The sequence below is a fragment of the Streptomyces sp. LMG1-1-1.1 genome (genome assembly GCF_040815545.1).
In the GTDB taxonomy this organism is placed as follows: domain Bacteria; phylum Actinomycetota; class Actinomycetes; order Streptomycetales; family Streptomycetaceae; genus Streptomyces.
Genome location: NZ_JBFPNH010000025.1, coordinates 1 through 115343, shown reverse-complemented (window position 1 = coordinate 115343; position 115343 = coordinate 1). Strand labels below are relative to the sequence as shown.

97 protein-coding genes, 1 pseudogene and 1 riboswitch (1 of these 99 running past the window's edge) are annotated in these 115343 nt (G+C 72.6%); of the genes and pseudogenes, 61 read left to right on the top strand and 37 right to left on the bottom strand.

The window, feature by feature from the left end:
- From MRBLMG1_RS15075 to MRBLMG1_RS15055, 5 genes are all read left to right on the top strand, one after another.
- Positions 1–839: the 3' portion of a diaminobutyrate--2-oxoglutarate transaminase gene (locus tag MRBLMG1_RS15075; RefSeq protein ID WP_367824503.1), read on the top strand. It extends 604 nt beyond the left edge of the window; the window shows 839 of its 1443 coding nt (coding positions 605–1443); the start codon falls outside the window, past its left edge; the stop codon is at positions 837–839.
- A 38-nt stretch (positions 840–877) separates the two neighbouring features.
- Positions 878–2773: an IucA/IucC family protein gene (locus tag MRBLMG1_RS15070; protein ID WP_367824502.1), complete on the top strand. Its 1896-nt coding sequence runs from the start codon at positions 878–880 to the stop codon at positions 2771–2773.
- A 219-nt stretch (positions 2774–2992) separates the two neighbouring features.
- Positions 2993–3649, top strand: a complete 657-nt coding sequence (locus tag MRBLMG1_RS15065) for a GNAT family N-acetyltransferase (protein WP_367824501.1) — start codon at positions 2993–2995, stop codon at positions 3647–3649.
- A 67-nt stretch (positions 3650–3716) separates the two neighbouring features.
- On the top strand, positions 3717–5555 hold the full coding sequence (locus MRBLMG1_RS15060; RefSeq protein ID WP_367824500.1) for an IucA/IucC family protein: 1839 nt from the start codon (positions 3717–3719) through the stop codon (positions 5553–5555).
- 59 nt (positions 5556–5614) lie between these two features.
- Positions 5615–7588 carry an ATP-dependent DNA helicase gene (locus tag MRBLMG1_RS15055; protein WP_367824499.1) on the top strand — a complete coding sequence of 658 codons (1974 nt, stop codon included), beginning with the start codon at positions 5615–5617 and terminating at the stop codon, positions 7586–7588.
- A 133-nt stretch (positions 7589–7721) separates the two neighbouring features.
- On the opposite strand, the gene lexA is transcribed toward MRBLMG1_RS15055, so the two are convergent.
- Positions 7722–8510 (bottom strand): transcriptional repressor LexA, encoded by a 789-nt coding sequence (gene lexA, locus MRBLMG1_RS15050; protein WP_367824498.1) that lies wholly within the window; start codon positions 8508–8510, stop codon positions 7722–7724.
- 445 nt (positions 8511–8955) lie between these two features.
- Between lexA and nrdR the strand changes: the two genes are divergently transcribed.
- From nrdR to MRBLMG1_RS15035, 3 genes are all read left to right on the top strand, one after another.
- Entirely contained in the window at positions 8956–9465 is a 510-nt protein-coding gene (gene nrdR / locus MRBLMG1_RS15045) for a transcriptional regulator NrdR (RefSeq protein ID WP_367824497.1), read from the top strand.
- 172 nt (positions 9466–9637) lie between these two features.
- Positions 9638–12529: a vitamin B12-dependent ribonucleotide reductase gene (locus MRBLMG1_RS15040; protein ID WP_367824496.1), complete on the top strand. Its 2892-nt coding sequence runs from the start codon at positions 9638–9640 to the stop codon at positions 12527–12529.
- Positions 12530–12831: 302 nt separating this feature from the next.
- A complete protein-coding gene (locus tag MRBLMG1_RS15035; protein WP_367824495.1) occupies positions 12832–13572 on the top strand; it encodes a class I SAM-dependent methyltransferase in 741 nt (246 codons plus the stop codon).
- Between the two features lie 164 nt (positions 13573–13736).
- On the opposite strand, the gene MRBLMG1_RS15030 is transcribed toward MRBLMG1_RS15035, so the two are convergent.
- Positions 13737–14264, bottom strand: coding sequence for a TerD family protein (locus tag MRBLMG1_RS15030; RefSeq protein WP_367824494.1), 528 nt, complete (start codon positions 14262–14264; stop codon positions 13737–13739).
- Between the two features lie 144 nt (positions 14265–14408).
- Between MRBLMG1_RS15030 and MRBLMG1_RS15025 the strand changes: the two genes are divergently transcribed.
- The 4 genes from MRBLMG1_RS15025 to MRBLMG1_RS15010 all read left to right on the top strand — a co-directional run bounded on the left by MRBLMG1_RS15025 (position 14409) and on the right by MRBLMG1_RS15010 (position 17632).
- On the top strand, positions 14409–15239 hold the full coding sequence (locus tag MRBLMG1_RS15025; protein WP_367824492.1) for an arylamine N-acetyltransferase family protein: 831 nt from the start codon (positions 14409–14411) through the stop codon (positions 15237–15239).
- Positions 15240–15281: 42 nt separating this feature from the next.
- Positions 15282–15887: a YdbC family protein gene (locus MRBLMG1_RS15020; protein WP_367824490.1), complete on the top strand. Its 606-nt coding sequence runs from the start codon at positions 15282–15284 to the stop codon at positions 15885–15887.
- Positions 15888–16048: 161 nt separating this feature from the next.
- A complete protein-coding gene (locus MRBLMG1_RS15015) occupies positions 16049–16708 on the top strand; it encodes a histidine phosphatase family protein (protein ID WP_367824488.1) in 660 nt (219 codons plus the stop codon).
- A 12-nt stretch (positions 16709–16720) separates the two neighbouring features.
- A complete protein-coding gene (locus MRBLMG1_RS15010; RefSeq protein ID WP_367824486.1) occupies positions 16721–17632 on the top strand; it encodes an ADP-ribosylglycohydrolase family protein in 912 nt (303 codons plus the stop codon).
- Positions 17633–17733: 101 nt separating this feature from the next.
- Here MRBLMG1_RS15010 and MRBLMG1_RS15005 read toward each other — a convergent pair whose 3' ends face one another.
- Positions 17734–19287, bottom strand: a complete 1554-nt coding sequence (locus MRBLMG1_RS15005; protein WP_367824485.1) for an MFS transporter — start codon at positions 19285–19287, stop codon at positions 17734–17736.
- A gap of 132 nt (positions 19288–19419) precedes the next feature.
- Here MRBLMG1_RS15005 and MRBLMG1_RS15000 point away from each other — a divergent pair, with 132 nt between their 5' ends.
- The 3 genes from MRBLMG1_RS15000 (at position 19420) to MRBLMG1_RS14990 (ending at position 21693) form a co-directional block, all read left to right on the top strand.
- Positions 19420–20046: a TetR/AcrR family transcriptional regulator gene (locus MRBLMG1_RS15000; RefSeq protein WP_367824484.1), complete on the top strand. Its 627-nt coding sequence runs from the start codon at positions 19420–19422 to the stop codon at positions 20044–20046.
- A 233-nt stretch (positions 20047–20279) separates the two neighbouring features.
- Positions 20280–20984: a ribonuclease HII gene (locus MRBLMG1_RS14995; protein ID WP_367824482.1), complete on the top strand. Its 705-nt coding sequence runs from the start codon at positions 20280–20282 to the stop codon at positions 20982–20984.
- Between the two features lie 55 nt (positions 20985–21039).
- Positions 21040–21693 carry a hypothetical protein gene (locus MRBLMG1_RS14990; protein WP_367824481.1) on the top strand — a complete coding sequence of 218 codons (654 nt, stop codon included), beginning with the start codon at positions 21040–21042 and terminating at the stop codon, positions 21691–21693.
- Between the two features lie 229 nt (positions 21694–21922).
- On the opposite strand, the gene MRBLMG1_RS14985 is transcribed toward MRBLMG1_RS14990, so the two are convergent.
- Positions 21923–22552 (bottom strand): hypothetical protein, encoded by a 630-nt coding sequence (locus MRBLMG1_RS14985; RefSeq protein WP_367824479.1) that lies wholly within the window; start codon positions 22550–22552, stop codon positions 21923–21925.
- Positions 22553–22780: 228 nt separating this feature from the next.
- Positions 22781–24964: a RecQ family ATP-dependent DNA helicase gene (locus MRBLMG1_RS14980; RefSeq protein ID WP_367824477.1), complete on the bottom strand. Its 2184-nt coding sequence runs from the start codon at positions 24962–24964 to the stop codon at positions 22781–22783.
- Positions 24965–25106: 142 nt separating this feature from the next.
- Here MRBLMG1_RS14980 and MRBLMG1_RS14975 point away from each other — a divergent pair, with 142 nt between their 5' ends.
- The 7 genes from MRBLMG1_RS14975 to MRBLMG1_RS14945 all read left to right on the top strand — a co-directional run bounded on the left by MRBLMG1_RS14975 (position 25107) and on the right by MRBLMG1_RS14945 (position 35487).
- Positions 25107–26525, top strand: a complete 1419-nt coding sequence (locus MRBLMG1_RS14975; protein ID WP_367824475.1) for a DUF4192 domain-containing protein — start codon at positions 25107–25109, stop codon at positions 26523–26525.
- 115 nt (positions 26526–26640) lie between these two features.
- Positions 26641–28746, top strand: coding sequence for a glycogen debranching N-terminal domain-containing protein (locus MRBLMG1_RS14970; protein WP_367824474.1), 2106 nt, complete (start codon positions 26641–26643; stop codon positions 28744–28746).
- A gap of 109 nt (positions 28747–28855) precedes the next feature.
- Positions 28856–29623, top strand: a complete 768-nt coding sequence (locus tag MRBLMG1_RS14965; RefSeq protein ID WP_367824472.1) for an NUDIX hydrolase — start codon at positions 28856–28858, stop codon at positions 29621–29623.
- Between the two features lie 122 nt (positions 29624–29745).
- A complete protein-coding gene (locus MRBLMG1_RS14960; RefSeq protein WP_367824470.1) occupies positions 29746–31563 on the top strand; it encodes an ATP-binding cassette domain-containing protein in 1818 nt (605 codons plus the stop codon).
- 160 nt (positions 31564–31723) lie between these two features.
- Complete coding sequence (locus MRBLMG1_RS14955; protein WP_367824468.1) at positions 31724–32611, top strand: FadR/GntR family transcriptional regulator; 888 nt, start codon at positions 31724–31726, stop codon at positions 32609–32611.
- A gap of 378 nt (positions 32612–32989) precedes the next feature.
- A complete protein-coding gene (locus MRBLMG1_RS14950; RefSeq protein WP_367824466.1) occupies positions 32990–34525 on the top strand; it encodes an RNA polymerase sigma factor in 1536 nt (511 codons plus the stop codon).
- A 143-nt stretch (positions 34526–34668) separates the two neighbouring features.
- Complete coding sequence (locus MRBLMG1_RS14945; RefSeq protein ID WP_367824464.1) at positions 34669–35487, top strand: S1 family serine peptidase; 819 nt, start codon at positions 34669–34671, stop codon at positions 35485–35487.
- Between the two features lie 147 nt (positions 35488–35634).
- Here the strand turns inward: MRBLMG1_RS14945 and MRBLMG1_RS14940 are convergent, their stop codons facing one another.
- On the bottom strand, positions 35635–35868 hold the full coding sequence (locus tag MRBLMG1_RS14940; RefSeq protein WP_017237643.1) for a DUF7455 domain-containing protein: 234 nt from the start codon (positions 35866–35868) through the stop codon (positions 35635–35637).
- 434 nt (positions 35869–36302) lie between these two features.
- Between MRBLMG1_RS14940 and MRBLMG1_RS14935 the strand changes: the two genes are divergently transcribed.
- The 5 genes from MRBLMG1_RS14935 (at position 36303) to MRBLMG1_RS14915 (ending at position 42765) form a co-directional block, all read left to right on the top strand.
- Complete coding sequence (locus tag MRBLMG1_RS14935) at positions 36303–38420, top strand: DNA gyrase/topoisomerase IV subunit B (protein ID WP_367824462.1); 2118 nt, start codon at positions 36303–36305, stop codon at positions 38418–38420.
- A gap of 97 nt (positions 38421–38517) precedes the next feature.
- Entirely contained in the window at positions 38518–39732 is a 1215-nt protein-coding gene (locus tag MRBLMG1_RS14930) for a sensor histidine kinase (RefSeq protein ID WP_367824460.1), read from the top strand.
- Positions 39729–40592, top strand: coding sequence for a response regulator (locus tag MRBLMG1_RS14925; protein ID WP_367824458.1), 864 nt, complete (start codon positions 39729–39731; stop codon positions 40590–40592). The genes MRBLMG1_RS14930 and MRBLMG1_RS14925 overlap by 4 nt, the downstream gene beginning before the upstream one ends.
- 98 nt (positions 40593–40690) lie before the next feature.
- Positions 40691–41176 (top strand): DUF485 domain-containing protein, encoded by a 486-nt coding sequence (locus MRBLMG1_RS14920; RefSeq protein WP_367824457.1) that lies wholly within the window; start codon positions 40691–40693, stop codon positions 41174–41176.
- Positions 41173–42765 carry a solute symporter family protein gene (locus MRBLMG1_RS14915; RefSeq protein ID WP_367824455.1) on the top strand — a complete coding sequence of 531 codons (1593 nt, stop codon included), beginning with the start codon at positions 41173–41175 and terminating at the stop codon, positions 42763–42765. The genes MRBLMG1_RS14920 and MRBLMG1_RS14915 overlap by 4 nt, the downstream gene beginning before the upstream one ends.
- 18 nt (positions 42766–42783) lie before the next feature.
- Here MRBLMG1_RS14915 and MRBLMG1_RS14910 read toward each other — a convergent pair whose 3' ends face one another.
- Positions 42784–43473: a DUF7342 family protein gene (locus tag MRBLMG1_RS14910; RefSeq protein ID WP_367824453.1), complete on the bottom strand. Its 690-nt coding sequence runs from the start codon at positions 43471–43473 to the stop codon at positions 42784–42786.
- Positions 43470–45242 (bottom strand): sensor histidine kinase, encoded by a 1773-nt coding sequence (locus tag MRBLMG1_RS14905; protein WP_367824451.1) that lies wholly within the window; start codon positions 45240–45242, stop codon positions 43470–43472. Before MRBLMG1_RS14905 ends, MRBLMG1_RS14910 begins: the two co-directional genes overlap by 4 nt.
- A 176-nt stretch (positions 45243–45418) precedes the next feature.
- On the opposite strand from MRBLMG1_RS14905, the gene MRBLMG1_RS14900 reads away from it, so the two are divergent.
- Positions 45419–46468, top strand: a complete 1050-nt coding sequence (locus MRBLMG1_RS14900) for a CobW family GTP-binding protein (RefSeq protein WP_367824449.1) — start codon at positions 45419–45421, stop codon at positions 46466–46468.
- A 23-nt stretch (positions 46469–46491) separates the two neighbouring features.
- On the opposite strand, the gene MRBLMG1_RS14895 is transcribed toward MRBLMG1_RS14900, so the two are convergent.
- Positions 46492–48951 (bottom strand): DNA gyrase/topoisomerase IV subunit A, encoded by a 2460-nt coding sequence (locus MRBLMG1_RS14895; RefSeq protein WP_367824447.1) that lies wholly within the window; start codon positions 48949–48951, stop codon positions 46492–46494.
- A 182-nt stretch (positions 48952–49133) separates the two neighbouring features.
- Between MRBLMG1_RS14895 and MRBLMG1_RS14890 the strand changes: the two genes are divergently transcribed.
- The 4 genes from MRBLMG1_RS14890 to MRBLMG1_RS14875 all read left to right on the top strand — a co-directional run bounded on the left by MRBLMG1_RS14890 (position 49134) and on the right by MRBLMG1_RS14875 (position 53919).
- Positions 49134–50489, top strand: coding sequence for a M16 family metallopeptidase (locus MRBLMG1_RS14890; RefSeq protein WP_367824445.1), 1356 nt, complete (start codon positions 49134–49136; stop codon positions 50487–50489).
- A 26-nt stretch (positions 50490–50515) separates the two neighbouring features.
- Positions 50516–51883 (top strand): M16 family metallopeptidase, encoded by a 1368-nt coding sequence (locus MRBLMG1_RS14885; RefSeq protein WP_414721583.1) that lies wholly within the window; start codon positions 50516–50518, stop codon positions 51881–51883.
- A gap of 199 nt (positions 51884–52082) precedes the next feature.
- A riboswitch (cyclic di-AMP (ydaO/yuaA leader) is annotated at positions 52083–52247 on the top strand.
- A gap of 12 nt (positions 52248–52259) precedes the next feature.
- Complete coding sequence (locus tag MRBLMG1_RS14880; RefSeq protein WP_367824441.1) at positions 52260–53030, top strand: M23 family metallopeptidase; 771 nt, start codon at positions 52260–52262, stop codon at positions 53028–53030.
- A 205-nt stretch (positions 53031–53235) separates the two neighbouring features.
- Positions 53236–53919, top strand: coding sequence for a GntR family transcriptional regulator (locus tag MRBLMG1_RS14875; protein ID WP_367824439.1), 684 nt, complete (start codon positions 53236–53238; stop codon positions 53917–53919).
- Between the two features lie 185 nt (positions 53920–54104).
- Here the strand turns inward: MRBLMG1_RS14875 and MRBLMG1_RS14870 are convergent, their stop codons facing one another.
- Entirely contained in the window at positions 54105–54386 is a 282-nt protein-coding gene (locus MRBLMG1_RS14870) for an HPr family phosphocarrier protein (protein ID WP_015036698.1), read from the bottom strand.
- 175 nt (positions 54387–54561) lie between these two features.
- Between MRBLMG1_RS14870 and MRBLMG1_RS14865 the strand changes: the two genes are divergently transcribed.
- The 5 genes from MRBLMG1_RS14865 (at position 54562) to MRBLMG1_RS14845 (ending at position 60715) form a co-directional block, all read left to right on the top strand.
- Positions 54562–57597 carry a GNAT family N-acetyltransferase gene (locus MRBLMG1_RS14865; RefSeq protein WP_367824437.1) on the top strand — a complete coding sequence of 1012 codons (3036 nt, stop codon included), beginning with the start codon at positions 54562–54564 and terminating at the stop codon, positions 57595–57597.
- Between the two features lie 40 nt (positions 57598–57637).
- Positions 57638–58234, top strand: a complete 597-nt coding sequence (locus tag MRBLMG1_RS14860) for a DUF5998 family protein (RefSeq protein WP_366305555.1) — start codon at positions 57638–57640, stop codon at positions 58232–58234.
- Positions 58234–59439 carry an alkaline phosphatase family protein gene (locus tag MRBLMG1_RS14855; RefSeq protein ID WP_367824435.1) on the top strand — a complete coding sequence of 402 codons (1206 nt, stop codon included), beginning with the start codon at positions 58234–58236 and terminating at the stop codon, positions 59437–59439. Before MRBLMG1_RS14860 ends, MRBLMG1_RS14855 begins: the two co-directional genes overlap by 1 nt.
- Before the next feature lie 52 nt (positions 59440–59491).
- Entirely contained in the window at positions 59492–60142 is a 651-nt protein-coding gene (locus MRBLMG1_RS14850) for a thymidine kinase (RefSeq protein WP_367824433.1), read from the top strand.
- Positions 60143–60322: 180 nt separating this feature from the next.
- The gene (locus MRBLMG1_RS14845; protein ID WP_367824431.1) at positions 60323–60715 is read left to right on the top strand and encodes a peptidoglycan-binding domain-containing protein; all 393 of its coding nucleotides are present in this window, start codon (positions 60323–60325) and stop codon (positions 60713–60715) included.
- Positions 60716–60885: 170 nt separating this feature from the next.
- Here MRBLMG1_RS14845 and MRBLMG1_RS14840 read toward each other — a convergent pair whose 3' ends face one another.
- Positions 60886–61077: a peptidoglycan-binding domain-containing protein gene (locus MRBLMG1_RS14840; RefSeq protein ID WP_367824429.1), complete on the bottom strand. Its 192-nt coding sequence runs from the start codon at positions 61075–61077 to the stop codon at positions 60886–60888.
- Positions 61078–61449: 372 nt separating this feature from the next.
- Positions 61450–61953 (bottom strand): TetR-like C-terminal domain-containing protein, encoded by a 504-nt coding sequence (locus MRBLMG1_RS14835; RefSeq protein ID WP_367824427.1) that lies wholly within the window; start codon positions 61951–61953, stop codon positions 61450–61452.
- On the opposite strand from MRBLMG1_RS14835, the pseudogene MRBLMG1_RS14830 reads away from it, so the two are divergent.
- The 4 genes and pseudogenes from MRBLMG1_RS14830 to MRBLMG1_RS14815 form a co-directional block, all read left to right on the top strand.
- Positions 61906–62244 (top strand): annotated as a pseudogene (locus MRBLMG1_RS14830) (isochorismatase family protein); the annotation flags it as partial. The gene MRBLMG1_RS14835 and the pseudogene MRBLMG1_RS14830 sit on opposite strands and share 48 nt — an antisense overlap.
- A gap of 196 nt (positions 62245–62440) precedes the next feature.
- Positions 62441–65020 (top strand): YfhO family protein, encoded by a 2580-nt coding sequence (locus tag MRBLMG1_RS14825; RefSeq protein WP_367824425.1) that lies wholly within the window; start codon positions 62441–62443, stop codon positions 65018–65020.
- A gap of 51 nt (positions 65021–65071) precedes the next feature.
- Entirely contained in the window at positions 65072–66037 is a 966-nt protein-coding gene (locus MRBLMG1_RS14820) for a glycosyltransferase family 2 protein (RefSeq protein ID WP_367824423.1), read from the top strand.
- A 3-nt stretch (positions 66038–66040) separates the two neighbouring features.
- Positions 66041–67432: a polysialyltransferase family glycosyltransferase gene (locus tag MRBLMG1_RS14815; RefSeq protein ID WP_367824421.1), complete on the top strand. Its 1392-nt coding sequence runs from the start codon at positions 66041–66043 to the stop codon at positions 67430–67432.
- A 33-nt stretch (positions 67433–67465) separates the two neighbouring features.
- On the opposite strand, the gene MRBLMG1_RS14810 is transcribed toward MRBLMG1_RS14815, so the two are convergent.
- Positions 67466–68239, bottom strand: a complete 774-nt coding sequence (locus MRBLMG1_RS14810; protein WP_367824419.1) for a VOC family protein — start codon at positions 68237–68239, stop codon at positions 67466–67468.
- A gap of 162 nt (positions 68240–68401) precedes the next feature.
- On the opposite strand from MRBLMG1_RS14810, the gene MRBLMG1_RS14805 reads away from it, so the two are divergent.
- On the top strand, positions 68402–69229 hold the full coding sequence (locus tag MRBLMG1_RS14805; RefSeq protein ID WP_367824417.1) for a sulfurtransferase: 828 nt from the start codon (positions 68402–68404) through the stop codon (positions 69227–69229).
- Between the two features lie 177 nt (positions 69230–69406).
- On the opposite strand, the gene sepH is transcribed toward MRBLMG1_RS14805, so the two are convergent.
- A complete protein-coding gene (gene sepH / locus MRBLMG1_RS14800; protein WP_367824415.1) occupies positions 69407–70447 on the bottom strand; it encodes a septation protein SepH in 1041 nt (346 codons plus the stop codon).
- Between the two features lie 484 nt (positions 70448–70931).
- Here sepH and MRBLMG1_RS14795 point away from each other — a divergent pair, with 484 nt between their 5' ends.
- Complete coding sequence (locus tag MRBLMG1_RS14795) at positions 70932–71804, top strand: hypothetical protein (RefSeq protein ID WP_367824413.1); 873 nt, start codon at positions 70932–70934, stop codon at positions 71802–71804.
- Positions 71805–71807: 3 nt separating this feature from the next.
- Here MRBLMG1_RS14795 and MRBLMG1_RS14790 read toward each other — a convergent pair whose 3' ends face one another.
- A complete protein-coding gene (locus MRBLMG1_RS14790; RefSeq protein WP_367824411.1) occupies positions 71808–73148 on the bottom strand; it encodes a D-arabinono-1,4-lactone oxidase in 1341 nt (446 codons plus the stop codon).
- Positions 73087–74352, bottom strand: coding sequence for an MFS transporter (locus tag MRBLMG1_RS14785; RefSeq protein ID WP_367824409.1), 1266 nt, complete (start codon positions 74350–74352; stop codon positions 73087–73089). Before MRBLMG1_RS14785 ends, MRBLMG1_RS14790 begins: the two co-directional genes overlap by 62 nt.
- Before the next feature lie 140 nt (positions 74353–74492).
- Between MRBLMG1_RS14785 and MRBLMG1_RS14780 the strand changes: the two genes are divergently transcribed.
- Positions 74493–75620, top strand: a complete 1128-nt coding sequence (locus MRBLMG1_RS14780) for a ferrochelatase (RefSeq protein WP_367824407.1) — start codon at positions 74493–74495, stop codon at positions 75618–75620.
- A gap of 9 nt (positions 75621–75629) precedes the next feature.
- The gene (locus MRBLMG1_RS14775; RefSeq protein ID WP_367824406.1) at positions 75630–76430 is read left to right on the top strand and encodes an inositol monophosphatase family protein; all 801 of its coding nucleotides are present in this window, start codon (positions 75630–75632) and stop codon (positions 76428–76430) included.
- Between the two features lie 101 nt (positions 76431–76531).
- Here MRBLMG1_RS14775 and MRBLMG1_RS14770 read toward each other — a convergent pair whose 3' ends face one another.
- Complete coding sequence (locus tag MRBLMG1_RS14770; RefSeq protein ID WP_017237673.1) at positions 76532–76705, bottom strand: hypothetical protein; 174 nt, start codon at positions 76703–76705, stop codon at positions 76532–76534.
- 362 nt (positions 76706–77067) lie between these two features.
- Between MRBLMG1_RS14770 and MRBLMG1_RS14765 the strand changes: the two genes are divergently transcribed.
- The 4 genes from MRBLMG1_RS14765 (at position 77068) to MRBLMG1_RS14750 (ending at position 80698) form a co-directional block, all read left to right on the top strand.
- Complete coding sequence (locus tag MRBLMG1_RS14765) at positions 77068–77721, top strand: response regulator transcription factor (protein ID WP_017237674.1); 654 nt, start codon at positions 77068–77070, stop codon at positions 77719–77721.
- A gap of 4 nt (positions 77722–77725) precedes the next feature.
- Positions 77726–78964 (top strand): sensor histidine kinase, encoded by a 1239-nt coding sequence (locus MRBLMG1_RS14760; RefSeq protein WP_367824404.1) that lies wholly within the window; start codon positions 77726–77728, stop codon positions 78962–78964.
- A gap of 396 nt (positions 78965–79360) precedes the next feature.
- Positions 79361–79657 carry a DUF4193 domain-containing protein gene (locus MRBLMG1_RS14755; protein ID WP_003955561.1) on the top strand — a complete coding sequence of 99 codons (297 nt, stop codon included), beginning with the start codon at positions 79361–79363 and terminating at the stop codon, positions 79655–79657.
- Between the two features lie 12 nt (positions 79658–79669).
- Complete coding sequence (locus MRBLMG1_RS14750; RefSeq protein ID WP_367824402.1) at positions 79670–80698, top strand: hypothetical protein; 1029 nt, start codon at positions 79670–79672, stop codon at positions 80696–80698.
- Positions 80699–80820: 122 nt separating this feature from the next.
- Here MRBLMG1_RS14750 and MRBLMG1_RS14745 read toward each other — a convergent pair whose 3' ends face one another.
- A complete protein-coding gene (locus MRBLMG1_RS14745) occupies positions 80821–81324 on the bottom strand; it encodes a DUF3093 domain-containing protein (protein WP_367824400.1) in 504 nt (167 codons plus the stop codon).
- 58 nt (positions 81325–81382) lie between these two features.
- Here MRBLMG1_RS14745 and MRBLMG1_RS14740 point away from each other — a divergent pair, with 58 nt between their 5' ends.
- The 4 genes from MRBLMG1_RS14740 to MRBLMG1_RS14725 all read left to right on the top strand — a co-directional run bounded on the left by MRBLMG1_RS14740 (position 81383) and on the right by MRBLMG1_RS14725 (position 84220).
- Complete coding sequence (locus tag MRBLMG1_RS14740; protein WP_367824398.1) at positions 81383–81967, top strand: PaaI family thioesterase; 585 nt, start codon at positions 81383–81385, stop codon at positions 81965–81967.
- Positions 81967–82479: a dUTP diphosphatase gene (gene dut, locus MRBLMG1_RS14735; RefSeq protein ID WP_366305517.1), complete on the top strand. Its 513-nt coding sequence runs from the start codon at positions 81967–81969 to the stop codon at positions 82477–82479. Before MRBLMG1_RS14740 ends, dut begins: the two co-directional genes overlap by 1 nt.
- 1 nt (position 82480) lies before the next feature.
- A complete protein-coding gene (locus MRBLMG1_RS14730; RefSeq protein WP_367824396.1) occupies positions 82481–83245 on the top strand; it encodes a DUF3710 domain-containing protein in 765 nt (254 codons plus the stop codon).
- A 306-nt stretch (positions 83246–83551) separates the two neighbouring features.
- Positions 83552–84220 carry an ABC transporter ATP-binding protein gene (locus MRBLMG1_RS14725; RefSeq protein ID WP_414721582.1) on the top strand — a complete coding sequence of 223 codons (669 nt, stop codon included), beginning with the start codon at positions 83552–83554 and terminating at the stop codon, positions 84218–84220.
- 102 nt (positions 84221–84322) lie between these two features.
- On the opposite strand, the gene MRBLMG1_RS14720 is transcribed toward MRBLMG1_RS14725, so the two are convergent.
- Positions 84323–84727 carry a YciI family protein gene (locus tag MRBLMG1_RS14720; RefSeq protein ID WP_367824515.1) on the bottom strand — a complete coding sequence of 135 codons (405 nt, stop codon included), beginning with the start codon at positions 84725–84727 and terminating at the stop codon, positions 84323–84325.
- Positions 84728–84923: 196 nt separating this feature from the next.
- On the opposite strand from MRBLMG1_RS14720, the gene MRBLMG1_RS14715 reads away from it, so the two are divergent.
- From MRBLMG1_RS14715 to MRBLMG1_RS14700, 4 genes are all read left to right on the top strand, one after another.
- Positions 84924–87470: a DUF4118 domain-containing protein gene (locus MRBLMG1_RS14715; RefSeq protein WP_367824393.1), complete on the top strand. Its 2547-nt coding sequence runs from the start codon at positions 84924–84926 to the stop codon at positions 87468–87470.
- A 219-nt stretch (positions 87471–87689) separates the two neighbouring features.
- Positions 87690–88376 (top strand): response regulator, encoded by a 687-nt coding sequence (locus MRBLMG1_RS14710; RefSeq protein ID WP_367824391.1) that lies wholly within the window; start codon positions 87690–87692, stop codon positions 88374–88376.
- 57 nt (positions 88377–88433) lie between these two features.
- The gene (locus MRBLMG1_RS14705) at positions 88434–88832 is read left to right on the top strand and encodes an OB-fold nucleic acid binding domain-containing protein (protein ID WP_367824389.1); all 399 of its coding nucleotides are present in this window, start codon (positions 88434–88436) and stop codon (positions 88830–88832) included.
- 3 nt (positions 88833–88835) lie between these two features.
- A complete protein-coding gene (locus MRBLMG1_RS14700) occupies positions 88836–89585 on the top strand; it encodes a DUF3159 domain-containing protein (RefSeq protein ID WP_367824388.1) in 750 nt (249 codons plus the stop codon).
- 75 nt (positions 89586–89660) lie between these two features.
- Here the strand turns inward: MRBLMG1_RS14700 and MRBLMG1_RS14695 are convergent, their stop codons facing one another.
- Both MRBLMG1_RS14695 and MRBLMG1_RS14690 read right to left on the bottom strand, forming a co-directional pair.
- Positions 89661–90338, bottom strand: a complete 678-nt coding sequence (locus MRBLMG1_RS14695) for a potassium channel family protein (protein WP_367824386.1) — start codon at positions 90336–90338, stop codon at positions 89661–89663.
- Positions 90338–91006 (bottom strand): potassium channel family protein, encoded by a 669-nt coding sequence (locus tag MRBLMG1_RS14690; protein ID WP_017237685.1) that lies wholly within the window; start codon positions 91004–91006, stop codon positions 90338–90340. Before MRBLMG1_RS14690 ends, MRBLMG1_RS14695 begins: the two co-directional genes overlap by 1 nt.
- A gap of 234 nt (positions 91007–91240) precedes the next feature.
- On the opposite strand from MRBLMG1_RS14690, the gene MRBLMG1_RS14685 reads away from it, so the two are divergent.
- Together MRBLMG1_RS14685 and MRBLMG1_RS14680 are read left to right on the top strand one after the other, a co-directional pair.
- A complete protein-coding gene (locus MRBLMG1_RS14685; RefSeq protein WP_367824384.1) occupies positions 91241–93292 on the top strand; it encodes an APC family permease in 2052 nt (683 codons plus the stop codon).
- A gap of 68 nt (positions 93293–93360) precedes the next feature.
- Positions 93361–94680 (top strand): class I SAM-dependent RNA methyltransferase, encoded by a 1320-nt coding sequence (locus MRBLMG1_RS14680; RefSeq protein WP_367824383.1) that lies wholly within the window; start codon positions 93361–93363, stop codon positions 94678–94680.
- Positions 94681–94914: 234 nt separating this feature from the next.
- On the opposite strand, the gene MRBLMG1_RS14675 is transcribed toward MRBLMG1_RS14680, so the two are convergent.
- The 3 genes from MRBLMG1_RS14675 to MRBLMG1_RS14665 form a co-directional block, all read right to left on the bottom strand.
- Positions 94915–95739 (bottom strand): MBL fold metallo-hydrolase, encoded by an 825-nt coding sequence (locus MRBLMG1_RS14675; protein WP_367824381.1) that lies wholly within the window; start codon positions 95737–95739, stop codon positions 94915–94917.
- Positions 95732–96604 (bottom strand): NAD-dependent epimerase/dehydratase family protein, encoded by an 873-nt coding sequence (locus tag MRBLMG1_RS14670; RefSeq protein WP_367824379.1) that lies wholly within the window; start codon positions 96602–96604, stop codon positions 95732–95734. The genes MRBLMG1_RS14675 and MRBLMG1_RS14670 overlap by 8 nt, the downstream gene beginning before the upstream one ends.
- 179 nt (positions 96605–96783) lie before the next feature.
- Positions 96784–99609: an ATP-binding protein gene (locus tag MRBLMG1_RS14665; protein ID WP_367824377.1), complete on the bottom strand. Its 2826-nt coding sequence runs from the start codon at positions 99607–99609 to the stop codon at positions 96784–96786.
- 100 nt (positions 99610–99709) lie between these two features.
- Here MRBLMG1_RS14665 and MRBLMG1_RS14660 point away from each other — a divergent pair, with 100 nt between their 5' ends.
- Together MRBLMG1_RS14660 and MRBLMG1_RS14655 are read left to right on the top strand one after the other, a co-directional pair.
- Entirely contained in the window at positions 99710–100330 is a 621-nt protein-coding gene (locus MRBLMG1_RS14660; protein ID WP_367824375.1) for a TetR/AcrR family transcriptional regulator, read from the top strand.
- Positions 100327–100986: a phosphatase PAP2 family protein gene (locus MRBLMG1_RS14655; protein ID WP_367824374.1), complete on the top strand. Its 660-nt coding sequence runs from the start codon at positions 100327–100329 to the stop codon at positions 100984–100986. Before MRBLMG1_RS14660 ends, MRBLMG1_RS14655 begins: the two co-directional genes overlap by 4 nt.
- A 12-nt stretch (positions 100987–100998) precedes the next feature.
- Here the strand turns inward: MRBLMG1_RS14655 and MRBLMG1_RS14650 are convergent, their stop codons facing one another.
- From MRBLMG1_RS14650 to MRBLMG1_RS14590, 13 genes are all read right to left on the bottom strand, one after another.
- Entirely contained in the window at positions 100999–102324 is a 1326-nt protein-coding gene (locus tag MRBLMG1_RS14650; RefSeq protein ID WP_367824514.1) for a glutamate-1-semialdehyde 2,1-aminomutase, read from the bottom strand.
- Positions 102325–102388: 64 nt separating this feature from the next.
- Positions 102389–102940: a dTDP-4-dehydrorhamnose 3,5-epimerase gene (gene rfbC / locus MRBLMG1_RS14645; protein ID WP_367824372.1), complete on the bottom strand. Its 552-nt coding sequence runs from the start codon at positions 102938–102940 to the stop codon at positions 102389–102391.
- Positions 102937–104238, bottom strand: a complete 1302-nt coding sequence (locus MRBLMG1_RS14640; protein ID WP_367824370.1) for a polysaccharide pyruvyl transferase family protein — start codon at positions 104236–104238, stop codon at positions 102937–102939. The genes rfbC and MRBLMG1_RS14640 overlap by 4 nt, the downstream gene beginning before the upstream one ends.
- Complete coding sequence (locus tag MRBLMG1_RS14635; protein WP_367824368.1) at positions 104235–105182, bottom strand: glycosyltransferase family 2 protein; 948 nt, start codon at positions 105180–105182, stop codon at positions 104235–104237. Before MRBLMG1_RS14635 ends, MRBLMG1_RS14640 begins: the two co-directional genes overlap by 4 nt.
- Positions 105179–106489 carry a hypothetical protein gene (locus MRBLMG1_RS14630; RefSeq protein WP_367824367.1) on the bottom strand — a complete coding sequence of 437 codons (1311 nt, stop codon included), beginning with the start codon at positions 106487–106489 and terminating at the stop codon, positions 105179–105181. Before MRBLMG1_RS14630 ends, MRBLMG1_RS14635 begins: the two co-directional genes overlap by 4 nt.
- 5 nt (positions 106490–106494) lie before the next feature.
- Entirely contained in the window at positions 106495–107748 is a 1254-nt protein-coding gene (locus tag MRBLMG1_RS14625; RefSeq protein ID WP_367824513.1) for a DUF4910 domain-containing protein, read from the bottom strand.
- 17 nt (positions 107749–107765) lie between these two features.
- The gene (locus MRBLMG1_RS14620) at positions 107766–108791 is read right to left on the bottom strand and encodes an NAD-dependent epimerase/dehydratase family protein (protein ID WP_367824365.1); all 1026 of its coding nucleotides are present in this window, start codon (positions 108789–108791) and stop codon (positions 107766–107768) included.
- 3 nt (positions 108792–108794) lie between these two features.
- Positions 108795–109442 carry a PIG-L deacetylase family protein gene (locus MRBLMG1_RS14615; RefSeq protein WP_367824363.1) on the bottom strand — a complete coding sequence of 216 codons (648 nt, stop codon included), beginning with the start codon at positions 109440–109442 and terminating at the stop codon, positions 108795–108797.
- Positions 109439–110245, bottom strand: coding sequence for a glucose-1-phosphate cytidylyltransferase (locus MRBLMG1_RS14610; RefSeq protein WP_367824362.1), 807 nt, complete (start codon positions 110243–110245; stop codon positions 109439–109441). Before MRBLMG1_RS14610 ends, MRBLMG1_RS14615 begins: the two co-directional genes overlap by 4 nt.
- Positions 110242–111477, bottom strand: coding sequence for a class I SAM-dependent methyltransferase (locus tag MRBLMG1_RS14605; RefSeq protein WP_367824360.1), 1236 nt, complete (start codon positions 111475–111477; stop codon positions 110242–110244). Before MRBLMG1_RS14605 ends, MRBLMG1_RS14610 begins: the two co-directional genes overlap by 4 nt.
- Positions 111474–112685 carry a glycosyltransferase gene (locus MRBLMG1_RS14600; protein WP_367824358.1) on the bottom strand — a complete coding sequence of 404 codons (1212 nt, stop codon included), beginning with the start codon at positions 112683–112685 and terminating at the stop codon, positions 111474–111476. Before MRBLMG1_RS14600 ends, MRBLMG1_RS14605 begins: the two co-directional genes overlap by 4 nt.
- A gap of 7 nt (positions 112686–112692) precedes the next feature.
- Complete coding sequence (locus tag MRBLMG1_RS14595; RefSeq protein ID WP_367824356.1) at positions 112693–113922, bottom strand: O-antigen ligase domain-containing protein; 1230 nt, start codon at positions 113920–113922, stop codon at positions 112693–112695.
- A 1-nt stretch (position 113923) separates the two neighbouring features.
- Positions 113924–115343 (bottom strand): right-handed parallel beta-helix repeat-containing protein (locus tag MRBLMG1_RS14590; RefSeq protein WP_367824355.1); only part of this gene is annotated, 1420 nt, incomplete at its 5' end.

Here is a 115343-nt window from a genome sequence, read left to right as displayed (position 1 = left end):
AACGCGGCGCCGAACTCTCCGCCCACTGGACCGAGAGCCTCCTCGACGACCCCAAGAGCGGCGTCACCACCCCCGCCGGAATGATCGTCGAGGCCGTCCAGGGCGAGGGCGGCGTCATCCCCGCCCCCGACGACTGGCTGCGCCGGATGCGCCGGATCACCTCCGACCGCTCCATCCCCCTCGTCGTCGACGAGGTCCAGACCGGCGTCGGCCGCACCGGCGCCTTCTGGGCCGTCGAGCACAGCGGCGTGGTGCCCGACGTCATGGTCCTCTCCAAGGCCATCGGCGGCTCCCTCCCCCTCGCCGTCATCGTCTACAGGTCCGAGCTCGACGCCTGGGAACCCGGCGCCCACGCGGGCACCTTCCGCGGCAACCAGCTCGCCATGGCCGCGGGCACGGCCACCCTCGCCTACGTCCGCGAGAACGGACTCGCCGAGCGGGCCGGCACCCTCGGCGCCCGCATCCTCGGCCGACTCCAGGGCCTCGCCGCCGCCCACCCCTGCGTCGGCGACGTCCGCGGCCGGGGCCTGATGATCGGCGTCGAACTCGTCGACCCCGACGCGGCGGGACCGGACGACGCCGTCCCGCCCGCAGCCCCCGCCCTGGCCCGCGCCGTCCAGCAGGAGTGCCTCGCCCGCGGCCTCATCGTCGAACTCGGCGGCCGGCACTCCGCCGTGGTCCGGCTCCTCCCCCCGCTCACCCTCACCGACGAGCAGGCCACCGCCGTCCTCGACCGCTTCGCCGACGCCCTGGCCGCGGCCGAACGGGCCCACACCCCCCACCCACCCGCCTCCCGCCAGGCCACGGCCCCCCGGACCGCCCCCGGGCCGTCCCACTGACCCGGACCGCCCCCGGCCCCACCCCAAGGAAGCCCCCCGTGAACGCCACGCCCACCTCCCCGGCTCCCGCGACCGAGGCGCCCCTCGACATCGAGGCACTCACCTCCGCGGCCCCGACCCCCACGGACCCCGAGCCCGCCGAGGAGCCCACCGTCCCCCGCCAGCACTCCGGACCGTACGACGACGCCGGGACGCAGCGCCCGGCCGTCACCGCCGACCCCCTGGACGACCCCGACGCGCACCGCGCCGCCGACATGGCCGGCGTCGAGAACCTCCTCCGCTGCTGGGTCCGGGAGAAGAACCTCCCCGCGCCCGCCGCCATGACCCTGCGCATCCCCCTCGACGCCAGCGGCACCGCCCTCCTCGTCCCCGTCCGCTACTGGTCGCCCACCGGCTGGCACCGCTTCGGCGCCCCCACCCTCGAAGGCCTCCCGGCCTCGGCGCCGACCGCCGACGCCGTCACCGTCGCCGCCCTTCTGAGCAGGGAGTCCGGCCGCCCCGAAGGCACCGAGCTGGTCGGCCGGGTCGCCGACTCCGCCCGCCGCACCGCCGACTTCCTCACCGAGCGCCGCCGCCGGCCCCAGCCGCACCCGGACGCCGACCTCTTCCTCGCGGCCGAGCAGTCCCTGCTGCTCGGCCACCCGCTCCACCCCACCCCCAAGAGCCGCGAAGGCCTCTCCGAGGCCGAGGCCCGGCTCTACTCACCGGAACTGCAGGGCGCCTTCCCGCTCCACTGGATGGCCGTCGACTCCTCCGTCCTCGCCTCCGACTCCGCCTGGACCGAACAGGGCCGGCCCGTCACCGCCGAGCAGCTCGCCGCCGCCCTCGCCGAGGGGATCACCCACCCGGCCGGCACCGCACCCCTGCCCCTGCACCCCTGGCAGGCCCGTGAACTCCTGCACCGCCCCGACGTCCGCGCCCTCGTCGACGCCGGCCTCCTGCACGACCTCGGCCTCCACGGCACCCCGTGGCACCCCACCTCCTCCGTCCGTACCGTGCACCGCCCCGGCGCCCGGGCCATGCTCAAGCTCTCCCTCGGCCTGCGCATCACCAACTCCCGCCGCGAGAACCTCCGCAAGGAGCTCCACCGCGGCGTCGAGGTCCACCGGCTGCTCCGCACCGGCCTCGTCGACGAGTGGCAGGCGGTCCACCCGGGCTTCGACATCGTCCGCGACCCCGCCTGGCTCGCCGTCGACGCTCCGGACGGAACCCCCGTGCCCGGACTCGACGTCATGATCCGCCACAACCCCTTCGGCCCCGGCGACGACGCCGTCTGCATCGCCTCGCTCACCACCCCCCGTCCCTGGCCCGGGAGCACCGCCATGCGCTCCCGGCTCGCCGATATCGTCGGCCGACTCGCCGCCCGCACCGGCCGACCCCTCACGGCCGTCGCCGCCGAGTGGTTCCTCCGCTACCTCGACCAGGTCGTCCGCCCCATCCTCTGGCTCGACGGTCACGCCGGCATCGCCCTCGAAGCCCACCAGCAGAACACCCTGGTCCTCCTCGACCCGGACGGCTGGCCGGTCGGCGGCCGCTACCGGGACAACCAGGGCTACTACTTCCGCGAGTCCCACCGCGCCGAACTGGAGAGCCGCCTCCCCGGCATCGGCGCCCGCAGCGACACCTTCGTCTCCGACCCGGTCACCGACGAACGCTTCGCCTACTACCTCGGCATCAACAACGTCCTCGGCCTCATCGGCGCCTTCGGCTCCCAGAACCTCGCCGACGAGCGCGTCCTGCTCGCCGCCTTCCGCAGCTTCCTCGCCTCCGCCACCGGCCTGGGCTCACCCCTGCCGCACCGGCTCCTGGAAGCCGCCACCCTGCGCAGCAAGGCCAACCTGCTCACCCGCCTGCACGGCCTGGACGAACTCGTCGGCCCGGTCGACACCCAGTCCGTCTACGTCACCGTCACCAACCCCCTCCGTACCGACTGAACACACCCCCCGCAGCCAGGCCCCGAACGCGGGACTCGCCCGCCCCCGCACGCGGGACCACCTGCCCGCACCCCTCCCGCACACAGGACGCCCACACAGGACGCCCACACAGGACGCCCACGCAGGGCGTCCACGCAGGACGTCGACGCCCACGCAGGACCCGTACGCACCATCGGAGCGCCCACGCCCCGATCACACCGCCGAGAGGAGAGCGACAACGTGTCACCCATCCACCCACCGGTCGGCCCGCCCGGGGACGACACCCTCGACCTCAGGGTCGACGACCTCGTCGCCCTCCTCGACGGCGACCTGCTGGACTCCGTCGCCGACTGGGGCCCGACCACGACCCCGGTGGGCTCCTTCAAGCTCGTCCCCGTGCGACTCGAACGGGACCTGGCGCTTCTGGCGCGATGGATGAACGACCCCGCCGTCGCCGCCTTCTGGGAACTCGCCGGCCCCGAGTCCGTGACCGCCGAACACCTCCGCGCCCAGCTCGAGGGCGACGGCCGGAGCGTCCCCTGCCTCGGCGTGCTCGACGGCACCCCCATGAGCTACTTCGAGCTCTACCGCGCCGATCTCGACCCGCTCGCCCGGTACTACCCGGCGCGGCCCCACGACACCGGTATCCATCTCCTGATCGGAGGCGTCACCGACCGAGGCCGGGGCGTCGGCACGACGCTCCTGCGCGCCGTCGCCGACCTCGTCCTCGACCACCGTCCCCGCTGCACCCGAGTCGTCGCCGAACCGGACATCCGCAACACCCCCTCCGTCTCCGCCTTCCTCGGCGGCGGCTTCCGCTACGCGGCGGAAGTCGACCTCCCCGACAAACAAGCGGCGCTCGTGATCCGTGACCGCGCGCTCCGTCACGTTCTGTGAACAACCCTCTGTCTTTCATACACCGCTCGGCCCACAGCGGTTCCCACTCCTAGGAGTCCTCGTGTCGATGTCCCCTGCACCCCACGACTCCGCTCAGTCCACGTCTCCCGCCCCGACCGCCACGGACGCACCGGACCCGACCCCCGCACTGCTCGCGCCCCCCGAGCTGACCGCGGCCGCCTGGACCAGGGCCTCCTCCCGCCTGCTCGCCAAGGCCCTGGCGGAATTCGCCTACGAGGAGATCCTGGAACCCGTGCCCGAGGAGAACAGCGCCCCCGACGGCCACGCGCTCCGCCTCGACGACGGCACCACGCTCACCTTCCGTGCCCGCCGCGGCGCCTACGGCAGCTGGCGGATCGCCGCCGACTCGATCACCCACGACGGCCGGCCCATGACCGACCCCCTCGACTTCCTGGCCCGCGCCCGCCGCCTCCTCCAGCTCGACGGCGCCACCCTCGGACACCTCATCCGCGAGCTCTCCGCCACCCTGGCCGCCGACACCCGCCTCGACCACACGGCCCTCACCGCCGCCCGGCTCGCCGACCTCCCGTACGCCGAGCTCGAGGGCCACCAGACCGGCCACCCCTGGCTCGTCCTCAACAAGGGCCGCATCGGCTTCTCCGCCACCGACGCCGCCCGCTGGGCCCCCGAGGCCCGGCGCGCCACCCGGCTGCCGTGGATCGCCGTCAGCAACCGCCTCGCCGCCTACCGGGGCGTGCCCGGCCTCGACACCCCCGACCGCCTCTACGCCCAGGAGCTCGACCCCGCGGTCCACGCCGCCTTCCGCGCCGCACTGACCGCCCGCGGCCACGAGCCCGACGGCTACCTCCTGCTGCCCGTCCACCCCTGGCAGTGGGACGAGGTCCTGCTCCCGCTCTACGCCCCGGCCATCGCCGCCGGGACCGTCGTCCCGCTCCCCGCCGACAGCGACCTCCGGCTGCCGCAGCAGTCCGTCCGTACCTTCCTCAACACCAGTCGCCCCGACCGGCACACCGTCAAGCTGCCGCTGTCGGTCCTCAACACCCTCGTCTGGCGGGGCCTGCCCACCGAGCGGACCCTCGCCGCGCCCGCCGTGACGGCCTGGGTCCAGGGTCTGCGCGCGGCCGACCCCTTCCTGCGGGACGAGTGCGGGGTGATCCTCCTCGGCGAGGTCGCCTCCGTCACCGTCGAGCACCCGCTCTACGACCGGCTCCCCGAAGTCCCGTACCAGTACAAGGAGCTCCTCGGCGCGATCTGGCGCGAGCCGCTGAGGCTGCCCCCGGGGGAGCGCGCCCGCACCCTCGCCTCGCTGCTCCACACGGACCCGGACGGGCGGGCGTTCGTCGCCGAACTCGTCGAGCGCTCCGGCCTCGACCCCGAGGTCTGGCTCCGGCACCTCTTCGGCGCGCTGCTCCCGCCGCTGCTGCACTTCCTCTACCGCTACGGCACGGTCTTCTCCCCGCACGGCGAGAACGCGATCGTCGTCTACGACGGCGACGACGTCCCCGTACGCCTGGCGATCAAGGACTTCGTCGACGACGTGAACATCAGCGCCCAGCCCCTCCCCGAGCACGGTTCGATGCCGGACGACGTCCGCGCCGTCCTCCTCACCGAGGAGCCCGACTTCCTCGTCCAGTTCATCCATTCGGGGCTCTTCGTCGGCGTCTTCCGCTACCTCGCGCCGCTGTGCGAGGAACAACTCGGAGTGCCCGAAGCGGACTTCTGGTCCCTCGTCCGGGCGGAGATCCTCCGCCACCAGGCACGCTTCCCCGAGCTGAAGGAACGGTTCGAGCTCTTCGATCTCCTCACCCCGCGCATCGAGCGGCTCTGCCTCAACCGCAACCGTCTGCACCTGGACGGCTACCGGGACCGGCCCGAACGCCCCCACGCGGCCGTCCACGGCACCGTCCCCAACCCGCTCGCATGACGCGCGCGCGTGATCGACGTGATCGAGCTGTCAGTGGTGCCCCGTAGGCTGGAAGCGCTATGACGAAGCCATCCCTCCCCGACCTCCTCCACGCCGCCGTCTCCGCCGTCGGCGGCACGGAGCGGCCCGGCCAGGTGACCATGGCCACGGCCGTGGCCGAGGCCATCGACGACAACTCCCACCTCCTCGTCCAGGCCGGCACCGGCACCGGCAAGTCGCTGGGCTACCTCGTGCCGGCGCTGGCCCAGGGGGAGCGCGTGGTGGTGGCCACCGCCACCCTGGCGCTGCAGCGCCAGCTCGTCGAGCGCGACCTTCCCCGCACGGTCGACGCGCTGCACCCGCAGCTGCGCCGCCGCCCGCAGTTCGCCATGCTCAAGGGCCGGTCGAACTACCTCTGCCTGCACCGGCTCCACGAAGGGGTCCCGCAGGACGAGGAGGACGGCCTCTTCGACCCCTTCGAGGCGGCGGCGCCCAGCAGCAAGCTGGGCCAGGACCTGCTGCGGCTGCGGGACTGGTCGGACGAGACGGAGACCGGCGACCGGGACGACCTGACGCCCGGCGTCTCCGACAAGGCGTGGGCGCAGGTCTCGGTCTCCTCCCGGGAATGCCTGGGCGCGAGCAAGTGCGCGTACGGCGCGGAGTGCTTCGCCGAGGCCGCCCGTGAGCGCGCCAAGCTCGCCGATGTCGTCGTCACCAACCACGCCCTGCTCGCCATCGACGCCATCGAGGGCGCCCCGGTACTTCCGCAGCACGAGGTGCTCATCGTCGACGAGGCCCACGAGCTGGTCTCCCGGGTCACCGGGGTGGCCACGGGTGAGCTCACTCCGGGCCAGGTCAACCGGGCCGTGCGCCGGTCGGCGAAGCTCGTCGACGAGAAGGTCGCGGACCAGATGCAGACCGCGGCCGAGGGCTTCGAGCGGGTCATGGAGCTGGCTCTTCCGGGCCGTCTGGAGGAGATCCCGGAGGACCTGGCGTACGCGCTGATGGCGCTCCGCGACGCGGCGCGCGCCGTGATCACGGCGCTGGGCTCGACCCGGGACCGGTCCGTCCAGGACGAGGACGCCGTGCGGAAGCAGGCCATGGCCTCGGTGGAGACCGTCCACGGCGTGGCGGAGCGGATCACCCAGGGTTCGGAGTGGGACGTCGTCTGGTACGAGCGTCACGACCGCTTCGGCGCGTCGCTGCGGGTCGCGCCGCTCACCGTCTCGGGCCTGCTGCGGGAGAAGCTCTTCACGGAGCGGTCCGTGGTCCTGGCCTCGGCCACGCTCAAGCTCGGCGGCGACTTCAACGGCGTCGGGGCCTCGCTCGGCCTGGCCCCCGAGGGCACCACGGGTGACGACCTGCCCGTATGGAAGGGCATCGACGTCGGCTCTCCGTTCGACTACCCGAAGCAGGGCATCCTGTACGTCGCCAAGCACCTCTCCCGCCCCGCGCGGGACGGGGAGCGGGGCGACATGCTCGACGAGCTCACCGAACTGATCCAGGCGGCCGGCGGCCGGACCCTCGGCCTCTTCTCCTCCATGCGTGCGGCGCAGCAGGCCGCGGAGGAGCTGCGGACCCGGATCCCGGAACTGCCGATCCTGCTCCAGGGCGAGGACACCCTGGGCGAGCTGATCAAGAACTTCGCCGCCGACCCGAAGACCTGTCTCTTCGGCACCCTGTCGCTCTGGCAGGGCGTGGACGTCCCGGGGCCCAGCTGTCAGCTGGTCGTCATGGACAAGATCCCGTTCCCGCGCCCGGACGACCCGCTGATGAGCGCGCGCCAGAAGGCCGTCGAGGAGGCCGGCGGGAACGGCTTCATGGCGGTCGCGGCGACCCATGCGGCGCTGCTGATGGCGCAGGGTGCGGGCCGACTGGTGCGGGCCACGGGCGACCGGGGTGTCGTGGCGGTCCTCGACCCGCGGCTGGCCACGGCCCGGTACGGCAGTTATCTGAAGGCCTCGCTGCCCGACTTCTGGTACACCACGGACCGCAATCAGGTGCGGAAGTCCCTGGCGGCGATCGACGCGGCCTCGAAGGCGGCGAGCGACTGAGTCCGGGCGGGCCGCGGTGCCTTTCGCCGCGCTGCCCGACAGCCACTGGCGGGTGTCGGGGCCCTGCGGACACGGCAGGGCCCCGGGACCGGCGCAGTTGGTCCCGGGGCCCGGTCAGAGCCGGCGGGGTGTGTCACACCCGCCGCAGCACCGCCACGACCTTGCCGAGGATGGTGGCCTCGTCGCCGGGGATGGGCTGGTACGCCGAGTTGTGCGGGAGGAGCCAGACGTGGCCGTCCTCGCGCTTGAAGCGCTTGACGGTGGCCTCGCCGTCGAGCATGGCGGCGACGATGTCGCCGTTCTCCGCGACGGGCTGGCGGCGGACGGTGACCCAGTCGCCGTCACAGATCGCGGCTTCGATCATGGAGTCGCCGACGACCTTGAGGACGAACAGCTCGCCGTCGCCGACCAGCTGCCGGGGGAGCGGGAAGACGTCCTCGACGGACTCCTCGGCCAGGATCGGGCCACCGGCGGCGATCCGGCCGACCAGCGGGACGTACGACGCGGCGGGCTTGCCGGTGGTGTCCGTCGGCTGGGTGTTCGGCTGGTCCGATCCGCGGACCTCGTAGGCGCGAGGGCGGTGGGGGTCGCGGCGGAGGAAGCCCTTGCGCTCCAGTGCCATGAGCTGGTGGGCCACGGACGACGTGCTGGAGAGCCCGACCGCCTGCCCGATCTCGCGCATCGACGGCGGGTAGCCGCGCCGCTGGACCGAGTCGCGGATGACTTCGATGACCCGGCGCTGCCGGTCGGTGAGTCCGGAGCTGTCCGCCCGGATGCCTGGAGGTCGCCCGGGGAGGGCGCGGGCGGGTCGCCCGGGCTCCTCGCCGTTCATGCTTGCGTCATTCATGGCGTGCACCGGCTCGAGTCGGCCCTGGGAGCGGTCCTGGGCGGTGATGGTGGCACTGTCTGCGGTGGTGGTCACGTCGTCGGCCCCTCTCGAATGGTCTCCCTCGCTGGCACAACGGTAGTAGCTTTCGAAAGGTTGCGCCAAACACACGTTCGAGTGAAAAATCGCAGATTGCCTTACGCCTCTATACATGGGGGTGTATGAGCACTGTCACGCCGCGGCCTCCGCGGCCGCGACGAGACGCGTGACGGTAACCTCGCCGCTGCGTCGCGGGCGTCCGTCGCGCCTCCCAGTGTCGCATCCGCGGGCCCGGAATCCCGGTACCGGGGGCCTCGCGACACGCGCAGGGCGCGGAATCGCCCGCAACCCAAGATCTAGTGGTTGTATGGCACCGGCCACCCAGGGGTTGTGGTCCTCGGTCTGCCGAGGGTGCGCGCATCGCCTATGCTGGTGGTCGCTTCGCAGGGCCTTGACCGGCCGGTGAGGCTCGTCAGTCGTGCCGTGAGGAAGGGTCGGAACCTTGCATTGCCCCTTCTGCCGGCACCCCGACAGCCGTGTCGTCGACAGTCGCACCACCGACGACGGGACGTCGATCCGACGCCGTCGCCAGTGCCCCGACTGCTCCCGTCGTTTCACGACGGTGGAGACCTGCTCGCTCATGGTGGTGAAGCGCTCCGGCGTCACCGAACCCTTCAGCCGTACCAAGGTCATCTCCGGCGTCCGCAAGGCGTGCCAGGGACGACCGGTCACCGAGGACGCCCTCGCCAAGCTCGGCCAGCGGGTCGAGGAGGCGGTGCGCGCCACCGGGAGCGCCGAGCTGACCACCCACGACGTGGGTCTGGCCATCCTCGGCCCCTTGCAGGAGCTCGACCTCGTCGCCTACCTGCGCTTCGCGTCCGTGTACAAGGCCTTCAACAGCCTCGAAGACTTCGAGGCCGCCATCGCGGAACTCCGCGTGCGGCCTCCCGCTGAGAACAGCGGGGCCGGTGTGACCCCCGAGGTCCCCGTTCCCGCCACCGCCGCCGACTAGATCGGCGGTCCGGGCCGACCGAGGCCCGGCGACCGGCCGCCGTGCGGCCCGGCAGACGTGCCCCGAGCGACCCGTGCGGTCCTCGTGGCAGCAGTACAGAACGAGTACAGAAGACGGTGCCCTGGGACTATCTGGGTGCCAAAGTGTGTTTTGCCCGTATATGGGAGGCGGCATGACAGAGACGGCGAGCGGCCCGGCACGTGGTTCCCGCACCAAGGGAGCCAAGTCGGCGAGCAAGGGCCTGCGCATCGAGCGCATCCACACCACCCCCGGCGTGCATCCGTACGACGAGGTGGCCTGGGAGCGCCGTGACGTCGTCATGACCAACTGGCGCGACGGCTCGATCAACTTCGAGCAGCGTGGCGTCGAGTTCCCCGACTTCTGGTCGGTGAACGCGGTCAACATCGTCACCAGCAAGTACTTCCGCGGGGCTGTCGGCAGCCCGCAGCGCGAGACCGGTCTCAAGCAGCTCATCGACCGGATCGTGAAGACGTACACGAAGGCCGGTGAGGAGTACGGCTACTTCGCCTCGCCCGCCGACGCCGAGATCTTCGAGCACGAGCTGGCCTACGCCCTCCTGCACCAGATCTTCAGCTTCAACTCGCCGGTCTGGTTCAACGTCGGCACGCCCCAGCCCCAGCAGGTCTCCGCCTGCTTCATCCTGTCCGTCGACGACTCCATGGAGTCGATCCTCGACTGGTACAAGGAAGAGGGCATGATCTTCAAGGGCGGCTCCGGCGCCGGCCTGAACCTCTCCCGCATCCGCTCCTCCAAGGAGCTGCTCTCCTCCGGCGGCAACGCCTCCGGCCCGGTCTCGTTCATGCGCGGCGCCGACGCGTCCGCGGGAACGATCAAGTCGGGCGGCGCGACCCGCCGCGCGGCCAAGATGGTCATCCTCGACGTCGACCACCCCGACATCGAGGACTTCATCGAGACCAAGGTCAAGGAGGAGGAGAAGATCCGCGCCCTCCGCGACGCGGGCTTCGACATGGACCTGGGCGGCGACGACATCACGTCCGTCCAGTACCAGAACGCCAACAACTCCGTCCGCGTGAACGACACGTTCATGAAGGCCGTCGAGTCCGGTGGCAAGTTCGGCCTCACCTCGCGCATGACCGGCGAGGTCATCGAGGAGGTCGACGCCAAGTCGCTCTTCCGCAAGATGGCCGAGGCCGCGTGGGCCTGCGCCGACCCGGGCATCCAGTACGACGACACGATCAACCACTGGCACACCTGCCCCGAGTCCGGCCGCATCAACGGCTCGAACCCGTGCAGCGAGTACATGCACCTGGACAACACGTCCTGCAACCTCGCCTCGCTGAACCTGATGAAGTTCCTCAAGGACGACGGCAAGGGCGCCCAGTCCTTCGACGTCGAGCGCTTCGCCAAGGTCGTCGAGCTCGTCATCACCGCGATGGACATCTCCATCTGCTTCGCCGACTTCCCCACCCAGAAGATCGGCGAGAACACCCGCGCCTACCGCCAGCTCGGCATCGGCTACGCCAACCTCGGCGCCCTGCTGATGGCGACCGGCCACGCGTACGACTCCGACGGCGGCCGCGCCCTCGCCGGTGCCATCACCTCCCTGATGACCGGCACCTCGTACAAGCGCTCCGCCGAGCTCGCCGCGGTCGTCGGCGCGTACGACGGCTACGCCCGCAACGCCGAGCCGCACCAGCGCGTCATGCAGCAGCACGCCGACGAGAACACCAAGGCCGTCCGCTTCGACGACCTCGACTCGCCGATCTGGGCCGCCGCCACGGAGGCCTGGCAGGACGTCGTCCGCCTCGGCGCGAAGAACGGCTTCCGCAACGCGCAGGCCTCGGTCATCGCCCCGACCGGCACCATCGGTCTCGCGATGTCCTGCGACACCACTGGCCTTGAGCCCGACCTCGCCCTGGTCAAGTTCAAGAAGCTGGTCGGCGGCGGCTCGATGCAGATCGTCAACGGCACCGTCCCGCAGGCCCTGCGCCGCCTGGGTTACCAGGAGGAGCAGATCGAGGCGATCGTCGCCCACATCGCCGAGCACGGCAACGTGATCGACGCCCCCGGTCTCAAGGCCGAGCACTACGAGGTCTTCGACTGCGCCATGGGCGAGCGCTCCATCTCCGCGATGGGCCACGTCCGCATGATGGCGGCCATCCAGCCGTGGATCTCGGGCGCCCTCTCCAAGACCGTGAACCTGCCGGAGACGGCCACGGTCGAGGACGTCGAGGAGGTCTATTTCGAGGCGTGGAAGATGGGCGTCAAGGCGCTCGCGATCTACCGCGACAACTGCAAGGTCGGCCAGCCGCTCTCCGCCAAGAAGAAGGAGGAGGAGAAGGCCGAGGTCACCGCGAAGTCCGAGGCGACGATCCGCGAGGCCGTCGAGAAGGTCGTCGAGTACCGTCCGGTCCGCAAGCGCCTGCCCAAGGGCCGCCCGGGGATCACCACCTCCTTCACCGTCGGTGGCGCCGAGGGCTACATGACCGCCAACTCCTACCCGGACGACGGTCTCGGCGAGGTCTTCCTCAAGATGTCCAAGCAGGGCTCGACCCTCGCCGGCATGATGGATGCCTTCTCCATCGCCGTCTCCGTCGGCCTGCAGTACGGCGTCCCCCTGGAGACGTACGTCTCGAAGTTCACCAACATGCGCTTCGAGCCGGCCGGCATGACGGACGACCCGGACGTGCGGATGGCGCAGTCGATCGTCGACTACATCTTCCGCCGCCTGGCGCTCGACTTCCTGCCCTTCGAGACCCGCTCCGCCCTCGGCATCCACTCGGCCGAGGAGCGTCAGCGTCACCTCGACACCGGCTCGTACGAGCAGGCCGAGGACGAGGTCGACGTCGAGGCGCTGGCCCAGTCCGCGCCCCGCACCCAGGAGCTGAAGGCCGTCGCGGCCCCGGCCCCGCAGACCGAGGTCCCGGCGCCGAAGCAGGCGCACACCTCGGCGGAGCTCGTCGAGATGCAGCTCGGCATCAGCGCCGACGCCCCGCTCTGCTTCTCCTGCGGTACGAAGATGCAGCGCGCCGGCTCCTGCTACATCTGCGAGGGCTGCGGCTCGACCAGCGGTTGCAGCTGACACCTGACGGCGGTGCGTCGGACCCGAACGTCCGGCGCGGCCCGTAGGCGTCGCTGAGCAGCGGTTCACGAAGGGGATCGGCCGAGTGCCGGTCCCCTTCGTCGTGCCCGCGGGGTGCCCTCCCCGGGTGACCGGCGACCTGGCACCCGTACACAAGGCCGGGGCCGTGTCCGGATCTTCGTGGCTTCTGCCAGTACGACGGTCCGTCAGGGGGCGGGAAGACTACCGCCGGAGGCCGGGGCGCGTCCCAGGGGTGGGAGCCGCGGCCGGGAACCCGACGGCGTACAGGGGAGGGCGGCAGGATGAGCGTGCAGCAGTATGACGAGATCGGTGAGGCGTTCGAGGGCTTCAAGGCCCTACCGGCGGTGCGGTACGGCGAGGTGCCGAGCTTCCTCGCCATGGTCGGGGACGTACGCGGCAAGTCGGTCCTGGACCTGGCTTGCGGGACCGGCTTCTACAGCCGGGAGTTCAAGCGGCGGGGCGCCGCCGACGTGTTCGGATTCGACATCTCCGGCGAGATGGTGGCCGTCGCGCAGCAGCTGGAGGAGCGCGACCCGCTGGGCGTGCGCTACGAGGTCGCCGACGCGGCCGAACTGCGGCCGCTCGGGCAGCGCTTCGACGTCGCCGTGGCGGTGCAGCTGCTCAACTACGCCGAGGACATCGCGGCCATGGAGCGGATGTGCCGCAACGTGCACGCGAACCTGGCGCCCGGGGCCGAGCTCTTCCTGTTCAACCAGTCACCCGACTACGACTTCGCCGGGCCTTCCCTGGCCAAGTACGGCTTCGTCACCGAGCTGACCGGCGAGCAGGCCGAGGCCGGGCCGCGCGTCCGGACCACCGCGCTGCTCGACCGGCCGATCAGCATCGTCAGCACCTTCCCGCGCCGCGAGGTGTACGAGAAGTGCCTGCTGGCGGCCGGATTCAGCGAGCTGACCTGGGTCCCGATCGAGGTGTCCGACGCGGGCGTCGACGCCTTCGGTGAGGACTTCTGGGCGGACTTCCTCGTCAACCCGCCCCTGGAGATGCTGCGCTGCCGCGCCTGACCTGACGCCGGTCGCCCGTCAGCGGGCTCCGCGTCAGACCCGCGGCCGGTCGCCCGGTGGCGGGCTCCGGGAGGACACCGGTCAGGGGGCCGGGGAGGCGGTCAGGGGGCCGGGGAGGCGTCGACCACCGGTCGGCGCCTCCTTCGCGCGTGCGCCCCGAAGGATCAGACCCGTGCGGTGCCCAGCAGCGTGGCGAAGGTCTGCGGGTCGGCGTCGAAGCCGTGGCTGATCGGCCGGTACGACCAGCCGGCCCCGGCGCGGGTGAACTCGACGACCGTCGCCGACAGCGCGTCCGGCACGTCGGCGAAGTCGTGCGTCAGGAGGTCGTCGTACCCCTCGCGGACCCGTATGCCCGAGCTCGCTATCGAGCCGAACGCCAGCCGGCCGCCGTTCTGCTGTATCGCCACGCCCACCACCACGCGCGCGTACTCCGGGGACAATCGGTCCAGCTCCAGCGTCATCGCCTCGTCGTAGCCGAAGCCCTGGCCCGTACGGCTGTCGCGGTGGAGCGTGATCGTGCCGTCGGGGGAGCGGCTGCCGAAATGCACCAGGTACACGGGCGCCCCGTGCGGGTCCGCGCCGGAGAAGACGCCCGCGACGAGATCCAGGTCGTGGGCCGGCGAGCCGGCCGGCGCGGGGTCCCACCTGAGCGTGACCTCGACCCGTCCCACGCCTTTGTTGAGTCCGCTCATCGTGCTTCCCCTCTTCCTGTGCGCCCCCGCGCACGCTTCGCCCGCATCCCCGTCCACCCGCTCAAAAGCCCGTGGTCGTGGGCTGATTACTCATGGTGTCATGGGGCTACGACAAAGGGTCCGGCGCATGAGGGGGAGAGCGGTTTGTGGAGCGGTGACGAGCTGGATCTCGACGCATATCTGGCTCGAATCGAATACGAGGTCGGGCGTGACGGGGAACTCGCCGTCGATCTGCGGACACTGACGGCCCTTCACCGTGGCCACGTCCGGGCCATTCCGTTCGAGAACCTCGACGTCGCCCTCGGGAGGCGGGTCCCGCTGGACCTGAAGAGCCTCCAGGGCAAGCTCGTCGAGCGGCGTCGGGGAGGCTACTGCTACGAGCAGAACTCCCTGTTCGCGGCGGTCCTCGAACGGATCGGGTTCCCGGTGGCCGGTCGCGGGGCCCGCAACCGGTCGCGCGGCGGGGCGCTGACGCCCGTCACCCACGCCCTGCTCGTCGTCACGGTGGACGGCGAGCAGTGGCTCGCCGACGTGGGGTTCGGCTGGCAGGGGCCGCTGGAACCGGTGCCTCTGCGGGACGGGGCCCGCGTCGAGCAGGGCGGCTGGACGTTCGGGATCGGCGTGGAGGACGAGGGCATCCACGTCCTGCGCTCCCTGCGGCCGCAGGGCTGGACCGACCTGTACGCGTTCGCCCCGCAGACCCTCTACCCCGGCGACTTCACCGTCATGAACCACTACAGCTCCAGCCATCCGCTGTCGCGTTTCCTCGGCCAGGTCGTGGCCCAGCGACCCGGCCCCGGCCTACGCAGGGCCCTCGTGCGCGACGCGCTGTCGACGGTCAGGACGGACGGCTCCACCGAGGAACGGGTGGTGACCGTGGACGAACTGACCGCCGTACTGGAGGCCGATTTCGGGATCGAACTGGACGACGAGGAGCGTGCGGGCCTTGAGCGCGTGCACCCGGTGGGGGCCTGAGAGGGTCTGCCGGGGCGCTCTCCCGCCCCGTACGATGGCGCGGTGCTGGTCAAGTGGATTCGCTGCACCGTGACGGACCGTCGAGGGTTCGAACGGGGACAGCGGAAATGGGCGGGGCTGCTCGGTGAGCCGGGATTCCGGGGACAGGGCGGCGGGTGGAGCCGGGCTCGACCGGACGTCGCCCACATCTTCGCGTTCTGGGAGAGCCGGGCCTTCTACGACTCCTTCATGGCGCGGTCGCACGATCGTCTCGCGGCCTCGCAGGTGGGCTCGTTCAAGGACGCCCAGATCAAGCTGTTCGACCACCGCTTCGACGTGAAGACGGGGTTCGAGCCGCGGTTCTCCGACGCCGACGTGGCACGGGTGGCGCACTGCCGTGTCCACGAGGAGCGCGCCGAACACTTCGCCCTCATGCAGGAGAAGGTCTGGAACCCGGCGATGGCCGGTTCCCCCGGCATGCTGCGGGGCCTCTTCGGAGAGGCGCCCGGCAGCGAGTTCCTCGTGCTCTCCCTGTGGCACTCCGCCGCCGAGCACGGCAAGTACCGGGTGGAGCGCATCGAGCGCCTCGGGCTCCGCGCCCGCACGGCGGCCGATGTCGCGGCGCTCTCCGGCGACGTGGTGCAGCTCGAACCGGCGTGGACGGTGTGAACCGGACCGGATGATCCGGTGACCGGCGGGGTAGGGCCGGACGACCGGTGACCGGGGGGGCAGGTCGAGGGGCGCCCGGGACCGCCGGCTCGTACACCGTATGGAGGCCGGGTGAGGGCCCGGCCGAGCCGGTCGGGTGGCAGGGATCTAGGGTCGTGGGTATGGCACGACCGCGGCGCATCGTTCTCGTACGGCACGGAGAGTCCGAGGGCAATGTCGATGACACGGTGTACGAACGCGAACCCGACCACGCGCTGCGCCTCACCGAGACCGGCCGACGGCAGGCGGAGGCGACGGGCGTGCGGCTCCGTGAGGTCTTCGGCGACGAACCCGTGAGCGTCTACGTCTCGCCGTACCGCCGCACCCACGAGACCCTCCGGGCCTTCAGGCTGCCCCCGGAGCAGGTCAGGGTGAGGGAGGAGCCCCGCCTGCGGGAGCAGGACTGGGGCAACTGGCAGGAGCACGAGGACGTGCGCCTGCAGAAGGCGTACCGGGACGCGTACGGGCACTTCTTCTACCGCTTCGCCCAGGGCGAGTCGGGCGCCGACGTCTACGACCGGGTCGGAGCGTTCCTGGAGAGCCTCTACCGCAGTTTCGAGGCCCCCGACCACCCGCCGAACGTCCTGCTCGTCACCCACGGACTCACCATGCGGCTGTTCTGCATGCGCTGGTTCCACTGGACGGTCGCCGACTTCGAGTCGCTGTCGAACCCCGGCAACGCCGAGACCCGCACCCTGCTGCTCGGCGAGGACGGCCGCTACCGCCTGGACAGGCCGTTCGAACGCTGGCGTACCCCGGAACCGTACGGCCACACCGGATAGAGTGGCAGAGCGATGACCGCTGACTCCTCACTCGACCGGCGCTTCGACCGCGCCCTGGCCAGCCTGCGCGGGCTGTCCGTGGGAGACGCCCTGGGCTCCCAGTTCTTCGTACCCGCCCACTACCCCCTGCTGAAGCGGCGTGAGCTCCCCGCCGGCCCCTGGCAGTGGACCGACGACACCGAGATGGCCTGCTCCGTCCTGGCCGTGCTCGTGCACCACGACCGCATCGACCAGGACGCCCTGGCGCTGTCCTTCGCCCACCACCACGACTTCGACCGCGGTTACGGCCCGGCGGTCAACCGGATGCTCCGGCTCATCAGGGAGGGCGGCGACTGGCGGGAGCTGGCCGCCGCGCTCTTCAAGGGCCAGGGGTCCTGGGGCAACGGCGCCGCGATGCGGATCGCCCCGCTCGGAGCCTGGTACGCGGACGACCCGGAGCAGGCCACGCACCAGGCCGAGATCTCCGCCTACACGACACACCAGCACCGCGAGGCAGTCGTCGGCGCCATGGCCGTCGCCGCGGCGGCCGCGCTCGCCGCCGACCCCGCCGGGCCGCCCACGCCCGAGGCGCTCCTCGACGGGGTCATCGCCCTGGTGCCGCGCAGTGCCGTGGGGGCGGGCCTGCGCAGGGCCCGCGACATGCTCGACTACGGCGACGCGACCACGGTCGCCGCCGTCCTGGGCAGCGGCCGGCGGACCAGCGCCCACGACACCGTGCCCTTCGCCCTCTGGTCCGCGGCCCGCGGCCTCGGCGACTTCGAGCGGGTGTTCTGGACGACCGCGCAGGTCGGCGGCGACGTCGACACGACCTGCGCCATCGCCGGTGGCGTCGTGGCCGGCGCCGCGGCCGGTGCGCCGCCCGCCGACTGGCTGCGGCAGACCGAGGCACTTCCCGAATGGGTCCCGGACGGGGCGCCGGCCTGACGCCGTAGGTCGGGGGTTGAACGGCGTACGAGGTCCCTCGCGCCCCCGGTTGGGGTGCGAGGGACCTCGGTGTTCCACGGCGGGCCGGGGTCTTCCGGTGATCAGGCCGTCGGACCCGACGCCTCCGCGCGGCCGCTCAGCGCCTCCAGGTCGGTCTTGCGGACCCGGATCATCAGGACGGCCGTGACGAGTGCGATCAACGCCATCACCGCGGCCGCCATGAAGGCGGAGGCGATGCCCGAGGTCAGCACCTCGTGGCCCCAGGGGGCGGGCAGCTGCTTGGTCTTCGCGAACTCGGCCTTCTGCTCGGGCGTCGAGCCCGAGAGGAACGCGGGAACCTGCCGCAGGCCCTCCTCGCGGCTGGCCGTGCCGAACACCGTCACCAGGATGGACAGGCCGAGCGAACCGCCGACCTGCTGGGTGGCGTTGAGCAGCCCCGACGCAGCCCCGGCCTCGTGCTGTGCCACTCCGGAGACGGCCGTGAGCGTGAGCGTCACGAAGTTGAGGCCCATGCCGAAGCCGAAGAGGAGCATCGGTCCGAGGACGCCGTCGGCGTAGCCGCTGTCCGCCGTGATGAACATCTGCCAGAACAGGCCCGCGGCGGTGATCGCCGCACCCGCCACCATGAACGGCTTGGGGCCGAAGGTCGGGAGGAACCGCTGCGCGAGTCCCGCCCCGAGGCCGATCGCGACGGTCACGGGGAGGAAGGCGAGTCCGGACTGGATCGGGCTGTAGCCGAGGACGTTCTGGACCCACAGCACGATGAAGAAGAACATGCCGAACATGGCGGCCGACAGGCTGAGCATGATCACGTACGTGCCCGAGCGGTTGCGGTCCGCGAACATCCGGAGCGGCGTGATCGGCTCCTTGGCGCGCGACTCCACGAGCGCGAACGCCACGAGGAGGACCACCGCCGTGACGAAGGAGCCGATGGTCAGGGCGTCCCTCCAGCCCTCCTCGGAGGCCCGGATGAAGCCGTACACCAGCGCCGCCATGCCGAGCGTCGAGGTCGCGGCGCCCGCGATGTCGAAACGGCCAGGGTGGCGCTCGGACTCGGCGATGTAGCGCGGGGTGAGGAAGGCGATCAGTAGGCCGATCGGCACGTTGACGAAGAGGACCCAGCGCCAGTCGAGCCATTCGGTGAGCATGCCGCCGGCGAGCAGGCCGATGGCGCCGCCGCCCGCGGAGACCGCGGCGAACACGCCGAACGCCCGGTTGCGTTCGGGCCCTTCGGGGAAGGTCGTGGTGATCAGCGCGAGCGAGGTGGGCGAGGCGATGGCGCCGCCCACGCCCTGCACGGCCCGCGCGGCGAGCAGCTGCCAGGGCTCCTGGGCGAAGCCGCCGAGCAGGGAGGCGAAGGTGAAGAGCAGGATGCCGGTCAGGAACACCCTGCGGCGCCCCAGGATGTCCCCCGCGCGTCCGCCGAGCAGCAGGAGGCCGCCGAAGGTGAGCGTGTAGGCGCTGAGCACCCATGACAGGTCGGTCGTCGAGAAGGAAAGTGCGTCCTGGATGTGCGGCAGGGCGATGTTCACGATGGTCGCGTCGAGGACGACCATCAGCTGGCACGCGGCGATGACGGTCAGGGCGATGCCCGGCCGACCCGCGGAGCGGGCGGGGCCGTCCTTGGTCTGGGTGTCCAGCGGAGAAGTTGTCACTATGGATCCCCCACGGAAGAATTAGTGAACGCACCCGTTCACTGTCCACCACGGTAGTGAGTCCCCCTCAGTGAACGCAACCGTTCACTGAGCGCTGCCGACGATCCGAATCGCCCCAACGGAGAGATCCTGATGGTTACTTCGCGCTCCGCGGCCGCCGCTCGGCCGGAGAGGGCGTCGCTGCGACGCCGCGGTCCCGTCCTCGAACGGGCCATCCTGGAGGCCACGCTCGAACAGCTCGGGAGCGTCGGCTGGAACGGTCTGACGATGGAGGGCGTCGCGGTCGGCGCGCAGACCGGCAAGGCCGCGGTGTACCGCCGCTGGCCGTCGAAGGAGGACCTCGTCGCGGACGCCCTCCAGGCCGGACTGCCGACGCTCGACGAGGCCCCGGACCACGGCGCCGTGCGCGAGGACCTGTACGAGCTCTGCCTCCGCGTCCGGGACGTCATGTACTCCAAGCCCGGCTTCGCCCTGCGCGCGGTGCTTCACGAGTGCGACGCCGACTCCGCCGGGCGGTTCCACGAACTCATCGTCACCGGGGTGGTCGAGCCGTCCACCCGGCTCTTCCGGGAGGTTCTGCGGCGCGGAATCGCACGGGGCGAGGTGCGCTCCGACGCGGTGGACGACCTGGTTCTCGACGTGATCCCCGCGATGATGATGTACCGCTCCAAGGTGTGCGGGAGCGAATGGCCGGACGGCGAGATCGCCGCCGTGATCGACCGGATCATGATGCCGCTGGTACGCGCGGAACGCGGCTGAGACGGGGGTGCGGGCGTGGTGATGAGGGGCGCGCGGGCACGGTGATGACGGGCAGGTGGGTGCGGCAACGACGGGCGCGCGGGCGTGGCGATGACGGGTGCGCGGGCACGGTGATTCCGGGCGCGCGGGCGTGGTGATGACGGTCCGGGAGGCCGGGCGTGGAGGCCTCTCCGGGGTCCTAGGGGAATCCGGGTATCGCGCGCGGCACCGGGCGGCGTAACCTGGCTTGCGCCATGCCGTACGAACCTCCCACTCACACTGTCGAGCGATCGCTCCGCGCCACCAGCGGCGCCAAGGTCGTCGCCGGAGTCGACGAAGTCGGGCGCGGGGCGTGGGCCGGCCCCGTCACGGTGTGCGCGGCCGTCACCGGTCTGCGCCGGGCCCCCGAAGGCCTCACCGACTCCAAACTGCTCACCCCCAAACGCCGGACCGCGCTCGCCGCCGAGCTGGAGCGGTGGGTCACGGCGTACGCGCTCGGAGACGCCTCCCCGGAGGAGATCGACGAGCTCGGAATGACCGCGGCCCTACGCCTCGCGGCCGTCCGGGCGCTCGAAGGTCTTCCCGTGTGCCCCGACGCGGTGATACTCGACGGCAAGCACGACTACCTCGGCAGCCCCTGGCAGGTCCGTACGGTGATCAAGGGCGACCAGTCCTGCATCGCCGTCGCCGCCGCGTCGGTCATCGCGAAGGTCCGCCGCGACACCCTCATGGCGGAGCTGGAGGCCGAGCGCTACGCGGCGTACGGCTTCGGTGCCAACGCGGGCTACCCTTCCCCGGTCCACAAAGCGGCGCTCGAGGAGCTGGGGCCCACCCCGTACCACCGCCTCTCCTGGTCGTACCTGGACGCGTTGCCCCAGTGGCGCCACCTCAAAAAGGTCCGCCTCTCCGCCGAGGCGGCCGCGCTGGAAAGCGGGGGCCAACTCGGCTTCGACTTCTGATCTTCCGGTCGCGGGGACCCGCCGCAGGGCGACCCCTCACGCGCCCGGGGTGCACATGCGTGCCCACCCGCCGGTGCTCCGCGCAGCGGTGTTCGACCTCCATCCACCCCTCCCTCCCGAGGAGCCTCAGATTCACGAGAGTGCCCAGGGTCCCCGCGCCACCGCGTCGACCCCCCGTCCCGTACCCGGCCCGCGTTCCGCGGCCACCCCGCGTCCCGGACGCCCTGGTCCCCGTCCGGCCGGGCCCGCGGCGCCGGCACCGCGTCCCGGCCCTCCGGCCGACCGGTCGGAGAATCGTTCCGACCAGCGGTCCGCGCCGCAGCTCCAGCTGATCCCGGCCCCCCTCGACGGTGCGCTCGACGCCGCCGAGGAGGCCCTCGACCTTCTGCTCGAGAGCGGCCGGGCGCCCGGCGACGTCCTGGTGCTGACCACCGGCGACCAGCACCCGTGGGCGGCGCACGAGCTGTCCTTCGGCGAAGTCGCCTACTGGGCCCAGCAGGACTCCGGCGACGACGTGTTCTTCGCGGACGCCTCCGCCGCGGAGCGGGCGAACGCCCGACCCGTGGTGATCGTCGCCCTCAACGGCGGCGACGACGAGACGGTCGCCCGGGCCCTGCCGTCGGCGATGTCCCGCGCGGGCGTGCTGCTCGTCGTCTGCGGCGACCCGCAGCGCGTCACCTCGCTCCTCGGAGCGGGCGCCGGCGTCTGAACGACCACCCTTCGTCGGAGCGGTCCGGTCCGTAGTCGACCGGCCCGGACCGGCCTGGACTGGCCCGGACCGGAGTCAACCGGCTCGCCTGGACTGGACCGGACCGGAGTCGATCGGTCCAGCCTGGACCGGCCTGGCTGGACCGAGTCGACCGGCCGGCCTGGGCTGGACCGAGTCGACCGGTTCGGTCCGGGCCGGCGAAGGCTGCCGTGGTGTGCCGTACGCGTGATCAGCGTGCGGCGACCCGGCGCAGTGGTTCCGTCGCGCCGCTCGCCGTACGCGGTGCGAGCCGGCCGAGTTCGACCGGCGCTTCGCCGAGTGGCAGGGGAGGCGAGTCGGAGCTCGGCCGACGGCCTCCCCGGCCCTCCCCGAGCACTTGCCAGCCGCCCCGGGTCAGCGTGATGTACGCCCCGCAGCGGAGCCCGTGCAGGGTGCAGGCGTCCCGGAGCCCCCACATCCAGGCTCCGTCCTCCTCCGTCCAACGCTCGTCACCCTCGCGGCAGTACAGCAGGACCGCGGTCCTGACGGGGGATCGCCTCCGGAGGTCGTGCGGAATGACACGACGCAGATGTGCGAGGAGCACGTTGCGGAACTCCCAGCCGTCCGCGGGGGACGGGCGACGGACGAAGGAGGCGCTGGCGGCGAGGCGCTCCTCGTGGTCGAGGATCGCCAGGACCGCCGTGGCGGGCGTGGGCGTGTGACGTGAGTGGAGGCCGCTGACGACCTCACGCGGATTGCGCAGCAGGGGAACTCCGGCCGCGGCCCACTCGGCGGGTTCGACCATCCGAGCGAGGCGGCTGGCGGACTCGGACGACGATCTGAGCGAGGTGGCTGTGGGCGGAGCGAATCCGAGGGTCACGGGCCTCCCTTCGGATACGCGCCCGCTACGCGGGCAAGGTCGGGTGAGGGCGCACCACGGCACAGTCCTTCCGGACCGCTGATGGGCCGAGTGGGGCGGTTTCCCAATTCTTGCGGGCCCGTGCGCGACCGGCAATGAGCAATTGAGGCCGCTGACGGGAATGCGTCGGTATGCCTTTCATATCCCTGCCCAGTTGCCCATTATTCACTCCCCGTTTCCCCTCCTGTTTCACCCCTGGACGGCGAGCACCAACGGAAACACTCCTTCCGCTCCGGCCCGGCGCAGCAGCCGCGCCGCCACCGCCATCGTCCAGCCGCTGTCCGACAGGTCGTCAACAAGCAGGATCGGGCCCCCGGCGTCGGCCAGCCGGCCCGCGAGTTCGGCAGGGACGGTCAGTGTCCGCTGCAGACCGACCACCCGCTGGGCGCTGTTGGTGCGGGAGAGCCGCAACCCCTCTGTCTCCGGGGCGTACTCCACGGTCCCGAGGAGCGGCATCCTGCCGATCTCGGCGATCCGCGCCCCGAGCGAGCCCACCAGCCTCGGCTTGCGGTGGGAGGCGACGGTGACCACTCCGGCGGGCCGGGCCGGTGCGTCCGGCGCCCCGGAAGCCCAACCGCCGGGCCCCTTCGCCCAGTCGGCGAGAACCTGCACCACGGCCTGCACGACGTCGTCGGGAACGGGCCCGTCGTGCGTGCCGTCGGCCAGCAGCGGCCGCAGCCGGTTTCCCCAGCCGATGTCCGAGAGCCGCCCGAGGGCCCGGCCCCCGAACGCCTGCTCTCCGGCCGGGATACGGCCCTTCAGATCGACCCCGACCGCGGCGAGCCCCGTCGGCCACATCTTCCGGGGCTCGACCTCCACTCCGGGCCGCCCCAGCTCGCCCTTGGCCGCGTCCAGCGCCGCATCGGACACCTTGGGGTCGAAGCGGTTCCCCGCGCAGTTGTCGCAACGGCCGCACGGAGCGGCCTCCTCGTCGTCCAGCTGTCGGCGCAGGAACTCCATCCGGCACCCCGTCGACGACGCGTAGTCGCGCATCGCCTGCTGCTCGGCCTCCCGCTGCCGCGCCACCCAGGCGTACCGCTCCGTGTCATACGCCCAGGGGCGGCCCGTGCTCTCCCAGCCGCCCTTCACCCGGCGCACCGCGCCGTCCACGTCGAGGACCTTGAGCATCGTCTCCAGACGGGTCCTGCGCAGCTCGACCAGCGGCTCCAGGGCAGGCAGGGAGAGGGGGCGGCCGGCGTGCGCGAGTACGTCGATGGTGCGCCGCACCTGCTCCTCGGGCGGGAACGCCACCGAGGCGAAGTAGCGCCAGATCGCCTCGTCCTCCTGGCCGGGCAGCAGCAGCACCTCCGCGTGCTCCACCCCTCGCCCGGCCCGGCCGACCTGCTGGTAGTAGGCGATCGGCGAGGAGGGCGACCCCAGATGCACCACGAAACCCAGGTCCGGCTTGTCGAACCCCATGCCGAGGGCCGAGGTCGCCACCAGGGCCTTGACCCGGTTGGCCTGCAGATCGTCCTCCGCCTGCTGCCGGTCGGCGTTCTCCGTGCGGCCCGTGTACGAGGAGACGGTGTGCCCGCACTGCCGCAGGTACGCCGTGACCTCATCGGCGGCGGCGACCGTCAGCGTGTAGATGATCCCCGAACCGGGGAGCTCGCCGAGGTGGTCGGCGAGCCAGGCCAGCCGGTGGGCGGCGTCGGGCAGTCTGACGACCCCCAGGCTCAGGCTCTCCCGGTCCAGCGGCCCGCGCAGCACCAGGGCGTCCGTCCCCGCACCCGTGCCGAGCTGCTCGGCCACGTCCGCCGTCACCCGTGCGTTCGCCGTCGCCGTCGTGGCGAGCACCGGAACCCCGGCCGGCAGATCGGCCAGCATGGTGCGCAGCCTGCGGTAGTCGGGCCGGAAGTCGTGGCCCCAGTCCGAGATGCAGTGCGCCTCGTCGACCACGAGCAGCCCGGTGGCGGCCGCGAGGCGGGGGAGCACCTGGTCACGGAAGTCGGGATTGTTGAGCCGCTCGGGGCTCACCAGGAGCACGTCCACCTCGCCGGCGGCCACCTCCTCCTGGACCGTGTCCCACTCCTCCGTGTTCGACGAGTTGATCGTCCGGGCGCGGATGCCCGCCCGGGCGGCCGCCTCCACCTGGTTGCGCATCAGTGCCAGCAGCGGAGAGACGATCACGGTCGGGCCGCTGCCGCGCTCACGCAGCAGCGAGGTCGCCACGAAGTACACGGCGGACTTGCCCCAGCCGGTCCGCTGCACCACCAGGGCCCGGCGCCGGTCGGCGACCAGGGCCTCGATGGCCCGCCACTGGTCCTCGCGCAGTCTGGCCTTGCCCGTCGGGTCCGAGACGAGACGGGCGAGCACGGTGTCGGCGGCGGTCCTGAGTGCGGCGCGGTCTTCCAGGGGGTCTGCGTGGGTCATGCCTCCATGCAACCCGATGCCTCGGACATCGCGCGAATGAGAGGCCGAACCTGTGGACAACTCGGCGGGCCGACGGATGCCCCGTTTCGGGAGTTATCCACAGGGGTTTCGGAATTCGGGAGATCACGAGACCGTCCTGACCATGAACGCGAATCACCACGAAACCAGCGGACCCTCCCGTACCCAGCAGATCACCCTGCGCGGCCCGGCGGAACTGGCCGACGCCCTCCCGTTCATGCTGGGCTTCCACCCCACCGACTCCGTCGTCCTGGCCGCCCTCCACGGCGAGCACGGCCGCTTCGGCGGCCGGGTCAGGCTCGGCATCCCGCGCTCGCCCCGCGAATGGGCGACGACCGCCGACCACCTCGCCGAATGCCTCGTCGAGGGAGGCAGCCGGCACGGCACCCGTCCGGACGGCATCGTGGTCTTCCTCTGCCAGGACCCCGCGCCGGGCGAGACGGCCCGGGTGGTCATGGAGCGGCTGCGCCCGTTCGCGCAGCGGCTCCGCACCGCCTGCGGCGCCCTCGACATCCCCGTCTACGAGGCCCTGTGCATCTCCGACGGCCTCTACTTCTCCTACTGCTGCCCGGACGCCCGGTGCTGCCCGCCGGACGGCACCCCGCTCGCCCTCACCGGCACGTCGGTGATGGCCGCGACGGCCGCGTACGCGGGAGTCCAGCTGCGCGGGTCACTGCGGGACATGGAGGCCCGGCTGAAGCCGTCCGGGAGGCCCGGGGACGAGGAGCAGCAGCGTGCAGCCCTCGACGCCGCCGCGGCCGCGATCGTGCCGCGGATCCTCGAAGGCGCCGAAGGGAAGGGGCGCGAAGAGGTGCGCGAGACGACCCTGCGGCTCGCCCGCGAGTCGATGCGCCGGTTCGCCCATCGGAAGAGCCCGACGGCTCCCACCGGCCCGGCCGGGTCCGCGCGCCCGGCGCAGCCGGCGAAGCCGGTCGGCACGACCGCGGAGCGAGACGCGGCGGACGACGCCCTGATCGGGCCCGACGAGGCGGCGGCCCTGATCCTCGGCCTCCAGGACCGCGTCACCCGGGACCGGGCCGCCGAATGGATGGAGGGCTGGGAGGGCACCGCCGCCCTGCGCCTCTGGCGCGTGCTGGCCCGGCGCTGCGTCAACCCGTACCAGGAGCACGCCGCCGCGCCCCTCAGCCTCGCGGGGTGGACGGCCTGGTCCACCGGAGACGAGCCGACCGCCCGCGTCGCCCTCGGGCTCGCGCTCGACGCCGACCCGGAGTACGTCTTCGCCCGGCTGCTGCACCAGGCGTGCAACGAAGGACTCGACCCCGAATCCCTGCGCTCGTGCCTCAGGAGCGAGCGGGACACCCGGGCCGCGGCGGAGCAGGCCGCCTCGGCGTCCTCCCGGCGGGTCAGGACCCGTGCCGCGCGCCCTCAGGGCACCCGGCAGACCCTCGGGAAGCCCGGACGGGCCGGCGCGCGGGAGCGCGGGCCGGCGGCCGGGGTCCGACCCGGCGGACGCGCCACGGGGAAGCCCGTGAACAGGGCACCTCGGCACGACGGGCAGCGCGGCACCAGGAGTGGCCGATGACGACCGTGACCCGGCCGCCCGCGAGCGCGTTCAGCTCTCTGGCGGAGTCGTACGAACCGTGCCGCCGACACCCCGCCGGCCGCCCGGTTCGCACAGAGAGCACTTCGCACCCGCCATGGCTTCCAGCCCCGTCCCGGCCCCCGGCCGTCCCAGCGGCCCCCCGAGCGGCCACCCGTCCCCGTCCGCGCACGCGCCCGGCTACTCCTCCGGACACACGTCCGGTACGGGCATCGCGTCCCCGCGCGCGGCCCGCCCCATGGAGCTCCCCCCGGTGCACGGCGCACTCCTCTGCGTCGCCCTGCCCGCCTTCGCCGTCTGCGCCGAGCACGGCCAGCTCACCGGCGACGGGCCCGAGGGCGTCTACGCGGCGGGGAGACGGCTCCTCTCCCGATGCGTCCTACGAGTGGCGGGGCGTGAGCCCGTCGCCCTCCAGGGCCGCATGGCGGCCGCCGACCGGGCGGTCTTCCTCGGCGTCCTGCGAGTGCCGGGGGACCTGGGGCCCGACCCCGGGCTCAGCGTCGAACGCACGCGGAGCGCCGACGGAACCGAGCGGATCACCCTGCGCAGCTCCGCCACCCGCGCCCTCCGGCTCCCCGTCGAGATCGCTCTGGGCACGGATCTCGCGGACCTGGGCGCGGTGGCGTCGGGCAGGTCGGGACCCGAGCTCACCGCCAGCGTCCACGGCACCGGACTCCGCTGGACCGGGAGCGACGGCCGATCCGTCGCCGTCACGGCCGACCCGCCGCCGATGGATTCCCTGGCGGCGGCCGGCGTGCTGCGCTGGGAGGCCGAGCTGGCGCCCGGAGCCGCCTTCACGGTCCAGCTGCGAGTCCGCCGCGAAGCCGCCACCCGACCCGGCACCCCCTCGGGTGCGGGCGCCGGACGGCCCGGTGGCCACCTGGTCTCCGAGGCCCGTGCCGAAGGAGACGACCCGCGCCCCGGCGAGCTGCTGCGCTGCTCCGTCGACGACCTCCGGGCGCTCCTCCAGCGCGCCCCGGCGCACCCCGCGGATGTCCACCTCGCGGCCGGTGTCCCCTGGCGATGCGGACCGGTCACCGCCGAGGCGCTCTGGGCGGCCCGCATGGCTCTGCCCCTCGGCACCAGGCTCGCCGCCACCACCCTGCGCGCCGTCGGCCGTACCCAGCTCTCGGGGGGAGGGCCCGAGTCCGGCCGCATCCCAGGGCCCCTCAGGGACGCGGGCCCGTATCTCCCACCCCGCTGCACCGGCGTCGAGGCCACCCTCGCCTTCCCCGTCGTGCTCGCGGAGGCCCGCCGCTGGGGGCTGCCGTCGGCCGACGTCGACGAGCTGCTTCCCGTGGCGGAGCGGTGCCTCGGCTGGCTGCGCCGGGTCTTCGCCGTTACCGGTTTCGTCCCGGACCCGGGGCCCGCCGGGCCGTGGCGGGCCGAGACCCAGGCGCACGCGCACCGCGCGGCGCTGCTCGGCGCCGACCTGCTCGACGGCTGCGGGAGGCCCGGGGGAGACGCGCTACGCGACGGGGCGGGGATCCTGCGCGAGCGGTTCCGGCGGGAGTTCTGGATCGAGGACCGCGCAGGGGGCCGTCCCGCGGTCGCCCGGACGCCGGACGGCCGCAACCGGCCCGAGATGGGCGGCTGGGCCGCCCATCTGCTCGACAGCGGACTACTGGGCGGCGGCCGGTACGCACCGGGGCTGCTCGACAAGACGGAGACCGAACAGCTGGCGAGGCTGCTCGGCGCGCCGGTCCTCGACTCCGGGTGGGGCCTGCGCAGCCTCGGCGCCAAGGAGCCCGGGCACAATCCCTTCGGTCACCGCGCCGGCGCGGTCCGGGTCCACGAGACGGCCGTCGCCGTGGCCGGTCTCGCCGCCGCGGGCCACGAGAGTCAGGCGGCCTCCCTGCTGCGCGGGCTGCTCGACGCGGCGGAGCACTTCGCCCATCGCCTCCCCGAGATGTACGCGGGAGAGCAGCGGACGGCGGGCGGGCGCCCGGTGCCCCACCCGGCCGCGTGCAGACCGGCGGCTGTCGCGGCCGCCGGAGCGGTCCACTCGCTCCTCGCCCTGGCCGGGATCCGGCCCGACGTGCCGGGCGGGTCCGTGTCGGTGCACCCGCTGCCCTCGGCCCCGCTCGGAGCGATCCGGTTCTCCGGGCTCGTGGTCGCGGGCGAGCCCTTCGCCGTGCGGGTCGGCAGGCTCGGTCTCGGTATGGTCGAGGAGGCCGCAGAGGGCCTTCAACTGGGGGTGTGACGAGATGACGGGCGCAGACACGCGGGAAGCTTCGCGGCAGGGGGAGGAAGCCGTCCTCGATGCTTCCGCGAGGAGTGTTTATCGTCAGGAAGACGACTATGATCGCGGCATGCCTCCCTACGACCCGTCGGCCTTCCCGCCTTTCGCCGTCACCGTCGATCTGGTCGTGCTGACCGTGCGGCGCCACGCGCTGTGCACCCTGGTCGTCCGGCGAGGGGAGTCGCCGTACCGGGGCCGCTGGGCGCTCCCCGGCGGCTTCGTCCGCGCCGAGGAGGACCTCGGGGCCGCGGCCGCGCGCGAGCTCGTCGAGGAGACCGGCCTCTGCGCGCACGACCCGGCCGCGCCGACGCCCGTACCGAGCAACGGGGCGCACCTGGAGCAGCTGGCGACCTACGGGGCACCCGACCGCGACCCGCGCATGCGGGTGGTCAGCGTCGCGCACCTCGCCCTGGCCCCGGACCTTCCGGCGCCCCGGGCGGGCGGGGACGCGAACAGCGCCCGGTGGGCGCCGGTCGAGGAGCTGCTCGGCGAGGACGCGGCGGCCGGAGGCGGCGATGAGGGCGGGACGCTCGCCTTCGACCACGCCCGGATCCTCTCCGACGGGGTGGAGCGCGCCCGTTCGAAGATCGAGTACTCCTCCCTGGCCACGGCCTTCTGCCCGCCGGAGTTCACCGTCGGGGAGCTGCGCCGCGTATACGAGGCCGTCTGGGGCGTGGCCCTCGACCCGCGCAACTTCCACCGCAAGGTGACCGGCACGCCCGGCTTCCTGGTCCCGGCCGGTGGTACCACGACCCGTCAGGGCGGCCGTCCCGCCCAGCTCTTCAGGGCAGGTGGGGCGACCCTTCTCAACCCGCCGATGCTGCGCCCCGAGGTCTGACGGGCGCGGACATCCGGTACCTCGGAGCGCCACCCCTGCACGGAAAGTCCGAAATGTAGCGTTATCTTGCTGCGGTAGCGCCGCCCTGCCGCGGAGCGGTGTCACCTACCGCGAGAGAAGCGATGCTCCAGGCAATCGGACTGACCAGTACGCCCCGCCGCGATCGTCCGCCCGCCGTGGACGATCTGACCTTCGAGGCCCGGCCGGGAGCCGTGACCGCCCTCCTCGGCCCGCCGGGCTCCGGCAAGACCACCGCGCTCCGGCTCATGCTCGAACTCGAGCCGGGTCGCGGGATCACCTACTTCCGAGGTCGGCCGCTGCACCGCATCGCCCACCCTCCCCGCGAGGTCGGCGTACTCCTCGGCGACATCCCCGGACACCCCTCACGCACGCTCCGGGGCCAGCTCCGGATGCTCTGCGCCGCCACGGGGGTGCCCGCGTCACGGTCCGACGAACTGATGCGGACCGTGGGCCTCGCGGGTCTCGAACGCAAGCGGATCGGCACCCTGCCGGTCGGCGCGGACCGCCGACTCGGCCTCGCCTCCGCCATGTTGGGCGCCCCGCACACGCTGCTGCTCGACGAGCCCGGCGCCGGCCTCTCCGTACCCGAGGGCGCCTGGCTGTACGAACTCCTGCGCGCTCACGCGGCCGACGGGGGCACCGTGCTCTACACCACGGACGATCCCAAGGACGCCGCCCGCAACGCCGACCGGGTCGTCACGCTCGACCGCGGACGCCTCGTCGCCGACCAGGAAGCGACCGAGTTCGCCCGCACCCGGCTGCGCCCCCGGGTCGCCGTCCGCACCCCGCACCCCGCGCGACTCGCCGCCGCCGTGACCCAGGAGGCCAGGGCCGCCCGTCGCGCCGTCGAGGTGGTCGCCGAGGACGGCAATCGCCTGTCCGTCTACGGCAGCGACTGCGCCTCCGTGGGAGACACGGCCTTCCGCCACGGCGTACCGATCCACCGTCTCGTCGACGAGACGGGCGACGCGGCCCCCGCCGCTCCGCGAGCCCCCCGGCGTGACGATCCCGGGCCCGCACCGGCCGCCGAGCGCGCCGACTCCCGGAGCACCGTCCCCGGAAGCCGGTCCGGCGAGTCACCGGAGGGCGGGCCCGGGCCCACCGCGGCACGCGACGAGCCGGCCGGAAGGCGCGCCCGGCGTCCGGCCCGCTCGCCCCTGCGGCCGCTGCGGTACGAGCTCCACCGACTCCTCGGGGTGCCGAGCACTCCGCTCGTGGTGGCGGCCGTCCTGCTGGTGTCCGTGACGCTCGCGCTGCTCCTCGGCCGAGGCGGACGCGCCGCGCTGCCCGCCGTCCTGGCCGGGTGGCCGGCGATCTCGCCGCTGCCGCCCGCGGCCCTCGGCGCGGGGCTGCTCGGAGCCTTCTCCTTCGGTGAGGAGTACCGCTACCCGGCGCTCACCTCGGGGCGCGGGGCGGTGCCGCGCAGGCCCGGCCTCCTGCTGGCGAAGCTCGGCGTGGCGGCCGCCGTCGCCCTCGTCCTGGGGGTGCTCGTCGTGCTCGCCGACCTCGGGGCCCTGCGGTTGCTCTACGGCGGCGAGTTGATCCCCGTACCGAGGAACTGGCCTACCCTCTGCGCGAGTTGGCTGGGGCTGCTGGTCGGCTGCGCCTGGGCCGGGCTGCTGGGTGCCGGGGTCTTCCGGGCCGCGGCGGCCGGCGTGGCCGCGGTCCTCGCCGTGCCGGTGGCCTTCGTGCCGCTGCTGCAGAAGGTGCTGACCGGGCCGTCGGTGCGGTCCGCCGCCGGACTTCCCGGTCGGTTGCGGGAGTTCGCCGGCCCGCGCTGGGCGCCGGTCGCGGAGCACTGGCTGGCGGGGGCTCTGCGGGTGGTCGGGCAGCCCGCGGGGGTGGCGCTCTCGCTGACGTTGACAGGGTTGCTCTGCGCCTACGTGTTCACGGGTCTTCGCCGGAAGGCCCGTTGGTGATCACTTGCGGACCGAAAGGTTCCGCTTCGCCGTCAACTTCCTTGGAATATGCCCTATATGTCTGATTGATCGTCAATTGTGTAGGGGGTGCCGATCACCCTTTCGTGTGCTTTTCACCAAAGACCTCAAGGGTCACGGAGGCAACGCCGACAAAGGATGCGTGAGTACCCTTGCGCACACCATGATGACCGCCGCCCGCCCCGTCGACTCCCCGCTCGGCGCCCCGGGCGACCTCGACCGCTACCCCTACGCGGAGGCGCCCGCCGCCGGCCGCGTGGGCAAGCCCTCCTGGGAGGGGGTGGACACCGACCTCGGCCGCGTGGGGCGCCGGACCGCGGGCAACCGGGGCCGCGGGCTGCACGGGCAGCTCGTCCAGCAGCTCGGCCAGATGATCGTCTCCGGTGACCTCGGAGCCGACCGTCCGCTCGTCCCCGAGGAGATCGGCCAGCGGTTCGAGGTCTCGCGCACCGTCGTGCGCGAGTCGCTGCGTGTGCTGGAGGCCAAGGGCCTCGTCAGCGCCCGTCCGAACGTCGGCACCCGGGTCCGGCCGGTCAGCGACTGGAACCTGCTCGACCCCGACATCATCGAGTGGCGCGCCTTCGGTCCGCAGCGCGACGACCAGCGCCGCGAGCTGAACGAGCTGCGCTGGACGATCGAGCCCCTCGCGGCCCGTCTCGCCGCCGGACATGGCCGCGAGGACGTGCAGCAGCGTCTGGCCGACATGGTCGAGATCATGGGCCACGCGTTCGCCCAGGGAGACGGCATCACCTTCTCCCGTGCCGACACCGAGTTCCACTCCCTCCTCATCCAGCTCGCCGGGAACCGCATGCTGGAGCACCTCTCCGGCATCGTGTCCGCCGCGCTCCAGGTGTCCGGCGGCCCCGTCACCGGCTGCGACCGGCCGAGCGACGCCTGTCTCGCCCACCACGCCCGTATCGCGGAGGCACTCGCCGCGGGGGACGCCCACGGCGCCGAGACGGCCATGCGGCAGCTGCTGACGGTCCACCCCGAGGTGGAGCGCGTCGTCCCCGCCCCTCGCGAACACTGACGCGCGGGCCGTGGCCGGGAGTGCGGAGTCGTACGCGGAGCGTGCCGCCGGATCCGAGCGCCACCCGGGGGAACCGGACGGGTTCCCCCGGGTGGCGCCAGGGTCCCGGCGGTACGAATGTGCACTGATCGACCACTATGGGTGTTTCGTCGCGAATGAAGTGTGACTCGGGCCACGAAGATTGGGCGTAACACTCCTCCCACCCGTGCGATGACCTAAGAGGTGACAGCCGAGGAAGGAATACAGCAGCCCGTGGAGGCGCTGTGCAGTTCCCCGGCCCAACCCGCGCCGTCGGCACATTCCCCGTCGACGGTCGTCGGCTCCAGCTCGATCAAGAGCGGGGCCGGAAGCCGTTTCCATCGTTCCGAGAGGTTGTTCGTGTCGGCCAGCACATCCCGTACGCTCCCGCCGGAGATCGCCGAGTCCGAGTCTGTGATGGCGCTCATCGAGCGGGGAAAGGCTGATGGGCAGATCGCCGGCGATGACGTGCGTCGTGCCTTCGAGGCTGACCAGATTCCGCCAACCCAGTGGAAGAATGTTCTGCGCAGCCTCAATCAGATCCTCGAGGAAGAGGGTGTGACGCTGATGGTCAGTGCAGCGGAGTCGCCGAAGCGCGCCCGCAAGAGCGTCGCGGCGAAGAGCCCGGCCAAGCGCACCGCCACCAAGACCGTCACCGCCAGGACGACCGTGACGAAGTCCACCGTCTCGGCCGCCGCGGCCGAGGGTGCCGACCCGGCCGACGAGGCCGGATCCGCCCCGAAGGCGGCGGCGAAGAAGACCGTCGCCAAGAAGACGGTGGCCAAGAAGACCGTCGCCAAGAAGGCGACGGCCAAGAAGACCGCGTCCAAGAAGGACTCCGACGAGGTCGTCGAGGGCGAGGAGCTCCTCGAGGACGTCGCGCCCGGCAAGGGTGAGGAAGAGGAGACCGAGGGCGAGAGCAAGGGCTTCGTCCTGTCCGACGAGGACGAGGACGACGCTCCGGCGCAGCAGGTCGCCGTCGCCGGTGCCACCGCCGACCCGGTCAAGGACTACCTCAAGCAGATCGGCAAGGTCCCGCTGCTCAACGCCGAGCAGGAGGTCGAGCTCGCCAAGCGCATCGAGGCCGGCCTGTTCGCCGAGGACAAGCTCGCGAACTCGGACAAGCTCGCTCCGAAGCTCAAGCGTGAGCTGGAGATCATCGCCGAGGACGGCCGTCGGGCCAAGAACCACCTCCTGGAGGCCAACCTCCGTCTGGTGGTCTCCCTGGCCAAGCGCTACACCGGCCGCGGCATGCTCTTCCTGGACCTGATCCAGGAGGGCAACCTCGGTCTGATCCGCGCGGTCGAGAAGTTCGACTACACCAAGGGCTACAAGTTCTCCACGTACGCCACCTGGTGGATCCGTCAGGCGATCACCCGCGCCATGGCCGACCAGGCCCGCACCATCCGTATCCCGGTGCACATGGTCGAGGTCATCAACAAGCTCGCGCGCGTGCAGCGCCAGATGCTCCAGGACCTGGGCCGTGAGCCCACTCCGGAGGAGCTGGCCAAGGAGCTCGACATGACCCCTGAGAAGGTCATCGAGGTCCAGAAGTACGGCCGTGAGCCGATCTCCCTCCACACCCCGCTGGGTGAGGACGGCGACAGCGAGTTCGGCGACCTGATCGAGGACTCCGAGGCGGTCGTCCCGGCCGACGCGGTGAGCTTCACGCTGCTCCAGGAGCAGCTGCACTCCGTCCTCGACACGCTCTCCGAGCGTGAGGCCGGCGTCGTCTCGATGCGCTTCGGTCTGACCGACGGCCAGCCGAAGACGCTGGACGAGATCGGCAAGGTCTACGGCGTGACGCGAGAGCGGATCCGCCAGATCGAGTCGAAGACGATGTCGAAGCTCCGCCACCCGTCGCGCTCGCAGGTGCTGCGCGACTACCTCGACTGATCCGCACGAGGCACAGAGCGGTACGCGGAAGGGCCCGGTTCCCCGAGAGGGGGAGCCGGGCCCTCCGGCTGTGCGGGGGTGCAAGGGGCGGAGCTGTGCTGGACGCTGGGTGAAGCGACATCACCGGAGAGTCAGGAGGCTCCATGCGTGGTTCCTTGGCCCGAGCGTTGACGGGTGCCGTGGGCTTGTTCGCCGTGGCGGCGGGGCAGGTCGCCACCGCCGCCCCCGTGGCGGCCGACAGCGTCGTGGTGGGTGGCAGCACGGCTCAGATCACGGACGCGCCGTGGGTGGTGGCCCTGTCCAGTCGTGACCGGTTCGGGGGTACGCGCGCGGGGCAGTTCTGCGGGGGCGTGGTCGTCGCACCGACCAAGGTGCTCACGGCGGCCCACTGCCTGGGCCGGGAGGTGCTCGGCGGCGAGCCGTGGGAGGTGCGCGACTTCGCCGTCATCGCGGGGCGCGCCGCGTTGCGAGGGCAGGGCGGGCAGGAGGTCCGGATCTCGGACACGTGGGTGAACCCCGGCTACGACCCGACGAGCAACTCGGGAGACCTCGCGGTGCTGACGCTGGTGAGCGCGCTGCCGGAGTCGTACGTCATCGGTGTCGCCCGCTCGGGAGACGCGGCGTACGCGCCCGGAACGGCGGCGGACGTCTACGGCTGGGGTGACACGACCGGCAACGGGACCTACGCCTCCACGCTGCGGACGGCACGCGTGCAGGTGCTCCCCGACGCGTCGTGCGAGCGGTCCTATCCGGGCGGCTTCGGCGTCCGGTACCAGCGCGAGACGATGCTGTGCGCGGGCGACCCGCAGGGCGGCAAGGACGCGTGCCAGGGGGACAGCGGAGGTCCGCTCGTGGCCAAGGGGCTTCTCGTCGGGCTGGTGTCCTGGGGCAGCGGCTGCGGGCAGGCGGAGAATCCGGGCGTCTACACGCGGGTCTCCGCGGTGCTGCCCGCAGGCTTCTGATCCGGAACCCGCGTGACGGGGCTCGGGCCCGCTTCCGGGGTCCTGGCCCCTTCCGGGTACGAGAACGGGCGGCCACCCCCTCGCGGGGGTGGCCGCCCGTCGTCCGGTCGGGGTCAGTGACCGGCCCTGGGCTCGTCGTGGATGGCGTCAGGCGTGGTCTTCGCCCTGCGTGCGAGCCGGCACATCCGTGAGCCGGTCCGTCTCATCCTGTATCTCAACGGCGATCTTCTTGAGTTCCGGCTCGAACTTGCGTCCGTGGTGGGCGCAGAAGAGCAAGTCACCTCCGCTGGTCAGAACGACGCGCAGGTAAGCCTGGGCGCCGCAGCGGTCGCAACGGTCAGCGGCCGTCAGGGGGCTCGCGGGGGTCAGAACAGTAGTCACGTCGCCTCTTCTCTAGCTCGACGAGCTGTCGTACCAGGGTCAACATCCAACCAGGCCGAAAACGTTCCCGCTCGTGCCTTTTCCTTGAAACTTCTTCCCAAGGTGGCTGTCTGCTGCCGGTTGGCGGCGAATGGGCCGTATTGCGTTGCTCTACGGATTTCGCGTTGCTTGGGTCGGTTCGCCCTCCCGGCGTGGGTGCCGGTTGTTGATGAGGACGTGCCCGGAGCCTAAATGGTTCATGCCTGGAAGGGAACGTGATGTTCGCTTCACCCCATCGAGGGATCGAACATCCATACGACGCTGGACTAGCATGAGGAATCGGGGTGGGTGGCGTGACAACGGCTCTACCAGGCATCGGTACCCTCTGAACCGGTGACCGACGCCGGGCCTTACCCCACTGGGCCACATTTCAAATTCAGCGAGGAGCGAACCGCGTGACCGCCGAGACGTCCGTGCCGTCCAGTGCGCTGCTGACCGCAGACCGTGACGGTTCCAACTACACCGCGCGGCACCTGCTCGTACTCGAAGGGCTCGAAGCGGTCCGCAAGCGCCCCGGTATGTACATCGGGTCCACCGACAGCCGCGGTCTCATGCACTGCATCTGGGAGATCATCGACAACTCGGTCGACGAGGCCCTCGGAGGCTACTGCGACCACATCGAGGTCATCCTCCACGACGACGGCTCCGTCGAGGTCCGCGACAACGGCCGCGGCATCCCGGTCGACGTCGAACCGAAGACGGGGCTCTCCGGCGTCGAGGTCGTCATGACCAAGCTGCACGCCGGCGGCAAGTTCGGCGGCGGTTCGTACGCGGCGTCCGGTGGTCTGCACGGCGTCGGCGCCTCCGTCGTCAACGCGCTGTCGGCCCGCCTCGACGTCGAGGTCGACCGCAACAGCGCCACCCACATGATCAGCTTCCGCCGCGGTGTCCCGGGCATCTTCACCGAGCAGGGCCCCGACAGCCCGTTCGACCCGGCGAACGGCCTCCTCAAGGGCAAGCGCGTCCCCAAGACCCGCACCGGCACGCGCATCCGCTACTGGGCGGACCGGCAGATCTTCCTCAAGGACGCCAAGCTCTCCCTGGAGACGCTCCACCAGCGCGCCCGGCAGACCGCCTTCCTCGTGCCCGGCCTCACCATCGTCGTCCGCGACGAGCGGGACCTGGCGGGGATCGGCAAGAGCGAGGAGACCTTCCGCTTCGACGGCGGCATCAGCGAGTTCTGCGAGTACCTCGCGCAGGACAAGGCCGTCTGCGACATCCAGCGGCTCACCGGGCAGGGCACGTTCAAGGAGACGGTCCCCGTCCTCGACGAGCGCGGCCACATGACCCCGACGGAGGTCACCCGCGAGCTCGCCGTCGACGTGGCCCTGCGCTGGGGCACGGGCTACGACAGCACGGTCAAGTCCTTCGTCAACATCATCGCCACCCCCAAGGGCGGCACCCACGTCTCCGGCTTCGAGACGGCCATCACCAAGACGGTGAACGAGGTGCTGCGCTCGGCGAAGATGCTGCGCGTCGCCGAGGACGACATCGTCAAGGACGACGCCCTGGAGGGCCTCACGGCCGTCGTCACGGTCCGCCTCGCCGAGCCGCAGTTCGAGGGGCAGACGAAGGAGGTCCTCGGTACGTCCGCCGCTCGCCGCATCGTGGCGAACGTGGTCGCCAAGGAGCTCAAGGCCTTCCTCACCTCCACCCGGCGGGATGCCAAGGCGCAGGCCCGGGCCGTCCTGGAGAAGGCCGTCGCCGCGGCTCGCACCCGGATCGCGGCCAGGCAGCACAAGGAGGCGCAGCGCAGGAAGACCGCGCTCGAGACCTCCTCGCTGCCGGCCAAGCTGGCCGACTGCCGCAGCGACGACGTGGAGCGCAGCGAGCTCTTCATCGTCGAGGGGGACTCGGCCCTCGGTACGGCCAAGCTGGCGCGCAACAGCGAGTTCCAGGCGCTCCTGCCGATCCGCGGCAAGATCCTCAACGTCCAGAAGTCGTCCGTCTCGGACATGCTCAAGAACGCCGAGTGCGGGGCGATCATCCAGGTCATAGGAGCGGGCTCGGGCCGCACCTTCGACATCGACGCGGCCCGGTACGGGAAGATCGTCCTCCTCGTCGACGCCGACGTCGACGGCGCCCACATCCGCTGCCTGCTGCTCACGCTCTTCCAGCGCTACATGCGGCCCATGGTCGAGGCGGGCCGGGTCTTCGCCGCCGTGCCGCCGCTGCACCGGATCGAGCTCGTCCAGCCCAAGAAGGGCCAGGACAAGTACGTCTACACGTACTCGGACAACGAGCTGCGGCAGACGCTCCTGGAGTTCCAGCGCAAGGGGGTCCGCTACAAGGACTCCATCCAGCGCTACAAGGGTCTGGGCGAGATGGACGCCGACCAGCTGGCGGAGACCACGATGGACCCGCGGCACCGCACCCTGCGCCGGATCAACATCGGCGACCTGGACGCGGCGGAGCAGGTCTTCGACCTCCTCATGGGCAACGACGTGGCGCCCCGCAAGGAGTTCATCACCGGCTCGGCGGCGACGCTCGACCGGTCGCGCATCGACGCCTGATCCACTCCACCCGTGGGTGGAGCAACACGCTCCACCCACGGGCCGATCACACGGCCGCCGACTCTCCGTAGCATCGAGATGACGGAGGGGGACGGTCATGGAAGACAAGCGCGACCGAGGTCGTACGGACAGCGGTGGGGGCGGCGCACGGACCTGGAACGGCTGGCCTTCGCGGGAGGCACTGACCCGCGTCGGAGTGCCCCGGGGGCGGATGGTCCTCGACTACAGCATGATGGCGGGCCTGAGCGTCTGGGTGCTGAGCGGCTGTTACACGTCGGGCGCCTTCGACGGCGCATACGCGCTGGTGCCACCGCTCGGGTTCGGATTGTGCGTGGCGGCCGCGCTGGGCTTCCACCACACGACCCTCGACCACCGGGCGGCCGCATCGCTGGGGCTCCTCGGGGTGATGGCGCTCTGCGGTCTCGGGGCCTATGCCGCCGGCGCCCCGACGGCCGCGACCGTGATGTGGATCGTCGTCTCGGTGATGGCGATGCAGCGGTTGCCGCTGCCCGCCGGGCTGGCGACGGTGGCCGTGCTCGTCGCCGGATTCGTGGAGGCCGACGAGACCGGGATAATCGGAGCCGCCGTGACCACGGCCGCCGTGCTCCTCGCCGGCTACTCGCTCCGGCTGGACGCCGAGGCCCGGGGCGCGGGCTTCCAGCTGCTCGCCCAGGAACGGCTCGCCAGGGAGGCGGAGGCCGCGTCGGCGGCGCTCGCCGAGCGGGCCAGGATCGCCCGCGAGATACACGACGTACTCGCCCACAGCCTGTCCGCCCAGATGGTCCACCTGGAGGTCGCGCGCCTCCAGATCGAGGCGGGGGCCGAGCCGGCCGAGATCCTCAAGCTCGTGACCTCGGCCCGCTCCATGGCGAGGGAGGGGCTCGCCGAGACCCGCCACGCGCTCTCCGCGCTGCGCGGGGACATGGCGCCCGTCGAGGACTATCTGCGGGAACTGGCCAGAGAGGACCGAGCCGAGGTCGACGTCACCGGCGAGCGTCGAGACCTGCCCGCCGAGGCCTCGCAGGCGGTGCGGCGGGTCGCCCAGGAGGCACTGACCAATGTCCGCAAGCATGCCCCGGGTGCTCGGACCCGGATCCGGTTCGCCTACGGGACGCACGAGATCTCCCTGGAGATACGTGATTCCGGGCCGCCCAGAGCGTCCGGCGGCACCGGGACGGGGCAAAGCCTGGGCTCCTCCGGCTCCGGGTACGGGCTGCTCGGCATGAGGGAGCGGGCCGAGCTGCTCGGCGGCAGCCTGGACGCGGGGCCCGAGGGAGCCGGGTTCACGGTGCGGCTGCGGGTGCCGGCGTGAGCGGGGAGGAAGGATCGCGCGCGGCCGAGGGCCACCGGGTGGTGCGGGTGGTCGTCGCCGACGACCAGGCGGTCGTCCGCGAGGGGATCGTGATGCTGCTCGGACTGCTTCCGGGGGTCGAGGTCGTCGGATCGGCCCGGGACGGGGAGGAGGCGGTCGCGCTGACCGCCGCACACGAGCCAGACGTGGTGCTGATGGACCTGCGGATGCCCCGCTGCGACGGGGTCGAGGCCACCCGCAGGATCCGTGAGCTGTTCCCCGCGACGGAGGTCGTCGTGCTCACCACCTACGCCGACGACGACTCGCTGTTCCCGGCGCTGCGGGCCGGAGCGCGGGGGTACCTGACCAAGGACGCCGACGGTGAGGAGATCGTCCGGGCGCTGCGGGACGTGGTCGACGGGCGTGCGGGGCTGTCGCCCTCCGTGCAGAGACGCCTGCTGGAGCAGCTGATGGAGCGGTCGGAGCCCACGGGGTCTTCGGGGCGGTCGGGGCGGTCGGAGTCGTCCGGGTGGCCCGGGACCGACGGGCAAGCGGGGACGGCTGGGGAGGTCTCGGGTGGGGCGGCTTCCGGGGGTGGGGCCGGGCAGGTCTCGGAGGGGCGGGGGGTGGCGGGTGGCTCGGGCGGCGCCGCGGCGCCCGAGGCGGATGGTCTGACGGAGCGGGAGACGGAGGTGCTCGTGCTCGTCGCGGACGGGCTGTCCAACCAGGAGATCGCCGGGCGGCTGCGGATCTCCACGGCGACGGTGAAGACCCACATCAACAACCTCTTCGCCAAGACCGGGGTGCGCGACCGGGCCCAGGCCGTGCGATACGCATATCAGCACGGTGTGGTCAGGGCACCTGGGAGGAGAGTCACCTGATGGGGTGAAGTGAGAGGCCAGAAGAGTCCGGGATCTTCCCGCTCTGTCCATCCTTGTGCACGCGGCCGAAACGGTTCGCTGACAAGGAGAGTTGCCCGGTGGAGCAGGTGGACGAGCAGGAGGGGCGCAGCGCTCCGGCAATGCCGGTCGATGACCCCTGGTACGACGCGGCGGGATTCGAGTGGGGTGAGGGGCCGGGTGCCGAGGGGGCCGGCGGGAGCCGTCCCGACGCGGTGCCGGGGCAGCGGGTCCACAGTGCGGCGGAGGTCTATCTGGAGGTCCAGAGGAGCCCCGCGTTCCAGGAAGTGCGCAGCCGCTACCGCCGGTTCGTCTTCCCCGCGGCCCTCGCCTTCCTCCTCTGGTACCTCGCCTATGTCGTGGCGGCGACGGCCGCGCCCGGGCTCATGGCCCGGCCGGTCGCCGGAGCGGTGAACGTGGCGATGATCGCCGGGCTCGGACAGTTCCTCACCACCTTCCTGCTGACCTGGGCCTACACGCGGCACGCGCGGCTGCGCAGGGATCGGGCGGCGCTGGAACTGCGCTGGGACACCCAGGAGATGACCAGAGGGGCGGTGCAGCGGTGACCGGACACCACCAGACCCTGGCGCTCGTGCTGTTCAGCGTCTTCATCGCGGTCACCCTCGGGATCACCACCTGGGTGAGCCGCAACCGGCACGGTTCGGCGGAGGAGTTCTACGCCGGAGGACGGCTGTTCTCTCCCCTGGAGAACGGCTTCGCCATCGCCGGCGACTACATGTCCGCGGCCTCGTTCCTCGGCATCTCCGGGCTGATCGCGCTCTATGGCTACGACGGCATGCTGTACTCCGTCGGCTTCCTCGTGGCCTGGCTGGTCGTGCTCCTGCTGGTCGCCGAACTGGTCCGCAACTGCGGCCGGTTCACGCTCGCCGACGTCGTCGCCGCGCGGATGGCCGAGCGGCCGGTGCGCATCGCCGCCGGAACGTCCTCGGTGGCGGTCTCCGTGCTGTACCTCGTGGCGCAGATGGTGGGGGCGGGGAGCCTGGTCGCCCTGCTGCTCGGCGGCACCGGCGAGGCGGCCCGGTCGTGGACGGTCGTCGGCGTGGGCGCGCTGATGGTGATCTACGTGTCGCTCGGCGGCATGCGGGCCACCACCTGGATCCAGATCGTCAAAGCCGTGCTGCTCATGGCGGGCACGGTCGCGCTCACGGTCCTCGTGCTGTTCCGCTTCCACGGCGACGTGAACAGCCTGCTGTCCACCGCGGCCCGACGCAGCGGCCACGGCCTGGACTTCCTCGCCCCCGGACTCCGCTACGGCGGGGACTGGACGTCCCGGCTGGACTTCATCAGCCTCGGCATCGCGCTGGTCCTGGGCACCGCGGGACTGCCGCACATCCTGTCGCGCTTCTACACCGTGCCGACCGCCCGGGCCGCCCGCCGCTCCGTCGTCTGGGCCATCGGGCTCATCGGCAGCTTCTACCTGATGACCATCGTGCTGGGCTTCGGGGCGGCCGCGCTGATCGGCCCGGACGAGGTGCGCGCCTCGAACGCGTCGGGGAACACCGCCGTGCCGCTGCTCGCCCTCGATCTCGGCGGGGGAGCGGGCTCCACCGGCGGCACGGTGCTCTTCGCGATCGTCGCCGCCGTCGCCTTCGCGACCATCCTCGCCGTCGTCGCGGGGATCACGCTCGCCTCCTCGGCCTCCGTCGCCCACGACCTGTACAGCTCGCTGCGCCGACGGCACGGGAAGCAGTACAGCGAGGTGACCGTGGCCCGGGTGGCCGCCGCGGTGATCGGGGCGGCCGCCATCGGACTCGGGCTGCTCGCCCGCGATCTCAACGTGGCGTTCCTCGTCGGTCTGGCCTTCGCGGTCGCGGCCTCCGCGAATCTGCCGGTGCTGCTGTACTCGCTGTTCTGGCGGAAGTTCACCACGCGGGGCGCGGTCTGGTCCGTGTACGGCGGCCTGGTTCCCGCCGTGCTGCTCGTGCTGGTGTCGCCGGTCGTCTCCGGCAGCCCCGAGGCGCTGTTCCCCGGGGTCGACTTCCACCTGTTCCCGCTGCAGAACCCGGGTGTGGTCTCCATTCCGCTCGGCTTCCTCGCGGGCTGGATCGGCACGGTCACGTCGTCCGAGCCGCCCGACGAGGCACGCCACGCCGAGACCGAGGTCCGGGCGCTGACCGGCGCGGGCGCCGTCTGACCGACCCGGGGCCGCCCCTCAGGCGGGGGGCGGTGATGCCGCCCAGGCGTAGCGGTGCTCGGGGCGGCCGGTCTCGCCGTACCGGAGCGAGAGGCGCACCCGGCCGGTGCGTTCGAGGAGCTTGAGGTAGCGCTGGGCGGTCTGCCGGCTGACGCCGGCCCGCTCGGCGATCTCCTGCGTGGAGAGCGGTCCGTCGGCGGCGAGCAGGACCTGCCGGACCAGCTCGGCCGTGGTGGGGGAGTGGCCCTTGGGCAGGTCGGGGGCGACGGAACCGGCCGCGAGGACGCCGAAGATCCGGTCCACCTCGGCCTGTTCGGCCTCGCCCCCGCCCTCCAGGGTGCGCCGGAGGGTCGCGTAGGCCTCCAGCTTGGCGCGCAGCCCGGCGAAGTTGAACGGCTTCACCAGGTACTGGAGGGCGCCGTGCCGCATCGCCGCCTGCACGGTCGCCACGTCCCTGGCCGCCGTCACCATGATCACGTCGCACTGGTGGCCGCGCGCGCGGAGCTCCCGTACGGCCGCGAGACCGTTCTCGTCGGGCAGGTAGTGGTCCAGGAGGATCAGGTCCACCGGCCGGTCGTCCAGGGCGGCGAGCGCCTCGGCGGTCGAGTGCGCGGTGGCGACGACCCGGAAGCCCGGCACCTTGGCGGCGTAGGCGGCGTTGATCCGCGCGACCCGCACGTCGTCGTCCACCACGAGTACGTCGATCATCGCGCCTCCTCGGCGCTCTCCGGCACGGACGGTCCGGGCCCGGTTCGTCCGTGCCCGGACGCGGCGGCCGCCGACCCGGCAGCAAAAGGCCTCGCCTCGGGCGGAGCCGGACCGGACGGGTGCGCCTCGGGCTCGGTGGGTTCCGGTTCGGTCAGGGCGTCCGGGAGGACGACGGTGAAGGCTGCGCCTCCGTCGGGGCCGGGGGCCACCGAAGCGGACCCGCCGCGGCGCTCGGCGAGGCGGCGGACGAGGGGGAGGCCGAGGCCGCGCTTCCCGTGCGACGGGAGCGCCTTCGTCGTCCAGCCCTCGGTGAAGATCAGCTCGCGGCGCTCCTCGGGGACGCCGGGGCCGCTGTCCGAGACCCGCAGCACGACCGTACGTCCCTCGGCGCGGAAGGCGACGACGACGCGGGCGCCCGGGGTTCCGCCTACGGCGTCCAGGGCGTTGTCGACGAGGTTGCCGACCACGGTGACCAGCTCGCGCGGGTCGACGAGCCGGTCCGGGAGGAGCGAGTCGGGGGCCAGGCGCAGCGAGACCCCGCGCTCGGCGGCGACGGTGGCCTTGCCGACCAGGAGGGCCGCGAGGAGGGGGTCGTGGACCTTCTCGGTGACCTGCTCGGCGGTGGCCCGGTGTACCCCGACGACCTCGGTGACGAACTCGACCGCCTCGTCGTGCATCTCCAGTTCCAGGAGCCCCAGGAGGGTGTGGAGCCGGTTGGCGTGTTCGTGGTCCTGGGCGCGGAGGGCGTCGATCAGACCGCGCGTCGAGTCCAGCTCGCGGCCGAGGTGCTCCAGCTCGGTGCGGTCGCGCAGGGTGGCCACGGCGCCGCCGTCGTCCGTGGGCATCCTGTTGGCGATCAGCACCCGGTGGCCCCGGACGGTGACGAGGTCGTCGCCGGTGACCCGGCCCGCCAGGACGTCCGCGGTGCGGCCGGTGCCGAGGACCTCGTCGAGCGGCCGACCCGCCGCTTCGGGGCCGAGGCCGAGGAGCCGCTGGGCCTCGTCGTTCATCAGGCGTACGGAGCCGTTGCGGTCCAGGGCCACGACTCCCTCGCGGATGCCGTGCAGCATGGCCTCGCGCTCGGCGAGCAGCGCCGAGATGTCGGAGAAGGCCAGGTCGTGGGTTTGCCGCTGGAGGCGGCGGGAGATCAGGTACGCGGCCAGGGCGCCGGCCGCGAGCGCCCCGCCGGCGTAGGCGAGGAGGCCGGGGATGGCGGCGAGGAGCCGGTCACGGACGCTTGCGTACTCGATGCCGACCGACACGGCGCCGACGATCCGGCCGTCCGCGTCCCGCAGCGGCACCTTGCCGCGTGCCGAGCGGCCCAGGGTGCCGTCGTCGATCTCCATCACCTCGTGCCCGGCGAGGACGCTGCTCGGGTCGGTGGAGACGAGCCTGCCGATCTGGGCGGGGTCGGTGTGCGACCAGCGCACCCCGCGGGTGTCCATGACCACGACGTACTCGGCGCCCGTCGCCGTCCGGATCCGCTCGGCCTCCGTCTGAACGGGGCCCCGCTCGGACGGCGGGGTTCCGGTGAGGTCCGCGGCGAGCCGGGGCGACGCGGTGCTGTCCGCGATGGCCAGGGCCTGCCGCATGGCCTGGTCGTCGAGCTGTGCGCTGAGCGGAGCGAGGAAGAGCCCCGTGGCGAGGACGGTCACACCGGTCGCGATGGCCAGCTGCATCAGCAGGACCTGCGAGAACACCCGCTGTGGCCACCCGATCCGCCGTCGGCGCGCGCGGGGGCGCGAGGGGCTGGTCTGTGCAGGGCTCATGGCGGAAACGGTACGGCGACACGCCCCGCGACCGGAAATACGGAACCGCTACGGGCGCCCGGAGGGCCGGAAGCCCGGGCGGAGGCCCGACGCGTCCCCCCGGGGTCGCACGCCGGGCTGCCTATCCTGGGGGCTTCCCACGGCCGTGGGGCACGAAGGAACCGGAGGTACGTCCCTTGACCACGCAGCAGATCCCCGTCGTCGTTCTCGCCGGGTTTCTCGGGGCCGGGAAGACCACGCTCCTGAACCATGTGCTGCGCAGCGCCCGGGGCACCCGTATCGGCGTCATGGTCAACGACTTCGGGGACATCGGCATCGACGCGATGAGCGTCGCCGGGCAGGTCGGGTCCACCGTCTCGCTGGGCAACGGGTGCCTGTGCTGCGCCGTGGACGCGAGTGAGCTCGACGAGTACCTGGAGGTCCTGGCCCGGCCCTCATCGCGGCTCGACGTGATCGTCATCGAGGCGAGCGGCCTCGCGGAGCCGCAGGAGCTGGTGCGCATGGTGCTCGCCAGCGAGAACGAGCGGATCGTGTACGGCGGGCTCGTCCAGGTGGTCGACGCCGCCGAGTTCGCCGCCACCCGGCAGCGGCACCCCGAGACCGACCGGCACCTGCCGATCGCCGACCTCGTCGTCGTGAACAAGGCCGACCGGGTCTCCGAGGACGAGCTGCGAGCCGTCCACGAGACGGTGCGCGGCCTCGCGGGCAAGGCCGCGGTGGTCGACGCCCGGCACGGGAGGATCGACCCGGAAATGCTCTTCGACCGGGTGGCCCCCGAGGGGGAGATCGAGGGTCAGATGTCCATCGAGGACATCCTGTACGGCGAGGACGACGCGCACGCCCACCCGCACGCCGCGTACGAGACGGTGTCCCTGGCGGCCGCGAGCCCGCTCCATCCCCGCCGGCTCATGGCCTTCCTGGACGCCCGGCCCGAGGGCCTCTACCGGATCAAGGGATTCGTCGACTTCGGCGCCGCCGACCCGGTCAACCGCTACACCGTGCACGCGGTCGGCCGTTTCCTGCGCTTCCATCCCGAGCCGTGGCCCGAGGGAGAGGAGCGGCTGACCCAGCTCGTCCTGATCGGCTCCGGCGTCGACGCGGCCGGCCTGCGCAAGGACCTCGCCTCCTGCGAGCAGAACGGCCCGCAGGACGCCCCCGACGAACACGCGATGTGGGGCGTCCTGCGGTACGTGCGGCAGACGGACGAGGAGCCGGAAGGCTCCTAGCCCCTCTGGTCCGTCTGGTCCGCCTAGTCCGTCGGGCCCGCCACCACGTCGACCGGCTGGGGGAGCGGGGTCCCCGAGCCGTCGCGGCGGGGGTCGACCTCCGGGAGCGGCACCGGGGCGCCGCTCTTCTGCGCGGCGCGGGCCGGAGTGGCGCCGGCCCAGGCCAGGGTCAGCACGTCCTCGCCCTTCAGGAAGCGCTGGCAGCGGACGCCGCCGGTCGCGCGGCCCTTGCGCGGGTACTGGTCGAACGGGGTCAGCTTCGCGGACGTGCCCGTCGCGGAGTCGAGGGTGCCCGTGGAGCCCGCGACGGTGAAGACGACGGCGTCCGCCGCCGGGTCGACCGCCGTGAACGAGAGCACCTCGGCGCCCGCGGTCAGCTTGATGCCCGCCATGCCGCCTGCCGGCCGGCCCTGGGGCCGTACCTGTGAGGCCTGGTAGCGGAGCAGCTGGGCGTCGGAGGTGATGAAGACCAGGTCCTCCTCGCCCGTGCGCAGCTCGGTCGCGCCGACGATCCGGTCACCGTCCTTGAGGGTGATGACCTCCAGCTCGTCCTTGTTCGCCGGGTAGTCCGGCACCACGCGCTTCACCACGCCCTGGAGCGTGCCGAGGGCCAGGCCCGGCGAGGACTCGTCGAGCGTGGTCAGGCAGACCACCGTCTCCTCCGCCTCCAGGGTCAGGAACTCGGACAGCGGCGCGCCGCCCGCCAGGTTCGGGGTGCTGGCGGTGTCCGGGAGCTGCGGCAGGTCGATCACCGCGATCCGCAGCAGCCGTCCGGTCGAGGTCACCGCGCCGACGTCACCGCGCTGGGTGGCCGCCACCGCGGAAAGGATCACGTCGTGCTTGACCCGCGCGGCCTCCGGGTCGACCGGGGGCAGCTCGGCCGTCGCCGTACGGGCCAGCAGGCCGGTGGAGGAGAGCAGGACCCGGCAGGGGTCGTCCGCGACCTCCAGGGACACGGCGGCGACGGGTGCGCCGGCGGACTCGAGCAGGACCGTCCGGCGGTCGGTGGCGAACTTCTTGGCGACGGCGGCCAGCTCGGCGGAGACGAGCTTGCGCAGCTCCGCGTCGGAGTCGAGGATGCCGGTCAGCTCGTCGATCTCGCCGGTGAGCCGGTCGCGCTCGGTCTCCAGCTCCAGCCGGTCGAACCGGGTGAGGCGGCGCAGCGGGGTGTCCAGGATGTACTGCGTCTGGATCTCGCTCAGCGAGAAGCGCTCCATCAGGCGCTCCTTGGCCTGCGCGGAGTTGTCGCTCTCCCGGATGAGGCGGATGACCTCGTCGATGTCGAGCAGCGCGACGAGCAGGCCGAGGACCAGGTGGAGGCGGTCGCTCTTCTTGGTCCTGCGGAACTCGGAGCGGCGCCGGACGACCTCGAAGCGGTGGTCGAGGTAGACCTCGAGGAGTTCCTTGAGGCCGAGGGTGAGCGGCTGGCCGTCGACCAGCGCCACGTTGTTGATGCCGAAGGACTCCTCCATCGGCGTCAGCTTGTAGAGCTGCTCGAGGACCGCCTCGGGCACGAAGCCGTTCTTGATCTCGATGACGAGCCGCAGGCCGTGGTTGCGGTCGGTGAGGTCCTTGACGTCGGCGATGCCCTGGAGCTTCTTGGAGCCGACCAGGTCCTTGATCTTGGAGATGACCTTCTCGGGGCCGACCGTGAACGGCAGCTCGGTCACGATGATGCCCTTGCGGCGGGCCGTCACCGTCTCCACGGTCGCCGAGGCGCGGATCTTGAAGGAGCCGCGGCCCGACTCGTACGCGTCCTTGATGCCGGAGAGGCCGACGATCCGGCCGCCGGTGGGCAGGTCGGGGCCGGGCACGAACCGCATCAGGGTCTCGAGGTCGGCGCCGGGGTGCCGGATGAGGTGGCGGGCGGCCGCGACGACCTCGCCGAGGTTGTGCGGCGGCATGTTGGTCGCCATGCCGACCGCGATGCCGGACGCGCCGTTGACCAGCAGGTTCGGGTAGGCGGCGGGGAGTGCCACCGGCTCCCGCTCCTGGCCGTCGTAGTTCGGCGCGAAGTCGACCGTGTCCTCGTCGATGGACTCGGTCATGAGCAGCGCGGCCGGGGCCATCCGCGACTCGGTGTACCGCATGGCGGCCGGCGGGTCGTCGTTGCCGAGGGAACCGAAGTTGCCGTGGCCGTCGACGAGGGGCAGCCGCATGGAGAAGGGCTGTGCCATGCGGACCATGGCGTCGTAGATCGAGGCGTCGCCGTGCGGGTGCAGCTTGCCCATCACCTCGCCGACGACGCGGGCGCACTTGACGAACCCGCGGTCGGGGCGGAGCCCCATCTCGCCCATCTGGTAGACGATGCGGCGCTGGACGGGCTTCATGCCGTCGCGGGCGTCGGGGAGCGCGCGCGAGTAGATCACCGAGTACGCGTACTCGAGGAAGGAGCCCTGCATCTCGTCGACGACGTCGATGTCGAGGATTCGCTCCTCGAACGCGTCGTCCGGCGGCGGTGTCTTCGTGCTGCGGCGGGCCATCGCGGCTGCGGCTCCTTCACCAACAAGGGTTGATCTGACGCGGACCATTGTGGACCGTGCCACCGACAACGCCGACCTCGACCCGGAAGAGGGACATCGGGACCCGACGGGAACTTCGCGAGGTGTCGGCGCGCTTGCATACAGTGGCAGGACCTTTTCACATCGCGATCGAAGGGACGTACATGCCCATGGGTCACACGGCCACGGCCGAGGCCGGCTCCGGCGGCCTGACAGCGACCGAGCACCGGTTGGCGAACGGCCTGCGTGTGGTGCTCTCGGAGGACCACCTGACCCCGGTCGCCGCGGTCTGCCTCTGGTACGACGTCGGCTCGCGCCACGAGGTCGAGGGCCGCACGGGCCTCGCCCACCTCTTCGAGCACCTGATGTTCCAGGGCTCGAAGCAGGTCCACGGGAACGGGCACTTCGAGCTGGTGCAGGGCGCGGGCGGCTCGCTCAACGGCACGACGAGCTTCGAGCGCACCAACTACTTCGAGACCATGCCCACGCACCAGCTGGAGCTCGCGCTCTGGCTGGAGGCCGACCGCATGGGCTCGCTGCTGGCCGCCCTGGACGACGAGTCCATGGAGAACCAGCGGGACGTCGTCAAGAACGAGCGCCGCCAGCGCTACGACAACGTGCCGTACGGCACCGCGTTCGAGAAGCTCACCGCCCTCGCCTACCCGGAGGGCCACCCGTACCACCACACGCCGATCGGCTCCATGGCCGACCTGGACGCGGCGACGCTGGAGGACGCGCGGAACTTCTTCCGCACGTACTACGCGCCGAACAACGCGGTGCTGTCCGTCGTCGGCGACATCGACCCGGCGCAGACGCTCACCTGGATCGAGAAGTACTTCGGCTCCATCCCGCAGCACGACGGCAAGCTGCCCCCGCGCGACGGCTCGCTGCCCGAGGTCATCGGCGAGCAGCTGCGCGAGGTCGTCGAGGAGGAGGTCCCGGCCCGCGCGCTGATGGCCGCCTACCGGCTGCCGCACGACGGCACGCGCGAGTGCGACGCCGCCGACCTGGCCCTGACGGTCCTGGGCGGTGGCGAGTCGTCCCGGCTGCACAACCGGCTGGTCCGCCGCGACCGCACGGCCGTCGCCGCCGGCTTCGGCCTGCTGCGGCTCGCCGGCGCGCCCTCGCTGGGCTGGCTGGACGTGAAGACCTCCGGAGGCGTCGAGGTCCCGCAGATCGAGGCGGCCGTCGACGAGGAGCTCGCCCGGTTCGCCGCGGAGGGCCCCACCCCCGAGGAGATGGAGCGCGCGCAGGCCCAGTTGGAGCGCGAGTGGCTCGACCGGCTCGGCACCGTCGCGGGCCGCGCCGACGAACTGTGCCGGTTCGCCGTGCTGTTCGGCGACCCGCAGCTGGCCCTCACGGCCGTCGACCGGGTCCTGGACGTCACCGCCGACGAGGTGCGGGCGGTCGCCCAGGCCAAGCTGCGCCCCGACAACCGCGCGGTGCTGGTCTACGAGCCCCTGGCGACCGAGCAGAGCGACAACGCCGACGGCGACGACGAAGAGGGAGCGGACCAGTGACCGACGCTGCCGCGTCTTTGACGAGCATGGACTTCCACCCGCAGCCGACGCCGGGCGCCGCCAGGCCCTGGGCCTTCCCGGCCCCGGACCGCGGGAAGCTGGACAACGGCCTGACGCTGCTGACCAGCCACCGCCCCGGCCAGCAGGTCGTGGCCGTGGAGCTCTTCCTGCCGGCCCCGCTGGACGCGGAGCCCGCCGGTCTCGACGGCGTCGCCACGATCATGGCCCGCGCGCTGTCCGAGGGGACGGACCAGCGCAGCGCCGAGGAGTTCGCGGCCGAGCTGGAGCGCTGCGGCGCCACGCTCGACGCGCACGCCGACCACCCGGGCGTACGGGTCTCCCTGGAGGTCCCCGTCTCCCGGCTGCCCAAGGCGCTCGGGCTGCTCTCCGAGGCCCTGATCGCCCCGGCGTTCCTGGACACCGAGATCGAGCGCCTGGTGCGCAACCGTCTCGACGAGATCCCGCACGAGACGGCCAACCCGGCCCGCCGCGCCGCCAAGCAGCTCTCCAAGGAGCTGTTCCCGGCCGAGTCCCGGATGTCCCGGCCGCGCCAGGGCACCGAGGAGACCGTCGCCGCGATCGACGCCGCGGCCGTCCGCGCCTTCTTCGGCGCGTACGTCCGGCCCGGCACGGCCACGGCGGTGGTCGTCGGCGACCTGACGGGCGTCGACCTCGACAAGGTCCTCGCGGACACGCTGGGCGCCTGGACCGGTGAGCCGGCCGAGCCGCTCCCGATGCCGCCGATCACCGCCGACGACACCGGACGGGTCGTCATCGTGGACCGCCCGGGCGCCGTCCAGACCCAGCTGCTGATCGGCCGGATCGGCCCCGACCGGCACGACCGCGTCTGGTCGGCCCAGGTCCTCGGCACGTACTGCCTCGGCGGCACCCTGACCTCGCGGCTCGACCGAGTCCTGCGCGAGGAGAAGGGCTACACGTACGGCGTGCGGGCGTTCGGGCAGGTGCTCCGCTCGGACGCCGAGGGGAACGGCGCCTCGATGCTCGCCATCAGCGGCTCCGTCGACACCCCCAACACCGGTCCGGCCCTCCAGGACCTGTGGCAGGTGCTGCGCACCCTCGCCGCCGAGGGGCTGACCGACGCCGAGCGCGAGACCGCCGTGCAGAACCTGGTGGGGGTCGCGCCGCTCAAGTACGAGACGGCCGCCTCCGTCGCCGGGACGCTCGCCGACCAGGTCGAGCAGCACCTCCCGGACGACTTCCAGGCCCAGTTGTACGCGCGTCTGGCCGAGACCGGCACGGTGGAGGCGACCGCGGCCGTGGTCAGCGCCTTCCCCGTGGACCGGCTCGTCACGGTGCTCGTGGGTGACGCGGCGCAGATCGCGGAGCCCGTGCGGGAGCTCGGCATCGGCGAAGTGACCGTCGTGACCGGCTGATTCCGGCTTCGGCGTGACAACGGGAGGGCCTCGGCGGCATGTTCGCCGGGGCCCTTCGGTTTGTCCGTATTGACGGCAAGGGTGACTCTTTGCCCTGTGGCATGTCTTACAAAATGCGTGTGTGGTTGGTGATTGAAAGACGATCCGCATAGCGTCTGTCCGGCTGTTCGTCAGTTGCACGTGCCGCAGCCGCGGCATCGGACAGTCATCGCCGAGTCCCCGTCAGGCGCGAGCCTGGGGAGCCGGGGACCCACATGAGTCCCTGGGGTGAATCGGACGCCTTCGTCCCGTACGGAGGGGCCCGTAGGAGACCTTCCTGCTCCGAACCCGTCAGCTAACCCGGTAGGCGAGAAGGAAGGAAAGGATCAGCCACTACATGGCGTTCACCCGTGCCACCGGGAAGCATCGTGGTCCGAGCCGGATGGCGCGCCGCAGCGTGGGCATCGCAGGCGTCGCGACGCTCGCCACCACCGGCGTCATCGGAACCCTCGCTTCCCCGGCGCTCGCCGCCGACACGGACCACCGCTCCGCCGAGGACACCGGCCTCACCCAGGTCATCACCGAGGACTCCCTCGTGGACCGGATCGACGCCCAGGCCGCCGCCCAGGAGCAGGAGGCCGTCGAGGCCGTCGCCCAGGCGAAGGTCAAGGCCGAGGCGAAGCGCAAGGCCGAGGCCCGCGCCAAGGAGATCCGCCAGGAGCGCGAGCGCGCCGCCCGCGAGGCCGAGCGCCGCCGCCTGGCCTCCTTCCAGCTCCCCGTCGCCGGCTCGTACGTCTCCACCGGCTACAAGACCGGTGGTTCGCTCTGGTCCTCGGGCAGCCACTCCGGCGTCGACTTCCACGCCGCCTACGGCACCCGGGTCGCCTCCGTGGGCTCCGGCACCGTCGTCGAGGCCGGCTGGGGCGGCGCGTACGGCAACAACATCGTGATCCGGATGAACGACGGCACGTACACGCAGTACGGGCACCTCTCCTCCATCGGGGTCCACGTCGGCCAGACCGTCGAGCCGGGCCAGCAGATAGGCGTCTCCGGCTCGACCGGCAACTCGACCGGCCCGCACCTCCACTTCGAGGCGCGCACGAGCGCCGAGTACGGCTCCGACATCAACCCGATCGCGTACCTCCGCGCCCGCGGCGTCCGCGTCTGACATCGCCCGGCCCGGTTCCGCACCGCGTCGCAAAAGCCCCGGCTCGTACTGAGCCGGGGCTTTTCGCTGCTCGTAAGTCGGTGGAACAATGCCATGGATTCCGCCGGGGCATCGGAAATCCCGGCGCGCTGCAATAGAGTCGATGATCAGGCGCAGAACAGGCGCCGCTCGAATTGTCTCGCGCGGACCAAGGCGGAGGTCGGACATGCGCATTCCCGCGCATTCGGTATGCACGGCGATCAGGGACGACATCGTCTCCGGCGTCTACGAGCGCGGCGGCCGGCTGACCGAGGAACAACTCGCCCGCCGGTACGGGGTCTCGCGCGTGCCGGTCCGCGAGGCCCTGCGCACGCTGGAGTCCGAGGGCTTCGTCGTGACCCGCCGGCACGCGGGTGCGCACGTCGCCGAGCCCACCGACCAGGAGGCGGCCGACCTGCTCGACATGCGGTCGCTGCTCGAACCGCTGGGGGCCGCGCGGGCGGCGCAGCGCCGCACGGACGCCCACCTCAAGGTGCTGCGGGGCCTGGTCAGGCTGGGTCAGGAGCGGGCCAGGCGAGGCCAGGGCGAGGATCTGCGCTCGCTCGGGGGCTGGTTCCACGAGACGCTCGCGCAGGCCTCCGGCAGCCCCGCCCTGACGGCGCTGCTCACCCAGCTGCGGCACAAGATCGCCTGGATGTACGCGGTGGACTCGCCCGCCCAGCCGGTGGAGGCCTGGGCCGAGCACGGCGCCATCGTGGACGCGGTGGCGCGCGGTGACGCCGAGCGGGCCAGGGCGCTGACCGCGCTGCACGCGGAACGCTCACTGCCGCTGCATCGGCTCAAAAGGCCGGAGCGGGGCCGTGTGAGGGTTTCGCAACATGCAGTCAACACGGCGAGCGTCCGGAATTAACGTGCGCACCGTATACAAAGAAGAGGTATTCGCGCGGCGCTATTAGTGCTGCCCGGAACATCGACGGGGACACTGATCGGGGCATTGATCGAAACATTGACCGGGACAATGACCGGGAGAATGCGAATGGCCGTGGCCGCCGGAATTTCGGCGGCCACGGCCATTCGTCGTGCGGGGGGACCGGATCAGACGGTCTCGGGGAGCTCGTCCAGACCCTCGGCGACCAGCTTCGCGAGACGGTCGAGGGCGGCCTCGGCGCCGTCGGCCTCGGACGCGAGGACGATCTCCTCGCCGCCCTGCGCGCCCAGCCCGAGCACCGCGAGCATGGAAGCGGCGTTCACCGGGGTGCCGTCGGACTTGGCGATCGTCACCGGCACGCCGGAAGCCGTGGCGGCACGGACGAAGATGGACGCGGGGCGGGCGTGCAGGCCCTCGGCCCAGCCGACGTTGACGCGGCGCTCAGCCATGGTGTTGCCCTTCGGGTCTCAAGCGGGTTGTCTAGACCAGTCTCTCATGTGCTGTGTGGTGCTCGCGCCGACCTTCGGCCCGGACCGGACCGCCTCTCGGCCCTCCCTACCTTGCACGGCGCGCACCCGCCGCGCGAGCGGTGCCACGGTCGTGTCGCGGCCGTAGGCTGACCCCATGCAGAGCGCGTCGGAGCAGTCGGAAGCGGCGGAACGACCGGCCCCGCCGGAGCACGTCTACCCCGACCACTGGGAAGCGGACGTGGTCCTGCGCGACGGCGGCACCGCGCGCATCAGGCCCATCACCGCCGACGACGCCGACCGGCTGGTGAGCTTCTACGAGCAGGTCTCGGACGAGTCGAAGTACTACCGCTTCTTCGCGCCCTACCCGCGCCTCTCCGCCAAGGACGTCCACCGCTTCACCCACCACGACTTCGTGGACCGGGTGGGACTCGCGGCGACGGTCGGCGGCGAGTTCATCGCCACCGTGCGCTACGACCGCATCGACGACCGGGGGATGCCCGCCTCCGCCCCGGCGGACGAGGCCGAGGTCGCCTTCCTCGTCCAGGACGCCCACCAGGGGCGCGGCGTCGCCTCCGCCCTCCTCGAACACATCGCGGCCGTGGCGCGCGAGCGGGACATCCGGCGCTTCGCCGCTGAGGTGCTCCCCGCCAACAACAAGATGATCAAGGTCTTCACGGACGCCGGCTACACCCAGAAGCGCAGCTTCGAGGACGGCTCCGTCCGCCTCCACCTCGACCTCGAACCCACCGACCGCTCCCTCGCCGTCCAGCGCGCGCGGGAACAGCGGGCCGAGGCGCGCTCCGTACAGCGGCTCCTCACCCCCCGGTCCGTCGCCGTGGTCGGCGCCGGACGCGCGCCCGGCGGCGTCGGCCGGACCGTGCTGCGCAACCTGATCGGGGCCGGCTTCACCGGACGCGTGTACGCGGTGAACGCCGCCCTCACCGACGGCCCCGCGGAACTCGACGGCGTCCCCGCCCACGCCTCCGTCGGCGCCATCGGGGAGCCGGTGGACCTGGCGATCGTCGCCGTCCCCGCCGAGCGGGTCCCGGAAGCCGTCGCGGACTGCGGCGAACACGGGGTGCGCGGCCTCGTCGTCCTCTCCGCCGGATACGCGGAGAGCGGCCCGGCCGGCCGCGACCGCCAGCGTGAACTCGTACGGCAGGCGCGCTCGTACGGCATGCGGATCATCGGCCCCAACGCCTTCGGGATCATCAACACCGCCGACGACGTCCGGCTCAACGCCTCGCTCGCCCCGCAGATGCCCGCCGCCGGGCGCATCGGGCTCTTCGCCCAGTCCGGCGCGATCGGGATCGCGCTCCTCGCCGGACTCCACCGGCACGGCGCGGGCCTCTCCTCCTTCATCTCGGCCGGCAACCGCGCCGACGTCTCCGGGAACGACTTCCTCCAGCACTGGTACGACGACCCCGGCACCGACGTCGTCCTCCTCTACCTGGAGTCGATCGGCAACCCCCGCAAGTTCACCCGGCTCGCCCGCCGCACCGCCGCCGTCAAGCCGGTCGTCGTCGTCAAGGGCGCCCGCCACAGCGGCAGCGCCCCGCCCGGCCACCGGGTGCCGTTCACCCGCATCCCGCACGCCACGGTCTCCGCGCTGCTCCGCCAGGCCGGGGTGATCCGCGTCGACACCATCACCGAACTCGTCGACGCCGGAATGCTCCTGGCGGCCCAGCCGCTGCCCGCCGGGCCCCGCGTCGCCATCCTCGGCAACTCCGAGTCGCTCGGCCTCCTCACGTACGACGCCTGCCTCACGGAGGGACTGCGCCCGCTGCGGCCGCTCGACCTGACGACGGCGGCGGTCCCGGCGGACTTCCGGGACGCGCTGGCAGCCGCGCTCGCCGACGAGACCTCCGACGCGGTCGTCGTGACCGCGATCCCCTGGGTCGGCGAGAACGGCGCCACCGAGTTCGGCGACGGCGAGGTCCTCGCGGCCGCCCTCCGCGAGGCCGTCGCCTCCGCCCCCGCGCCCACCAAGCCCGTCGTCGTCGTCCACGTCGAGATGGGCGGCCTCGCGGAGGCCCTCGCGGTGGCGACCAGCACCCGGCCGGCCCCGGCGGGCCGCGGCGGCGCACCGACCGGAGCCCGCCCCGCCCCCCGCCGCACGGACCAGGCGGTGACGACCGGCACTCAGGTGACGTCCGGCACGCAGGTCACGCCCGGCGCTCAGGTGACGTCCGGGACTCAAATCACGCCCGACACTCAGGTCACGCCCGGCACTCAGGTCACGCCGGACACGCAGGCGACGCCGGGTGCGGACGTGACGTCCGACACGACCGCCCCTCCCGCCGCGCCCGCCACGATCCCCGCCTACCCCGCCGCCGAGCGGGCCGTGCGGGCGCTGGCCGAGGCCGTGCGGTACGGGCAGTGGCGACGGCAGGCGGCCGAGCCGGGGCGGGTCCCCGAGTACGAGGACATCGACGAGGCCGGGGCCGCCGCGCTCATCGAGCGGACGCTCGGCGACCGGGCCGTCGACGACGCGGACGTCCGGGGAGTGACCCTCGGCCCCGACGAGACCGGCGAACTGCTCGCCCGGTACGGGATCGCCGTGCTGCCGACTCTGCCCGCACCCACCCCCGACGACGCCGTCGCGGCCGCCGCCCGGCTCGGCTACCCCGTCGCGCTGAAGACGACCGCGCCGCACCTCCGCCACCGCCCCGACCTCGGCGGCGTCCGGCTCGACCTGGCGTCGGAGCAGCAGCTCCGCACGGCGTACGCCGAGCTGACCGAGGTCCTCGGCAAACCGGAGGAGCTCCTGCCGGTCGTCCAGGCGATGGTGCCCCGGGGCGTCGACACCGTCGTCCGCTCCGCCATCGACCCGGCCGTCGGCGCCGTCCTCTCCTTCGGCCTCTCGGGCGCTGCCTCCGAACTGCTCGGCGACACGGCGCACCGACTGGTCCCGGCCACCGACCGGGACGTCGCCGAACTCGTCCGCTCCCTGCGCACCGCGCCGCTGCTGTTCGGCTGGCGCGGCTCCGCACCCGTCGACACCCCGGCCCTGGAGGAGCTCCTGCTCCGCGTCTCGCGGCTGGTCGACGACCACCCCGAGGTGGTCGCCGTCTCCCTGGAGCCGGTGGTGGTGGCACCCCGCGGACTCTCCGTCCTCGGCGCCACCGTCCGGCTGGCCCCGCCCCCGCCCCGTACCGACCTCGGTCCGCGCAGCCTGCCGAGTTACTGACGGGGCCGGAGGGGGCCCGAGGCCCCGTAGGATGGAGTCCATGGCAAAGAGCGGTACGACGACCCAGGGGCTGCGCGCGGCGATCGAGCGCAGCGGCTACTACCCGGCCCTCGTGGCCGAGGCGGTGGAGGCCGCCGTCGGCGGCGAGGCCGTCGCGTCGTACGTGGTCCACCAGGAGACCACCTTCGACGCGAACGAGGTCCGGCGCCACGTCACCGTCCTCGTCCTGACGCCGCACCGCTTCATCGTCAGCCACACCGACGAGCAGGCCGCCGACACGAGCTCCCCGACCCCGTACGCCACGACGTCCACCGAGTCCGTGAAGCTCGACCGGATCTCGTCGGTCGTCGTCAGCCGCGTGGTCGCCAACCCCGAGTCGTACACGCCGGGCACGCTGCCCCGCGAGGTCGTCCTCACCATCGGCTGGGGCGCGGTCTCGCGCATCGACCTGGAGCCCGCCGCCTGCGGCGACTCCAACTGCGACGCCGACCACGGCTACACGGGCAACGCCACCGCGGACGACCTGAGCCTGCGGGTGAGCGAGGCCGGCGACGGCCCGGACACCGTCCGGCAGACGCTCGCCTTCGCGCAGGCGCTCTCCGAGGCCATCGCGGCGACCGCCGCGCCCACCCGCTGATGGCGCAGTCCACCGCGATGACCCACGGCTGGCCCGACGACCCCGCGCCGCTCGCGCCGGAGAGCGCGCCGGTGCCGGAGTACGCCTCCGGCTCGCTGGGCGACCTGCTGCCGACGCTGGTCGCGGGCCAGGGCGTGCCGGGCTTCGAGCGGCGGATCGCGGAGCTGGCGCCGGCCGACCGGAACTGTGTCTTCCTGATCGACGGACTCGGCTGGGAGCAGATCAGGTCCCACCCGGACGAGGCCCCGTACCTGACCTCGCTCCTCGGCTCCTCGCGCGGCGGCACGGGCCGCCCGGTCACCGCCGGGTTCCCCGCGACCACCGCGACCTCGCTGGCCTCCGTCGGCACGGGGCGCTACCCCGGTACGCACGGGCTGGCCGGTTACACGGTGCGCAACCCGGAGACCGGCGAGCTGATGAACCAGCTGCGCTGGAAGCCGTGGACGTCGCCGCACGTCTGGCAGCCGTACCCCACCGTCTTCCGGTTGGCGCACGAGGCGGGGATCCACACCGCCCAGGTGTCGTCCCCGATCTTCGAGCAGACGCCGCTCACCAAGGTCGCGCTCAGCGGCGGGACGTTCCACGGTCGGCTCTCCGGCGAGGAGCGGATGGACTTCGCCGCCGAGCAGCTCGCCGCCGGCGACCGCTCGCTGGTCTACACGTACTACAGCGAACTCGACGGCGCGGGGCACCGCTTCGGCATCGACTCCGACGCCTGGCGCGGCCAGCTGATGTTCGTCGACCGGCTCGTGCAGCGGCTCGCCGAGCAGCTGCCGCCCCGCTCGACCCTGTACGTGACCGCCGACCACGGCATGGTCGACATCCCCTTCGACGAAGAGCACCGCATCGACTTCGACGAGGACTGGGAGCTGCGGGCCGGCGTCGCCCTGCTGGGCGGCGAGGGCCGTGCCCGGCACGTGTACGCGGTGCCCGGCGCCCAGGCGGACGTCCTCACCTGCTGGCGCGAGGTCGTCGGCGAGCAGTTCTGGGTCGCGAGCCGCGAGGAGGCCATCTCCCTCGGCTGGTTCGGCGACGAGATCGACGAGCGGGTGTACGGCCGGATCGGCGACGTCGTCGTCGCGGCCGACGAGGACTTCGCGATCACCGCGTCCGTCAACGAGCCCCACGAGTCCGCGATGGCCGGCATGCACGGGTCGATGACCCCGGCGGAGCAGTTCGTCCCGCTGCTCGAAGTGCGTTCCTGACCCCTTCACCCGCCCCACCACCCCCCACGACCTGAAAGGTCCCCGACCCGTCATGCCCGAGCTGGTCTTCTTCTCCGGAACCATGGATTGCGGGAAGAGCACCCTGGCCCTCCAGATCGGGCACAACCGGTCGGCCCGCGGGCTCCAGGGAGTGATCTTCACCCGTGACGACCGGGCGGGCGAGGGCAAGCTCTCGTCGCGTCTGGGTCTGGTGACGGAGGCGGTCGAGGCGGGCGAGGGCATGGACCTCTACGCCTATCTGGTGGGCCAGCTCTCCCAGGGCGGCAAGGCGGACTACGTGATCGTGGACGAGGCGCAGTTCCTCGCCCCGGACCAGATCGACCAGCTCGCCCGGATCGTCGACGACCTCGGCATGGACGTCTTCGCCTTCGGCATCACGACGGACTTCCGGACGAAGCTCTTCCCCGGCTCGCAGCGGCTGATCGAGCTGGCGGACCGGATCGAGCAGCTCCAGGTCGAGGCGCTGTGCTGGTGCGGCGCCCGGGCCACGCACAACGCCCGCACGGTCGGCGGCGAGATGGTCGTCGAGGGCGAGCAGGTCGTCGTCGGTGACGTGAACCGGCCGTCGGAGGAGATCGGTTACGAGGTCCTCTGCCGCCGCCACCACCGCCGCCGCATGACCTCGGCCTCGGCCCACGCCGGCGCCCTGTCCCCGGACGTCCTCCCGGTCAACCACGCCTGACGCCTCCCCGCGCGACCGGATGTCCCGTGCCGATGGCGGGACGTCCCTGGGACGAGCGGCGCAAGCCCGTCCGGAGCCGGGGAACGGCTCGTCTCCCACGTCCCGGGACGGCGGGACGCGGGAGACGAGCCGTTCCCCGTGCGACAGGGTTGCGGTGTCACCAGCGAAAGGTTCACCGACATGCGCATGCACCGCCCCGCGAAGGGGGCCGCCGCGCTGCTGCTCGCGGCGGTCTCGGCCGGAGCCCTGCTCGTCTCCGCGCCGGCCGCCCACGCGGACGACTCCTTCTACAAGATCTGCAAGGACACGTACGGCACGCGCCTCTCCCCGAGCGGGTACGTCATTCCGCGGGGCGACTACTCTCTGGGCGATTCCGGCGACTGTGTCGCCGGGCTCCAGGAACTCGTCTCGCGATACGGCCTGACGGCGTGGGAGCAGAGCGGCGGCAACTTCGTCGACGGCGCCTTCGGCGCCCGCACCGACTCGGCCGTCCGCAGGTTCCAGAGCAACCACGGCCTCGTCGCCGACGGAATCGTCGGCCAGAGGACCTGGGAGAAGCTCCTGACGGGCTGAGAGCCGTTCGACGGTCCCCCTGCCGAGGGAGTGACCGTCAGGGCCAAGTGGACATCGCTGCGCTTCCGGTCCACGCATCCGCGGCAGACCGGCGGGCCCGTCCGGCGGTTCCACCACCCCGCCGTTTCCGTCCGGGGAGATCCCGGACGGAAACGGCGGGGATCGCTTTATTACTCGGTGGTGGGAATCGAGTTGTAGCAGCCGAGCTGGAGATGGTCCAGGAAGGTCCAGTAGAGGCCGTTTCCGGTATCGGGCCCGACAATTCCGTCGACGTCGTAGGAGTAATACTGCTGGAAGTGCTTCACTTCTCGCAGTGTGGCTGCCCCGAATATTCCGTCCACCGCGATATCGAGCTGGCTCATGTTGTGCCCCCTGTGCCACTCGTTGATGCCGGCCTGAACGCACTTCACTCCCCAGCCGGCGCTCCCGTAGCCAAGCATCGGGGCGCTGGTGGAAGCGTCGGCCGTGCCACTGCTCAGCGACGTCAGAACGACTGCGGAAATCGCGACCAGTCCACTTCGAAATCCCTTGAAAGTGCGCGTCGTACGGATGGTGACCCCCTCGGATAGCGACAATTCGAAGCAGGGGTCAATGCTGGCAAGCGTTACCCCCGCCCCGCTTGATCAATTCATCTTACAGAGTGATCGGGCGGAATCCAGGCCGGTGCGGCGAATTCATGGGATCGCCGACTCTGTTGGTTTCCGGGGGAATTCGGCGGGAGTCGCCCGGCCGGGTCACTCGGTCCGCAGAGCGTCCGTCAGGCGGTCCAGGGCCGGGCCGTCGACGGGGGCGGTGCCCGTGAGGGTGCCCACGAGGGCCTGGGCGAGGACGGTCGCCGGCCCGATCCGGGTGTCCTCGCGCTCGTCGCCGGTGACCTTGCCGATCACGGCGTCGCGGACCGACCCGGAGACGGCGGGGTCCCCGAACAGGTCGGGGAACGACAGCGCCATCATGCACACGCCCACGTTGGCGGAGAGGATCGTCTGGCCGGCCAGCTCGGGGGTCGTGCGCAGGCGTCCTGCGTCGCGGCAGCGCTCCACGGCCTTCAGGAGGATGGCCCGGGCCTCGTGGATCGCCTCCGGCCTGCTGTCGCCGGTCGGGGTGAACATCAGGCGGTAGAGATGCGGGTTGCGCAGCGCGAACCCGACGTGGCCGTCCCACGCGGTGCGGAGGTCCGCGACCGGGTCGTCGGCGAGGGGGAGAAGGTGGTCGTCAAGCAGTTCCCCGACGCCTTCCACGCCACGGACCTCCAGGAGACCCTCCAGGGCCTCGGCGTCGGCGGCGACCTCGTGCTCGCCGGGTTCATGACGCACATGTGCGTCCAGTTCACCGCACAGGGCGCCTTCAACCGGGGCTACCGCCCCACCGTCGTCGCCGAGGCCACCGCCACCCGCCCCCTGGAGGCCCCGGACGGCACCGTCCTGTCGTCGGACGCCCTCCAGACCGCCGCCCTGACCACGGTCTCCGACCTCTTCGGCACCGTGGCCCGCACGGTCGACGACCTCGTCGCCCTCACGCCGGCCGGCTGACCGACGGGGGCCGCGCGGTGCGCCCGGACCCGGCCGGACGGCCCAAGGGGACGGCACGGCACCGGGAGTTCACCCGGGGTGCGCCGGAAGACCGCCTGATGATCGGTTACGGGTCGCCCGCCTCGGCGGTAATGGCGGTCGGCCCGCGACGACCCACCCTCCGGGCACCCCGCTCCGCGCGCCCCCTGGAGGACCTGTGCCCCCCGCCGCCGACACCGTGCTCGACGAGGACAAGGTCGGGGGCGGGGACGGGGCGGGCGGGCACCCCGGCGCCCCGCGACGGGGACTCCGGGCCCCCGCCGTGGCGGCCCCCCTGGCCGCCGCCCTGCTCACCGCCGCACTCCTCTGCCTGGCCGGCCGGCTCTCCCGCAGCTACCCGTTCGGGCCGGTGACCAGGAACATCGTCGACCTGGGCCAGCAGTACCTGCCGTACCACGCCTACTGGCGCGCGCTCCTCCTCGGCGAGACGCACGGAGACGCCTTCCTCAACTGGAACTCCGGCTTCGGCGCGAACTTCCTCGGCGACATCGGCACCTATCTGAGCAGCCCCTTCGACCTGCTCGTCGTGGCCTTCCCGGCCGACCGGATCGAGCTCGCCCTCTACGTCGTCACCGCCGCCAAGATCACCGCGGCCGGCGCGGCGATGGCCCTGCTGCTCCTGCGGCTGCGCCCCGGCCGCTGGCCCGTCGCCGCCCTGCTCGGCACCGCCTACGCGCTCTCCGGCTGGACCTTCAACTACGGGGCCACCGTCCCGATGTGGCTCGACGGGCTCGTCGCCTTCCCGCTGCTCTGCCTGGTCGGCGAATGGGCCCGCACCGGCCGCCGCCCCGTCCTCGGCCCCCTGGTCGTCGCGCTCGCCTGGATCGCGAACTTCTACACGGCGTACATGGCGACCCTCGGCGCGGCCGTCGTCCTCGCGGTCCGGCTCCTCACCTGCGAGGAGACCGCCGGCGCCCGGCAGCGCGTCGCCGGAGCGCTGCGCGCAGCCCGGAGCGTGCTCATCGGGATCGGCCTCGCCGCGCCGCTCGTGGTGGTCGTCTTCGTCGCCACCAAGGTCGCCGACCCGACCCCGGAGACCACCTTCGCGCCCGCCGCCTGGACGGAGGTCCTCGCCCGCTTCCTGCCCGCGACGGCGAGCGTGGCCAGCCCCGCCCTCTTCATCGGCACGCCCGCCCTCGCCCTCGCCCTGACGCTGCCGTTCAACACCGCCGTCGCGCCGCGGGTCCGGGCCGGCTGGACGGCGGCGATCGTCCTCATGACGCTCTCCCTCCAGTGGGAGCCCACCCATCTGCTCTGGCACGCCGGCGCCTCGCCCAACGGCATCCCCTACCGCCAGACCTTCGTCCTGTGCGGGCTGCTGCTCATCGGGGCCTGGTTCTCGGCCGCCCGCGGCGTGCCCCGGCCGGCCGCGCTCCTGGCGGGCGGTGCGCTGCTCGGAGTCCTGGCGTGGGCGGCCCGGGGGAGCGTCGACATCGACCGGTGGACCTTCCCCGCCTTCGGCACGGCCGCGTTCCTGACGCTCGCCGCGGTCCTCCTCGCCCTGGCCGGCGCACGCCGGGTCCACGCGCGCGTGCTTCCCGTACTCGCCGTGGTCCTGCTGGTCGCCGCCCAGGCGGGCGAGGCGGCCGTCACCGGGAAGCGGATCGAGGAGCAGCAGCGGAGCGAGGTCTCCTGGTCGCCCCGGATCGGACCGTGGCACGAGGACGTGGCCCGCGAGGCGGCGCGCGCCGACGCCTGGCCGCAGCACCGCACGGACCCCGGCGAGGTACCCGGCGGCAACGACGTCCTGCTCGTCGGAGGGCAGGGCGCCGACTACTACAGCAGCCTCACCGCCGACGTGACCTCCCGGACCCTGGCCTCGCTGGGCTTCGGCTACTACGCCAAGGGCAGGCACCCGGTCAGCCTCGACAACCCCGTGACCGACGCCCTGTTCTCCATCGGCACCCGGATCCGCTCCCGGCCCACGGAGCCGGTACGCCAGGACGCGCCGCCGCGGGCCACCGTCACCGCCGCCACCACCCCCGTACCTCCGCTCGTCACCGTCCGCCCGCCCGCGCCGCCGGCCACGCACCCCGGGGACTCCGCCTTCGCGCGTCAGGAACGCCTGCTCGGCGCCGACGTGTACGAGCTGCCGCCCGCCCCCCGCCGTACCGGACACACCGTCACCGCCCGCTGCCCGGCGGGCTCCCAGGTCTGGTTCTGGGCCCCCGAGTACCGGGGCACGGCCGCCCTCGCCGGCGAGGCGCCGGTGGAGTTCGAGGGCAAGCCGCCGGCCGTACGCGCCCCGATGCGTCCCCTCGGGACCGTGCCGGCCTCCGGCGAGGTCCGGATCGACCTGGGCCCCGAGGCCCGCGTCCGACTGCCCCGGCAACCGGTCGGCTGCCTGGTCGGCGCCCGGCTCGACGCCGCCGTACGGCAGCTCACCGCGACCGGCGCCACGCGCGTGCGTGCCACCGGACACACCGTCACCGCCGAACTGCCCCCGGGCAGCACGGGCGTCGCCGTCCTCGCCGCACCCCGCATCTCCGGCTGGAGCTGCGCCGCCGGGGACGAGGACCTCCGCCCCGCGCGCGCGTACGAGGGTCTCGTCGCCGTCCCCCTCGACAAGCGCGCCACCGCCGTCCGCTGCTCCTTCCGGCCCCCGGGGCTCCGGCTCGGCGGCGCGGTCGGCGCGGCCGCGCTCCTCGCACTGGCCGTGACGGGTATCCGCGGGAGACGGCAAGAGTTCACCCGCAGTGCACGTACGGATCGTTCGCCCGGAAAAGCGGACGGCTAACCTGCCCGCCGTAGCGACGTTTAACCGTTCGAATCAGTGTGGGGATTCCGAGTGCCGAAACTGTCCGTCGTCGTACCGTTCCACAATGTCGGGGCATACGCCCCCGACACCTTGCGCAGCCTCGCGAACAACGCGGATCCCGAATTCGAGTTCCTGCTGGTCGACGACTGCTCGACGGACGACACCCCGGAAATCCTCGACCGCTGGCGCGACCGCCTGCCGAACGCCACCGTCATCCGGCACGAGACCAATCAGGGCGTCGCCCAGGCACGGAACACCGGAATCGACGCGGCACGCGGCGACTACCTCACCTTCCTCGACGGGGACGACTGGTACGCCCCCGGCCACCTCGGCGCCGCCGTCGCCGGGATCTCCCGCCTCGACTGCGACTTCGCCCGCACCGACCACGTCCTCTCGGAGGGCCGGAAACGCCAGATCCGGTATGCGCCGGCCAAACGCCGCGACACCGTGATGGACCCCAGGGACGGCATCTCGCCGGCCAGCATGGTGACGATGGTCGATTATCCGTTCGTCCCCTTCGGCATTTACAGCGGACGCCTCTTCGAGAACGGCGCCTCGCGTTTCGAGACCTCTCTCAGAACGGCCGAGGACCGCCTCTGGATCTGGCGGCTCCACCTCAAGGCCCGCACCTTCGCCGCCCTTTCCCTGCACGGCGTCTTCTACCGGCGCGGCGTCACCACCTCGCTCACCCAGATCACCGACAACCGGCAGCTGGACTTCATCCCCTCGTACGACCTCCTGCTCGACGACGTCTCCCGGGACGCCGAGGCGGACCGATTCCTGCCGAAGGCGGTCCGCACCTACTGCGCGATGATCGCCTTCCACGTCGGCAAGATCGCGCTGTACGAACCGGCCGTCGGCACCCGGCTGCGCGCCGACGTCCGCGACGCCCTGCACCGGATGCCGCAGGACGTCCTCGACGAGACCCTCGCCACCATGGACACCGCGCGCAGCACCCTCCTCCGCAGCCTGCGCGACACCGGAAGGACCGCCTGAACCATGGCCACCGACACGGCCTCCGCGCCCCTCCCCGGACCGGCGCCGGACCCGGCCGCCGACGGCCGCAGGGTCCAGCTCTTCCAGGTGTCCACGCTGTACGGCGCCGCCACGCTCGCCGCCGCCCTGGACGCCGGACGGTTCGGCCCCCGCGAGGACGCCCGCAGGCTCCTGCTGCTCTCCCACAACGCCGAGATCCCCGAGACCGCGCTGCGCCTGGAGGCGATGACCGGCTACGGCCGGATCGCCGCCCGCTTCGACGGCGTCCTCGACTGGAACGAGACGATCCACCCGTACCACCCCGCCGGCTGGGCCCCCCGCCCCGAAGAGGCCCCGCTCTGGCAGCGCGTGCTGCGCACCGCCTGGGACCTCGGCACCGGCCCGGTCGAGCTGATCGTCGAGTCCATCCAGGTCAACCCCGCCAAGGCGCTCGCCGGCGCGTTCCCCGAGAGCGACCTGCACGTCTACGCCGACGGCCTCATGAGCTACGGCCCCACCCGCTCCGACCTCGCGCAGTCCATCGCCTGCCGCGTCCGGCGCGTCCTCCACCTCGACCTCGTGCCGGGGCTCCGGCCGCTCCTCCTGAGCGAGTACGGCGTCGAGCCCGAGCTGGTCCCCGACGACGCCTTCCGCGCGGTCCTCGCCGAGATCGCCGAGGAGGCGGCCGACGACCCGGGCATCGCGCGGACGGCCGCCGCCGGGGCCACGGCCCTCCTGCTCGGCCAGTACCTCGCCGCCCTTGCCCTGCTCACCGCCGACGAGGAGGAGGAACTGCACGTGCGGATGCTGCGCGGGGCCGTGGCCGCCGGACACCGCTCGGTGGTCTTCAAACCGCACCCGACCGCGCCCGCCCGCTACTCCCAGGCCCTCCACGAGGAGGCGGAACGCTCCGGCGTCCGGCTGACCGTCCTCGACGGGCCGCTGCTCGCCGAGACCTTCTACGAGCGGTGCCGGCCCGCGCTGGTCGTCGGCTGCTTCTCCACGGCGATGCTCACCGCCGCCGTGTACTACGGGATCCCCATCGCGCGCGTGGGCACGGCCGAGGTCCTCGCCCGCCTCACGCCCTTCGAGAACAGCAACCGCATCCCGCTCACCGTCGTCGACCACCTCGTCCCCGACCTGGAGCGGGGAGCGGAGCCCGCCGTCCCCGGAGCGGCCCCGGCCTCGCTCACGCCCCTCGTCCGCGCCGTCGGCTACTGCATGCGGCACAAGATCCACCCGGGGCTCCGCGAGGAGACCGTCCGCTTCCTGGCCGAGCACCTCGCCGACCCCGGCACGGCGCACCACTTCACCACCGAGCGGCTCACCGAGCTCGGCCTGCCGGGCGGGGACCCGGTCCCGGCGCGCGGCGGCCCCTCCCGGCTGCGGACCCTGGCCCGGACCCTGCGCGGCTGAGCCTCCTGCGGCGCCGTGTCCATCGGCCCGGCGTCACTCCGGGGCGGACCTGACCAGGGTGAAGACCGCGCCCTCCGGGTCCGCCACCACCGAGAGCCGCCCCGCCGTGCCCTCGCGCGGCGGGCGCAGCACCCGGCCGCCGAGCTCCACGACCAACCGTGCGGCCGCGTCCGTGTCGGCGACCTCGAAGTACGTCATCCAGTGCGGGCCCCGGTCCCGGGGCAGCGCGTTGCCGACGCCGTGCAGGGACGCCACCGGCAGCTCGTCGACCAGGAGGGTCGCGTAGTCGTGGTCGGCGGACACGACCGGATCCACCTCGAACCCGAAGACGCTCCGGTAGAACTTGCCGACCGAGGAGGTCTCGTACGTGAGCAGCTCGTTCCAGACCGGGGTCCCCGGCGGCCCGGCCGCGGCCGTCCCGTGGTGCGCCTCCGCCTGCCAGACCCCGAAGACGGCCCCGACCGGGTCGGAGCAGATGGCCAGGCGGCCCGCCTCGCCCGCGTCCAGTGGGCCCACCGCGACCGTGCCGCCGCAGCAGCGGATGGTCTCGGCGGTCTCGTCGGCGTCGTCGGTGGCCATGTAGGGGGTCCAGGCGATCCGCAGGTTCCGGTCGGGCGGCAGCTGGCCGATGCCCGCCACCTCCTTGCCGCCGAGCAGCGCGCGCACGTACGGGCCGAGCTGCCGCGGGCCGGGGACGAACTCCCAGTCGAAGAGTGCGTTGTAGAACTCCTGGGTGGCGTCAAGCCCGTGCACCATCAGACTCACCCAACAAGGGGTGCCGGATGTGCGCCGAGTCGCCTCGGTCATCGTCACTCTCTCCTCGGACCATCGTCGTGGCCGTGCCCCCGGTCCGATGGTGCCACCAACGGGGCCGTGGCGCGCCCCCGGCCGCGCCGTGCGTGGCGCGATCCGGCGGGGGAGGTCCCGGGTCCGCCCCCGGCGGCCGTGCGGCTGCGCGAGGATGGCCCCATGAACCCCATCATCTCCGCAAGCGAACTGCTGAGCGAGTCGGCCGGGGTCCGGCCGCCGGTCCTCCTGGACGTCCGATGGACGCTGGGCGGCCCGCCCGGACGGCCCGTGTACGAGGCCGGCCACCTGCCCGGTGCGGTCTACGTCGACCTGGACGCGGAGCTCGCCGGCCCGCCCGGGAGCGGTGGACGCCACCCGCTGCCCGACCCGGCGGCCTTCGGGGCCGCGATGCGCCGCGCGGGCGTCTCGGCTGACCGGCCCGTCGTCGTGTACGACGGCGGCCTCGGCTGGGGCGCGGCCCGCGCCTGGTGGCTGCTCCGCTGGGCCGGTCACCCGGACGTGCGGGTCCTGGACGGCGGACTTGCGGCCTGGACGGGCGAGCTCACGGAGAAGGTCCCCGTGCCGGAGCCGGGCGACTTCCGGCCCGAGCCGGGCGCGCTCGGGCTGCTCGACGCCGACGCGGCGGCCGCCCTGGCGGACGCGGGGCTGCTCCTGGACGCCCGTGCGGCCGAGCGCTACCGCGGGGACGTGGAACCGATCGACCGGGTCGGCGGCCACATCCCGGGTGCGGTCTCGGCCCCGACGACGGAGAACGTCGACGCCGACGGGCGCTTCCTCGCGGCCGGCGTCCTGCGCGACCGCTTCACCGCACTGGGCGCGACGGACGGCACCGAGGTCGCCGTCTACTGCGGCTCCGGCGTCTCCGGTGCCCACGAGGTGCTCGCCCTGGAGATCGCGGGCATCCCCGCGGCGCTCTACGCCGGCTCCTGGTCGGAGTGGTCCGCCGACCCCGCCCGTCCGGTGGCCACGGGCCCGGACCCGCGGTAGTCCGTACGAGAAGCGGTCCGCATGCGAAGGGCCCGCGCCGTCGTCCGGCGCGGGCCCTTCGTGTACGTGTACGGCGTCACCGCCGTCGTACGGGGTACGGAGTCACAGCCGTCGTACGGGTACGGAGTCACCGCCGTCATACGTGTACGGCGTCACCGCTTCCGTATGGCTACGGCGTCACTCCTGCTTCTTGCGCCGGGTGCCGAAGACGATCTCGTCCCAGCTGGGGACCGCCGCGCGGCGGCCCGGACGGACGCCGTCCGCCTCGGCCTGGCGGTCCGTGGTGCCGGTGAGCCGGTCCCGGTGGCCCGAGACGGCGCGGGGCATCAGCACGTCGGCGTACGCGGAACCGGCACCTGCCGAGGCGGCCGGGGCCGGCGGCTCCTCCGCCTCGACCTCCTCCGAGGGCTCCGTGTCCGGAGGCGCGGGAACGACCATGTCGCCGCGGAAGCTGGGCACGGCCTCCAGGAGGCTGGTCAGCGAGTCCCGCTCCTCCTCCGGCTCGGCCGACGCGGACGCCCGCTCCAGCTGGCGGTCCGGCCGGTCGATCTGGCGGTCGAGGGCCCGGTCGAGGGGCCTGTCCCGGGGCAGCCGGGCGATGCGCGGCACGAACGGGAAGCTCGGTTCCGGCGCGGCGGCGATCGTGTCGTCCGTCTCGCCGATCAGGGCCCGTGCCTCGTCGTCGACGGCCTGGACGAGCCGCCGGGGCGGGTCGTACGTCCAGCTGGCCGTGTGGACCTCGCCCGCGACGCGGTAGACGAGCAGCACCTCCCAGGTGCCGTCGTCGCGCCGCCACGAGTCCCACTGCACGGTGTCCTTGTCGGCGCCGCGCAGCAGCAGCCGCTCCTGCACCGCCTCGCCGAGCTGCGGGCCGCTGTTCTCGCCGGGCCTGCGGACGGGCGTCTTGCGGGCTCGCTCCGCCATGAAGGCGCGCTCGGCGAGCACGGGGCCCTCGAAGCGGCGGACGCGGTCGACGGGGATGCCGGCGAGCTGGGCGACCTCCTCGGCGGAGGCACCGGCTCGTATCCGCGCCTGGATGTCACGGGGGCGGAGGTGGCTCTCCACCTCGATCTCGATCTGGCCGAGGCGCGCGCGGTCGTTGCGCACGGCGGCACGGAGCCGCTCGTCGATCGGAAGTGTGTACTCCGTGCTGTCAGCAGCCTTCAGCACCAGTCGTGTGCCGTCGTTGGAGACGGCCACGACACGCAGTTCGGGCATGGGGACCTCCCGGGTGGTGCCTGCCGACGTCACGTGCGTCGCTGCTTCCGCTAGTCGAGTGTGGCCTGCCCGGGTGCAGCCTGCCACTACCTTGCCGAGTTGCCCGGCGTGTCGGGCATGGACCCTGGAACGCCGTTATGACACGGTGACCTGGTGGCTACCCGGAGTGACTGGTGGTCACTCTGTGCAGCCGGTTTCCGTGTGGTGCCGTGGCGTCACCGGTTCGAGTGCCGCTTTCGGCTCCCTCCCCTTGATCCCGGGCACCCGAAGGCGTCCGGACCCAGGGTTCGTCAATGTACTCCATTCGGGCCACCTGGGTGGACCGGCGCGCCGCCCAACTTTGCGGGCGGTACGGGAGTTGAGTCTCCGCGATCTTCCCTCATACGTGTCGCTGTTCACAGAAACAGCAGAAACGGAACTATTCGCTTCGCCCATTTGTCCCTTCTGGGTGCAAGGCGAACGGATGAGCCGTCAGGGGTTGGAGATGCGTCACAGGCCGGAGACCGGCACGGAGGAACCCAAGGAGGAGCGGGAGGGCGGCAGGAGAAGGATCGACCTGAGCGTGGCTCAGGTGTCGGGCAGCGCCCTGGCCGCGGTGATCGCCGCCAAACTCGCCTCCACCCTCGGCGTGTACGGGACGATCGTCGGCGCCGGTGTGATCAGTGTCATCGCCACCTGCGGCGGCCCGCTCTTCCAGCACCTCTTCAAACGCACCGGCGAGCAGGTCCGCGACGCGACCGCGGCCGCCAAGCCGAAGGCGCGTCAGATCCCGGTCACGGCAGGGCCGCGGGACGACCGCACCCTGATGCTCGGCACCCTCCCGCCCGCCCCCTCCCCGTACGACGAGGAGTTCGGCGGCGCGACCACCCACGGCACCCGGGTGCGCGGCTGGAAGCGCCCGGCCATCGCGGCCGCCCTGGTCTTCGGCGTGACCATGGGCGGCATCACCACCTACGAGCTGGTCTCGGGGCAGGACTTCAGCGGCACCCACGGGTCCACCACCTTCGGCTCCGTCGTCCGCGGCGGGAGCGCGGCGCAGGACGCGCCGGACCGCGACGAGCGGCCCGCGCCCACGCCGTCCGGCTCCTCCGGCGGTGCCACGCGGCCGGAGGACGGCACGCCCGCGACGGGCGCCACCCCGACCCCGGGCGACCAGGGTGGCGAGACGGGGACCGGGACGGCGACCCCGTCCACGGAGCCGACCCCCTCCGACTCCACCGGCGGCGAGACGCCCGCCCCGACGCCGACGGGCCCGACGACCGCCCCGACGCCCACCGCCCCGACCCAGGAGCCCACCACCGGCGCCGGCTCGCCGGACGCCCCGGCACCGGCCGACGGCGACCCGGGCACCGGGTGACGGTCAGTCGCCCAGGACCCGGCGGAGGTAGTCGTTGGCGAACAGCCGGTCCGGGTCGAGCCGGTCGCGCACTGCCGTGAACTCGGCGAAGCGCGGGTAGACCTCGGAGAAGTAGGCGGCGTCGCGGGTGTGCACCTTGCCCCAGTGGGGGCGGCCCCCGTGCGCCGTCATGATGCGCTCCACCGCGGTGAAGTACGCCTGGTGGGGCGTGCCCTTGTACAGGTGGACGGCGATGTACGCGGTCTCCCGCCCCGAGGCCGTGGACAGCGCGATGTCGTCCGCGGGGGCGGTCCGCACCTCCACCGGGAAGCTCACCTTCAGCGGCGAGCGCTCGACCATCGCCTTGAGCTCGCGCAGCGCGGCGACCGCCGCCTCACGCGGAAGCGCGTACTCCATCTCCAGGAAGCGCACCCGGCGCGGCGAGGTGAAGACCTTGTACGGGATGTCGGTGTACGTACGGGCCGACAGGGCCCGGCTGGAGACCTTGGCGATCGAGGGGATCACCGGCGGCACGGCGCGGCCCACCGAGCAGGCGAGCTGGAAGATGCCGTTGGAGAGGAGCTCGTCCTCGATCCAGCCGCTGATCCGCCCGGGAGGGGCGGCGGGGCCCGCGCTGCGGTTGTTGCGCTTGGTGTTGCAGTTGTTCGTGTGCGGGAACCAGTAGAACTCGAAGTGCTCGTTCTCCGCGTGCAGCGCGTCGAACTCGGCGGTGACCCGGTCGAAGGTCATCGGCTCCTCGCGCGCGGTGAGCAGGAAGACCGGCTCCACCGCGAAGGTGATCGCCGTGACCACGCCGAGCGCGCCGAGACCGATCCTGGCGGCCGCGAAGACCTCCGGATTCTCCTTCTCCGAACAGACGAGCAGTTCGCCCGAGGCCGTCACCAGCTCCAGCTCGCGGATCTGCGCGGCTATCGAGGCCGACTCGCGGCCCGTGCCGTGGGTGCCCGTGGAGGTGGCGCCGGCGACGGTCTGCTCCATGATGTCGCCCATGTTCGTGAGCGACAGGCCCTCGCGGGCCAGCGCCACGTTGAGCCGCTTGAGCGGGGTGCCGGACTCGACCGTCACGGTCATCGCCTCGCGGTCGATGCGCCGGATGCCGGTGAGCAGACCCGGGCGGATCAGGACGCCGTCGGTGGCCGCGATCGAGGTGAAGGAGTGGCCGGTACCGACCGTCTTCACCCGCAGTCCGTCCGCCGCCGCCCGGCGCACCGCCTCGGCGAGTTCCTCGGCCGAGGCCGGGCTCACCTCCCGCACCGGGCGGGAGGTGACGTTCCCCGCCCAGTTACGCCACGGGTTGCTCGCCGTCCTGGCGCTCCCCGACCCCGCTGTCGTCGTCCCGCTCACGCTGCCCCTCCCGGTTCGGTGCCGGCGTGCGCAGCCGGCGGTGTCCGAGGAGACCCACCGCGACCGCGAGCGCGCCCGAGACGACGGGCACCACGAACCCCGCCTCTGCTCCCGACGCGTCGACCACCCAGCCGGCGGCCGACGAGCCGAGCGCCACGCCGATCGCGAGCCCGGTACCCGTCCAGGTCATGCCCTCGGTCAGCTTGGTGCGCGGTACGTGCGCTTCGACGAGGGCCATCGTGGTCACCATCGTCGGTGCGATGGACAGGCCCGCGACAAAGAGCGCCACGGCCAGCAACGGCAAGTTCCCGGCCAGTAGGAGGGGGATCATACTCACGGCCATCGCGCAGATGCCCAGCAGCCAGCGGCGGGACGGCGCGCCCTTGAGGTGCAGCAGTCCGAAGACGGCGCCGGCCAGGCAGGAGCCCAGCGCGTAGACGGCCAGAACGAGGCTGGCGCCCGCCTTGTGGCCCTGCTCCTCGGCGAAGGCCACGGTCACCACGTCCACCGAGCCGAAGATGGCGCCGGTGGCGACGAAGGCGAGGGTCAGCACCTGGAGGCCGGGGGAGCGGAGCGCGGACGCGCTCTTCTCGCCGTCCTCCCGCGGGTGCGGCACGGGTTCCGTCGCGCGCTGGGCGGTCAGCCAGAAGACGCCGACGGTCAGGAACACCCCGGCGAACAGCGGACCGGCCTCGGGGAACCAGGTCGTCGACAGACCGATCGAGATGATCGGGCCGAAGATGAAGCACACCTCGTCGACGATCGACTCCCAGGAGTACGCCGTGTGCAGGCGCCGCCCGTCGCCCCGGTAGATGTCCGCCCAGCGGGCCCGGGTCATCGCGCCGAGGCTCGGCACGCAGCCGATCACGGCGGTGAAGACGAAGAGCGTCCAGTCCGGAGCCCCCTGCTGCACGCAGAGGAGGAGGCCGGCGGCCGCGGCGAGCGAGACCAGGGTCACCGGCCTGAGCACCTTGCGCTGCCCGTGCCGGTCGACGAGGCGCGACACCCGGGGGCCGAGCGCCGCGGCGGACATGGCGAGGGTCGCGGAGAGCGCGCCGGCGAGCCCGTACCTGCCGGTGACCTGCGAGATCATGGTCACGATGCCGATGCCCATCATGGACAGCGGCATCCGGCCGAAGAATCCGGCGACGGAGAACGAGGCGGTGCCGGGCGCCTCGAAGATCGCGCGGTAGGGACTGGGCAAGAGGCGTCCTTGGTCAACACGTGTAATTAATAGCTAAAGCCTACGGTGTTGAAGTCGATCGGTCATCCCCCTTTTTCGGACGATCGGGCACGGACGGGCCGCGCCCCCCGCCGCCGGAGCCGGGTGGGAGGATCGTTGCCATGTCCGATCAGCACGATCCCGCCCCGTACGACGCCCTGCTGCTGCTCTCCTTCGGCGGCCCCGAGGGTCCGGACGACGTGGTCCCGTTCCTGGAGAACGTGACGCGCGGCCGCGGCATCCCGAAGGAACGGCTCAAGGAAGTGGGGCAGCACTACTTCCTGTTCGGCGGCGTCTCCCCGATCAACGACCAGAACCGCGCGCTCCTCGACGCGCTGCGGACGGACTTCGCGGAGGCCGGCCTCGACCTCCCGGTCTACTGGGGAAACCGGAACTGGGCGCCGTACCTCACCGACACCCTCCGGGAGATGGTCACGGACGGCAGGCGCCACATCGCCGTCCTCACCACCAGCGCGTACGCCTCCTACTCCGGCTGCCGCCAGTACCGGGAGAACCTCGCCGACGCCCTCGCCGCGCTGGAGGCGGAAGGCCTCCCGCTGCCCCGCGTCGACAAGCTCCGGCACTACTTCAACCACCCCGGCTTCGTCGAGCCCATGATCGAGGGCGTCCTCGCCTCCCTCGCCGAGCTCGACCCGTCCGTGCGGGACGGCGCCCACCTCGCCTTCACCACCCACTCCATCCCCGACTCCGCCGCCGACAGCTCCGGCCCGGTCACCGAGCACGGCGAGGGCGGGGCCTACGTCCGGCAGCACCTCGACGTGGCGCGGACCATCGCCGACGCGGTCCGCGAGCGGACCGGCACCGACCGCCCGTGGAAGCTCGTCTACCAGTCCCGCAGCGGCGCCCCCCACATCCCGTGGCTCGAACCCGACATCTGCGACCACCTGGAGCAGCTGCACGGCAGCGGCGTCCCCGCCGCCGTCATGGTCCCGATCGGCTTCGTCTCCGACCACATGGAGGTCCTGTACGACCTCGACACCGAGGCCACGGCGAAGGCGGCCGAACTCGGCCTGCCCGTCCGGCGCTCGGCCACCGTCGGCGCCGACCCGCGCTTCGCCGCGGCCGTCCGCGAGCTCGTCCTGGAGCGCGCCGCCAAGGAGCGGGGGATCCGCGCGGAGCGGTGCGCCCTGGGCGCCCTCGGGGCCTCCCACGACCTGTGCCCGATCGGCTGCTGCCCCGCCAGGGCCGAACGGCCGGCGGCGGCCGGCGCCGACAGCCCGTACGCGTAAGGAGACAGCGTGACCGACCCCCTGCTCACCGAACTGCACGACCTCGCCCTGGAGGCCGCCCGGCGCGCCGGCGCCCTCCTGCGCGACGGCCGCCCGGACGACCTCGCCGTCGCCACGACCAAGTCCAGCCCCATCGACGTGGTCACCGAGATGGACATCGCCGCCGAGAAGCTGATCACCGGCTTCCTCGCCGAGCACCGCCCCCAGGACGGCTTCCTCGGCGAGGAGGGCGCATCGAGCCCCGGCGTCAGCGGGATCCGCTGGGTCATCGACCCGCTCGACGGCACCGTGAACTACCTGTACGGCCTGCCCACCTGGGCCGTCTCCATCGCCGCCGAACGGGACGGCGAGACCGTGGTCGGCGTGGTCGAGGCGCCGATGCGCGGCGAGACCTACCACGCGGTCCTCGGCGGCGGGGCGTACGAGGGCGACCGGCGCCTCGCCGCCCGCCCCTCGCCCGTGCTCGACCAGGCCCTCCTCGGCACCGGCTTCGGATACATCCAGACCCGCCGCGCCCGCCAGGCGGACGTCGCCCGGCGCGTGATCCCGCTGGTCCGCGACATCCGCCGCGGCGGCTCGGCCGCGATCGACCTCTGCGACGTCGCGGCCGGCCGCCTCGACGCGTACTACGAGCGCGGACTCAACCCCTGGGACCTCGCCGCCGGGGCGCTCATCGCCCGCGAGGCGGGCGCCCTGACCGGAGGCCGCCCCGGGGAGCCGGAGTCCGGAGAGCTGACCCTCGCGGCCTCTCCGGGGCTCTTCGGGCCCCTCCAGGAGCTCCTGGAGGAGCTGGGGGCCTGGCACGACTGACGCGGCCGCGAGGCGGACGCACGAGGGCCCCGGAGCCGGGAGCGGCTCCGGGGCCCTCGTACGCGTACGGGCGTGATCGCGGGTCGTTCGGTGGAGACGGGTCAGACGCCCGGCGCGGCTACCTCCACGCCGTGCTCGGCGGCCAGGCGGTGCAGGTCGTCCAGCTCAGCCTGCTCGACATCCGCGAGGTAGTCGTCGCCCGTCTCACGAGCTCGCGTGAGGTCCGTCTGCGTGGTCCTGATGCGGTGCAGCAGTCCTGCGGTGAAAGCGTCCATCGTGCGCCCCCTCGTCGTGGGTCCGGTGGCACGGGGGTGTGCCGAGGGTGGGTGGATCACACACTGCGGCCTCTGGGGGACAGGGAGCGTCAGGTGGCGCGCCGCATACAGGCGTGATCACGGGGTGTGCAGTCGTCCTCCCCAGCCCCTTCCTCAAGGAAACCTCAACTGGCCCGCGAATCAGGTGAATTCTTCGCGCGCCGCCGCGCGCCCCCCGCTCACCACCCGCCCGCCCCGGGTCCCCCACCACCGCCTTACAGCCGGTTTACGCGCGTACGGGGCAGGATGGACACGCACAGTCAGTGCGTGGAATCCAGCCGGTCCCCACCCCGGACAGCGGCTTGACGGGAAGGAACAACGACGTGCGCGTACTCGTCGTCGAGGACGAGCAGCTGCTCGCCGATGCGGTGGCCACCGGACTGCGCCGGGAGGCCATGGCCGTCGACGTCGTGTACGACGGCGCCGCGGCCCTGGAGCGGGTCGGCGTCAACGACTACGACGTCGTCGTCCTCGACCGCGACCTCCCGCTCGTCCACGGCGACGACGTCTGCCGCAAGATCGTCGAGCTGGGCATGCCCACCCGCGTCCTGATGCTCACCGCCTCCGGCGACGTCAGCGACCGCGTGGAGGGCCTGGAGCTCGGCGCGGACGACTACCTCCCCAAGCCCTTCGCCTTCACCGAGCTCACCGCGCGCGTGCGCGCCCTCGGCCGGCGGACGACCGTCCCGCTCCCGCCCGTCCTGGAGCGCGCCGGCATCAAGCTCGACCCGAACCGCCGCGAGGTCTTCCGCGAGGGCAAGGAGGTCCAGCTCGCGCCCAAGGAGTTCGCCGTCCTGGAGGTCCTCATGCGCAGCGAGGGCGCCGTCGTCTCGGCCGAGCAGCTCCTGGAGAAGGCCTGGGACGAGAACACCGACCCCTTCACCAACGTGGTGCGCGTCACCGTCATGACCCTGCGCCGCAAGCTCGGCGAGCCGCCGGTCATCGTCACCGTGCCCGGCTCCGGCTACCGGATCTGACCTGATGGCCACGACACCGGCGCCCCACCCCCAGGCGCCACCGAAACCCACCTGGGACCCCCGGGACCCGGTCAGGCCGCTGCTGCGCCCGACCATCCGGATACGGCTCACGCTGCTGTACGGCGGGATGTTCCTCATCGCGGGCATCCTGCTGCTGTCGATCATCTACCTCTTCACGGCGCAGGCGCTCAGCGACAGCGCGGCCCAGCTGCCGTTCAAGATCGTCAAGGGTGAGGTGCAGCCGACCACGTCCTGGTGCCAGCTGCCCAACACGGGCACCGGCGAGCAGTTCAACGACGCGGTCTCGGTCTGCCTGCGGCACCAGAGCGACCTGGCCCTCGACGACCTCCTGCGCCGCTCCCTGTTCGCCCTGCTCGGCCTGAGCATCATCGCCTTCGCCTTCGGCTACGCCATGGCGGGACGGGTGCTCTCGCCGCTCGGCCGGATCACCCGCACCGCCCGCCAGGTGGCCGGCTCCGACCTGGCCCGGCGGATCGAGCTCGACGGCCCCGACGACGAGCTCAAGGAGCTGGCCGACACGTTCGACGAGATGCTGGAGCGTCTGGAGCGGGCCTTCACCGCGCAGCAGCGGTTCGTCGCCAACGCCTCGCACGAGCTGCGGACCCCGCTCGCGATCAACCGCACCCTGCTGGAGATCCACGTCTCGGACCCCGAGGCGCCCCTGGCGCTCCAGCAGCTGGGCAAGACGCTGCTCGCCACCAACGAGCGCAGCGAGCAGCTCGTCGAGGGCCTGCTCCTGCTGGCCCGGAGCGACAACCAGATCATCGAGCGGAAGGCCGTCGACCTCGCCGAGGTCGCCTCCCGGGCGATCGACCAGACGCACGCCGAGGCCGTGGCCAAGGGCGTGGAGATCCGGCGCGAGCTGGGTCCCGCGGTCGTCCAGGGCAACGGCGTCCTGCTGGAGCGGATCGCGCTGAACCTCCTCCAGAACGCCGTGCGGTACAACGTGCCGGACGACGGCTGGGTGGAGGTCACCACGGAGACCGAGCACGGCCAGGCGGTCCTGGTCATCTCGAACACGGGGCCCGTCGTGCCCGCCTACGAGATCGACAACCTCTTCGAGCCGTTCCGCAGGCTCCGCCAGGAGCGGACCGGCAGCGACAAGGGGGTCGGACTCGGCCTGTCGATCGCCAGATCCGTGGCCCGTGCCCACGGCGGCCGTATCATCGCGGAGCCCCGCGAGGGCGGAGGTCTCGTGATGCGCGTCACTCTGCCGATCTGACACACTGCACGAGCCCGACCGGTTCCGTTCGCTTTGCGCGGAATTTCGGGGCCCCGATTCTGAGACGCTCATGTGTGATCGATCACAGGAGAGGGTGTCCGGACTTCCACTCTCCGTGACCGAGAAATCCCTCGGAAAACCAGGAAAAGTCCGGGTTTCCGGGGCCCGGAATGACGGGAAGTACACGGGGTGGCGCCTGTGTAGGGCGCCCGGAGGACCGTGTACGGTCCGGTTCGCCACCCGAAGCCGATCACTCGCGAGAGCGTGCGACGGGTGTCGATTGAGTAACAGACCTTGATGTGAGGCAAAATCTCCGCCTCAGGTCGGGCACAAGTCCGACCTCTCACGCGTTACGTGCGCTGGAGACACCGCAACCACCCAGAGGGGGAGAGCGACATGGCAACGGATTACGACACCCCACGCAAGACCGACGACGACGTCGACTCGGACAGCCTTGAAGAACTGAAGGCCCGCCGGAACGACAAGTCGACCTCGACCGTCGACGTCGACGAGTTCGAGGCCGCCGAAGGCCTGGAGCTTCCCGGCGCCGACCTTTCGAACGAGGAGCTGGCCGTCCGGGTCCTGCCCAAGCAGGCCGACGAGTTCACCTGCATGAGCTGCTTCCTCGTGCACCACCGCAGCCAGCTGGCCAGGGAGAAGAACGGCCAGCCGATCTGCCGCGACTGCGACTGAGGTCGCCCGGCCGTGGCAGGCACACCGTCCCGGAAGCGGCGTCTGCGGCTCCCCGGGAGCCCGCAGACGTACAACGGCGGCTCAGGCCCGGCAGAGGGTGCCCAGGAGGCCCCCGAAGCCGTGCAGGCAGCATCCCTGCCCTCCCTCGGCGCACGTGACGACGAGCGGGGCCTCGCGGCCTCGCTCGAGGCGGGGGCCGAGCTCGACCCGGCACCGCCGGCGGAGCGGGAGGCGGGACGGGCCGGCGGGCAGGACGTGGAGCGGCACGACGGGCGCCTCGGCGCCGTCAGGCGCCTCGCCGACCCCGCGCGGGCCCGGCTCGACAAGATCAGGATCGACTCCGAACGGATCGACGCCGTCCGGCGCGGCGTCGCACAGGGTGTGCGGCGCGGCGGCGACAGCGCCAAGGCCGGCATCGGCTACCTCGCCGACCGGTTGATCGACCTCGCCCCGCGGATCCCCGTCCGCGACCTGGCGACCCTGCGCAAGCAGTTCCCCGGCCTCGACCCGGAGCAGCTCGCGGACAAGCTCGTCACGGGCGCCGCGAACGCGAGCTCGACGGTGGGCGCGGGCATCGGCGCCGCGGCCATGCTCCCGGTCCCCCCGGCCATGCCGGCCGAACTGGCGGCCGAGATCACCGGCGTCGCCGCCGTGGAACTCAAACTCATCGCCGAGCTGCACGAGGTCTACGGACTGCGGCCCCCCGGCCGGATCACCCAGCGCTCGGCGGCCTACCTGACCTCCTGGGCCGAGGAGCGGGGCATCGACCCCACCAAGCCCACCACCGTCAACGCGGCCCTCGGCGGCCAGCTCAAGCGCGAACTGCGCCAGCAGATCATGAAGCGCATGGTGCGCAACCTGCCGAACCTGATGCCCTTCATGGTCGGTGCCGCCGTCGGCGCGGTCATGAACCGCCGCGACACCAAGAAGCTCGCCTCCCGCATCCGCAAGGACCTGCGCGCCCGCCAGATCCCCTGGGACGCCCTCCGCGACCTGCCTCCCCTGGAGCAGCCCGAGAACCCCAAGGAGCTGGGCTTCTAGCCCCCGGCGACGGGGCTCCCCGGTGACGAACAGAGCCCCCGGGGCGGCGACGCAGGGGCAGAGCCCCCCGACCACGACACAGGGGCCCCGTAGGGCCCCCGGGGGCGAGACGCTGCCGGCCGTCAGCCCTCGTCGCCGACGCGTTCGGCCTCCAGGGCCGCGACCAGCGCCTCCGGCTCGCGGCTGGACAGGTACACGTACGGCGTCGGGTCCGCCGGATCCGCCACCTCGACCCGTACCGCCCCGGGCACGTAGCTGCGCATCAGCATGAAGGCGCGCGGGTCCGCCTTGTGGGTGCGCCAGGCGCGCGCCTCCTCCGCGTCGAGCGCCTCGGCCGCCCCGAGCGCCGCGACCGGGATCCGCGCGTCGCCCGCCACCAGCGAACCGGCCACCACCCGGATCCGCGCGGATCCGTACGAGGAGACGCCCATCCCGGCGAGGACCGCCGCCACGATCAGGCCGCCCAGCATCGGGACCGTACCCAGCGGGAACATGATCAGACCGCCGGAGAGACCGATCAGACCCGCGATCGCCCACCACGAGCGGGGCGCCGTCAGCCGCTCGTCGAAGCGCGGCGCTGCGGAGGGCGCGGGGGAGGGGGCCGGGGACGGTGCGGAAGGCTGCATGCGTCCAAGCTTGGCACGGCGCGACCCGCGCCCATCCGCGCGGGTAAGGTCTGCGCCTGTGACTGCAACATCTGCCGCCCTCACCCCGCCGGCCGACGCCATACCGCCGGTACGCCACCCCGACGCGCCGGCTCCCGGCGAGCTACTCGGTGCGCACTACGAGTACTGCTTCGGGTGCGGCGGCGGGCAGCCCCACGGCCTGCACCTGGAGGCGCGGGCGGGCGAGGGCGTGACCGTCACCGCCGAGTTCACGGTGACCCCCGACCACCAGGGCGCCCCCGGCCTCGCGCACGGCGGCGTGCTCGCCACCGCGCTCGACGAGACCCTCGGCTCCCTGAACTGGCTGCTGCGGGTCATCGCCGTGACCGGACGCCTGGAGACCGACTTCGTCCGGCCCGTCCCCGTCGGCACCGTGCTCCACCTGGAGGCCGCGGTCACCGCCGTGCACGGCCGCAAGATCTTCTCGACCGCGGTCGGCCGGATCGGCGGGCCCGAGGGCCCCGTCGCCGTCCGCGCCGACGCCCTCTTCGTCGAGGTCAAGGTCGACCACTTCATCGACAACGGCCGCCCGGAGGAGATCCAGGCCGCCATGTCCGACCCCGACCAGGTCCGGCGCGCCCGCGCCTTCGAGGTGAACCCCTGATGCGCAACCCTGTCGACGTACTGATCCGCCGTGTGGACCCCGAGGTGCCGATCCCGGCCTACGGGCATCCCGGCGACGCCGGGGCGGACCTGGTGACCACCGAGGCCGCCGAGCTCGCCCCCGGGGAGCGCGCCGTGCTGCCCACCGGGGTCTCCATCGCCCTGCCGGACGGGTACGCGGCCTTCGTGCACCCGCGCTCCGGTCTCGCCGCCCGCTGCGGAGTGGCGCTGGTGAATGCCCCGGGGACGGTGGATGCCGGGTACCGTGGAGAGATCAAGGTGATCGTGGTCAATCTCGACCCGCGCGAGACCGTGCGGTTCGAACGATTCGACAGGATCGCCCAACTTGTCGTCCAACAGGTCGAGAAGGTGCGCTTCCACGAGGTGGCGGAACTTCCCGGCTCGGCGCGGGCCGAGGGGGGCTTCGGGTCCACCGGCGGTCACGCCGCCGTGGACGGCACTACGGGTGGGAATCGATACGCTTCGGTCGTATCCGACCGGGAAGGACAGTGACGTGTTCGGACGTCGCAAGAAGAGCGGTGCCGCCGAGGACGCGGCGGGCGAGGCCGAGCAGGTCGTCGACGCGGTGGACGGCGAGGACGCGGACGACGCGGCCCCGCGCCGTGTGAACCTTCCGCCAGCGCCCCGGCCCGACGGGCCCTGGGACATCTCCGAGGTGTCCAAGCCCGACGAGGGCCGGGTGGACCTCGGTGGCGTCTTCGTGCCCGGAGTCGAGGGCATGGAGCTGCGGGTGGAGGTGGCCGGTGACGCGATCGTCGCCGCCACCGTCGTGCTGCGCGACAGCGCCGTACAGCTGCAGGCCTTCGCCGCCCCCAAGAACGAGGGTATCTGGGGCGAGGTCCGCGACGAGATCGCCACGGGCATCGTCCAGCAGGGCGGTGTCATCGACGAGGTCGAGGGCCCCCTGGGCTGGGAGCTCCGGGCCCAGGTGCCCGTCCAGCTGCCGGACGGCAACCGCGGTGTGCAGCTGGTCCGCTTCGTGGGCGTCGACGGGCCCCGCTGGTTCCTGCGCGGAGTGATCTCCGGGCAGGGCGCCGTGCAGCCCGAGGCGGCCGGACTCCTGGAGCAGATCGTCCGGGACACCGTCGTCGTCCGCGGCGACGGCCCGATGGCCCCGCGCGACCCGATCGTGCTGAAGCTGCCGAACGACGCGCAGATGGTGCCGGACGGCGTGCAGCAGGAGGAGCAGGAGAACTCCCGCTTCTCCGGCGGCATGGGACAGCTCCAGCGCGGCCCGGAGATCTCCGAGCTCCGCTGAGTGACCCCGCCCCGCGGAGGTCTCCGACTCCGCTGGGCAACCGCGCTTCGCGGAGGGCTCCTGACCTCCGCCGAGCGCCCTCGCTTCGACCGGTGGGCCCCTTCCCGTACGACTCCGTACGGGAAGGGGCCCACCGGTCGTTCGGGCGCCCGCGTTTTCCACAGGGGTCGGGCCTCCGACTCTGGCCGTCGGGGGTGACCGCGGACCATACTGGCGGGCGCACATGTTCGAGGAGGGGGAACTCAGGTGAGTGAGAGCAGCACGGGGCCCGCGACGGCCGTGGCCGAGGACCCGGCGGGCCGGCCGATGGTCCGCGTCGAGGACCTGCGCCGTTCGTACGGCACGGGCGAGGCGGCCGTCCACGCCCTGCGCGGGGTCTCCTTCGACATCCCGCGCGGCGAGCTCGTCGCGCTCAAGGGCCGCTCGGGCTCCGGCAAGACGACCCTGCTCAACCTGGTGGGCGGCCTCGACAGCGCCGACGGCGGCCGGATCGTCATCGACGGCACCGACCTCTCCACGCTCGGCGAGAGCGGACTCCTCGAACTGCGCCGCGACCGGATCGGCTTCATCTTCCAGTCCTTCGGCCTGCTCCCCATCCTCTCCGCCGCCGAGAACGTCGGCGTGCCGATGCGGCTGCGCAAGGCGGACCCCAAGGAGCGCGAGGAGCGGGTCGCCCTGCTCCTCGGCCTCGTGGGGCTCGCCGACCACGCCGAGCAGCGGCCCGGCGAGCTCTCCGGCGGCCAGCAGCAGCGGGTCGCCATCGCCCGCGCCCTGGCCAACAAGCCGGCCCTGCTGATCGCCGACGAACCCACGGGCCAGCTGGACGCCGAGACCGGTCTCGCCGTCATGCAGCTGCTGCGCGCGGTCGTGCGCAGCGAGGGCTGTACGGCCCTGGTCGCCACGCACGACCCCCAGCTCCTGGTCCTGGCGGACCGGGTCCTGGAGCTGAGCGACGGCGAGATCATCGAGCACTGAGGGCCCGCCGCACGGCGGGCGCGGGCCCGCGACTCGGGGCGGTCCCGGCCTGACTCTCCGCGCCCCCCCGGAGACGCGGGCCCGCCGCGTGCCCCGGGGGCCTCAGCTCTCCGCGCCCGGTTCCGCCGGGGGCTCGGACATGACCTCGCGTACCTCGATGGGCATGTTGATCGGGGCGCCGCCGGGGCCGGGCGCCGCCGACACCTCGGCCGCGATGGCCAGGGCCCGCTCCTGGGACGGGACCTCGACGATCCACCAGCCGGCCAGGAACTCCTTGGTCTCGGCGAAGGGGCCGTCGGTCACCAGGGCCGAGCCGTCCGCCGCCGCCCGGACGATCCGCGCCGTCTCCGGCATCGCGAGCCCCTGCGCGTCGACCAGTTCGCCCGCGGCCGCCAGCTTCTCGTTCGTGGTCCGCATGAACGCGATGTGCGCGCGGATCTCCTCCGGCTGCCACTCCCCGATCGACGGGACGTCGAGGCTCTGCGCGTGGAACTGCATCAACAGCATGTACTTCACGGGGTGCTCCTCGGATGTGCGTCGCGTCCCGGGCGGTGCCCGGGGCCACTGTCGTGGTGGGGTCGGAGCCGGTCCGGCGTTCTCGACATCCGGGGCCGGCGGAATCGACATCAGAATCACGTCAATACCGCACCGGGGCCCCTCTCCGCGTACGGAATGTCCGTTTGGCTGGACGTATGGTCGAGCCATGGGACGCGGCAAGCTTCGGATCTACCTCGGCGCTGCGCCGGGCGTCGGCAAGACCTACGCGATGCTCGCGGAGGCGCACCGGCGGGTGGAGCGCGGCACGGACTGCGTCGTGGCCTTCGTGGAGCACCACGGGCGGCCGCGCACGGAGGCCATGCTGCACGGCCTGGAGCAGGTCCCGCGCCGCACCCTGGACTACCGGGGGACGGCCTTCCCCGAGATGGACATCGACGCGGTCCTGGCCCGCCGTCCCGCCGTCGCCCTCGTCGACGAGCTCGCCCACACGAACGTGCCGGGGTCCAGGAACCCCAAGCGGTGGCAGGACGTCGCCGAGCTCCTCGCCGCAGGCATCGACGTGGTCTCGACCGTCAACATCCAGCACCTGGAATCGCTCGGGGACGTCGTCGAGTCGATCACCGGGGTACGGCAGCGGGAGACCGTCCCCGACGAGATCGTGCGCCGGGCGGACCAGATCGAACTGGTCGACATGAGCCCGGAGGCCCTGCGGCGCCGGATGGCCCACGGCAACGTCTACACCTCGGACAAGGTCGACGCGGCCCTCTCCAACTACTTCCGCCCCGGCAACCTCACCGCCCTGCGCGAGCTGGCCCTGCTCTGGACCGCCGACCGGGTCGACGAGTACCTCCAGCAGTACCGGGGCGAGCACAACATCCGCTCGACCTGGCAGGCCCGCGAGCGGATCGTCGTCGGCCTGACCGGCGGACCCGAGGGGCGCACCCTGATACGACGGGCCACCCGGCTGGCCGAGAAGGGCGCCGGAGGCGAGGTCCTCGCCGTCTACATAGCCCGCGGCGACGGACTCACCTCGGCCTCGCCGAAGGAGCTGGCCGTCCAGCGGACCCTGGTCGAGGACCTCGGCGGAACGTTCCACCACGTCATCGGCGACGACATCCCCTCCGCGCTCCTCGAGTTCGCCCGCGGGGTCAACGCCACCCAGATCGTGCTGGGCTCCAGCCGGCGCCGCTCCTGGCAGTACGTGCTCGGTCCCGGCGTCGGCCAGACCGTTGCCCGGGACTCGGGGACCGACCTCGACGTCCACATCGTCACCCACGGCGAGGTGGCCAAGGGGCGGGGCCTGCCGGTCGCGCGCGGCGCCCGGCTCGGCCGCTCCCGCATCCTCGGCGGCTGGATCGTCGGCGTCGCGGGACCCGCCGCCCTCGCCCTGCTCCTCACCCATGTCGACGCCGATCTCGGGCTCGCCAACGACATGCTGCTCTTCCTCGCCCTGACGGTCTCCGCGGCCCTCCTCGGCGGGTTCGTACCGGCGCTCGCCTCGGCCGTCGCGGGCTCGCTCCTCCTCAACTGGTTCTTCACCCCGCCGATCCACCGGCTCACCGTCGCCGACCCCAAGAACATCGTCGCCATCGCCGTCTTCCTCGGCGTCGCGATGTCGGTCGCCTCGGTCGTCGACCTGGCCGCCCGCCGCACCCACCAGGCCGCCCGGCTGCGCGCCGAGTCCGAGGTCCTCTCCTACCTGGCCGGCAGCGTGCTGCGCGGCGAGACCAGCCTGGACGCCCTCCTCGAACGGGTCCGCGAGACCTTCTCCATGGAGTCGGTGGCCCTCCTGGAGCGCGTCGACGAGGTCGAGCCGTGGACACGGGCGGCGAGCGTGGGACCCCACCCGGCGGCGCGGCCGGAGGACGCCGACGTCGACATGCCGGTCGGCGACCACCTGGCCCTCGCCCTCCGCGGCCGGGTGCTGCCCGCGGAGGACCGGCGGGTGCTCGGCGCCTTCGCCGCCCAGGCCGCCGTCGTCCTCGACCGGCAGCGCCTGGTGGGCGAGGCCGAGGAGGCCAGGAAGCAGGCCGAGGGCAACAAGATCCGCACGTCCCTGCTCGCCGCGGTCAGCCACGACCTGCGGACCCCTCTCGCGAGCATCAAGGCCTCCGTCTCCTCGCTCCGCTCCGACGACGTCGAATGGTCGGAGCAGGACCGGGCCGAACTCCTGGAGGGCATCGAGGCCGGCGCCGACCGCCTGGACCACCTCGTCGGCAACCTCCTCGACATGTCCCGCCTCCAGACCGGCACCGTCACCCCCCTGATCCGGACCGTCGACCTCGACGAGGTCGTCCCCATGGCCCTCGGGGGAGTACCGGACGGCAGCGCCGAACTCGACATCCCCGAGTCGCTGCCCATGGTCGACGTCGACAAGGGCCTCCTGGAGCGGGCCGTCGCCAACATCGTCGAGAACGCCGTGAAGTACAGCCCCGAGGGCGTGCCCGTCGCCGTCGCCGCCAGCACCCTGGGGGACCGGGTCGAACTGCGGGTCGTGGACCGCGGACCCGGCGTGCCCGACGAGGCCAAGGACGGCATCTTCGAGCCCTTCCAGCGCTTCGGCGACGCTCCGCGCGGCTCCGGCGTCGGCCTCGGGCTCGCGGTGGCCCGCGGTTTCGTGGAGTCCATGGGCGGCACGCTCGGCGCCGAGGACACCCCCGGCGGCGGCCTCACCATGGTCCTCACCCTCCGGGCCGCGCCCGGCGGGCCCCCGGCACCTCCCGCCGACCTCCCGGCGCACGCCGTGACCTGACCTGACGCCCGTGCCCGTGACCCGACGGCCGCAGCCGTTCCCGCACCCGTACTCGACCCTGTAGAGCACCCTTAGTCGTACTCGTACTCGTACTCGTACTCGTACCGCAGCCGTCCCCGTACTCGTACCGCAGCCGTCCCCGGCCCCCGTCCCCGTACCGCGCCCCGTTCCCGCGCCCATTCCCGTACAGCAGCTCTCTGCAGAAGGTAGGCCCCCTCCATGACCCGGGTCCTCGTGGTCGACGACGAGCCGCAGATCGTCCGTGCCCTGGTGATCAACCTCAAGGCGCGGAAGTACGAGGTCGACGCCGCGCCCGACGGCGCCACCGCCCTCAAGCTCGCCGCCGAACGCCACCCCGACGTCGTCGTCCTCGACCTCGGCCTGCCCGACATGGACGGCGTCGAGGTCATCCGGGGCCTGCGCGGCTGGACGAGGGTGCCGATCCTGGTCCTCTCGGCCCGCCAGACCTCCGACGAGAAGGTCGAGGCGCTCGACGCGGGTGCCGACGACTACGTCACCAAGCCCTTCGGCATGGACGAGCTGCTCGCCCGGCTGCGCGCGGCCGTGCGCAGGGCCGAGCCGGTCGGCGGCGCCGAGGACGGGGCCGTCGTGGTCGAGACCGCGGGATTCACCGTCGACCTGGCGGCGAAGAAGGTCCACCGCGACGGGCGGGACGTCCGCCTCACCCCCACCGAGTGGCACCTCCTCGAAGTCCTCGTCCGCAACAGCGGCCGGCTGGTCAGCCAGAAGCAGCTGCTCCAGGAGGTCTGGGGGCCGTCGTACGGCACCGAGACCAACTACCTCCGGGTGTACATGGCGCAGCTCCGCCGCAAGCTGGAGGCCGACCCCTCGCACCCGCGCCATTTCGTCACCGAACCGGGCATGGGGTACCGCTTCGAACGGTGAACGGACCGGGCGCCCGGGGCCGGCCTCGGTGACAGCGGTGGCCGGTACGCTTTCTGTATGAGTGCTGCACCACGTACAGAGAAGCCGGCCGGTAGGTTCCGCCGGATGCTCGACCGGCTCTCCTCCTCCCCGGAGGACCTGGAGTCGGAGGAGCTCCAGGAGGCCGCCGAAGCGTCGGGGTGCACACGTATCTCCGACTGCTCCGACCGCCAGATAGTCAAGGTGACTGGTACCTTGCGCACGGTCACGCTGCGTCCCCGGGCCGGTGTACCCGCGCTGGAGGCCGAACTCTTCGACGGCACGGCACCACTCGACGTCGTCTGGCTCGGCCGCCGCTCCATCGTGGGCATCGAACCGGGCCGCAAGCTGATCGCCTCCGGCCGGATCTCGATGAGCCACGGCCGGCGGGTCCTCTTCAACCCCAAATACGAGCTCCGACCGCTCGGACAGGAGTAGCCGGTGACGTCCCTCGACAAGCCGACGGCGGCCCAGTCGACCCCGGACCAGGACACCCAGGCCGACAGGGCCGTGACCGAGGCCGCGCTCTTCGAGGCCTTCGGCGGCGTGCGCGGCATGGTCGAGACGGTCGTGCCCGGCCTGCTGTTCGTCACGATCTTCACGATCAACAAGAACCTGCACGTCTCGGCGATCGCCGCGCTCGCGGTCTCGCTGGTCCTGGTCGCCGTCCGGCTGATCCGCCGCGACACGGTCAAGCACGCGTTCAGCGGCGTCTTCGGGGTCGCCTTCGGCGTCGTCTTCGCGATGATGACGGGCAACGCCAAGGACTTCTACCTGCCCGGCATGCTGTACACCCTGGGCCTCGCCCTCGCGTACATCGTCACCGCGCTCGCCGGAGTCCCCCTGATCGGCCTGATCCTCGGCCCGGTCTTCAAGGAGAACCTCTCCTGGCGCACCCGCAACCCGGGCCGCAAGAAGGCCTACACCAAGGCCAGCTGGGCCTGGGGCCTGATCCTGCTCGGCAAGTGCGCGATCCTCTTCCCGATGTACTGGTGGGCCGACACCACCAAGTTCGGCTGGGTCCTCGTCGCGCTGAAGATCCCGCCGTTCCTGCTCGCGGTCTACCTCACCTGGGTGTTCCTCGCGAAGGCCCCGGCGCCGATCGACGTCTTCGCCGAGATGGAGGCCGAGGAGCGCGCCGAGAAGGAGCGCAAGGCGGCCGCCGCCGCGCAGAGCCACCCGGAGGCCTGAGCCCCCGGCACGTGCAAGGGCCCGAAACCCCGAGGGGTTCCGGGCCCTTCCGCTTGCCACACCCGCATGCCCCGATCAGGACTCGGGAGTCTCCCGGCGGACCTGGAGCAGGTCCTCCAGCTGCTCCTCGCGAGCCTGGGCGGCCACGAACAGCAGCTCGTCACCGGCCTCCAGGGTCTCCTCGGGGCTCGGCGTCAGCACCCGCGAACCGCGGATGATCGTCACGAGCGAGGTGTCCTGCGGCCACGCCACGTCCCCGACCGCGGTGCCGGCGACCGCCGACTCCGGCGGGAGCGTCAGCTCGACCAGGTTCGCGTCGCCGTGGCTGAAGCGGAGCAGCCGGACCAGGTCGCCGACGCTCACCGCCTCCTCCACCAGGGCCGACATGAGACGCGGCGTCGACACGGCGACGTCCACGCCCCAGGACTCGTTGAACAGCCACTCGTTCTTCGGGTTGTTCACGCGGGCGACCACCCGCGGCACGCCGTACTCCGTCTTGGCGAGCAGCGAGACGACCAGGTTCACCTTGTCGTCGCCGGTCGCCGCGATCACCACGTTGCAGCGCTGCAGCGCCGCCTCGTCCAGCGAGGTGATCTCGCACGCGTCGGCCAGCAGCCACTCCGCCTGCGGCACCCGCTCCACCGAGATGGCGGTCGGCGCCTTGTCGACGAGCAGGACCTCGTGCCCGTTCTCCAGCAGCTCGCCCGCGATGGAACGGCCCACCGCACCCGCGCCCGCAATAGCGACACGCATCAGTGACCGCCCTCCTCAGGACCCTCGGCGAAGGCCTCCTCGACCTTCGCGATCTCGTCCGTACGCATCATCACGTGCACCAGGTCACCTTCCTGGAGCACCGTCTGCGAGGTCGGCAGAATCGCTTCGCCCAGCCGGGTGAGGAAAGCGACACGGACGCCGGTCTCCTCCTGGAGCCGGCTCACCTTGTGGCCGATCCACGCCGGAGAGGTGTGCACCTCCGCGAGCTGCACGCCACCGCTCGGATCCCGCCACAGCGGCTCCGCGCCGGAAGGCAGCAGCCGGCGGAGCATCTGGTCGGCGGTCCAGCGGACCGTCGCGACCGTCGGGATCCCGAGGCGCTGGTAGACCTCGGCGCGACGCGGGTCGTAGATCCGCGCCGCCACGTTCTCGATGCCGAACATCTCGCGCGCGACCCGCGCCGCGATGATGTTCGAGTTGTCGCCGCTGCTCACCGCGGCGAAGGCACCGGCCTCTTCGATCCCGGCCTCACGCAGCGTGTCCTGGTCGAAGCCCACGCCCGTGACGCGCCGACCGCCGAAACCCGACCCCAGACGACGGAAGGCCGTCGGGTCCTGGTCCACGACCGCGACGGTGTGCCCCTGCTGTTCGAGGGTCTGCGCGAGAGCGGCTCCCACTCGCCCGCAGCCCATGATGACGATGTGCACGTCCCCTTACCCCGCACTCCTGATCGCCTTGCTGACCTGCGAAAACACCCTGCTCACAACTTTCCTCGCCCGATGCGCCCGGGCCGCGGCCGGCAACGCCCTGCCGGGTTGCCCGGTCCGAGCTTATGCGGCAACGCTGGCCGGGACCGCATCCGAGGTGGTACTCAGGGAGATTCGGTGCCGATCGGGGGTGCCGGTGCACGTGGCTCTTTTCGAACGCTTACGATCCTCTCCGTGTCCAAACTGACCGACGTGCCCAAACGGATCCTGATCGGGCGGGCCCTGCGCAGCGACAAGCTCGGAGAGACCCTTCTCTCCAAGCGCATCGCCCTCCCCGTCTTCGCCTCCGACCCGCTGTCCTCGGTGGCGTACGCACCCGGCGAGGTGCTGCTCGTCCTCTCCGTCGCCGGTCTGTCGGCCTACCACTTCAGCCCGTGGATCGCGCTCGCGGTCGTCGTCCTGATGTTCACGGTGGTCGCCTCCTACCGGCAGAACGTGCACGCGTACCCCAGCGGCGGCGGTGACTACGAGGTCGCCAACACCAACCTCGGGCCGAAGGCCGGACTCACCGTGGCGAGCGCCCTGCTCGTCGACTACGTCCTGACCGTCGCGGTGTCGATCTCCTCGGGCATCGAGAACCTCGGCTCGGCGGTGCCCTTCGTCGTCGAGCACAAGGTGGCCTGCGCGGTCGGCGTCATCGTGCTGCTCACCGTGATGAACCTGCGCGGCGTGAAGGAGTCGGGCTCGCTCTTCGCGATCCCGACGTACGTCTTCGTCGCCGGCGTCTTCATCATGATCCTCTGGGGCGCGTACCGGGGCATCGTCCTCGACGACACCATGAAGGCGCCCACCGCCGACTTCGAGATCAAGCCCGAGCACCAGGGCATCGCCGGCTTCGCGCTCGTCTTCCTGCTGCTGCGCGCGTTCTCCTCCGGCTGTGCCGCGCTCACCGGCGTCGAGGCCATCTCCAACGGCGTCCCGGCCTTCCGCAAGCCGAAGTCGAAGAACGCCGCCACCACGCTCGCCCTCATGGGCGGCCTGGCCGTCACCATGTTCTGCGGCATCATCTTCCTCGCCATGGCCACCGACGTGCGCATGGCCGAGAAGCCCGCCGAGGACCTGCTGCACAACGGCGTGCCGGTCGGCGAGGGGTACGTCCAGGACCCCGTCATCTCCCAGGTCGCGGCCGCCGTCTTCGGCGACGGAACGTTCTTCTTCATCGTCCTCGCCGCCGCCACCGCGCTCGTCCTCTTCCTGGCCGCCAACACCGCGTACAACGGCTTCCCGCTCCTCGGCTCGATCCTCGCCCAGGACCGCTACCTGCCGCGCCAGCTGCACACCCGCGGCGACCGCCTCGCCTTCTCCAACGGCATCGTGCTCCTCGCCGGCGCCGCCGCCCTCCTCGTCTGGGTCTACGGAGCCGACTCGACCCGGCTGATCCAGCTGTACATCGTCGGCGTCTTCGTCTCCTTCACCCTCAGCCAGATCGGCATGGTCCGGCACTGGAACCGGCACCTGAAGAGCGAACGCGAACCCGCCAAGCGCCGCCACATGATCCGCTCCCGCGCGATCAACGCCTTCGGTGCCTTCTTCACCGGCCTCGTCCTCGTCGTCGTCCTCGCCACCAAGTTCACCCACGGCGCCTGGGTCGCCCTGCTCGGCATGGTGATCTTCTACGGCACGATGACCGCGATCCGACGGCACTACGACTCCGTCGCCGCCGAGATCGCCGCCGCCGAGGAGCGGCCCGACGAGTACGTGCGCCCCTCCCGGGTCCGCTCCATCGTCCTCGTCTCCAAGCTCCACAAGCCCACCCTGCGCGCCCTCGCCTACGCCAAGCTCATGCACGCCGGCGAGCTGGAGGCGCTCACCGTCAACGTCGACCCGGCCGAGACGAAGGCACTCAAGGAGGAGTGGGAACGACGCAACATCAACGTCCCGCTCAAGATCCTCGACTCCCCGTACCGCGAGATCACCCGGCCGGTGATCGAGTACGTCAAGAACATGCGCCGCGAGAGCCCGCGCGACGCCGTCTCCGTCTACATCCCCGAGTACGTCGTCGGCCACTGGTACGAGCACCTGCTGCACAACCAGAGCGCCCTGCGGCTCAAGGGCCGACTGCTCTTCACCCCCGGCGTCATGGTGACCTCGGTCCCGTACCAGCTCCAGTCCTCCGAGGCCGCCAAGAAGCGGGCGAGGAAGCGCCAGGAATGGAACGCGCCCGGCTCGGTCCGCCGCGGCCCGGTCGAGAAGCGGCAGAAGGAATCAGCCGCCAAGAACAACTAGACTGGTGGGCTGCCGTGCACACGGCAGCCCATTTTCTCCTTCTCCTTCTTCCTCTGGAGTCCCCGCTCATGCAGAACACCCCTGTTACGTCGCTGGTCGGGGCGGAGTACGAAGTAGAGGTCGGCCCGGTCGCCCACGGCGGCCACTGCATCGCCCGTACGGACGCCGGCCGCGTCCTCTTCGTACGGCACGCACTGCCCGGCGAGCGGGTCGTCGCCCGCGTCACCGAGGGCGAGGAGACCTCGCGCTTCCTGCGCGCCGACGCCGTCACCATCCTCGACGCCTCCAAGGACCGCGTCGAGGCCCCCTGTCCCTTCGCCGGCCCCGGCAAGTGCGGCGGCTGCGACTGGCAGCACGCCAAGCCCGGCGCCCAGCGCCGCCTCAAGGGCGAGGTCATCGCCGAACAGCTCCTGCGCCTCGCCGGCCTCACCCCCGAGCAGGCCGGCTGGGACGGCACCGTCATGCCCGCCGAGGGCGACAAGCTCCCCGCCGGCGAGGTCCCGCAGTGGCGCACCCGCGTCCAGTACGCCGTCGACGCCGAGGGCCACGCGGGCCTGCGCAAGCACCGCTCCCACGAGGTCGAGGTCATCGACCACTGCATGATCGCCGCCGAGGGCGTCTCCGAGCTCGGCATCGAGAAGCGCACCTGGGAAGGCATGGCCTCCGTCGAGGCCATCGCCGCCTCCGGCTCCCACGACCGCCAGGTCATCCTCACCCCCCGCCCCGGCGCCCGCCTCCCGCTCGTCGAACTCGACAAGCCCGTCTCCGTGCTGCGCGTCGACGAGAAGGACGGCGGCGTCCACCGCGTCCACGGCCGCGCCTTCGTCCGCGAGCGCGCCGACGAGCGCACCCACCGCGTCGGCAACGGCGGCTTCTGGCAGGTCCACCCCAAGGCCGCCGACACCCTCATGAAGGCCGTCATGCAGGGCCTCCTCCCGCGCAAGGGCGACAGCGCCCTCGACCTCTACTGCGGCGTCGGCCTCTTCGCGGGCGCCCTCGCCGACCGCGTCGGCGACCAGGGCGCCGTCCTCGGCATCGAATCCGGCAAGCGCGCCGTCGAGGACGCCCGCCACAACCTCGCCGGCTTCCCCCGCGTCCGCGTCGAACAGGGCAAGGTCGAATCCGTCCTCCCCCGCACCGGCATCACCGAGGTCGACCTCATCGTCCTCGACCCCCCGCGCGCCGGCGCCGGCCAGCAGACCGTCAACCACCTCGCCAACCTCGGCGCCCGCCGCATCGCCTACGTCGCCTGCGACCCCGCCGCCCTCGCCCGCGACCTCTCCTACTTCTCCGCCCGCGGCTACAAGGTCCGCACCCTCCGCGCCTTCGACCTCTTCCCGATGACCCACCACGTGGAGTGCGTGGCGATCCTGGAGCCGGCTAAGTAGGGGATCCGGGTCGGGTTGCGCTCGGCGGCACGTTGATCTTCATGGGGGCGGCCGCCTCGGGTGCGGAGCCCGGCTGATGCGTCCGATTTGAGCTGCTCCCACTTTTCCCACGGCATGCGTCTGCCCGTTGGTAGTCCCACGAGCGACTTACGAAACGGGGCTGGCTACAGGAAGTTGGATGTGGTCGGTGGGGGCTGGAGTGGCTGAGTCCAGCCCCGATTGGCTTGCTGCTGGTCAGGGGGTGGGGTGGGGGGACTCCTCGAAGGCGAGGTAGCGGTCGAGGGAGCGGGTGAGGGTTTGGTTGCCGTGGGAGGGGATGGTGCGGTGCCACCAGGCGCCGTAGATGCGGTCGAAGTGGTAGGGGGAGAGGAGGGTGGCGGCGGAGCGGATGGCGTGGGGGCGCTCGGGGATGTGGTTGGGGTAGCTGTACATGGAGGTGACCCAGTTGTTGTCCGGGCAGACGTTGATGACGTCGCCGGTGAAGAGGGCGCCGTCGCCGGCGCTCCAGTGGAGGACGGCGCTGCCGGGGAAGTGGATGCCGGGGTTGATGAGGGTGAGTTCGTCGGTGAGTCGGTGGGTGCGGCCGGTCCAGAAGTGGAGGGACGGGTCGGGGCGGCCGACCCATGAGCGGTCGGCTTCGTGGAGGTGGACGGGGGCGTCGAAGGCGTGGGCCCACTCGACCATCGAGGAGTAGAAGTGGGGGTGGCTGATGGCGATGTGGTCGATGCCGCCGAGTTCCTCGATGGCGCGGACCATGGCGTCGTCGAGGTAGGGCACGCAGTCCCAGAGGACGTTGCCGGCGGCGGTGCGGAGGAGGAGGGCGCGCTGGCCGATGGCGAACTGGGGGGTGACGCCGACGCCGAGGACGCCGGGGCCCTCCTCCTCGAAGCGGCCGGTGTGGCCGTCCTCGCGCAGCTCGGCCAGGGTCGTCCACTGCTGGCCGGCCGGGCCCACGTACTGGCGCTCGTCCAGGCAGACCGGGCAGTCCGGGCGCGGGGCGGTGAACTGGGTGCCGCAGCCGCGGCAGATGGGGGGCGTCAGGGCGGTGGTGTCAGACACGGGAGCCTCCGGCGAGTTCGGTGAGGACGTAGGGGCGGCTCGGCTGCCAGCCGAGTTCTTCGACGGCGCGGCGGCCCGACACCACCTGGTCGAGGGCGAGTGCCTCGGCGAACGGGGCCCCGAGCGCCTCGGCGGCTTCGGCGTGCGGCCACGGCTCGGCCCGGCCGGGGCCGCCGGCGGCGATGTCGGCGGCCGCGGCGACGGCGGCGGCCGGGACGGACTCCCAGGCCACGCCGTGGAGGAGGTCGCCCGGCTGGGCCTTGGTCAGGGTGAGGGCGTACAGCTCGGCGAGGTCGTCGACGTGGACCATCGGCCAGCGGGTCGAGACCGAGCCCACGTAGCGGCCCGTGCCGTGCTCCCGGGCCCAGCCGGTCATCAGGGCGGGGATGCCGCCGTCCCGGCCGTACACGATGCCGGGGCGTACGACCACGGCTCGTACGTCGTCCCCGGCGGCGGCGAGCACCCGCTGTTCGATCCGCGGCCGGTAGCCGACGATCGCGATCGGGTCGGTGCCGGTGTCCTCGGTCGCCGGGGCGTCGCCGGTGGCGCCGAGCACCCACACGCCGCTGGTGTAGACGAACGCCCGGCCCGTGCCGCGCAGCGGGGCGAGCAGCGCGTCGAGTGCGGCGGTGTCCACCGCCTCGTCGCCGGTCGGTGTGGCCAGGTGCATCACCGCGTCCACGTCGTCGGTCACCGCGGCCCGCAGGGACGCCGGGTCGGTCAGGTCGCCGACCCGCACCGGCACGTCCGGGTGCAGCGAGGCCGCGTTCTTCACCAGGGGCACCACGTCGTGGCCCTCCCGTGTCAGACGTGACACCACGGCGGAGCCGATGTAGCCGGTGGCACCCAGGACCAGAACCTTCATGAACCCTCCCGTTCAGGCGTTTCTCGAACAGGGGAACCGTACGAAGGGTGCCCGGGCCGGCGGATCCGTCGAATGACCGGGGTGCCGTACCGGGGTTCCGTGTCGTACGTGTCGCCGTGTCGCCCGGCTGCTGTGTCGCCGTGTCGTGGCGGGCCTGTGCGACCGGGGCCGGGTGGGCGTCAGGCCAGGTCGAGTGCTCCCAGTGCGGCCCGTGACGTCACGCCGAGCTTCGGGTAGGCGTTGGAGAGGTGGTAGCCGACCGTGCGCGGGCTCAGGAACAGGCGTGCGCCGATGTCCCGGTTGCTGAGGCCCGTCGCCGCGAGCCGGGCCACCCGCAGTTCCTGGGCGGTCAGCCGGCCCACGAGGTCCGCGTTCGGCGGCGGGGTGGCCGGGGCGGCGCCGAGGGCCCGCAGCTCGGTGCGGGCCCGGTCCGCCCAGGCGGCCGCCGGCATGCGCTCGAACGACTCCAGGGCCGTGGTCAGGGCGTCCCGGGCGGCGGCCCGGCGTTTCGCGCGGCGCAGCCGTTCCCCGTACAGCAGCCGGGTGCGTGCCTCCTCGAACGGGCGGCCGTCTCCCTCGTGGGCGGCGAGGGCACGCTCGTAGAGCTCCTCCGCCTCCGTGCCGTCGGTGGCGAGCAGGGCGCGGCAGCGGAGTTCCACCGCCTCCGCCCACGCGGTCCCGGTGGCCTCGGCCCAGAGCGCGAAGCGCTCCGCGGCCGGCCCGGCGTCGGCGGCGCGGTCGATCCGGACGGCGGCCTCGACCTGGTCGGGCAGGCTGTGTACGGAGACCATGAGGTGCCGGTGCGGCCCGCCGGTCAGGACGGCGAAGCGCTGGAGGGCGCGTTCGTAGCGGCCGAGTCCGAGGTCGAGCAGGCCCTGCGCCCTGGTGAGCCAGATCGGGATCGGGGCGACGCCGGGGTAGGGGTGCGGCTCCTCCCCGTCCAGGGCGGCCAGGACCGCCAGGACGCCGCTGAGCATCGTGGCGAGGTGGCGCTGGCCGGTGTCGGACGCGATTTCGAGGCCTTCGACGGCCGTGGTGTAGGCGTCGCGGTGGCGGCCGAGGAACAGTCGGAGCCGCGCGAGTCGCAGGAGTACGCGGGGGAGTACGCCGACGGCGCCCTCCGTGCGGCATTCGAGCTCCAGGGCGACGGCCTCGTCGTGCACCGTGCGGTACTCGCCGAGGATCATGTCCCAGCCGTGCAGGCGTACGTGGTCGATGAGGCCGCGCTCGCGCCGGGTCCGTACGACGTACGCGGCGAACTCCCGTATGGCCGCGGCTCCGCCGGCCGGATCGCCCGTCAGTGCGTCGAGCACGCCGGCCGCGCCCCGGTGGACGGGGTGGCCGCCGAAGTCGAGGTGGGCCATCCGCGCCCGGGTGTCGTGGGCCGCGGCGACGGGGTCGGGCGCGTCCCAGGCCATGGCGGCCGACTCGAAGAGGAGCCAGGCACCCATGGCGGGGCGGTGTGCCGTGACCGCGGACGTCGCTTCGACGAGGAGCAGCCGTGCGGACTCCGCGCGGCCTTGGCGGTGTTCGAGCGCAGCCCGGACGCTGGCGAGCCGGGCGACCGCGGGTGGACTGCTGACCGGGCCCGCCTCGTCGGCGAGGGTCCCGGCGAGGTCGGCCTGTCCGGCCTCGGCCGCGGCGGCCGAGGCGGCGGCCAGCCGCAGCGACCTGGCTTCCTGGTCCTCGGTCAGCCGTGCGGCCCGCCGGTAGGCGGCGGCGACCGCGGCCCGGCCGCCCCGGGAGCGGAACAGCTCGGCGCTGCCTTCCAGTTCGGCGGCGACCTCCTCGTCGTAGCCGACGGTCGCCGCGGCCAGGTGCCAGGCCCGGCGGCCCATGTCGCCGCTTGCGGGCGCCGCTTCCGCGAGCGCGCGATGGGCCGCCGTCCGTTCGGCCAGCACCGCGCCCTGGTACGCGGCGGCCCGTACCAGCGGATGGCGGAAGACGAGCCGGCGTCCTGACACGCGCACCAGGTCCGCGGCCTCGGCCGGGCCGAGGTCTTCGGCGGCGGCGCCCACCCGTTCGCCGGCCGCCACCACCAGTGCCACGTCACCGGTGTCGTCGGCCGCGGCGACGGTGAGGAGCAGGCGGGTCGGCGCGGGCAGGGCCCGGATCCGCTCGTCGAAGATCCGCCGCACCCGCCAGGACGCGGGCAGTACGGCGATCTCCCGCGCGTCCAGGGGCTCGCTCCCGTCCCGCTGGGCCGCCGTGAGCGCACCGGCGAGCTCGACGAGGGCGAGGGGGTTGCCCTGGGCGAGCCCGATGATCCGGCTGCTGACGGCGGCGTGCAGGTCGGGTGCCCGGCCGGCGAGCAGCGCCGCCGCCTCGCTGTCGCCCAGCGGCCCGAGGTGCAGTACGGGCAGGCCCGGCGCGCCCTCGCGGGCCGCAGCGTCGTCCCGTGCGGCGAAGACCACGGCCACCCGCCCCATGCCGAGCCGGCGGGCCGTGAACAGCAGTGCGTCCAGGGTCTCCAGGTCCAGCCAGTGGGCGTCGTCGACCAGGACCACGACCGGACGTTCCTCGGCCAGCTCGTCGAGCAGGGCGAGCGTCGCGGCTCCGACCTGGAAGCGGTCGCCGGCGGGTGCGTCGTCCGCGGCGATCACCCCGCGCAGGGCGCGTAACTGACGCTCCGGCAGGTTCCCGGCCCGGTCCAGGGCGCCCCGCAGGAGCACCTGGAGGCCGGCGTACGGCAGTGCCGCCTCCGACTGGACGCCGGTGCACCGCAGCAGCCGTGCTGCGCCGGCGGTCGTCGAGGCGCACCGGTCGAGCAGTGCCGTCTTGCCGGACCCCGCTTCGCCGAGGATCATCACGGCTCCGCCGCGGCTGTTCAGGGTGTCCGCCAAGAGCCCGTCGAGGTAGGCCTGTTCGTGGTCGCGGCCGCTGAGGGCGGCGGGTGCCCGGTCGACGGCGGTTGCCCGGTCGACGGTGCCCGCCCGGTCGACGGTGCCCGCCCGGTCGACGGTGCCCGCCCGGTCGACGGTGCCTGCCCGGATCGCTGCGGTCATCGGCGCTTCCCCTTCCCCCGAACGGCACGCTGCGTGCTGATCATGGTCGCAGCGCCCGCGCACTGTCAACGGCATGGTCCGTGCCGCTAGGATCGCGCGCATGCCGAACGAACCGTCGGAGCCTCGACGCCGGGGCGCCGTACGCACCGAAGCCCTGCTCCAGGTGACGCTCGATCTGGCCGCGGAGGTCGGGTACGCGGGACTGAGCATCGAGGCCATCGCCCGGAGGGCCGAGGTCGGGAAGCACACCGTCTACCGGCGGTGGCCGACCAAGGCGGCCCTGCTCCTGGACGCGCTCCACCGGGTGTGGGCCGCCGACCTCGACTACCGCGACACCGGCGACGTGCACGCCGACCTGCGCGAGCAGTTCGTGCGGTCCGTCTCCGCCCTGGTCCGGCCGCCGATCGGTCCGGTCTACCGGGCCGTCATCGCGGAGGCGCAGTCCGACCCCGCGGCGCGGGCGACGCTGGACGAGCGGTTCCTGCGGGGTGTGGAGCGGAGCACGCTGGAGCGGATCACCCGCGCCCAGGGCACGGGGGAGCTGCGCGCGGACGTGGATCTCGCCTTCGCGGCGGAGGTGCTGTGCGGAAACCTCTACTACCGCCACCTTCTGACGGACCGTCCGGTCGACGAGGCCGCGATCGACGGGTTGTTGGACATGTTCATGGCCGCGTACGGCAGCCGGGCGCGGACCCGTCGACCGGGGGAGGTACGCGGATGACCGGCCGGACGGCGGGTGCGGAGGCGCGCGCGGCCGTGCGGGGGTGGCTCGGCGTGGCCGCGGGCTTCGCGGCGCTGGTGCTCGCCGTGCTCGCGCTCGTGTTCGCGGGAGGCAGCGGGCCCACGGCGGCGGACGTGCGGGTCTGGGAGGCGCTGGGCGAGGCGGCGGAGCCGTGGTGGGACGTCGCCCAGGCCGTCGACTTCCTGGGGGAGCCGGTGGGGGCGGTGGTGCTGGTGGCGGGGACGGTCGTGGGCTGTCTGGCGGTGCGGCGGCCTCGTGCGGCGGTGCTCGTGGTGGCTGCCGTCGGAGTGAGCGTGGCGGTGGCGAGGGTGCTCAAGTCCGTGGTGGGGCGGACGATCCACGGAGCCGAGAACCTGTCGTTCCCGAGCGGACACACCGCCTTCCTCACCGCGTTCGTCCTCGCGGTGGTCCTCGTGGCGACCGGCACGCTCGGCCTGGGGAGGGCGGCGGGCGCGGCACTCGTGGTCGCCGCGGGGGTGGTCGCCGGCGGTGTGATGGGGTGGGCGCAGGTCGTCGTGGGCGCGCACTACCCGACCGACGTGGTGGGCGGCTGGTGCACCGCGATGGCGGTGGTGCCGGTGACCGCCCGGTTGGTCGACCGGGCGGCGGACGCCGGTCGGGGCGCGCGGAGTTGACGACGGCGCGGGTCAGGCGCGGCGGCGGAAGACGGGCTTGACCGGCCGGCCGGCGAGCCAGGGGGTGGGGTCGCCGGCGTCGAGGGCCTTGCGGTAGACGGCGCAGGCCTGGGCGACGACGTCGACGGTGAGGTCGATGTCGGTGTCGGTGAGGGCGCTGCTGACGACGAACGACGGGGCCAGGACGCCGCCGGTCAGGAGGTGGCGGAGGAAGAGCGTGCGGTACTCCTGCGAGGGCTGCCCGCGGTCGTCGAGGGTGGCGAAGACCAGGTTGCTGGCGCGGCCGCGGACGACGAGGTGGTCGGCGACGCCCGCCGCGGCGGCGGCCTCGCGGACGCCGGCGGCGAGGCGGGTGCCGAGGGCGTGGAGCCGGGCGGTGACGTCCTCCTCGGTGTAGGTGGTCTGGACGGCCATGGCGGCGGCGAGGGAGTGGGTCTCCGCGCCGTGGGTGGTGGACAGCAGGAAGACCCGGTCGGCGGAGTGCCGGAGGCCGCCCAGCTCCATGAGGTCGCGGCGGCCGGCGAGGGCGGAGACGGCGAAGCCGTTGCCCAGGGCCTTGCCGAAGGTGGAGAGGTCGGGGGTGACGCCGTAGAGGCCCTGGGCGCCGGCCTCGGACCAGCGGAAGCCGGTGATCATCTCGTCGAAGACGAGGACGCAGCCGTGGCGGTCGGCCAGGTCGCGGAGGCCGGCCAGGTAGCCGGCCGGGGGCTCGGTGTGGGTGGCGGGTTCGAGGATGAGGCAGGCGATCTCGCCCGGGTGGCGGGTGAGGAGCTCCTCCGTGGCGGCCAGGTCCCCGTACGGGAAGGTCACGGTGAGGTCGTCGGTCGCCGACGGGATGCCGGCGGACATCGGGGTGGTGCCGATGAACCAGTCGTCGGTGGAGAAGAACGGGTGGTCGGCGCAGAGGGCGACGCGGGTGCGGCCGGTGGCGGCGCGGGCCAGGCGGACCGCGGCGGTGGTGGCGTCGGAGCCGTTCTTCGCGAACTTCACCATCTCGGCGGTGGGCACCGTGGCCAGGAAGCGCTCGGCCGCCTCGACCTCCAGGATGGAGGGGCGGACGAAGTTGCCGCCGCGGTCGAGTTCCCGGCGCACCGCCTCGGTCACGCGGGGGTGGGCGTGGCCCAGGCTGACGGAGCGCAGGCCGGAGCCGTACTCGACGTAGCGGTTGCCGTCGACGTCCCACACGTGGGCGCCTTGGCCGTGGCTGATGACCGGGGCCAGGTTCTCGGGGTACTGGTCGTCGCCCTTGGCGTACGTGTGCGCGCCTCCGGGGATCAGGGTGTGGAGCCGCTCGTTCGCCCTCCGCGACCGGGGGAGGGGGAGTTCTTCCGTCGTCACTTCGGTGCCCTCGCTCTGTGCGGTGTCCGCGGTGCCCGCGGTGCCTTCGGTGTGCACGCCTGCCTCAACTCCCGATCAACTTCAGGGCGTCGGCGAGGCTCGGGGCCTCGCGGTCCCGCTGGGACACCGACGTGGCGGGCAGGGGCCAGGGGATGGCGAGCTCGGGGTCGTCGAAGGCGATGGTCACGTCCTCGGACGGGTCGTGCGGGCGGTCGATGCGGTACGACACGTCCGTGGTCTCGGTGAGCGCCTGGAAGCCGTGGGCGCAGCCCGCCGGGATGTAGAGCGTCGCCTGGGTGTCGTCGGACAGCTCGAAGTGGGCCTGGCCGAGGTAGGTCGGCGAGTCCGGGCGCAGGTCCACGACGACGTCGAAGATCTTCCCGTACGAGCAGCGCACCAGCTTGGCCTCGCCGGCGCCGGAGCGCAGGTGGAGGCCGCGCAGGACTCCCCGGACGGAGCGGGACAGGCTGTCCTGGACGAAGGCGTCCGGGTCGAGGCCCACGGAGCGGACCACGTCGGCGTCGAAGGTGCGGCAGAAGAAGCCGCGTTCGTCGGCGTACGGGGTCGGCTCGAAGAGGTACGCGCCGGCGATGGCCTGGACTTCGGTCGCTTTCATGGAGCCTTCCGCGAGGTGGGGACGTGGGTGGGGACGTGGGCGGGGACGCGGGTGGCGGCGGCCGTCGGGAACAGGGCCGCCGTCAGGGTGGTGAAGAAGCGGTCGAGTTGCCGGGCGGCGGCCTCGTTCCGCTCGGCGAGGGTCCGCCGCAGCTCGGCCGAGTGCTTCTCCAGCACGCGGAACTGTGCGAGGAGACGGTCGGCGTCGACCTCGCGCGCCGGGTGGCAGTAGGCGCCCAGGCCCATCTGGGTCATGAGGGCGTCGCTCTTCGCCGCGTAGCTGAGGGCGAGGGTCGGAGTGCCGGCCTTCAGCGCGCAGACCAGGTTGTGGTACCGGGTCGCCACGACGGTGTCGGCGGCCGCCGTCTCCTTCGTCAGGTCGGCCAGCGAGGCCGCGTCGGAGGCGGTGACCAGCGGTGAGTCCACCGCGGCGAGGATCGCGGCGACCACCGTCGCGTCGCACTCGTCGCCGGTGAGCAGCCGGACCGTCCTGCCCTCCTCGGCCAGGGCGCGGACGAAGCGGGTGGTGCCGTCGAGGTAGCGCCGGTGGATCTCCTCGGCTCGGGCCCGGTCGTCGTTGCCGCCGTGGAAGTCCATGACGCCGACGCAGACCGGTCCTTGCGGGCCGGTGGGCTCAAGGGGGGTGCCTCCCTCGCCGGGCGGATCCGAGAGCTCGGGGGGCGGGGGTGCCGGCAGGGCGAACGCGAGGTCCGGATGGACCTCGTCGCGGGTGGTGTCGACACCCATCGCGCGCATCGCGTCGCGGGACAGGGTGTCGCGGTACGACCGGTAGGCGGCGAGCCGCGCCGACCAGCGGACCAGGGCCCGGGTCGGCCGGTCGTTGATCGCGGCCGCCCCGACGCCGACCAGCGCGACCGGAGTGCCGGACAGCCGGCCGGCCGCGCACAGCAGGAACAGGGAGTAGGGGAAGCCCCAGGGCCGGAGCGGCAGCGTGGCCTCCAGGACGCCCATGCCGGGGACGATCACCACGTCGTGCCGGCGGACCCAGGCGGCGGTGCGGGCGACGTCGACGAGCTTGCCCAGGCCCTTGGACACGATCGCGCCGGCGCGTGACGCCGTCCGGTACTCCCCGCGGTTCCAGTGCAGCCGTGTCGCGGGGATCCCGTACCGCGCGGTGACGACCTCGGGGCCGCCGCACAGCGCGTCCACGACCGCGTCGGGGTGCTCGGTGGCGAGGTAGCCGAGGACGGCCTCCAGCGATCCGTCGTTGCCGAGGTTGCCCGAGCCGAGCAGGCCGAACAGGCCGACGCGCACGGGGGTTTCGCGCGCCGGCGTCACGTCCGCCTCCCCTCGCGGCCGGCGACGAGGTCGTCGACGGACACGGAGAGCCGGCTCGGGTCCACCGGGGCGCGGTCCTCGACGCGCTCGCCGGCGCCCGGCCGGGCCCGGCTGGTCATCCAGGAGGCCAGGTGGCGGTAGCAGGCGCGCCGGTCGGCCGCGGACAGCGGAGCCCGCCGGATGGCCGAGACGAAGCCCAGGACGTACTCGGCGAGGAGGCGGGGCGTCGGGTGCAGCGGGCCCGCCCGGCGGGGGTCCAGGTTGACGCAGCGGGAGCGCTTGGAGGGGTTGGCCCGCTCGGCGCGGGTGGGGTGGTCGCGGCGGAAGTACAGCAGTTCCGGCACCTGGTGGAAGGGCCCGTTCAGGCCGATCTCGGCGACGAACGTGCGGTCCGCGTGGTGGTAGCTGTCGTGCGGCCTCACCCGGCGCAGCACGTCGGCCCGCATCACCCCGTAGAAGTCGTCGCCGCCGGGCTCGAACAGCATGCTGCGGAACCGCTCCGGCGCGTGCGGGGAGGCGGTCGCGAGCCCGTACTCGTACGGGACCTTCACCTGGCCCTTCTCGTCGATGACCGCCTGGTCGGCGTGGGCGAGGATCACGTCCGGCCGCTCGTCCAGCGCCTCCACGCAGCGCCGCAGCAGGTCACGGGCGTACAGGTCGTCGTGCGAGGCCCACTTGAACAGCTCGCCGTGGCATTGGGTGAACACGTAGTTGTGGTTCGGCGCGGCGCCGATGTTCCTCGGCAGCCGGATGTACCGGACGCGCGAGTCGAGCGCCGCGTACGTGCGGCAGATCTCCTGGGTCCCGTCGGTCGAGGCGTTGTCGGAGACGACCAGCTCGAAGTCCTCGTAGGTCTGGCCGAGCAGGGCGTCGAACGATTCGGCGAGGTACTCCTCGCCGTTGTACACGGGCAGGCCGATGCTCAACCGGGGATGGGCGGTCATGACGTCCTCACTTCGGGGATCGGTTCTTGGTGGTGCTCCCGCAAGGCGGAGCGCAGCTGCAGCCACCACACGGCCGAGCTGCCGACGGTCGCCGCGGCGACGCCCCAGGCCGAGCCGGCCGTGCCGGCGACCACGGCTCCGCCGAGCCCGCCGGCGACGTAGCAGGCGGAGGCGAACATCTGGCAGCGCAGGCTGCGCCGGGCCGCGCCGAGCGCCCGCAGCCCGGACGCCGCGCCGGTGCCGAGGCTGGCACCGGCGACGCCGAGCGTGGCCGGCACGATCAGCTGCGAGGCGGAGTGCCAGACCCCGCCGAGGACGAACTCGCCGAGGCGGTCCGGCACGAGCAGCAGCGCCGCGCCCCAGAGCAGCGCGGCGGCGGCCTGCCCGCCGCCGAGGAGGAGGCAGAACCGGCCGAGCCGGTCGGGTGCCCGCCGCAGCACCCGTGCCGCCTCCGCGACGGTGACCAGCGACAGCCCCATCAGCACGGCGAGGAACGGCCCGAGCAGCAGCTCGGCGCCGCGGACCGTGCCCACCGCGCCGACCCCGACGATCGCGCCGAGCCCGTACGCCCGCAGCTGGCTCGCGCCGCTGAGGCCGACGTTCTCGACGAGGTACCGGTAGCCGAGGTCGCGCTGTTCGCGGAGCCACCCGCGCGCTCCGGTCGGCGAGGGCCGGATGCCGGACTGGAAGCAGCCGTAGACCGCGGCCACGGCCGCGGACGCGCCCCAGGCGAGCACGAAGGCGGCCACGCTGCCCACGTGAGCCGCCACCACCATGGCCGGGACGAGCACGACGCCCCACACGACGTCGTTGACGAACGCCTTCCGCCCGGCGCCCGCGGCGAAGAACGCGAACCGCCAGGCGTCCTGCAGCAACAGCGCCGGCAGCACGACGCCGAGGACGGCGAACGCGGCGCCCACGCCGCCGCCGAGGACCAGGCCGACCACGGCGCACACCGCGCCGAGGACGGCGCCGACGCCCAGCGCGGTACCCGACGAGCGGGCCGCCGCCCCGCGCCAGGACGCCTCCGGCACGCCGCTGAAGCGCACCACGAGCGGGTCGGTGGCAAGCCCGCGGGAGACGTTGAGCACCACGCCGTAGGTCACCCACGCCAGGCTGAACGCGCCGAACGCGGCCGGCCCCAGCGAGCGGGCCACGTAGATGCCCACCGCGAAGTTGGTCATGCTGGAGGCCGCCTGGTCGGCGAGCCCCCAGGACAGCCGGCCGACCATGGCCCGCTTGGCGGTCCGCCCGGCCCGTTCGGCCGGGGCCTCCGGGGCCGCCGTCTGTTCACCCTCGGTGGTCACCCTCCTCATGCCTTGATCAGTCCGGCGCCGTGCAGGGCGTCCGCCGCGGCGGCGACGGTGTCGAACGGCAGCCCGGACCGCTCGGCGACGTCGAGCAGACCGTGCTCGCCGTCGGAGAGGCTGAGCACCCACAGCATGGCCATCTGGGCCTGCTTGGTGTCGCTGCGGCCACCGAGCGCGTCGTACAACCCGCGCCGGCCCAACTGCGGTTCGCCGTACGGGCTGAGGTTGACGTACCGCCGGTTGCGGTCGAGGACGCCGAACGCCTCGCGGCAGACGGCGAGCGTGTCCGCCAGCGCCTCCGGGGAGACGAAGTCCGGGTTGTCCGCCGAGGTGTGGTACTCGGGGTAGCCCGCGTACGGGGTCCGGCTGAGCGAGCCCACGCCCAGGTCGAACCCGGGCGAGCAGTACTGCCGCTCGTCGTAGCCGTACGGCGTGAACTCGTTGATCTGGTGCGGGCGTTCGGACGCGGCCAGCACGTACCGCATCACCCGGTCGATCTCCGCGTCACCGCGCCTGCTCTGCTTGTACGTCAGGTCGCCCGGGTCGCCCGCGCAGGCCAGCACGAGACCGTGCTTGACCTGCTCGATCCGCTCCGCGTTCCGGGCCAGCCAGGTGATCGCCCCGATGGTGCCGGGCGCGAAGACGAACCGGTAGGTGTAGTACGGCGTCCGCTCCGCCAGCGCCCGGGCCAGGAACACCGCCACCGCGACGCCGGCCATGTTGTCGTTGGCCAGCGCCGGGTGGCAGACGTGGCAGGACACGATCACCTCGTCGGTGACCTGGCCGGGGACCACGTGCTCGGCGTAGGTGAGGTGCCCGTCGGCGAGCGTGGAGTCCACGCACACCTCGTAGTCGCCGTCCGGCAGCGCGTCCAGGGTGTCCTGGGCCAGGCAGAACCCCCAGTCCGGCTTGTAGTAGCTGGTGCGGTACGGCACCCAGGACGGCTGGTCGGGCAGGGTGTGCAGGTGCCCGCGCAGCTCGGCGAGCGGCATGGTCGCCGACACCGGCACGCTGTAGCCGAGCACGTGCAGGCTGGACGCGGCGAAGTCGACGACCCGGTTGCCGGCCGGGTCGGCGACGTACGCGTCGCGGATGTTCCACTCCTGCGGCACCGTCCAGTCGAGCACCTGGGTTCCGGTCGGCACCTCGTGCACCTGCAGCGGGATGTACTCGTCGACGATCTCCAGGGTGGCGCGCACCCCGTCGCCGGTGATGCTCCGGCACAGCGGGTAGAGCCGCTCCACCAGTTCGTGCATCCGTGCGCCGAGCTCGGTCACCCGCGCCGCCGCAGGGTGTCGTCGACGGTGCCGGCCTCGGACGCCGCGCGCAGCACGGCCAGCCGGGTGAAGCGCCGCTCGAAGGCCTCGGCGGTGAGCCCGTGCTCCCGGTAGGCGTCGGCGAGTTCGAGCGCGCCCCGCTCTACCGTCCACGCGCAGTCGAAGCCGGGGATCGCCGCGCGGAACCGGGAGAAGTCCACCCGGTACGACCGGGGGTCGGCGCCGTTCTCGCCGGTGATCCGCACCTTCGAGCCGGCCACCGCCTCGGCGACCCGCTCGGCGATCTCGGCGACCGTGACGTTGTTGACCTCGCTGCCGATGTTGAACGCCCGGTCGTGCACGGCCTCGCGGGGCGCGGTCAGCGCGGCCGTGAAGGCCTGGGCGATGTCGGCGGCGTGCACGAGCGGCCGCCAGGGGGTGCCGTCGGAGAGGACGAGGACCTCGCCGGACAGCAGGGCGTGGCCCACCAGGTTGTTCAGCACGATGTCGGCGCGCAGCCGGGGGGAGTAGCCGAACGCGGTGGCGTTGCGCATGTACACCGGGCTGAATTCGCCGTCGGCCAGCGCGTGCAGGTCGTCCTCCACCCGCACCTTGGACTCCGCGTACGGCGTCACCGGGCGCAGCGGGGCGTCCTCGCCGACCAGGTCGTCGCCGCCGGCGGCGCCGTAGACCGAGCACGTCGACGCGTACAGGAAGCGGCCCACTCCGGCGTCGCGGGCCAGCTCGGCGAGCCGTACGGAGGCGTGGTGGTTGATGTCGTAGGTGAGCTCCGGCGCCAGCGACCCCAGCGGGTCGTTGGACAGCGCGGCCAGGTGGATCACGGCGTCCACCCCGGCCACGTGCTCGGCCGTGACGTCACGCAGGTCCACCCGGTGACCCTGCGGGTCCGCGGGCGTCGGGCCGAGGACGCAGTCGGCGAACAGGCCGGAGTCGAGTCCGACGACCTCGTGTCCGGCGGCCGTGAGGACGGGGGCCATCACGGTGCCCAGGTAGCCCTGGTGTCCGGTGAGCAGTACGCGCAAGGTTCATTCCCCCAGGTCGAGAGTGAGTTTGGTGACGGCGAAGGCCTCGGCGTAGCGCGCGTGGCATTCGATGCCGCGGATCCGGGCGAGGCCGAGGAAGGCCTCGCGGTCGTACCAGGGACGGTGCCGCTGCGAGGCGTAGTGCTCCTGCAGCAGCCGCACCTTCCGTTCGGCGACCTCCGGCGAGAGCGGCTGGTACGCGGTGGGACGGCCGAGGTCGCCGTCCCACTTGACGATCTCGTAGCCGAGCACGAGGTGGTCGCGGAACGAGGTGGGGATCAGCTTCGCCAGGCCGCGGTGGTCCTGGTGCGCGTCCTCGGTGCGCGGGGCCAGGACGAGGTCGGGATCGGTCCGCTCGCGCAGTTCCTCGACGGCGTTCTTGGCCTCCTCCCAGTGCGCCGGAAGCCGGCCGTCCGGCAGCTTGAGCACGGTCAGCCGCAGGTCGGCGCCCGGACAGAAGGCGGCGAGCGCGGCCCGCTCCTCGTCCTCGCGCTCGCCGCCGCCGCCCGACAGCACCAGCGCGTCGACCCGGAGGCCGGGCCGCGCGAGGCACAGCGTGAGCAGCGTGCCGCCGGCGCCGATGGCGATGTCGTCGCAGTGGGCGCCCACCGCGACGATCCGGTCCAGGGACCCGGCCCCGAGCCGGATCACGCCCGCGCTCCGGCGTCCGCCGCCGCGCCGTCCCGCTCCCACACGGCCCACGGGCGGTCGCCCACGGCGTAGGCGGCGTCGAGCGCGGCCCGCTCCTTCACCGTGTCGGTCGGCTTCCAGAAGCCGCGGTGCTGGTGCGCGACGAGACGGCCTTCCTTGGCGAGGCCGGCACAGCCGTCGGCGACCAGGTCGCCGTTCTCCGGTATGTGGTCGAAGACCTCCTGGCGGAGTACGAAGTAGCCGCCGTTCTCCCACAGCGGCAGGTCGCTCACCGCCGTGATGCCCCCGACCAGGCCGTCCTCGCCCAGGTCCACGCAGTGGAACGAGGACTGCGGCGGCACCACCATCATCGACGCGCCCGCGTCGCGCCGGGAGAACCGGTCGATCATCTCGTCCAGCGGGGCGTCGGTGAGCACGTCGGCGTAGTTGGCGAGGAACATCTCGTCGCCGTCCAGGTGGTGGCGCACCCGGCGCAGCCGCTCGCCGATCGGCGACTCCATGCCGGTCTGCGCGAACGTGATCGTCCAGTCCGATATGTCGGTGGACAGCAGCTCGGTCTTCCCGCCCCGGAGCACGAAGTCGTTGGACGTCGTCTCCTCGTAGTTGAGGAAGAAGTTCTTGATGTGGTCCGCGCCGTAGCCGAGGCACAGGATGAACTCCCGGTGCCCGAAGTGCGCGTAGTAGCGCATCACGTGCCAGATCAGCGGTCGCGGGCCGACCATCGCCATCGGCTTGGGCACGTCGTCGGAGGCTCCGCTGCGCATCCGCATGCCGTAGCCGCCGCAGAACAGGACGACCTTCATGACGTCACCTCGACAATGCTCAGTTCCGGGATGGGGAAGACGAGCCGGCCGCCCCACTCGTGCACGAAGGACAGCTGCTCGGTCAGCTCGGCCCGCAGGTTCCACGGGAGGACGAGGACGTAGTCCGGCTTGTCCGCGGCGATCCGCTCGGGCGGCAGGATCGGGATGCGGGTGCCGGGCGTGAACCTGCCGTGCTTGTACGGGTTGCGGTCGACCGTGTACGCGAGCAGGTCGGGCCGGATGCCGCAGTGGTTGAGCAGGGTGTTGCCCTTGCCGGGGGCGCCGTAGCCGACGACCGTCTCGCCGCGCTCGGCCGCCTCGATGAGGAACCGCAGCAGGTCCCGGCGCACCTTGGCCACCCGGGCGGAGAACTCGGCGTAGCCGGAGAGCTCCTGCAGCCCCGCGGCCTTCTCCCGGTCGAGGACGTCGGCCACGCGGGCGGACGGCTCGCCGGCCACCTCGGAGGGCCGGGCCCACAGCCGGATGGAGCCGCCGTGCGTGGGCAGCAACTCGACGTCCACGAGCGTCAGTCCGCCGCTCGCGAGGGCCCGGATCGCGGACGCCACCGTGTAGTACTGGAAGTGCTCGTGGTAGATCGTGTCGTACTGGTTCTCCTCGATGAGGGTCAGCAGGTGCTGCACCTCGATGGAGACCCAGCCGTCGTCGGCGACCAGGGCGCGCAGCCCCTGGGTGAACCCGACGACGTCGGGGATGTGCGCGTACACGTTGTTCGCCACGACCAGGTTCGCCGGGCCGTGCTCCGCGCGGACGGCCGCACCGGTCTCCGGGCTCAGGAACTCCGTGAGCGTGGGCACGCCCTTGTCCCGCGCCGTCGCGCCGACGTTCACCGACGGCTCGACGCCGAGGCAGCGGATCCCCCGGTCCACCACGTGCCGCAGCAGGTACCCGTCGTTGCTCGCGACCTCCACCACGAAGGCGTCGGCGCCGAGACCGAGGCGCTCCACGGCGCCGTCGACGAAGGTGCGCGCGTGCTCCACCCAGGACGTCGAGAACGAGGAGAAGTACGCGTACTCCTCGAACGTCTCCTCCGGCGTGATCAGCGGGGGGATCTGCGCCAGCCAGCAGTCGGTGCAGACCCGCAGGTGCAGCGGGTACGCGGGTTCGGGCCGGTCCAGTGCGTCCGCGGCGAGAAAGCTCTCGCACGGTGGCGTCGCCCCGAGATCGACGACGCTCGCCAGCGTCGCCGAGCCGCAGAGTCGGCATCGTGTCATTTACTGCCCCCCATTGGTTCCGACCGCTCCGCGATCGCGGAGCGGTACTCCTCCACCAGGCGCTCCAGCCCGACGGCCGGGCTGAAGTCCCGTTCGTATCGGCGCCGGGCCGCCTGCCCCATCTCCCGGTTGCCGGCCGGCTCCGCCGTGACGCGGCGCAGGCACGACGCCAGCGAGGCGGCCTCGCCCGGCCGGTGCAGCAGCCCGGTCACCCCGTCCTCGACGAGTTCGGTGAACGCGCCGTGACCGGCGGCCACGGCCGGCACCCCCGCCGCCATCGCCTCCGCGACCACCAGGCCGAACGTCTCCAGGGACATCGACGGGGCCACCACGGCGACCGACCGCGCGACGGCCTCCCGGCACTGGGCCGGGTCGTACAGCCCGACGTACCGGACGTCGTCCCGGCCCGCCGCCCACGCCGTCACGTCCCGCTCCAGCGGCCCCGCGCCGGCGATCACCAGCGGCACGCCGACACCACCGTCGGCCGCGACCTCGTCCCACGCGGCCATGAGCAGCCGCACGCCCTTGGTCTCCGCGAGCCGGCCCAGGAAGAGCACGTGCTCGCCGTCGCCCGTCCGGAGCGTGCCCGGGTCGGGCACGAAGTTGTGCTTCACGACCAGCCGCTCGGGCGGCATTCCGGACCGGACGAGGATGTCGCGCTGCGCCGAGGAGATGCAGAGGAACCGCTCCACGCCGGACCACCACCGCCGCCGGTTGACCGACAGGCTGACCGCGAGCGGAACCGTCGCGAGGCGGGAGTTCCGGTAGCAGCCGTGCCGCACCGCGGGCAGCGAGGTCGGCGAGCCGACGCAGTCGGTGCACGGCCGGCCGTCCCGGTGCAGCGTGCCCGGCGGGCAGATCTGGGTGTAGTTGTGCAGCGTGGCGACGACGGGCACGCCGACGTCGGCGCACGCGGCGAGCACCGCCGGCGACAGCAGCGGGAACACGTTGTGGACGTGCACGACGTCCGGCCGGTCGCCGCGGAGCCGGGCGGCGAGTTCGGTGCGGACCGCCGGGTTCCACGGCACGAGGAGCGGCACCGCGGCCTTGGAGAGGAGGGAGCGGGCGGCGATGGTGTCGCTGCGCCGCTCGAACAACTCGACACGGTGGCCGGCCGCGCGCAGCAGCCCCACCTCTTCGTCGACGACTCGGTTCTCCCCGCTCGGCTGCGCCGAGGAGTAGCGGTTGTGCACTACGAGGACATGCATGCTCAGGTCACCTCCGGGCCCATCTCGGGATGCGTCGTTGCGGAACGTCGGCCGCCGGTACGGGCGTCGCGGGTGTCGCCGCGGCGGGTGCCACGAGCAGCGAGGCGGCCAGGGTCAGGTGCAGCAGATAGGCGGAGGCGTCGCCGAGGCCGACCTCGGTGTACGACGAGATCGCGCAGTAGCTGATCAGGAAGATCGCGCAGGCCCTCGACAGGGACGGCGGCCGGAGCAGCGCGACGCCGCCCAGCACGATGATCATCGCGGCCACGATGGTGACGCCGACCAGGCCCTGCTCGTGGTAGACGGCCAGCCAGCTGTTGTCGATCGGCAGCCCGCCGAACGACTTGTCGCCCAGGCCCGTGCCGAGCAGCTTCTCCCCGGTCGTCCGGGGCGCGTCAAGCAGGGCGTCCCAGACCTTGGCGCGGCCGGTGAGGTTGGCGAAGTTCTCCTGGCTCTGCCCGCGCAGGAACCACGCCTGGAGCGCCGAGCTGAACACGACCGCCGCCACCGTGGCGCACAGCACCGCCCAGGCGAAGAAGCGGCGGGCGGCGGCGCTGGTCAGCACGAGCGAGCCGATGGCCAGGACGAGGCCGATGAGCAGGCCGAGGGTGGCCGTCCGGGTGTGGGTCATCGCGAGCAGGACGAGGGCCGGCACGATGACCACCGCGGCGTTGGCCCCGCTGGTCCTGCGGCCGAGCACGAGCAGCACCGTGAGCCCGATGATCACCGCGGCGTACTGGCCGATCTGCGGCGGGGTCAGCGGCCACAGCGCGCCGACGAGCCGGCCGCCGTAGTACTCGGGCATGGCCGTGCCCGGTGAGGCGACCAGACCGGCGGCCACGAGCACGAGCACCGCGAAGTACAGCCGGATGTGATGGCGGACGAACGTCAGGCCGCCGTCCCACCAGCGGCTGAGCAGCCACAGCGTGGCGACGAAGAGGGCCAGCCGGGTGCAGCGGAACAGCGCGCCGAACCCGGTCTCCAGATGCACGCTGGAGATCATGCTCACCGCCGTGAGGAGGCTGAGCAGGAACACGAACGCGCTGGGCCGGACGCGCAGCCGCAGGTTGACGAGGAGCGCCAGCGCGAACGCGGCGACCAGCGCGCCCATGGTGGCCATCTGGATGAGGGAGCGGGGCAGCGTGAAGATGGTCTTCGCCCCCGCGGAGCCCAGCGTGTTGAGGACGAGGAGTCCCCAGACCGTCGCGACGAGCTTCGCCGTGTGGTCGGTGTTCATCTCACCCCCCGTCCCGTGCGCGAAGGGTGCTGCCGGCGTCCTGCCGGTACGGCGCGCCCTGCCACTGCCGGAAGCCGAGGACCCGGCCCGCGTCGTGGGCGACGAACGTCCACGGCCCGACGTAGACGTTGTCGTACCAGCGGTTGTGCTGCTCGCCGGTGATCGCCCGGGCCACCCGGTCGCCCAGGTACGGCGACCAGTCGGGAGACGTGCCCTCGTTGGACAGCACCGCCATCCGGTCGCACAGCTTCTCGCAGTCGACGACGGACTTGTCGAGGACGAAGCGGTTGTCGTGGACGTCGACGCGCTGGGTCCTCCACCGGCAGTCGGCGTACAGCGGCGCGGTGGCGATGGCCGGCCGCGCGCAGCGCTTCGTGTCCTTCACCAGCAGCGTGCAGTATCCGGTGGACGTGTTGGCCGGGCTGTTGCAGAACCGGTCGGCGTTCTCCCACAGGGTGATCCCGGACCAGTTGTCCTCCAGCACGTTCCGGTGGATCTCGATCCTGTCCGTACGGGCCGGGACCCGCGGCTCGCCGCCCGCCTCGGACACGTAGACCGTGCCGTACGGGAAGTCGTCGCCGTCGTCGGCGGCCGTGCGTCCCTCGACCCAGTTGTTCCGCCGGATCGTGTTGTTCGTGATCACCGCGTTGTAGCTGGTCTCGTAGATCAGGGCGGCACCGTCGTTGGCCTCCAGGACGTTGTCCTCGATGCGGAAGTCGTTGTTGTTGTTGTCCGCCCACAGCCCGGCCCCGCGGTTGTCGTGCACCCAGTTCCCGCGGATGTCGGCGCCGTCGACGGCCCAGAACTTGATGCCCCCGCTGCAGCCGCAGCCCGGCTGCCGCCGCTCCCAGTCGTCGGTGTTGTTGCCCGTGATCTCGTTGCCCTCGACCACCAGGCCCTTGATGGAGTCGCCGGCCTTGTACGCGTTCATCGCGTACTGCCCGTTGCCGCGCAGGCAGCTGGCGCGGACCCGCTGGCGGGCGCCGGCCATCAGCCCGGCGCCGGAGTTGTTCTGGATCGTCGTGTGCTCGATCACCCACCCGTCGGCCGAGTCGTGGTTGACCACGCCCTCGTCGTGCGGCGCGACGAAACCCTGCACGGTCAGATGGCTGAGGGTGACGTCGCGGGCCGTGCCGCCGAACGCGTACTGGTTGGTCCGCCCGCCGTCGAGCACCGCGCCCGGCGCGCCGAGATAGCGGTTCCCCTCCTTCGGGACGACCTGGTCGTACGGACCCGGTTCGAGCCGGTGCCTGCCCGGCCGCAGCCAGAACGTGGTGCGCGGGGGACTGTCCTCGGTCTTGGCGGCCAGGTCGCCGACGACCGACGGGTCGACCGCCACCGCGCCCGCCGGCGCCGTCGCCGGCCCGGACGCGCGCGCGGCGCACACCCGGGCCACCGGCGTGGACGGCGCGGCCGTCGGC

Excerpts from the sequence above, each read along its gene's own strand:
- MRBLMG1_RS15060 (WP_367824500.1), top strand. The coding sequence starts at position 3,717 with ATGTCCCCTGCACCCCACGACTCCGCTCAGTCCACGTCTCCCGCCCCG.
- MRBLMG1_RS14665 (WP_367824377.1), bottom strand. The coding sequence starts at position 99,609 with ATGACCGCAGCGATCCGGGCAGGCACCGTCGACCGGGCGGGCACCGTC.
- MRBLMG1_RS14715 (WP_367824393.1), top strand. The coding sequence starts at position 84,924 with ATGGGACGCGGCAAGCTTCGGATCTACCTCGGCGCTGCGCCGGGCGTC.
- MRBLMG1_RS14600 (WP_367824358.1), bottom strand. The coding sequence starts at position 112,685 with ATGCATGTCCTCGTAGTGCACAACCGCTACTCCTCGGCGCAGCCGAGC.
- sepH (WP_367824415.1), bottom strand. The coding sequence starts at position 70,447 with ATGCCCGAACTGCGTGTCGTGGCCGTCTCCAACGACGGCACACGACTG.
- MRBLMG1_RS14625 (WP_367824513.1), bottom strand. The coding sequence starts at position 107,748 with ATGCACGAACTGGTGGAGCGGCTCTACCCGCTGTGCCGGAGCATCACC.
- MRBLMG1_RS14850 (WP_367824433.1), top strand. The coding sequence starts at position 59,492 with ATGCCCGAGCTGGTCTTCTTCTCCGGAACCATGGATTGCGGGAAGAGC.
- MRBLMG1_RS14720 (WP_367824515.1), bottom strand. The coding sequence starts at position 84,727 with ATGCTGTTGATGCAGTTCCACGCGCAGAGCCTCGACGTCCCGTCGATC.
- MRBLMG1_RS14770 (WP_017237673.1), bottom strand. The coding sequence starts at position 76,705 with ATGGACGCTTTCACCGCAGGACTGCTGCACCGCATCAGGACCACGCAG.
- MRBLMG1_RS14680 (WP_367824383.1), top strand. The coding sequence starts at position 93,361 with ATGCAGAACACCCCTGTTACGTCGCTGGTCGGGGCGGAGTACGAAGTA.
- MRBLMG1_RS14885 (WP_414721583.1), top strand. The coding sequence starts at position 50,516 with ATGGACTTCCACCCGCAGCCGACGCCGGGCGCCGCCAGGCCCTGGGCC.
- MRBLMG1_RS14990 (WP_367824481.1), top strand. The coding sequence starts at position 21,040 with ATGCGTGCCCACCCGCCGGTGCTCCGCGCAGCGGTGTTCGACCTCCAT.
- MRBLMG1_RS15010 (WP_367824486.1), top strand. The coding sequence starts at position 16,721 with ATGACCGCTGACTCCTCACTCGACCGGCGCTTCGACCGCGCCCTGGCC.
- MRBLMG1_RS14725 (WP_414721582.1), top strand. The coding sequence starts at position 83,552 with ATGGTCCGCGTCGAGGACCTGCGCCGTTCGTACGGCACGGGCGAGGCG.
- rfbC (WP_367824372.1), bottom strand. The coding sequence starts at position 102,940 with ATGAAAGCGACCGAAGTCCAGGCCATCGCCGGCGCGTACCTCTTCGAG.
- MRBLMG1_RS14875 (WP_367824439.1), top strand. The coding sequence starts at position 53,236 with ATGCGCATTCCCGCGCATTCGGTATGCACGGCGATCAGGGACGACATC.
- MRBLMG1_RS14995 (WP_367824482.1), top strand. The coding sequence starts at position 20,280 with ATGCCGTACGAACCTCCCACTCACACTGTCGAGCGATCGCTCCGCGCC.
- MRBLMG1_RS14815 (WP_367824421.1), top strand. The coding sequence starts at position 66,041 with ATGGCCACCGACACGGCCTCCGCGCCCCTCCCCGGACCGGCGCCGGAC.
- MRBLMG1_RS14930 (WP_367824460.1), top strand. The coding sequence starts at position 38,518 with ATGGAAGACAAGCGCGACCGAGGTCGTACGGACAGCGGTGGGGGCGGC.
- MRBLMG1_RS15035 (WP_367824495.1), top strand. The coding sequence starts at position 12,832 with ATGAGCGTGCAGCAGTATGACGAGATCGGTGAGGCGTTCGAGGGCTTC.
- MRBLMG1_RS14905 (WP_367824451.1), bottom strand. The coding sequence starts at position 45,242 with ATGAGCCCTGCACAGACCAGCCCCTCGCGCCCCCGCGCGCGCCGACGG.
- MRBLMG1_RS14980 (WP_367824477.1), bottom strand. The coding sequence starts at position 24,964 with ATGACCCACGCAGACCCCCTGGAAGACCGCGCCGCACTCAGGACCGCC.
- MRBLMG1_RS14710 (WP_367824391.1), top strand. The coding sequence starts at position 87,690 with ATGACCCGGGTCCTCGTGGTCGACGACGAGCCGCAGATCGTCCGTGCC.
- MRBLMG1_RS14895 (WP_367824447.1), bottom strand. The coding sequence starts at position 48,951 with ATGGCCCGCCGCAGCACGAAGACACCGCCGCCGGACGACGCGTTCGAG.
- MRBLMG1_RS14865 (WP_367824437.1), top strand. The coding sequence starts at position 54,562 with ATGCAGAGCGCGTCGGAGCAGTCGGAAGCGGCGGAACGACCGGCCCCG.
- MRBLMG1_RS14975 (WP_367824475.1), top strand. The coding sequence starts at position 25,107 with ATGAACGCGAATCACCACGAAACCAGCGGACCCTCCCGTACCCAGCAG.
- MRBLMG1_RS14755 (WP_003955561.1), top strand. The coding sequence starts at position 79,361 with ATGGCAACGGATTACGACACCCCACGCAAGACCGACGACGACGTCGAC.
- MRBLMG1_RS14660 (WP_367824375.1), top strand. The coding sequence starts at position 99,710 with ATGCCGAACGAACCGTCGGAGCCTCGACGCCGGGGCGCCGTACGCACC.
- MRBLMG1_RS14760 (WP_367824404.1), top strand. The coding sequence starts at position 77,726 with ATGGCCACGACACCGGCGCCCCACCCCCAGGCGCCACCGAAACCCACC.
- MRBLMG1_RS14860 (WP_366305555.1), top strand. The coding sequence starts at position 57,638 with ATGGCAAAGAGCGGTACGACGACCCAGGGGCTGCGCGCGGCGATCGAG.
- MRBLMG1_RS14655 (WP_367824374.1), top strand. The coding sequence starts at position 100,327 with ATGACCGGCCGGACGGCGGGTGCGGAGGCGCGCGCGGCCGTGCGGGGG.
- dut (WP_366305517.1), top strand. The coding sequence starts at position 81,967 with ATGCGCAACCCTGTCGACGTACTGATCCGCCGTGTGGACCCCGAGGTG.
- MRBLMG1_RS14795 (WP_367824413.1), top strand. The coding sequence starts at position 70,932 with ATGCGTCACAGGCCGGAGACCGGCACGGAGGAACCCAAGGAGGAGCGG.
- MRBLMG1_RS15000 (WP_367824484.1), top strand. The coding sequence starts at position 19,420 with ATGGTTACTTCGCGCTCCGCGGCCGCCGCTCGGCCGGAGAGGGCGTCG.
- MRBLMG1_RS14610 (WP_367824362.1), bottom strand. The coding sequence starts at position 110,245 with ATGAAGGTCGTCCTGTTCTGCGGCGGCTACGGCATGCGGATGCGCAGC.
- MRBLMG1_RS14605 (WP_367824360.1), bottom strand. The coding sequence starts at position 111,477 with ATGACACGATGCCGACTCTGCGGCTCGGCGACGCTGGCGAGCGTCGTC.
- MRBLMG1_RS14890 (WP_367824445.1), top strand. The coding sequence starts at position 49,134 with ATGCCCATGGGTCACACGGCCACGGCCGAGGCCGGCTCCGGCGGCCTG.
- MRBLMG1_RS15030 (WP_367824494.1), bottom strand. The coding sequence starts at position 14,264 with ATGAGCGGACTCAACAAAGGCGTGGGACGGGTCGAGGTCACGCTCAGG.
- MRBLMG1_RS14745 (WP_367824400.1), bottom strand. The coding sequence starts at position 81,324 with ATGCAGCCTTCCGCACCGTCCCCGGCCCCCTCCCCCGCGCCCTCCGCA.
- MRBLMG1_RS14635 (WP_367824368.1), bottom strand. The coding sequence starts at position 105,182 with ATGACCGCCCATCCCCGGTTGAGCATCGGCCTGCCCGTGTACAACGGC.
- MRBLMG1_RS14695 (WP_367824386.1), bottom strand. The coding sequence starts at position 90,338 with ATGCGTGTCGCTATTGCGGGCGCGGGTGCGGTGGGCCGTTCCATCGCG.
- MRBLMG1_RS14910 (WP_367824453.1), bottom strand. The coding sequence starts at position 43,473 with ATGATCGACGTACTCGTGGTGGACGACGACGTGCGGGTCGCGCGGATC.
- MRBLMG1_RS15055 (WP_367824499.1), top strand. The coding sequence starts at position 5,615 with ATGACGAAGCCATCCCTCCCCGACCTCCTCCACGCCGCCGTCTCCGCC.
- MRBLMG1_RS15015 (WP_367824488.1), top strand. The coding sequence starts at position 16,049 with ATGGCACGACCGCGGCGCATCGTTCTCGTACGGCACGGAGAGTCCGAG.
- MRBLMG1_RS14880 (WP_367824441.1), top strand. The coding sequence starts at position 52,260 with ATGGCGTTCACCCGTGCCACCGGGAAGCATCGTGGTCCGAGCCGGATG.
- MRBLMG1_RS14810 (WP_367824419.1), bottom strand. The coding sequence starts at position 68,239 with ATGACCGAGGCGACTCGGCGCACATCCGGCACCCCTTGTTGGGTGAGT.
- MRBLMG1_RS14870 (WP_015036698.1), bottom strand. The coding sequence starts at position 54,386 with ATGGCTGAGCGCCGCGTCAACGTCGGCTGGGCCGAGGGCCTGCACGCC.
- MRBLMG1_RS14840 (WP_367824429.1), bottom strand. The coding sequence starts at position 61,077 with ATGAGCCAGCTCGATATCGCGGTGGACGGAATATTCGGGGCAGCCACA.
- MRBLMG1_RS14780 (WP_367824407.1), top strand. The coding sequence starts at position 74,493 with ATGTCCGATCAGCACGATCCCGCCCCGTACGACGCCCTGCTGCTGCTC.
- MRBLMG1_RS14595 (WP_367824356.1), bottom strand. The coding sequence starts at position 113,922 with ATGAACACCGACCACACGGCGAAGCTCGTCGCGACGGTCTGGGGACTC.
- MRBLMG1_RS14855 (WP_367824435.1), top strand. The coding sequence starts at position 58,234 with ATGGCGCAGTCCACCGCGATGACCCACGGCTGGCCCGACGACCCCGCG.
- MRBLMG1_RS14965 (WP_367824472.1), top strand. The coding sequence starts at position 28,856 with ATGCCTCCCTACGACCCGTCGGCCTTCCCGCCTTTCGCCGTCACCGTC.
- MRBLMG1_RS15040 (WP_367824496.1), top strand. The coding sequence starts at position 9,638 with ATGACAGAGACGGCGAGCGGCCCGGCACGTGGTTCCCGCACCAAGGGA.
- MRBLMG1_RS14945 (WP_367824464.1), top strand. The coding sequence starts at position 34,669 with ATGCGTGGTTCCTTGGCCCGAGCGTTGACGGGTGCCGTGGGCTTGTTC.
- MRBLMG1_RS14670 (WP_367824379.1), bottom strand. The coding sequence starts at position 96,604 with ATGAAGGTTCTGGTCCTGGGTGCCACCGGCTACATCGGCTCCGCCGTG.
- MRBLMG1_RS14705 (WP_367824389.1), top strand. The coding sequence starts at position 88,434 with ATGAGTGCTGCACCACGTACAGAGAAGCCGGCCGGTAGGTTCCGCCGG.
- MRBLMG1_RS14805 (WP_367824417.1), top strand. The coding sequence starts at position 68,402 with ATGAACCCCATCATCTCCGCAAGCGAACTGCTGAGCGAGTCGGCCGGG.
- MRBLMG1_RS14845 (WP_367824431.1), top strand. The coding sequence starts at position 60,323 with ATGCGCATGCACCGCCCCGCGAAGGGGGCCGCCGCGCTGCTGCTCGCG.
- MRBLMG1_RS14960 (WP_367824470.1), top strand. The coding sequence starts at position 29,746 with ATGCTCCAGGCAATCGGACTGACCAGTACGCCCCGCCGCGATCGTCCG.
- MRBLMG1_RS14970 (WP_367824474.1), top strand. The coding sequence starts at position 26,641 with ATGGCTTCCAGCCCCGTCCCGGCCCCCGGCCGTCCCAGCGGCCCCCCG.